Source organism: Vibrio mytili (assembly GCF_049563345.1).
Classification (GTDB): Bacteria; Pseudomonadota; Gammaproteobacteria; order Enterobacterales; family Vibrionaceae; genus Vibrio; species Vibrio mytili.
Map to the genome: position 1 here is coordinate 1,786,199 of NZ_CP110481.1, position 115,343 is coordinate 1,901,541.

The following is a 115,343-nucleotide window of genomic DNA, read 5'->3' on the forward strand; positions in this document are numbered from 1 at the left end:
ACTTACCTACTCTCACGCTCAGGAGTAACTGGGGCGGAAACGAAAGCGAACATGCCTGTTGGACAATTGTTGGAACGACTAAATCAATATGATGCGCCACCAGCTCTTCTCGGTTTTGGAATCTCTGAGCCTTCACAAGTCAAGCAAGCCATCGAAGCGGGTGCTGCAGGCGCTATCTCTGGTTCGGCTGTCGTGAAAATTATCGAAACCAACGTCGAACAGCCACAAATCATGCTCGACAAACTGGCTGAATTCGTATCCGCAATGAAATCCGCGACACAAAAATAATCATGTGAATCACAAACGCCCACTAAGCTAGCGCTAGTGGGCGTTTTTTTGTTGTCTATTTCCAACCTTGAAGCCACTTGTCTTGGTGTTTCAATTCCGTCCAGTCTATCAAATACTCATTCTTTGAAAGAACCGCTTCTATTTTACAAGAAATCACACGGCCTTCGTCGTCATACTCCATTTCAGTCACTAAAAAATGCTTTTCTCGATTGCTTGGATTCGCGGCTGTCCACTTGCTGCTTAGCAATTTAGCCGGATTGATTTGATTCATCCCACTTCCTCTAGCTCTAGGTTTTGAGTCAGCGTCTCTAATCGGACTCAACTCTACTCCGACAGTATTGGCTGCAAAAAAATCATCACGAAAGACCCACAGCCCCACTGTAAATATTGAAAATAACTTGTTATACGAGAACTTAAATGCCAACCGATCACGAGATCATTGGCGTTGATATTCCACTGATTAGGAAACCAAAATTTGAGAAGATAAACTGATAGGCGTTTCGCCTGTCGTTTTGACCAAAATGAGAGTGTCAATTCGAATTGTCGTGACGATTTATTGTGCTCCAAGTTGAATAAAAAACGCATCACAAATAAAACCCAATTGATTAACATAATTTTTAATCGCTCTGGTCCAACCTATTCTTCGATAGAATATTTACGCGGTTTAATTGCACTCAAAACCAAAAGCAATCGTTTGCTTTGGTATAAAAACTTAACAAATGTCAATAAAATATCGATTTTTTCATCAATAAGCCCCATAAGCATATTGCTAATTTTGAGTGATAAGTGTAAAAAGCAGGTGCGAAATAATTATCCACTTTGTATTTAATTACCGGTGGGTAATTTTAGGATTGTATAAATCACCAGCACAGAGGTTATGGAAGTGTTAAAAGAAAAGAATTTGCTAAACAACATTGGCGTTCAAGTCGTCATTGCTATGCTAGCGGGAACAGCAGTCGGTGCCATAATGGGCCACGATGCAACTATGTTCGCTCCTTTAGGCGCGATCTTTATTAATTTGATCAAAATGCTGGTGATCCCTTTGGTTGCCGTTGCTTTGATTTCTGGTGCTGCAGGTCTTGGTAACAGCCAGTCTGCTGGTAAAGTCGGCGTAGTGACATTGGGCTACTTCGCATTGACCTCCGCTTTAGCCGTTGCACTTGCTCTAGTGATGGGTGAAGTGTTCCAACCTGGCATGGGCATCGACGTATCCGGCGTCCAAGGCATGTTCTCAGCTGAATACGCATCAAAAGGTGAACTACCTACTTTTTGGGCAACCATCACAGGTATGATCCCAACCAACGTTTTCCAATCACTGAATGATGCAAACATCCTACAAATCCTTGTATTCTGCCTGTTCTTTGGTATCGCGATTGCTAAGCAAGACAAGGAACGTCGTGATCCTATCCTAAACGGTGTTAACTGCATCGTTGACGCTATGGTTTGGATGATCAACAAAGTGATGATCATTGCACCTATCGGTGTATTTGGCCTGATGGCAGAAGCAGTTGGTACGTTTGGTTTTGGCGCCCTCATGGTCGTGTTCAAACTGTTCGTCGTCTACACTGCGGCAATCCTGATCTTTGGCTTCGTTGTATACCCTGCAATGGTTCACATCTTCACGAAGACTTCAGCGAAGAAATTCATCTCTTCAATGAAGAAACCACAAGCCGTTGCACTATCAACCGCTTCATCAATGGCGACATTACCTGTCACCATGGATACGTGTGAAAAAGAACTTGGTGTTAAAAACTCAACCGCTTCGTTTGTTTTACCTCTTGGTGCAACAATCAACATGTCTGGTAACGCGATTTACTACGGTTTGGTCGCGATTTTCTTCGCACAGCTATTCAACATCGACCTAGGCATGGGCGCATACATTGCAATCATCGTCACTTCGACTCTGGGCGCAGTTGGTCAAGCAGGTGTTCCTGGTCCATCATTCCTTGTTGTTGCGGTTCTACTTGCGGCGGGCATTCCAATCGAAGGGTTACCACTGCTATTCGCTCTTGACCGTATCTTCGATATGATTCGTACTGCACTAAATATTACTGGTGACGCGGCATGTGCTGTGATCGTTGATGCGCTAGTAGAAGAAGAACTCGCAGAAGCAGAAAAAGAACTTGAGCTAAATAAACAAGACGCTTAAGCCTTATTTTTCTTGTCCAAAGCCGCTCACACGAGCGGCTTTTTTGGTTTAGGGCATGCTTAATTTTAAAAACTTGTCGTAGTAGCTTCGACGTCACGCCTCAGATTTATTCGTAACTATGGTTTGTCCGTAACTATGGTATGTCCGTAACTAGGCATTATCAAAAACGCCCTCGAGTAAACAGGATGTAATCTTTTTACCATTAAACTGAGTTGTGTCCATTCGCCCACTATCGTCTTTATATTCTATTTCACTTAATAGCCCTGTACCTTTTACTGTAATATTTTGAATGCCCATTCTATGTAGGTCGTCAATAGAGTAGTACCAACCATCTGTTTTCTTCTTTTTTTGACAGCTATTGCCAATAGTCTGCCCATAAGTCGTGATTTGTTGGTCAACATCGACATAGCCAAAAAAAGCCGTTTCTTTTACTCGCAAGCGGTTTAGATAATCCATAAATGCTGGCCTATCTTTCTCGGGGAGACTTAATTCCCATAACTCATTAGATTGTATTGCCCCACCGTGCCAACCAATCAACGAGTTAGTGTTAACCACCACACTTTTTGCAGCGGGCAAAACATAGTTCGCACAGGAAGAAAAACATAACTCACTGACTTCTACATCAAAATTGTTTTCTTTAACGAAGTAGCCAAACTCAATACCAACAGCCATATCTCCGCCAGTACTCGTAATCTTGAGCTTTTTGACTGGGCCATTGCTTTCTCGAACGACCCGCATGGCCTCAAGGACAGTTTCTCCTGTTATCATCCCATCAAAAACCAATGTGTCTCTGACGACCATGACTTTATGTGCGGACGGATACATTGTGGGGAGACTTTTACAACCCGCTATACTAACCGCTAATGCCAAACTGGCGACGCCTCGATATTTCATATTCAACTAACTATCCACTTGTTATCGTTATCATTTCCACTTCCTTTCGCTCCTGAATATGCTCTCTCAAAGGAAGTTCAAACCCGTTATATTAACGCCGACATATAGCAATCAATAAGTCACCAACAATATTTGCGGCCCACATCAGACGCGTTAAATATGCACTTTCATGAATTCTCATTTTTTCTGTTAAAGAGCGCTTGATACACCGAGTAGAGTTCTCGAACTTATAAAAATTTGAATATCACTCTGACTGGTGACGCGGCATGTGCTGTGATTGTTGATGCGCTAGTAGAAGAAGAACTCGCAGAAGCAGAAAAAGAACTTGAGCTAAATAAACAAGACGCTTAAGCCTTATTTTTCTTGTCCAAAGCCGCTCACTCGAGCGGCTTTTTTGTATCCAATTGTCTCCCGCTATTCACATTGTGTGAGATTGCGTTAGACTGTGGGCAATTCAATAAATAGGTAGTTTTTTGCAATATGAAGCAAATCCTTGATTTTATCCCACTCATTGTCTTCTTCGCTTTATACAAAATGTACGATATCTATGTAGCGACAGGCGCACTGATCATTGCAACGGCAATTCAAATCGTCGTTACCTTCGCGTTGTACAAAAAAGTCGAAAAGATGCAGTTAATCACTTTTGCGATGGTCGCTATATTTGGTGGTATGACGATTTTCCTTCACGACGACAACTTCATAAAATGGAAAGTCACCATTGTTTATGTCGTGTTCGCGGTTGGGCTTGCAGTGAGTCATGCCATGGGCAAATCAGCGATTAAAGGCATGTTAGGAAAGGAGATTACCTTACCAGAACAGGTTTGGACTCGAATCAACTGGGCGTGGGTTGCATTTTTCTCTTTCTGTGCGGGCTTAAACATCTATGTTGCTTACAAACTTCCGCTAGACGTTTGGGTAAACTTTAAAGTGTTTGGCTTATTGATAGCGACATTCGCCTATATGATTGCAACTGGCTTCTATATCTACAGACACATGCCAAAAGAACAGAAAGACGGATCTTCTGACGTTTCAATAGATGAATAAGACGTCATCTTTCGCTATAATCCGACCAATTTGATTCTACGATCAAATATTAAACAGCGACCTACGGGTCGCTGTTTTGTTTGTACTTTCTGAGTTATTGGAGACACTTTTTGTGGACCACTCAGAACATTGACTACTGTTTACGGATATAAAAATGAGTCAGGAACAATACTCCCCTAAGGGTCAACTACTACTGCGTACCCTAGCAATGCCAGCAGACACCAATGCCAATGGTGATATATTTGGTGGGTGGATCATGTCGCAGCTTGACCTTGCTGGCGGCATTCTCGCAAAAGAAATTTCCTCAGGTCGCATCGTTACGGTTTCCGTCTCTAGCATCACTTTTAAAAAACCAGTACGTGTCGGTGATGTGGTTTGCTGCTATGGCGAATGCACAAAAATCGGCCGTACTTCTATGAGTATTGATCTGGAGGTTTGGGTCAAACCAGTTAAAGAACAAGGCGTTGGTGATCGCTTTATGGTGTGTGACGCGACCTTCAACTATGTGGCTATTGATACAGAAGGCAAACCTCGTCCAATCGTCAATTAGAACGGATTGGCACACGTTGAAATTAACTCACTCTAATTGTTAGGAATAATCTCACATTTTTTATAGTTAACTTGTGAGTTACGCGAAAAAGTCGTTAAATTAACGCTTCACCCGTCTAATTAAGGAACTATGCTATGTGGTACGTAATCTTTTCTCAGGATGTTGAGAATTCACTAGAAAAGCGCATGAGTGTGCGCCCTCAGCACCTTGAGCGTTTGCAAAACCTTCAGGATGAAGGCCGTCTTCTTACTGCGGGCCCAATGCCAGCGATTGACTCAGATAATCCAGGAGAAGCAGGTTTTACTGGTTCTACGGTCATAGCTGAGTTTTCATCATTGGAAGACGCACAAGCATGGGCAGATTCCGACCCTTATGTGGCGGCAGGCGTTTACGAAAATGTGATCGTAAAACCATTCAAAAAAGTGTTTTAAATTATGAAAAAGTTACTGTGTATTTTCCTCGTCCTTGGTGCACTGGCGGGTTGCTCGTCTAGCGGTGATAAAGAACGTCAACTTGAACTAATGGCCTCGAATCGTGCTGGTGTGCTATCTGCAGGGTTGCCGATTGAGTATGGACCTTTGCAAATCATGCGAGTTTCGTCCAATAAAAACGTGGTCGAAATGATGATGATATATAACGATGGTGCAACGGGTGCCAAACCACTAGCACAAGTGATCAATACCGGTATTTACACCTACTGCAACACACCAGCCATTCGTCAGCAGATCGACATGGGGTTGATGTATCGGCTGAAAATCCGCAATTCGCGTGGACAACTCATGGCCGACGAGCTTATTTCGGCTCAGCGTTGCAGTGGACAACAAAAAACGCAGTAACCTAAAGAAACAACGCGATATTCAGCGTAACAAAGCAAGAAAAACGGAGGCCTGAGGTCTCCGTTTGTGTTTGTTTTCCTGCGGATTATGCTAATTCAGAACGTAGCGTCTTCGCTGCCGCAACAAGGTTTGCTAATGCCGCTTCCGTTTCTGCCCAGTTTCGTGTTTTTAAACCACAATCAGGGTTTACCCACAAACGTTGCACTGGAATCCTTTGCGCCGCTTTCTTGATTAGATCTTCTATCCACTCTTTCTCTGGAATGTTTGGGGAGTGAATGTCGTAAACACCCGGCCCAATCTCATTTGGATAGTTAAACTCTTCAAAAGCCTTTAACAACTCCATATTAGAGCGTGAAGTTTCGATGGTAATTACATCAGCATCAAGCGCCGCGACTGAGTCAATGATTTCATTAAATTCGCTATAACACATATGTGTGTGAATTTGTGTTTCTGGCTTCGCGATCGCCGCTGTGAGCTTAAAGGCATTCACAGCCCATTGAAGATAAGCTTGATGATCTCTATGTTTGAGTGGCAGGCCTTCACGAATCGCTGGCTCATCAATTTGGATAATATTGATTCCTGCGTCTTGTAGATCAGAGACTTCATCTCGTAGCGCCAACGCCAACTGCTGCGCAATTTGTTCGCGGGTAATATCCTCACGTGGAAATGTCCAACACAGTATGGTCACAGGCCCTGTAAGCATACCTTTCATCTGCTTGCTCGTTAATGACTGCGCGTATGCAGACCAATCGACAGTGATGGGCGTCTCCCGTTCAATGTCTGCTACAACAATGGCCGGTTTTACGCAGCGAGAGCCATAACTCTGCACCCAACCAAATTGAGTCGTTTGAAATCCACTTAAGTTTTCGGCAAAGTACTCAACCATGTCATTTCGCTCTGCCTCTCCATGAACAAGCACATCAAGATCCAGCGCTTCTTGGCGTTTCACAGCATCTGCAATGTGCCTTTTCAATGCTTGAACATAGCCCTCTTCAGATAACTGACCATTGCGGTACGCGCTACGTTGCACACGAATCTCACCCGTTTGCGGGAATGACCCTATTGTGGTTGTCGGCAGTAATGGCAAACCTAACACTTCCGCTTGATGAGCCGCTCGCTCTGCATACGGGGCGCTTCGCTCACACAAGGTGGCGGTGATACTGTTTACGCGGGCTTGCACCTGCGGCTTATTCACCTGTGTAGAGGTTAACCGAGCTTTGATTGGCTGACTGTAATCATCACACGCTAAGATGGACTCTTTATCGCCGTCTAAGGCTTTGGCTAATAACGCGACTTCCGATACTTTTTGCTTGGCAAATGCAAACCAGCTTTTTACTTCTTTATTCAGATCCGACTCTAGGTCTAGATCCACCGGGCTGTGCAATAGTGAACACGAGCTCGCCAACCAGAGTTGATCGCCGAGTTTTTCTTTTACTGGCAACAAACGTTCACGAAGTGCACTCAAATCAGAGCGCCACACATTTCGACCATTAACGACACCGACAGACAGTATCCAGTCGCGAGGCAACTTGTCGAGAACTTCATCCAACTGCTCAGGAGCCGCAGAAAGGTCGACATGTAAACCGTCGACGGGTAACTGGACAATGTTATCTAGCGTATCCACTACAGAATCAAAGTAAGTCGTTAATAATACTTTGATATCACAACGCAGCACTTGGTAAGCCCGCTTAAATGCGTCGAGCCAGTCATTTTCCAGCTCTAGCGACAAAATTGGCTCATCAATCTGAACCCATTGCACGCCTGAGTTAGCCAGTTTTGCCAGAACCTCTTGGTAAGCCGTAAGCAATTTTGGTAACAGCGTAAGCCTATCAAAATCTTTTTCAGTTTCTTTTCCAAGGTATAAGTACGTCAATGGTCCGAGTAAAACTGGTTTAACATTGTGTCCGGTTCTAGCTGCTTCACTCACTTCTTCAAATAGCTGTGGCCAGCTAACGTTAAACGTATCGTCTTTGCTGAACTCTGGTACGATGTAATGGTAGTTGGTGTTAAACCATTTGGTCATGTCGGATGCGGCTGCTCCTTTACAACCACAATTCACCTGAGACTGCCCACGCCCAACCTTGAATAACGTATCGAGATTAGGCGCACCATCATCCGAGTGACGCTTTGGCACGTGACCCAAAAGCAAAGTGGTCGTGAGAACATGATCATACCAAGCAAAATCACCTGCCGTAACATAGCTCAAACCCGCTTCTTTTTGCGTCGCCCAGTTTTTGGTGCGCAGGTCGCTGCCAACTCTCTTTAACGCGTCTTGGTCAATCTCTCCTTTCCAATATTTTTCTAATGTACGTTTCAGTTCTCGTTTTTCTCCAATACGTGGATAACCAAGTATGTGTGTTGTTGTCGCCATGTCCCTATTCCTTATTCTATGAGTATGGGCAGAGCACCTCCGACTTAAACCAAAGATGTCTGGATGGCTAAACTATCTCTCTACTCGTCGAAACGTACAACATCCGATTATTCAACTTGTTTATTAAAAAAATTCATCATTCTTTCCTCTAAACTCGGCTATTTTATTTAAATAGCCATCTAGACGTTTACATTTCCAATATTTAGCGCTAAGTTAGCTATGTTCATGGTGAACAGCATAGGATGAAAGGGATTCATGATAGAGTTAAAACATTTGCGAACACTGACTTCGCTGCGCGATACGGGCTCACTTACAGCAACGGCAACAGCCCTACACCTTACTCAATCCGCACTCTCTCACCAAATCAAGGACTTAGAATCCAGGATTGGTGGTCACCTGTTCCTTAGAAAAACGCGCCCAGTAAAGTTCACATCAGAAGGCGAAATTTTGCTACGCCTCGCGGACGATATATTGCCCAAGCTAGCACGTGCAGAAAATGAACTCGCCAGCTTGAAAGAAGACGTGAATGGGCGTTTGCATATGGCGATTGAGTGCCATTCATGCTTCCAATGGTTAATGCCTGCACTAAAAGAATATCAACTTGCTTGGCCAAGTGTGACGCTCGATTTTTCATCTGGTTTCGGATTTGAACCCTTACCCGCCCTCCTTGCTGGTGAGCTTGATTTAGTCATCACTTCTGATATTCAGCCTCGTTCTGAAGTCCATTACGAGCCTTTATTTGATTTTGAGATGCGCCTAATCACGGCAACCAACCACCCACTGGCTGAAAAAGCGGTTATCGAGCCGAAAGATCTGGCCGATCAAACCATGCTGTCTTATCCGGTGCAAAAACAAAGATTAGACGTCGTTAAGCATTTCCTCCAACCAGCAGGCGTCGAGCCAGCAAAATGGAAACAGGCGGATAACACATTAATGCTTGTTCAAATGGTTTCAGCTGGATTGGGCGTTGCTGCGTTACCAAACTGGGCGATTTCTGAGTTCTCTCGTCAGGGATTAATTACCAGTAAACCGTTTGGAGATGGATTGTGGCGTCGTTTGTTTGCTGCAACGCGAAATTCAGAAAAGGACAAACGTTATTTACAAGCATTCTTTGCTACGGCAAGGCAACAATGTAAAAGCCACCTTGATGGGATCAAGATGGCTTAACGTCCGTTGAAAAAGATGAACGACATAAAAGACGTGAATTTAGTTAGCGCTGATACGCTTTAAACTGGTTGGTAAGTGGATCGTATTGATAACCCAGTGTGTCGAGCTTACCGACCACAGATTCCACATCCATTTCGTACATGGAGACCATTTCGTCAAAACTGTCACACTCTAAGCGAAGCTTCTCGTTGACGATACCTAACAAAATAATACTATCGAGGTTATTCACATTGCTTAAATCCATCGCGACACTCCTTTTCGACAACATCTAATAAAAGCTTAGCGTTAATTTAGAGATTTTAAAGTCTCACGAATGTAAAGCGTGACATGGCTTGAGCACTCAAAACAAAAACGAAAGCAAGATAGAAACTTAAGCGCTCAACATAAAAAGATTCTGCACGCTTGTCATCGAAGCCATTGCGAGTATCAACGCCACCGTCAGTTGCACTTTCTCAGGCGCTTTTTGGGTAAAAATATGCCAGCACCATACCACGATAGACGCAATAAGCATGGCTAGAGATAATAATATTGGCTGAGTTGCCTCGTTGAGCAATGTTTCATCCAATTGATATGACGAAAACAACATCGCTATCGCGATTAACATTCCAGACAAAATGCCAGTAACAGGCAAAATGCGATGAAACGCTTGCAAGCGACTACGAGCAATCGTAAGAAGCAATTGAGAAAATGACGCCCCCAAAAAGAAAACCATCAAAGCTATCGCCGCTGAAGCTGGCCAACTCGCCTGCTCAAAAACTTGAATAACGACATACGCAAACGCTAAACCGTTAGCTAGGTGCAATACCCACAGCGGTCCTTTCTCGCGTGTTTTCTTAGTTTGAACTTGAGAATAAAAATAAAAAATCGCAAACACGACCATAAACGCTTCAATACGAATTGAGGCGACAGCCAACCACATGACCCCTATCGCAGGCAACATTTTATGAAGACGGCCTCGCTGACCAGGACAAATATCGCCTTTTATCAGAAGTAACGTTAACAGCGCCTGTGCGCCAAATAGCATAGGTGAAAAAGTAACCAGCAGTTGTTGAATCATGTGACAAGCAAGCTCAAAAGTCGTTTGGGGTGGCGATAATAGCAAATCGCTTAAAGGCAAACCACCTAAACACCTTAAGGGTTTTATGAGCCGTAGCCTGTACTTCTGAACTAAACTGAAAGGGTTGGGCTTTTTCTCACGGTATCTCTGACTCATGTGATCATGTGAACAGCCAACAGAAAAACCAATAATAACCTCGAAAAACTAAGGATAAATTGGGTGTAGATACCTGATCGTCAAATCGCTATAATTCGCGCTCCCCGGAACAGAGAGCAAAATATGACCAATACCATCACCCCTATTCACGAGCACAAAAAATACTGGGCCGAGTGCTTTGGCACCGCACCTTTCTTACCGACAAGCCGGAAAGAAATGGATGCTCTAGGGTGGGATAGCTGTGACATTATTATCGTAACAGGTGATGCCTATGTGGATCACCCAAGCTTTGGTATGGCTATCATCGGGCGCCTTCTCGAAGCTCAAGGCTTCCGTGTTGGCATCATTGCTCAACCAGAATGGCACAATAAAGATGCCTTTATGCAGCTTGGTAAGCCAAATCTGTTCTTCGGGATCACTGCAGGCAACATGGACTCGATGATAAACCGTTACACTGCGGATAAAAAGCTTCGTCACGATGATGCCTATACACCAAACAACGAAGGCGGCAAACGGCCCGATCGTGCGACTTTGGTCTACTCTCAGCGTTGTCGTGAAGCGTTTAAAGGGGTGCCTATTGTCTTAGGTGGGATCGAAGCGAGTTTACGTCGTGTTGCTCACTATGATTATTGGTCCGATAAAGTGCGCCGTTCAGTGCTGTTTGATGCTAAGGCCGACATTCTTCTGTTTGGTAACGCAGAACGTGCACTGGTCGAAGTTGCGCACCGACTAGCTGACGGTGAATATATTTCTATGATGACGAATATTCGTGGAACTGCCGTCAATCTGCCAGCCGCACCAGAAGGTTATACAATTATCGATTCTTCTCGCATTGAGAAACCTCGTAAAGAAGCGTTTGTTCCTAAAAACCCTTATGAGGTAGAAACACAGTGCGAGACAAAGAAAGATGAACCACCCGCAGCTCAGCCGATTACGATTCGTCCATCACGTCATGATGCCAAAACCACCGCTGTGCGCCTGCCTCATTTTGAGAAACTGAATAACGACCGCATTTTATACGCGCACGCAAGCCGTATCATGCATTTAGAGACCAACCCGTATTCCGGTCGCGCCTTGATCCAGCGTCATGGTGATCGCGAACTTTGGGTAAACCAAGCGCCTATCCCACTCACTACAGAGGAGATGGATTTCGTATTTGATTTACCTTATGCGCGCGTGCCTCACCCGATGTATGGCAAAGCGAAAATCCCAGCATATGACATGATCAAAACGTCGGTGAACATCATGCGCGGCTGTTTTGGTGGTTGTTCATTCTGTTCGATTACGGAACATGAAGGACGAATTATCCAAAACCGTTCACAAGAATCAATCATCAACGAGATCGAAGAAATTCGCGACAAAGTGCCGGGCTTCACTGGTACAATTTCCGATCTTGGCGGCCCGACAGCCAATATGTACCGATTGGGCTGTAAGGATCCGAAAGCAGAAGCAAACTGTCGTCGTCCCTCTTGTGTGTTCCCAGGTATCTGTAACAAACTCAATACCGACCACAAGCACACCATCGATTTATACCGCGCAGCGCGTAAAGTCGAAGGCGTGAAGAAGGTAATGGTTGCTTCTGGCGTGCGCTACGATCTTGCTATCGAATCACCAGAATACGTCAAAGAGCTGGTGACTCATCACGTGGGCGGCTACTTAAAAATTGCTCCTGAACATACTGAAAAAGGTCCGCTGGATCTGATGATGAAACCTGGTATGGGGACATACGATCGCTTTAAAGAGATGTTCGAGAAGTACAGCGCTGAAGCTGGCAAGAAGCAGTACCTGATCCCTTACTTTATTTCTGCGCACCCAGGGACCGAAGACGAAGATATGTTGAATCTTGCACTCTGGTTAAAGAAAAACAACTTCGAGTGTGACCAAGTTCAGAACTTCTATCCATCGCCGATGTGTAACGCAACGTCGATGTATTATTCAGAAACAAACCCTCTTAAACGTGTGAAATACAAACAGCGTGAAGAGATCCCGGTGGCTAAGGGAGAGCGTCAGCGTCGTCTGCATAAAGCGCTGCTGCGTTACCACGATCCAGCAAACTGGCCAATGATCCGTGAAGCGCTGATCAATATGGGTAAAAAACACTTAATCGGCGATAAACCAACTTGTTTGGTTCCAGCTGAAGATACGGATACGCTCACACCAGCTCAACGCCGTAAATCGGGTCGTCACGGTGCGAATCGCTTTGCCACTAAACACACCAAGAACCAACCTGGTTTTGGTGGCCACCTAAACAAAAAGCCAGAAAACGGCTCGCGTGATGGTGATCCTTCGGGTAACCGAAATGGTTCTGCTAGCAAGAATGGCTCGGGTAATAGTCAAGTCCGTGGACCTAACCCACATGGAAATAAAAACAACCCACGTGGAAACGCGACCAACAATGGCAAACCACAAGGTAATGGACGCCCCCAAAATCAGGGTAAACCCGCGGGTCAGCGTAAACCGAAACGTCGATAAACACGAACAAATCAAAGGGCTTCAGAAGCAATTCTGAAGCCCTTTTGTTATTAACTGGTTGTTGTTATGAACAGGATGGCGGTACACTGTGCGTCTTTTGCACAAGATTCAGTTGACGCCAGCAACGCCGTTAGAGACAAGATGAAACTTTCAGAAAGCCCAATCACCCAACACAGTTTTAATGGTCGAACGTTCTTTTTAAAGCGAGATGACATGTTGCATTCTCACTTTTCAGGTAATAAAGCTAGAAAGTTCATGGCACTCATGGAAACTCAAAACCCTGACATTACTACCTTAGTGAGTTTTGGTTCCGCGCAATCCAATGCCATGTACTCATTGGCTGCGTTAGCAAAAATTAAAGGCTGGGCATTTCACTTTTACGTTAGTCACATACCGGACTGGTTAAAAAAAGCGCCGATTGGCAATTATCGCGGTGCGCTTGATTTGGGAATGCAGATTACCGCCATGCAGGATCTTGGATCTGACCTTCATCCTAATGAATACATTTCGTGCCAGTATGAATCAGATAATAGCGCTCTGATCGTCCCAGAAGGAGGACGCAGTCAACTGGCTGAAACGGGTATTAAACAGTTAGCTCGCGAAATTCTCGATTGGACACGCTTTCGCAGCAAAGAGCAGTTTACACTTGCATTGCCATCAGGAACAGGCACAACGGCTTTGTATCTTCACAAGCATTTAAGTCCGCACGGCATCGAAGTGTTAACTTGTCCATGTGTCGGAGATGCGAGCTATTTAACCGAGCAGTTCAACCAGCTTGGTGAAAGCAGTCACCCAACCATATTAACAGCACGTCCTAAACACCATTTTGGTCGCTTATACGCTGAAGATTACGCGATTTGGAAAGCACTCGATGAGCAAACCAACATTGAGTTTGATCTTCTCTATGATCCTTACATGTGGCAATGCTTAGCGCCTTGGTTAGAAGAAAACAGTGATAAAACCTTGATCTACATTCATCAAGGTGGGCTACTTGGCAACGAATCGATGCTGCCAAGGTATCAGCGAGAATTTGAGTAAAGCGCGTTACTTAATGAGTGCTAGAACGTCTTTAAACTCTGGCGTTCGGCAGTCTTCTAGCATTTCATACAAGCACATCTCAACCCCTGTCAACGTCACACCATGTGCTGTCAATTTTGCTAACGCCAGCGCTTTATTTGCCGCTGTACGAGAAGAAACACAATCCGTTACTAATTCAACACGATAGCCAAGCTGCCTTAATGAAACCGCGGTTTGGTAAACGCAGATATGTGCTTCTATGCCACAGATCAACCAGGTATCGACGTTGGCATTTTGCAATGCAAGTTGAAAGGTCTCATTTTTACATGCATCGAAGGTGTATTTCGCGATGGGTAATAGGTTGTCTTGCAACACATTACGGATCGGCTCCGCCGTCTGCCCTAACCTTGTTGGGTTCTGCTCTAGCCATAAAATCGGCAAGCCTAACACTTTCGCACCTTTAGACAGCTTAGTGATGTTCTCTACTAAAGCATCACTTTCATGCATCAATGTCGCAAGCTTGCCCTGCACATCGACAACGATCAACCCGGTTTTTTCTTTTGAGAGCATCACCATATCCTTGATGTTTATACGACTAATAAGTCAACTACATGACTACCAATAATATAACAAACCCGACCATGCTAAAGATGAGAGCTAGCCGCCAGAGTTAAACATTGGTATACACTGCCTATTAGTCAAATGGCGCGCCCATGAGCAAATCGTATCAAATACTAGAATGGCAGTAATCCGTAAACGGCTTATCGCTCATTTACGTAAGAAGCCTGTAAACTCCTGAATCAACACAAGCAAGCCTGGTAAAAACCGGGTATTCTTACGCCAAATGCATTAAAATGCCCTTTATGAATAGTCAACCTAACTCACATCAGTTAATTTCATGCGAAGAGTGTGGCCTTGTTGTGCACGTCCCTGACATCGACCAAGGGCAAACAGCGCAATGTCCAAGATGCTCTCACGCTCTCACGAAAATTAACGCTAAGCCTTATCAAAGTGTTATTGCTATAGCGATAGCCTGCTTGATCATGCTGGTGCTCAGCTTGTCTTTTCCGTTTATGTCATTCAGTGTGAAAGGACTATCGCAAGAGATCACCCTTCTCCACGCAGCGAAGATGCTTGCAGAATTCCATAATGTTCTGCTTGGGATACTTTTATTGGCGACGGTCATTGTTCTGCCGAGCATTTACATTGGCTTAATACTCTACTTGTATTTTGAAGCGTTGAAATCACGAAGACATTCAGCAACACAAAAACCGTCAACAAAACAGCAGCGCCGCTCAACGGTATTGTGCCGCTTGTTGTTCCGTGTCGAACCTTGGTTGATGGTGGATGTGTTTTTAATTGGCGTGTTGGTCAGCTTGATTAAGATTGCCTCTCTTGCAGATATCGAAATGGGAAGTTCATTTTGGGCCTTCTGCGTTTATACGATTCTGGTCGTAAAGTGTATTTCCATGGTGGATAAAAGTTGGCTTTGGGGTCATTTTATCCCAGCGGTTGTGCTCCCCAATGTCCGTGAAGGCGACACACACCATAGTCACAATCATGTCGGCTGTCATACGTGCCATCAGATCAATCCAATTGAAGACAAAAAACATCAACGTTGTATTCGCTGCAACAGTGTTATTCACCAATACAATCCAGCGGATAATTTACAAAAAGCATGGGCGTTATTATTCGCTTCTATCATTTTTTATATCCCAGCGAACCTTTACCCAATGATGTACACCGTTAGCCTTGGTCACTCAGAAGGCTCTACCATTATGCAAGGGGTTATTTTACTTTGGAAAATGGGCTCCTACCCTGTGGCTATGGTGATTTTTTTCGCCAGTGTGTTTATCCCCTTGGCAAAAATGCTGGCCCTAGCTTGGCTGTATTATCATGCTCAAAAAAGCCGTCACCTTCCTTATGAAGAGAGTATTTCGCGGCTAAAAATCTATCGTCTAACCGAGTTTATTGGTCGCTGGTCAATGATCGATATTTTCGTTGTCGCTATTTTAGTTGCATTAGTTCAATTGCAAAATCTAATGGCAATATACCCCGGACCGGCGGCGTTATCTTTCGCTGCTGTCGTCATTTTCACCATGCTTTCTGCAATGATTTTTGACTCTCGTTTACTTTGGCAGGCGCCAAAAAACGAAGTGCAGGAGCCGATATCTGATAACTTAAAAGAGAAAGCGAACTATGAGTGATGAGAACAACGTAACCGCTCAAATCAAACCGCAAAAGCAGATTTCTACTATTTGGATTATCCCTATACTAGCGCTAGCCATGGGTGTGTGGATGCTGTTCCAATACATCAATAGCACCGGACCAGAGATCACATTAAAACTGCCAACGGCAGACGGGATTGAAGTAGGAAAAACAGAAATTAGAGCGCTCAATGTAAAGGTTGGCCTCATCACTGAAGTGACACTCAGTGAAGACTACGATCACATTATTGCCAAAGCAGAAATGACCAAAGATGCGGCACGTATGCTACGTGAAGACTCCATGTTTTGGGTGGTGAAACCACGAATCGGAAGAGAAGGCGTCTCTGGGCTGGAAACCTTACTTTCTGGCGCCTACATTCAACTTCAACCGGGCAAAGCCAAAGAGGAAAAAACGCAGTTTACTGTCTTAGACGTGCCTCCTGTGGCCTCTCCGGATGCAAAAGGTCTACGGGTAGTGTTAACACACCGAGAGGCAGGGAAACTCAGTGTCGGTGATCCGGTGATTTACAAAGGATTTACCGTCGGTCGGGTAGAAAAAACCCGCTTTGATGTCAATACACGTCACGCTCTTTACCAACTTTTCATTTTTAAACCGTACGATAGTCTTGTTCATGAGCGGACCAAGTTTTGGATGGACTCTGGCGTTGACCTCCAACTCAACGCGGAAGGGTTTGAAGTCAAGTTTGGATCGCTGGAAAGCCTAATTACAGGCGGCGTCACCTTTGATACCGGCCCAGGGTTGGAACCAGGAAAACCACTAACGGAAGATCTCACTAACTTCCGATTGTATGATGACGTTAAACAGCTTCGTGAAGGCATGTATGACGACTACATCGAGTTTGTTATGTTTTTCGATGAATCCGTCCGCGGCCTTAAACGTCAAGCACCGGTAGAATATCGTGGGCTTCGTATCGGTACAGTGATGCGCGTACCTATGCGTTTACCTACACCAGACGAAAACTTTTCAGCTCAAAAAATACCGGTATTGGTTCGTATTGAGCTCGGTCGGGTTTACGGTGATTTTCAATCGGCGGCGATGCCTAAATTCAAACAAAAGTTAAAAGAAGAATTTGCAAAAGGACTACGTGCTACCTTAAAAACGGGTAACTTACTGACGGGGGCACTGTACATTGATACCGATTTCTACCCTGACGATGATAAATACGTACCAAGCAACTTCGAAGGGATCGAAGAGTTTCCGACTAAGCGAGGTGGTTTTGCTCAAGTACAGCGACAAGTCAATGAGTTCCTTAACAAAATTAACAATTTACCGATGGAACAAACATTAACATCACTAAATGCCACGTTAAAAACGTCTGAGCGGACCTTAGCTTCAGCAGAGCGTGTCGCAAGTAAAGTTGATAAGTTGCTAAGTCAAAAGGACACTCAAGCGATTCCAGCTGATATTAGAGAAAGTTTGCGTCAACTACAAAAAACGCTGGATGGTTACGGGCCAAACTCAACCATGTATAACGATATGAACGACACAATGAAAGAACTAGAAAAAGTATTGACGGAATTCAAACCTGTACTTAAACAGTTGAATGAGAAACCAAACTCATTGGTGTTCGGAGAAAATGACGTTAGCGATCCTATTCCTGTAAGAGGTCAACAATAATGAAGCGTATATTTGTGTTAGCCACGTTACTTTTAGCAGGGTGCAGCAGCGCTCCAGAACCGGTGGTTTCACAGTACCTGCTACCACAGCTAAAAATTCAAGCATCGCAGGTGCCTGACTCAAGCATGACTGAGCGCCCTTTGTTGGTCGTGCGACCTGTTGAACTTGCCAGTTACTTGAGTAATAACGGCATTGTATACCGCACATCAGAAACCCAAATTATTCAGGCAAAGCACAATCAGTGGGCAGAAAACCTGTCAGACCAAATAACACAACGTGTGGTGGCCAATTTGCGTCAATCTCAAGCACGCTATTGGCCAGTAGAAGTGAATAACCTACTCGATCAAAGCAACCAGAGTAAACTGCAACTAACGTTAGATCACTTTAATGGAAGTTATCGAGGAAATGCTGAAATCTCGGGCGAATGGCAACTTATCGACCCTAACGGCAACGTTAAGAAGCGCGCAGACGTCCAGCTCTCGATGCCACTGCAGGATGAAGGATACGATGCATTAGTAGAAGCATTGTCCAATGGTCTTGAGACTCTGACCGATGACATAGCACGACAGCTATAAAACGGTTTTATAATCTCGCATACTTTTTTAGGGGAGCGTCGTCGCTCCTCTTTTTTCGACAAAAATCGATATGCATCCTAACGGGGTATTGATCTTTATCAGTCTATGTTTTTTCCGTCAATGGTAGTCTGGCGCCAAATAAGTCGTTCCAATATTATATTCTCGTGGGACGACAGATAAGGAAGAATAGCAATGTCGATTAACCTCTCAGATCTCACCGCAGCGTTGTGTAAGGTCGAACAGATCCATAAGATAACACTAGAAAATGTGCATCAATACTTGCATAAGAACGAAGTTTTCTCGATTGAGATTTTTCACAAAATTTTGTCTAACGATTCAATAGATGAGCGGTTTAAGACGATTGACCAAGCGTTTTCAGCGCTTGGTGATGTCAATACATACCTTTTAGAAGCATCATATTTGATTGGATGAATAGATAACAAGAAGCCCCGTCGTTTTCGGGGCTTCGTTTTCTGCTATCAGTTAGCGAATTCGGTTAGTGATAAGTTTACAACTTAAAGCGATCATCAACGATCGTCACTTCCGGAAAGCTCTCGCCATTTTTCATTGCTTTTTCTGTTTCCTTCTTTACTTCTGTATCTATCCAGAAGTTACCAATATCCATTGGGTGAAGTATCCACTCGGTCGCTTTCGTCATTCCATCTTTAGGTATTTTTACCCAGCGCCAGTAAGCGACTCGTGAGTACGGAACCATATAACCCGGGACGATGAGATTTGCTTCCGCCACGTAATGTTGGATTTGATGAGATAATTCGTAACGCTTTTTCTGATCAAATTCAGAATCATACGCTTCAATCAACTTGTCGAGCTCTGGGCTGCTGTAGTTAGTATGTGCGTTCGTTTGAGGCTTGTTTGCGTTATCCGAATGGAAATATTCCCAATAGGAAGGAATTTCTCCTGCTCCCATATTCAAGAAAGCAAGCTGGTGTTTCTTTTCGAGTATGTACTTAAATGCCGAAGAGCCATCTACCAAGTTAAGCGTAAACTCTAACCCTGCTAATTTAGCCTGCTCTTTTAAATAAGCGATGCGGGGAGTCCAAGAGTTGTATGCATAAGTAATAGCAAAACTTAACCGTTGCCCTTTATCATTGACACGAATACCGTCCGGACCAACTTTATCAAACCCCGCTTTTTCGAAATGCTTTACTGCCTCAGCAGCATCAAATTTCGGTGGTGTATTATTGGGGTCATCATATTCGCCGTGCCCAAAGCCGAGTCCATGCGGCTTGCGCGAGTAGTCTCCACGCATGATATTTTCAATCATGCCGTCAAAATCAGTGGCAAGCATAATGCCTTTACGCACTTCAAGGTTGTCCAACATTGGCATAGCGGTATTCATCCATAAACCGCCAGCACCTTGAGCGGCTTGGTTGTAACCCCAATACTTCTGGATATAACCCTTTTTATAGGCATCACTATTGGTCTTATCATGCCAGAAATGCGGCAACACCATTTCGAAGTAGTCTAGGTTACCTTTTTCGAAGTGTTTCATCGCAATATCAGGGTCACGAATCACCGTAATGCGTACTTTGTCGACGTTGTAACGATTTTTGTAATAACGGTTATTATATCCCCACCAATCTTCACCAACGTGCTTAAACGTGACGCTTTTGCCTTTTTTGATTTTATCTAAAAAGTAGGGAGCCGCTGTTGGTTCGGCTTTAAAGTTGAATTTGCGAACGAAATTATCTGGCATGCCATCATTGTTTTCATCTTTCTCACCTTCAAAAAAGTGTTCGGGACGTGGCTGAAAGCCATTGCTCGGCATATTGATCATAACCATAAGTGAGTCATTACTTTGCTCGACAGCTAGGTTGACTCGAATTGTGTAGTCATCGATCTTTTCTACGCTTACGATACTGCTAGTGAAAAAGTCGTTGTACCACGGGTCGATGATGTCTTTTGAGGTGTAATACTTCATCATAAAGACATAGTCATCGGCAGTAATTGCCTCACCATCTGACCATTTGGCCGTGTCATCAAGTTTGAAGTAAACCGTTTTGTGATCGTCACCAAATGCCCATGACTTAGCAAGCTGAGGAATCCACTTCCCTGTATTTGGATGACGTTGAGCCATTTTGGGTGCGCCATCCATTAAGTATTGTCTTAAGCCCGAGTTCGCATCAGGCCCAACGCTGCGCAATGTTTGTGGAAAGCTTTGTATATAGGTACGGAATGTGCCGCCACGCACCGCTTCTTCAGAAGCAAACAGCGGTTCGTTGTTATTCGAAATCCATTCGATGTCAGCAGGTAATTCTGCCGCACTTAAGTTAAAGCTCGCAGAGACCAGTGCAGCAAGCACTGAGAATGGCAAAGTTTTCGTCATGTTTCTTCCTTGTTATTTTTGCGATCTAAGATCGAAGCAAGGAAACTGATGTGAAGTCGACAAAAAAGGTAGGCCGACCAAAAGTAATTGAGACTTAATATAAAGTGACTTCCTGCCAACTTTTATATCAATATCAGTGATTTTCACCAGATCATCCTAGACCTTAGAGCGCTGTGAATGCATCAACTTCATAGTATTATCTTGCGATTTTTAGCACAAGGTATCGATAACACACGGTTGCAATTTACTCGATACACAGCGAATTATGTTACTTAAATGTGATCTAAACAGTTCTATATACTGCACTTTGATCTATTTTCCGTAGAGCGCTTCCTCCATCTATTCAATGGCTACAGTTAATTCAAAGTAAGAAACAGAATTTGATATAAAAAAAGGTGAAGCAAGAATACTCCACCTTTCCCAATATTCTTCAACGGTAAGCTTATCGTAGCTTATAGATTCGCTAGGCTCTCGTTGATTGACGTTAATACAGCAGCAGGGTCGCTGGCTTGAGTGATAGGACGGCCAATAACAAGGTAATCGGAACCCGATTGAATCGCCTCTACCGGAGTCATTATACGACGTTGATCACCTTGCTCTGCGCCAACGGGACGAATCCCTGGTGTAATCAACTTAAATTCGTTACCAAGCTCTCCCTTTAATAACGAAGACTCTTGTGCTGAGCATACGACACCATCAAGACCGGCGTTTTTAGTTAACGTCGCTAGGCGAATCACCTGCTCTTGAGGCGCTACATTCAACCCAATTCCTGCTAGGTCACTTTGTTCCATGCTGGTCAGAACTGTAACGGCAATCAGTAAAGGACGATCTTTACCATATGGTTCGAGAATCTCACGAGACGCAGTCATCATGCGCTCGCCACCGCTGGCATGAACGTTGACCATCCATACGCCAAGTTCAGCGGCAGCACGAACGGCTTTTGAACATGTATTGGGAATGTCGTGAAATTTCAAATCCAAAAATACAGAAAAACCACGTTTGTGAAGTTCACGTACGAAATCAGGACCAAATAGCGTAAACATCTCTTTGCCGACTTTTAAACGGCATGACGCAGGATCAATTCGATCTACAAACGCAAGTGCGTCTGCTTGGTTATCATAATCCAGTGCGACAATAACTTTTTGGTCGATCATTTCATCTCCTAAATATTTCGATTCTTGTTCAGTCATCGGTTCTAGTTAAATAATTAGTTCTAGCTAAATAAAGAGCTAAAAAAATGCAGCGGACAAAAAACTGCCAGCTGCATAAAAATCATTCACCATCCAATCCGCGGATTGGTTTGATGGTTCCCCACCCTTTGCAGGAAGGACAATGCCAATAAAGGGAATGGGTCGAAAAACCACATTTTCTGCATCGATAGTGTGGTTTTACCTTTAGCTGTTCACCAACCATCGCTTGCAACGTAGACAGACTGTCCTTCGCACGACCATCTTCTGCTTCAGCGATATGGTAATCAATCAAGCGATAAAAACCCTTCATAGTTGGATTTTTCAGTAGCTGTTTGGTCAACAGTTCTTGTGCGGCCCCAACGCTTTCATGATGAGCAACTAATTGTGCCAACATCAATTCTGCGGAAACCCCTGCTTTCTTATCGATACATGCGCGTAAAAATTCGACCAGCTCTTCTTCTTGGCCAAGGTGATGGTAACACTCGGCAATCGTAGGCAGTACATCGCTCACAAAGTCTTTGTCTTGCTCTAGTACACCTGTCAGATACTTAATAGTCTGTTTATAGTCCTCAGACTCCAAATACATACGCCCAAGAGAGATACTTGCCCTGACACACTTAGGATCTTCCGACAATGCTTTTTTAAAGTGCTGAATCGCTTTGTTTGTCTGTCCTTCAGCTTGGTCCAGCATCGCAATTTCACACCAAAAGTGGGCAATATTAGCATGCATTCTTTTACGTTTGTGACCCAACTTAGCTAGCTCCGATGCATAGTGAATGGCGTTTTCCCATTCGCGCGTTTGCTGGTATATCGTCACTAGCTGTTGGAGGGCACTTTCTTTGTGGTCCGGCTCTTCTACAAGTTGTTCAAAGATTTTCTCCGCACGGTCCAAGAAACCTGAGACCATATAGTCTTTCGCTAATTGCTGCAGTGCGAGGTTTTTCTGGTCGAGCGTCAAACCGGAACGGGAAATGAGGTTTTGGTGAATCCGAATGGCACGATCCACCTCTCCTCTCGAACGAAACAGATTACCCAAGGCTAAGTGGGTGTCTATCGTTTCGTTGTCAACTTGGAGCAACTCAATAAAATGGTCAACGGCTTTATCTGACTGGTCGGAGAGCAGCAGATTAAGACCCGTCATATATTGACGAGATATTTGATGAGATTGTTTCTGCTTGTCTTGTTGCGCACTACGATGTCCCATATACCAACCGTATGCGGCAGCTATAGGTAACAACAAGAAGAGTAATTCAAGCATTAAATTTAAGCCTTTCCCTTATGCCTTTTTCTCGACGGTAGGCGTGTCAGCTTTCTCTGTCGTAGGCTCATATTTTTTTAGCTTCTTTTTCAAGCGTCGAACTTGCAGTTGGGTTTTTAAATGCACACTGGCAAAAATTGCCCATGCAAGACCAAAGCCCAATACGAAGACTACGCCAAGCAAAGTCGATAGATGGAATTCACCTTTAGCAAGAAGATAGTTGAAGACGACAACTTCTTGGTTTTGTGAACCTAAAGCCAGCGCAATTAAGAAGAGAGCTAAAATAACAACGATTTTTATAATTTTCATTTTACATCACCCTTTTAGGAGTAAGTCGGTCAGATTATGCAGGAAAACGTTTCTTCAGACCATGTATATTAACAATAATCGATACTTAAGTAACCTTTAGGCGTTCAGTTTGTCGTTGTGATTTACGCCTCGTCGATGCTTTTGTATGTCTAGACGTCTTTGCCATACTGAATATGCGTAAGTTAGGTTTAGTACAAAGCTTTAGGTTAATTCAAATCGAGTAAATAACTGGAGAGTACCTACAAAAAAGCGGCACACTTAAAGTATGCCGCTTTTAAAGTAAGTGAGAGCACGCTAGCCTAAATTTACACGTTCACGAAGCTCTTTACCTGGTTTGAAATGAGGAACGTATTTGCCTTCTAGCTCCACTTTATCGCCTGTTTTAGGGTTACGACCCACGCGAGGCTCACGGTAATGAAGAGAAAAACTACCAAAGCCACGGATTTCAATACGGTCTCCGCTTTCTAGCGTAGAAGCCATATGCTCTAAAATATCCTTTACAGCATCTTCCACCTCTTTCGCTGATAAATGTGTTTGCTCAGCGCAGAGTCTTTCAATCAGTTCAGACTTAGTCATAGTTGCCCTCTTTGAGTATCTTTATTACCCATTATAGTAAGTAATACTAATTCCAACAAACACTTGCTATCTATTCTAGACAAGTTTTACACAAAATGTGCAATTCAGAAATGTCTTTTTAGAAGAATTAGTATTACTACTTTTATTACGTTTAAACATAAAAAAGGAGCCTTGCGGCTCCTTTTTTGCTTAAGCGAGTATATTATTCGCCTTTAGCTGCCTTGAAAGCGTCAGCCATTGCGTTACCGAATGCATTGTCATCTTGCTTGTTGATAGATGCCATTGCTTCTTGCTCTTCAGCTTCGTCTTTAGCTTTGATAGATAGGTTGATTACGCGGTTCTTACGGTCTACACCTGTGAACTTAGCTTCAACAACATCACCAGCGCTTACGATTAGAGAAGCATCTTCTACGCGGTCGCGAGATACTTCAGAAGCACGGATGTAACCTTCAACGCCTTCTGCGATTTCAACAGTAGCACCTTTAGCGTCAACAGCAGTTACAGTAGCGTTAACTAGAGTACCTTTCTTGTTGTCAGCAACGTAAGCATTGAATGGGTCGTTTTCCATTTGCTTAACGCCTAGAGAGATACGCTCACGCTCTGCGTCTACTGCTAGAACAACTGCAGAGATCTCGTCGCCTTTCTTGTACTCACGTACAGCTTCTTCGCCAGCAACATTCCAAGAAATGTCAGATAGGTGAACTAGACCGTCGATGCCGCCTTCTAGACCGATAAAGATACCGAAGTCAGTGATAGACTTGATCTTACCAGTAACTTTGTCGCCTTTAGCTTGTGCTTCAGCGAATGACTGCCATGGGTTAGCTTTACACTGTTTCAGACCTAGAGAGATACGACGACGCTCTTCGTCGATTTCAAGAACCATAACCTCAACTTCGTCGCCAACATTAACAACTTTAGATGGGTGGATGTTCTTGTTAGTCCAATCCATTTCTGAAACGTGAACTAGACCTTCAACGCCTTCTTCGATTTCAACGAAGCAGCCGTAGTCAGTTAGGTTTGTTACGCGACCAGTTAGTTTGTGACCTTCTGGGTAACGCTTAGCGATTGCTACCCATGGATCTTCGCCTAGTTGCTTAAGACCTAGTGATACGCGAGTACGCTCACGGTCGAACTTAAGAACTTTAACTTGGATCTCGTCACCAACGTTAACGATTTCAGATGGGTGCTTAACGCGCTTCCAAGCCATATCTGTGATATGTAGAAGACCGTCAACGCCACCTAGGTCAACGAACGCACCGTAGTCAGTAAGGTTCTTAACGATACCTTTAACTTCAGAACCTTCTTGTAGAGTTTCTAGAAGCTCGTCACGCTCAACACTGTTTTCAGATTCGATAACAGCACGACGTGAAACAACTACGTTGTTACGCTTTTGGTCAAGTTTGATAACTTTGAACTCTAGCTCTTTGTTTTCTAGGTGAGCAGTGTCACGGATTGGACGAACGTCTACTAGAGAGCCAGGAAGGAAAGCACGGATACCGTTTAGTTCAACAGTGAAACCGCCTTTAACTTTACCGTTGATGATACCAACAACAGTTTCAGCTTCTTCGTAAGCTTTCTCAAGAACGATCCAAGCTTCGTGACGCTTAGCTTTCTCACGAGAAAGTTGAGTTTCACCGAAACCATCTTCAACAGCGTCTAGAGCTACGTCTACTTCAGCACCTACTTCGATTTCAAGTTCGCCAGCAGCGTTCTTGAACTGTTCAGCAGGGATAGCAGATTCAGACTTAAGACCAGCATCAACAAGAACAAAACCGTTCTCGATAGCTACTACAGTACCTTTAACGATGCTGCCTTGTTGGAATTCAGTTTCGTTTAGAAACTCTTCAAAGAGTTGAGCAAAAGATTCAGTCATTTATTTAATCTTCAATAAATTAAACGTCCACGGGTATCCTACCGCATGGGGTTATTAAATTCGCCAGTCATCATCCTTGCGACCGACGCTCTTAGCTTAGCCCAGTAAATTACTCAGCCAGCTTCGATTCAATATATTGTAGTGCCTTTTCGACCACTTCGTCGATAGTCATCGACGTAGAATCAAGCACGAGCGCATCCTCAGCAGGGCGTAATGGCGCCACTGGGCGGTTACGATCTCGATCGTCACGCTCTTGGATCTCGCTTAAAAGGTCCGCAAATCTAACATTTAAGCCTTTATTTTGCAACTGTTTCAGGCGTCTATTTGCCCGCTCTTCCGCACTTGCATCGAGGAAGATTTTTGCTTGTGCATGAGTGAAAACGACAGTGCCCATATCACGCCCATCAGCCACCAAGCCAGGAGCACTTTCGAATGCACGCTGACGACGCAATAATGCTTCACGAACACGCGGTAAAGCAGCAACTTTTGAGGCCGCCATCCCTGTTTCTTCTTTACGAAGCTCACCCGAAACATCTTCGCCTTCTAGAATCACCTTCACCAAGTCGCCTTCAGCGACAAACTGTACATCTAGGTGAGTTGCCAGTGGGACAAGTGCATCTTCAGACTCTGTGTCAACGCCATGGTGAATCGCCGCCAATGCAAGTACACGATAAATTGCACCGGAATCAAGAAGATGGAAACCCAGCTTCTTCGCCAACAGCATACACAGTGTGCCTTTACCTGCACCACTAGGTCCATCTACGGTTACCACCGGAGTTTGAGAGGACATGTTCTTCTCCACCTATTTTTTAGCAATTTATTCGGTTTTCGAGGCGCGCATTATACGCATATTTGGCTTTTGGAGCGAGGGAAAATATAATGCAATCCATTACATAAAGATAAGCAACTCAATTCACAAACGATTTTGCTTCAAGAATAAAAAAACGGTGAGAGTTGTTACTATCACCGCTTTCTTCATTGACGTTCTCTGCAACAAACAAGTGTGTTACAAACAAGTGCGTTATCGCGTTTTGTTTATTGCAGCATGTGGTTAGACTTTTTAGACAATCGGCTTTTGGCCACGCTCTGCCAATTTTAGAATAACGCCATCTACGACTTTACCTGCCACGCCTGTAAGTTTGTCTGCCAGTTTTTTCTTCTGGACATAATGCACCGCTAACACGGTTTTATCTTTGCATGCTGCGACAACAAGATCGTCGGAAGTACTGATTTCATCCACCAAACCGAGTTCTTTAGCTTGAGTACCAAACCAGTGCTCCCCTGTCGCGACTTTATCCAGGTCTAAGGTTGGACGGCGTTCACGAATAAAATCTTTAAATAAACCATGTGTTTCTTCTAACTCTTGTTTGAACTTGTCACGGGCTTTATCGGTGTTTTCGCCAAACATAGTTAAGGTGCGCTTGTATTCACCAGCGGTCATTTGTTCATATTCGATATCATGCTTCTTCAATAACTTGTTGAAGTTAGGAATTTGGGCAATAACACCAATAGAACCGACAATCGCAAATGGTGCAGATACCACTTTATCCGCCACACAAGCCATCATGTAACCGCCACTCGCTGCCACTTTGTCCACGGCGATGGTGAGTGGTAAACCCGCGGCTTTAATGCGATCCAATTGTGAAGAAGCCAATCCGTAACCGTGAACCATGCCTCCGCCAGATTCTAAGCGAAGTAAGACTTCGTCCCCTTCTCGAGCGACAGCTAAAATAGCGGTGATTTCTTCTCGTAGAGAGTTCACTTCTTTCGCGTCAATGCTGCCTTTGAAGTCTAGAACGAATAAATGCGGTTCACGCTTGCTGTCTAGCGTCCCTTCTTTGTTCGCTTGTTTGATTTCTTTTTCGCGAGCTTTGCTTTTTTCTTTTTCTTCTTTCTTTACCGCTTTATCACGTGCTTTGATAAACGCATCATCATGTAAATGATGTTCGAGTTGCTCAACGGATTGTTTGTGTTGTTCAGACAAGTTCATGATTTCGAGCTCGCCTTTCGCCGTGCCTGATTTTCCACCTGCCGATTTAGCAATAATCAACAACACAATGATCGCGGCAACAAAAGTGATAATTTTGGCCAAGAAAAGACCGTAATCTAATAAAAATTCCAACGAAAGCTCCTATATTCCAGATCAGGATTTACGCCAATATGTTACGCAGAAATACCACCGAGAAGGCAACAAGTATTGTAACCACTTGTTCTGATTGATAGCGTTCGAATAACATAACTAACGAAAGTTCTGGCATTGGTATAACACATGAATTGGTGTATTGTAACCATCTTGTCACGATTACCAAAATTTACCATTGAGAAAAGGACGTTTTTTAGCGTCAACTACGTGGGCCCTCAGATAATAATAAGGATTTAACACCGTGAACTACTCCGTTTCCGCAGATGCCTTAAAAGATAAAGTCATTCTCGTTACTGGTGCAGGCAATGGCATCGGTCGTCAAGCTGCACTTTCGTACGCCAAACACGGTGCAACCGTCATTCTATTAGGCAGAAACGTTGCAAACCTCGAATCCATCTACGATGAGATCGAGTCCGCTGGCTACCCACTGCCTGCGATCATCCCTCTTGATTTAAAAGGGGCAACCAAACAACACTACATCGATATGGCCGAGACCATTGAAAGCCAATTTGGACGCCTTGATGGACTACTGCATAACGCTGGGGTCCTGAGTACGTTGTGTCCGTTTGAACAAATCAATGAAGAAGATTTTGACGACCTCATGCAAATCAACGTAAAAGCGGAAGTTTTGATGACACAAGCGCTGTTGCCGAGCCTTCGTAAGTCAGAAGCGGGGCGTATTGTCTTTACCTCTTCTACCGTGGGCCACTCTGGTCGTGCCTTTTGGGGTCCATACGCTATTTCAAAATTTGCCGTGGAAGGAATGATGCAAGTGCTCGCGGATGAATTAAGCGACACACCAATACGCGTGAACGCTATAAACCCTGGTGCAACCCGTACTCGCATGCGTGAAAAAGCCTATCCAGGCGAAGACGCAAACACGCTAAAAACGCCGCAGGACATAATGCCACTGTACCTGCATCTCATGGACCCAAGCGTGACTGAGGTGAACGGTCAGTGCATTGATGCACAGCCAAAACGCTAGGCAATAAAAGCGCTAGGTATTCGTGCAACGGTTCATTAGAGAAAAGCAAAGGCAGCCAGAGGCTGCCTTTTTGATGGTTATCGAAAAGCGAGTGATGACGCTTCGAAGTTGAATTCGGGGCTAATCAAAGTATCAACCCCCATATCATAATCTAAATACGCCCATACGTTCTTTTAAACTATGAGCAAGACTGCTAATTTGCTGACATGCAACTGCCGTTTGAGAAGCCCCTTCCGCCATTTCTGTCGACGCACTATTAATATGCTCAACACTTCGGTTTAACTCTTCTGACACAGAGTTCTGCTCACTACATGCGGTCGCAATGTGCGTACTCATTTGCGCAATATTGTCTACTGAGTGTTCAATGTTATTAATTTGACTACCCGCTTCATTCACCTGGCCAACACACAACGCGATCCCTTCTTGACACTCTTTGCTCGATTGTCCAATTTTACTGGTGTTTTGTTGCAGTTGACTCACTATGTCAATGATTTGAGACGTCGAATCTTGCGTACGCTGTGCTAATGAACGCACTTCATCCGCAACCACGGCGAAACCACGTCCTTGCTCTCCAGCCCTTGCCGCTTCAATTGCCGCATTGAGCGCCAATAAGTTTGTTTGCTCAGCAATACCACGAATAACATCTACGACAACATTGATGTTGTTTGAACTAGATTCCAGTTCGTGAGCTAAATCATCTGAATTTTGGATTGATGCAGAGACCCTTTCTATCACCGCTATCGTTTGTTGTAGTGTTTCTGTGCCTTGTTTCGCCACTTCCGATGCAGAATACGCAGACGTTGCACCAACCTCAGTATTTTGTGCCACCTCACTCACAGCTGCCTGCATTTCGGTCATCGCAGATGCCACCGAACTGAGCTCAAGTTGCTGATTCTGCATGCCAGATGCCGTTTGAGAAGAAATCGCACTAACCTCCTCTACCGCAGCAGTGAGCTGAATGGTCGAGTCGTTGATTTCTGATACCAATGAGTGCAAATTGGATTGCATTATTCCCAGCGACTTGAGTAAGTTACCAAGTTCATCTTTCGTCAACTCACTTTCATTTATCTCATTGTTCAATTGGCCTTTTGCAATGTTCGCGGCAAATTTAAGCGCACGATCAATTGGTCGACAAATCGCTCGAGACAGTAACAACGCCGACAGTACCATCACCGCGATAATACTTAAGGCCCCAATGGCAGCACTCACCTGCGTTGACGATGCTTCTTTTTGGACATTTTGTCCAATTTGCGCCACCACTTTATCATTCAAAGTTAACGAATTGTCTAAGCTCTGTAATGCTTTGGAATAAGTGGGAAAGCTCGACAAAATAAGCTCATTCGCCCCCGCAGCATCACCTTGCTTTAATAAAGCGTTGTAAGGGTTGGTCTCTTTTATATACTGATTCCAAGTATCTTTAAACACTTTAAACGATGCCGTTTCTTGTTCATTCAAGTCTAATGCTTCATAAGCGGCAATGCCTGATTGAACGTCCTTACGCCACTGGTCAAGATCTCTTAGCCACTCACCAATTTTAGGATTATCACTGTTCGGTAATAACGAGAATTCATCCTTACGTATTTTAGTAATATCAACTTGGATCCCCTTCAAAAGCGCTACCGACGGTAAGCTTTTGTTCGAGAGTGTTTGAATATTTTTATTTAACCCCGATAAACTTAGCATCAACATAATTGACACTATCGCAAAAACCAAAAATACCGTTAAATAGCTTAACGATATTTTCTTAACAACACTTAAGTCATTGATATTCATACTTTCCTCACGAAAAACTTATCCAGTATTTCATTTATATACACTTCCGATGTGCCGTTATGTCAGTGTGCCTATTTATTGGTTAGTGCATAACCATACTTAATTCATCGGCAATACCAATCATATCTTAAGTAACAAATCGTCTAACTTTAGGGTTTTTTCTTAACCTCGGAACGTAACGCGTTGTATTAAATATGATCTCTTTCGAAAAAAAATTAAAAAAAAGAGCGCCGAGGCGCTCTTTCGTGTTAGGTGTTTTTTGTTGCGTCAGGTAATTTCTTCTCGCAACTGTTTTTCAACAAATCCGAGTTTAATGTTTAGGCTCTTGATGTGCTTCTTCGAGTGCTTCGTTACGCTCTTCTTTTTTGGCTCGTCGGTCAAACAACCGCTCGACGACCACGAAAAACACTGGAACAAAGAAGATACCAAGCAATGTCGCACTCACCATGCCGCCAAGTACGCCTGTACCGACTGCATTTTGTCCCGCCGAGCCCACACCAGAACTTATCGCCAGTGGGATAACACCCAGACCAAACGCCAACGAGGTCATAATGATTGGACGCAAACGCACACGAACCGCATGCAGCGTTGCTTCTAACAGACCTGCGCCTTTTTGGTAATAGTCTTTGGCAAATTCGACAATAAGAATCGCGTTTTTGGTTGCGAGACCAACCGTCGTCAAAAGACTTACTTGGAAAAATACGTCATTCTCCAAACCGCGCCCCATGACTGCCAATACGGCGCCAAGTACCCCAAGAGGCACGACAAGCACAACAGCAAATGGCACTGACCAACTTTCATAAAGGGCTGCGAGTACGAGGAAGACAACCAGTATTGATAGCGCGTAAAGCATTGGCGCTTGGTTGCCAGACAAACGCTCTTCATACGAGATACCAGTCCATTTGACAGTAAAGCCTTCTGGCAGTTTCTGTACCAACGCTTCGATTTCAGCCATCGCTTCACCCGTACTCACGCCTGGAGCGGCACCGCCCTGGATGTTCATCGCTGGTAGGCCATCGAAACGTTGTAACTGTGGTGAGCCGTACGTCCATTCACCGTGAGCAAACGCAGAGAACGGCACCATGTCACCATTTGCATTGCGTACATACCAAGAGTCAAAGTCTTTTGGTTGCATCCGGTATTGGGCGTCACTTTGCAGCATGACTTTTTTCACTCGGCCACGATCAATGTAGTCATTAATGTAAGCCCCACCCCATGCAGAAGACAGGATTTGATTGACATCATCTATACTGACATTCAGTGCTCGTAGCTTCACATGGTCGACATGTACTTGGTACATCGGCGCATCAGCTTGTCCATTAGGTCGCACACCAACCAACTTAGGGTTTTGCGCTGCCATGCCAAGCAACTGCCCTTGGGCCGCCACTAAGGCTTCATGTCCTTTGTTTAAAGAGTCCTGCAAATAGAAGTCAAAGCCAGTCGCATTACCCAGTTCTTGAATAGCAGGAGGAGCAAAAGCAAACACCATTGCTTCTTTGATGGTTGAGAAATACCCCATTGCCCGTCCAGTCAGTGATGCAGCGTCCATTCCTGGGCCTTCACGCTCTGACCAATCTTTCAAGTTGACGAATGCCATACCCATGTTTTGTCCTTGACCGGCAAAACTAAAGCCCGCTACGGTAAACAATGAGTTGACGACATCTTTTTCGTCTTCTAGGAAGTAATGTTCTACCTTCTCAAGTGTTTTTTCTGTCTGCTCCTGAGTCGAATTTGGCGGTAGAATCGCCATAGAGAAGACCGTACCTTGGTCTTCATCAGGTAAGAATGAAGTCGGTAAGTTGCTAAAGAGCCAACCGGCACCTGCCGACAAAGCGACAAACAGCAGCATCATTCTACCAGTGCGCTTAAGCATTTTCGCCACACCAGACTCATAACCTTCCGTCATCTTATCGAACTTACGGTTGAACCAACCAAAGAACCCTTTTTTCTCAGAAAGCTCTGCATCGCCTTTCTTCAACAAAGTGGCACACAACGCAGGAGTCAAGATAATTGCGACTAACACTGATAACGTCATCGCAGAAACAATGGTAATCGAGAACTGACGGTAAATAACCCCGGTAGAGCCAGACATAAATGCCATTGGCACGAATACCGCAGACAGTGTTAAACCCACCCCAACCAACGCACCCGTGATCTGCCCCATCGATTTCTTCGTGGCTTCTTTCGGCTCTAAACCATCTTCGTGCATAACGCGCTCAACGTTTTCCACCACAACGATAGCGTCATCCACCAGCAAACCGATGGCGAGCACCATAGCAAACATGGTCAGAGTATTTACACTGAAGCCGGTCGTGTAGAGCACCGCAAAAGTGCCAAGCAGAACAACAGGCACAGCAATCGTTGGTATCAAGGTCGCACGTAAGTTCTGCAAGAAGAGATACATAATCAAAAATACGAGAACAATCGCTTCAAGTAATGTTTTCACCACCTCTTTGATAGACGCTTGTACAAATGGCGTTGTTTCAAATGGGTATGAGACCTTTAAGCCCGCTGGGAAGTTTTCCTGCAACTCAGCTAAACGTTCCTTTACTGCCGTAGCGGTTTCTAACGCGTTAGCTCCTGTGCCCAAAGAAAGCCCCAACCCTGACGCAGGGAAGCCATTGAAGTGTCCTTTAATGTCATAACTTTCTGCGCCGCGCTCTACACGTGCTACGTCTTTTAAGTATACATTCGCGCCGCTGGTGTCTGATTTAAGAATGATGTCTTGGAACTCTTCTACACTACTTAAACGACTTGCCGAAGATATCGTCGCGTTCAGCAGTTGACCTTTTTGCGAAGGTGCGGCACCAAGTTGACCAGAAGAAACTTGCGCATTTTGCTCTCTGATCGCCCCAGCCACATCAATCGCAGTCAGATTAAATTGTGCAAGCTTAAACGGATCAAGCCAAACACGCATCGCATACTGAGCGCCAAAGGCTTGGACTTTACCCACACCGGATACACGACTGATTGGATCTTGAATATTGGAAACCACATAGTCTGCAATGTCGTTCTGTGTAAAGTTAGGGTCTTCTGAATAAAGCGCAACAACCAACAAGAAGGACGTGTTGGACTTCTCTACTACAATCCCTTGGCTCTGAACCTCGCTAGGAAGTGACGTCAATGCCAATTGAAGTTTGTTTTGAACCTGAACCTGGGCGATATCCGCGTCCGCTTCACTGTCGAAGGTTAACGTCACGGTTGCATTACCAAACGCATCACTACTGGATGATAGGTAACGTAAGTAATCTAGACCGGTCATGTTCTGCTCAATCACCTGAGTCACTGAGTCTTCAACCGTTTTGGCGGAGGCCCCAGGATAACGCGCACTGATCGTGACGGTAGGCGGTGAGATCGTTGGGTATTGCGAGACGGGTAAGTTAAACAGTGACATTACGCCTGCCAACATCGTTAAGATGGCCAGTACCCAAGCAAAGACCGGACGATCGATAAAGAATCGTGCCATGATTACTCCTGTTCACCTGTTTCAATACTTACCGCGCTACCTGGTCCTACTTTTTGCAGACCAGCCGTAATGACTTTATCTCCAGGCTTCAGCCCGTCCAGTATACGCCATTGATTGTCAATCGCCTCGGCGGTTTTGACATGCGTCGCGACTACTTTACTGTCTTCTCCAACCACCATGACTGTGGCTTTACCTGTGGCATCTCGCGTCACGGTATTTTGCGGGATCAAGATCGCTTCAGGGTCGACACCAGTGATAACGGTGGCACGAACAAACATACCAGGTAACAAGATACCGTCAGGGTTCGGGAATTCAGCACGTAGGGTGACACTGCCAGTGCTTTCGTCTACATTGACCTCGACGAATTTCATCGTGCCTTTGTGCTTATACGTCGAGCCGTCTTCCAACTGCAACGTCACCTCCGCTGATTCATCCTGTTGTAAGTGACCTTGAGATAGCGCAGATTTCAAACGTAGCAACTGAGCAGAGGATTGAACGATATCAATATTGATCGGGTCAAGTTGCTGGATGATCGCCAGCTTATTCGCTTGGTTTGCTGTCACCAAGGCACCCGCCGTCACACTGGATTTACCAATCACACCACTAATTGGTGCTTTCACCTGAGTGTAAGATAAGTTGATTTTTGCCGTATTGATTGCGGCTTTTGCTACCAATACTTGCGCTTTGGCTTCTTTATATGCCGCTTCCGCTTCATCCAAATCTTGTTGGCTGATTGACTTTTTCTTTATCAGCGCTCGATAACGCTTAACGGTAGAAAACGTGGAGTCTTCTGACGCCATCGCACGTGTCAATTGAGCTTCTGCACTTAACAAAGCCGCTTGATAGGTGGAGTCATCAATTTGATAAAGGGACTGGCCTTGTTTAACTGTGCTTCCTTCAACAAAATTGCGTTCAGAAACAATACCTGAAACCTGAGGTCTTACTTCCGCTTCTTTAAATGCGCGGCTGCGACCCGGTAATTCTACAGTTAACATTTGTCGAACTGGTTCGACAGTCATCACTTCGACTTCTGTCGTTTGCGCGGGACCACCGCCTTGCTCAGTTCCCTCTTGGCTCGGTTGACATCCAGCCAAAAGCAGGCTCGACGCAATAAGCAGCGATAGCGTGGTTCTACGTCTCATGAAACTCTCTCTTCTTCACTCTACAAATATTCCAAACGATGCATAGACTTGAGCATAACTTAGTTATGTTAACAAAATGGATCGATATCAATTAATTAGGATGATAATTACCTAGTGTTGTGTATACAACAAAATTTACTTTTCGATCAGTGCCTAAAATGCGTTCGTAGCAAAGGTGTTATCTAGATCCCATTTTGGTTATTTTTGCGTTGGAAATCACAGTTTATTGTGAGCAACTATTTTGACGATAAGAGTGGAAAACAGTGGGAAAATACATGAAAAGCTGTACAAAAAACGAAGAAAATGTCTACCTTTTGATCTCGCACGGTGTGTAACAACACGTTAATAAGACTCAAACCATAAATAACAACTCACTATTAATAACGAGTGATTAACAAGCGACCAATACTAAAGAGGCAACCCTAGGGTTGCCATCTTCAGGACGTTTATACTCTGAATTGACTCACCTGCTGATCCAAACGCTGAGTTTGATCAGAAAGTAACGCTAATGATTGTTGGGCTTTGGTTACCACATCGACAATCGCCGTACTACTATCCGCAATCCCTTGCACATTAGTATTGACCTCATCGCTTACCGTACTCTGCTGACTTGCCGCGGTCGCTATGTGGGTGTTCATTTCATTCATGCGAGCAATCGCATTAAGAATCTCAGCGAGTGACTCACTGGCTCTTCCTGCGGTAGTGATAGTTTCATCGCTGCTATTTTGACTATTGCGCATCACCTCGACAGCCTGACCTGCACCAGACTGTAGCTTTTCAATCATCTCTTGGATTTCACCCGTGCTTTGTTGCGTGCGACTCGCCAAAGAGCGAACCTCATCGGCCACAACGGCAAAACCGCGCCCTTGTTCACCAGCGCGTGCCGCTTCAATCGCCGCATTCAGTGCCAACAAATTGGTTTGCTCCGCAATGCCACGAATCACATCAAGTACCGAAGCAATGTTGCTCACGTCGGTATCCAGAGTATTAACCACTTGCCCTGCACTGTCGATTTCACCTGCCAGCCTACGAATCGATCCGACTGTTTGTTCCAAAATAACGTTGGTATTGGTAAGTTCATCATTGGCCGTTTGACTCGCCATTGCCGCTTCATTTGCACTGTCACTGACATTGCGACTGGTTACCTGCATTTCATGAACTGCCGCAGCAACCGCCTCACTGTCTTTTTGCTGGTATTCGGTTGAGTCTGCAATGGTTGTGGTGAGCGCCGTCAAATTCGCCATCTCCTGGCGCAAGGTATTCGAGCTATCAATCACCTGAGTGACTGTCGCCTGGATTTTAGAAACAAACAGATTAAACGCATTTGCTAATTGACCGATTTCATCTTGAGTTTTGATGTCAATTCGCTGGCTTAAATCCCCATCTCCAGAAGCGATTTGAGCCATCGCATCTTTAATGCCATTGATTGGTTTCACCACCGTCTGTAAAAGTAAGTACGCCATACCAAGCGCGGCAAGAACCACAACAACAATGCCAGCTTCGAGAATCAGTTGACCTCGAGTGGTCGCGGCCGAGATATCACGCTGTAACTCAATCTGCTTCTCTTCTATCTCCTCTTTCACCACATTCAGTTGGGCACGGACATCAACAAACTGGCTTTCGAACGTATTTTTGTGCTCGTGATAATAGGTGATCCATTGCGCCTGAGGCTCTTTAAGCATGGTGTCATAACTTTGTAGCCACACATTCGCTAGACTCAGTAACTTTTGTACCTCATTTGCATGAGTCGATGGCAATACCCCCGCCTCGGATAGCTTCAAGACATACTCCATGCGTGGTATCGCTTTGTAAGCATTATCTTTATATTCAGCAAGGTGGTGATCTATGTCTTTTTGTTCCTCTGACAGTGCAACACCTTGCACTGCTGAGGTGGCCTGATAGAGATCGCGATAGGCATCTTCCAAAGAAAACAAGCTTGGCACAATTTGCTCATTCAGCGTGTCGCTAAGTTTGGCCTGTCTCCATGACGTCATCACGTTAAGCACGGAGCTCACGGCAAATAATCCGATGATCAAACACAGCGGGATGACGACCTTCTGCTTGATAGTAAAGTTCTGCAACATGAATAGACTCTCTATTAGTATTGTTGTATCGACAGATTATATCAAACGAAAGCATTATCTATTCAGGACATCAATCCACTTTTATGTGGTATTTTCTAGAATTTCGACGAAGTTCCAGTTTTAAACAGTTTAGAGAAGTATATGAGGGGAAAAAGAAAAGAAATATGAGAAAAAACATAAAAATATGAAGAAAAGTGACAAAAAGCTAGCCATATCTCAGGCTAACTTTTTAGGGAGCAATTTTGGTATTAACGCGCTTCGTAAAGAGAGATTTCCTCTCCCACAATGTATTTTTGTCTCAGGATGCTCGATACCTTGTCTAATCCCATAATAATGACAACCAATACCAGCGTGATAAACGTCACCACATCCCAGTTCCATAACCGCATATTTTCTGCGTACACCAAACCGATACCGCCCGCGCCCACAAAGCCTAGTACGGCTGCGGATCGCGTATTGGACTCAAGTTGATACAGGGTTAACGCAAGGAAAGTTGGGAACGACTGGGTGAAGATGCCAAACCGATGCTTTTGCAGATTATTGGCACCCAGTGCCGCTAGTCCACGTGATGGCCTCTTGTCAGCGGCCTCATGGCTTTCAGCATACAACTTACCAAACAACCCTAGATCTTGAATAAACACGGCCATCACACCCGCTAACGGACCAAGCCCTACTGCTCGGACAAAGATCATCCCCCAGATCGCCATGTCGATGCCACGCATCACATCAAAGATACGGCGCATGATCGTTACGATAAAACTCAATGGTCCCGTCATCACATTACGCGCTGCTAAAAAGGATAATGGCAGTGCGACGAGTGACGCGGTCAGCGTACCACCAAAGACAATGGCTAAAGTAATGGCAATTTGTTTAAAGTAGTAAGCAAATGGCCAGTCCCAAAAGTCTCGCCAGATAAACATGTGTGTAAAATAGCTCAGGATTTTACTATTACCCATTTTGAACTGTTCAAATGAAACACTAAAAAAATAAAAGAACAGAAGATAATAGATAAGCACACTCGCCGTGAGCACTCCGACTATGGTTAAGTAACGTTTCTGACGCGAGAATATTTCACTGTTTTGCTGCTTTATTTGCTCTAACGTCATGCCTTGAATCTCGGTCATTTTGCGTCTCCCGTAATGACTTTCCTTCTCAATACACCCGAAGCGGTATCGATCAACCCGACCACAATAATGATCAGAAGCAGCGTAATACTCACTTGGTCGTGTCTACCCAAACTAATGTTGGTCATCAGCTCTTGCCCAATACCTCCCGCCCCAACCAGGCCAAGAATGGTCGATGAACGGAAGTTAATTTCAAAGCGAAGAAACATGAAAGACAGCACGGAAGGCTTGATTTGCGGCCAAAACGCAAAGCGCAATCGCTGTATCGGCGTTGCACCGCAGGAGCTTAACCCTCTTACGGGTTTATCAGAAATCGTTTCGATAGATTCGTAATATAACTTGGTCAAACTGCCAATGGTGTGCAAAGTCAGTGCGACAAAGCCGGGGAAAGTTCCCACACCATAGGCCATAACAAACATCACCGCCCACGCAAGCTCTGGCATGGTACGTAAAAAGGCTACGAATGATCGAACAGCTAAGCGTACTGGTGCAGGTGCATAACCGTTACTCGCGGCTAAGAACGCCAATACAATAGCAATCGCCGAAGAAACTAACGTTGCCGCAATTGCAACATTGATGGTTTCCCAAAGAAGTGGAATCTGAATATGTAAACGGTAGCCCCAATAAATCAATGAACCGGGTACGGCTCTGCCAGCCTCATCTCGGCTAGCAAATAGCACATCCCATGACAAATTCGGGATCGTCTCACGAATGTAGTCGAGCAGCGCTGGTGCATTGCGAAGGATGGTCGTGAGACTGAATTCGGCATAGTGCCCAGACAGTAAGTAAAGCATCATAAACACAGAGGACCACATCAGTGCATCCATCTTCTGCTTACGACGAGCTTGTTGGTAGTATTGTTCGAACTGCATGAAATTGACCGTAGAATTGTCAAGCTAGTGGTTTCCCACTAGCTTGATTTAGGAGAGATTAACGTTGAGCGAATTTCGTCGCTTTTACCAAATCGATGATTGACTGGTATTCGGCAACCGTAGTGTCTTCTAGATGAAGTGAGCCACCCGCAGCTTTGCTAAAACACTCGTTCTCTTCTTTAGCAAGTTTCTTAACCGCTGTGACCAAGTCATTTTTGAAATCAGGGTCAAGGCGATTACTCACAATGGTAGGACCGTTGGCGATCAATGGTGATTTCCAAATAATGCGAACTTTGTTCATCAGTTCTGGATCTTGCTCGATGTAACGAGTCAATGCACCCGCAGTGTAACCCTTGTCTGCGTCGCCCACCATTGAAGACCAAGTGACGGCCGCATCAAACTGACCGTTAAGCACACCAACGATATCTTGTTCATGACCACCAGAGAAACCAACCGACTTAAAGAAACCATCAAATTGGTTGTCCATATTGCCGCCTAGTTTTTTCGTCAACTGGTTGTTTGGAATAAGAAAGCCTGATGTTGAGTTAGGATCGGCAAACGAAAAGACTTTGCCTTTCAAATCTTCGATGGATTGATATGGGCTCTCTTCTTTAACCAAGATGACCGAGTGATACCCGCGAGAATTGTCGGTGTTATCCACCGTGATACCAACAATATCCACCGCTTTAGGGTCGTTGAGGTAAACCTCTGCATAAGACTTTGGAGACATATTCACAACAAGATCAATTTTCTCACCAAGCAAACCTTGGATAACCGCGTTGTAATCGCTGGAGTTACGAATCTTAGTTTCTACGCCGAGTTCAGCGTTAAGGAAATCAGAAACACACTGGTTGTCACCAATTTGATCGGCCGCATTTTGACCACCCAATATGCCTAGGTTGATTTCTTTTGGTGCTGCTGCATTCGCGTTAAAAGTGATTGCAGCTGCCACTGCCATACCAACGTATAAAAGCTTGTTCATCACGAGTCCTTAAATGTTTAACTTCAGTTGTATGATTAAGATTGGGATTAATTGATTTGGTCTATCTCATCACCATAAAGGCGATGCAAAACATGTTCATCAAGCCCAGAAGGATGCCCGTCGTAAATCACTTTGCCTTTTGCTAGGCCAATGACACGAGAACAGTATTCCTGAACCAATTCGATAGAGTGAAGGTTGACCATCACCGCTACCCCATCACGACTCACTTTTTGCAGTGCTTCCATGATTCGAACGGTATTTTTCGGGTCAAGTGACGCGACGGGTTCGTCCGCCAACAGTATTTTCGGGTTCTGCATCATTGCGCGACAAATCGCAACGCGTTGCTGCTGACCACCAGACAAGTTTTCTGCTCGTTGGAGAGCGTGCGGCAACATATTCAACCACTTGAGAAGTTGGATGGCTTGCGCTTTGTCTTCATCATTGAATACTTTGAGCAATGATTTCAGTGTCGAGGTATGGCTCAATCTGCCAAGCAATACATTTGAAATAACATCCAATCGTGGGACCAAACAAAAATCTTGGAAAATCATGCCGCAGTGGCTACGCCATTCACGAAGCTCCTTGCGCGACATCGACAGTACGTTATCAGTAGACAGATCTTTATGAACGTTTAGGATCTCACCGCTGGTGGCGGGAATCGTTCCATTTAACGTATGAAGGAACGTTGACTTGCCAGCACCGGAACGGCCAACAACCGCAACAAACTCTCCAGCGTGTAGCTCGACACTAATGCCATCGAGTACCACTTTTCCTTCTTGATATGACTTGGTTAGCGATCGGGTTTCAAGAACTTTTCGTCCTAATTGCGGCGAATTTATTTCACTCACATCAGAGACAACCGACAATTCTGGCATGGTCGAGACCATAGTTTTCATTTCCATCTTGGTATTTATATGTTGCCTATTAGAACGTTAATTCTTTACGTCTTTTGTATATTTTTATGACGAATTCATGAACAGACCACCTGTACAACAATTAAACACACCTTAAAAATAGAATTAACTTTCAATCAGTTATTATCTCGACTTGATACAGGAAATTGTGACAATACGGTTGCGTTTTTACACTGGCTTGGCAGTTTTGTTTCAAGCTTAAAGACACAAATAGAAACCGACCATCTGAAACGTCAGTGAAAATAGAGACTCACTTAAATCTCAATCTCTTGCCCATCATATAGAAGCTGAAAACTTGAAGAAAAGCAGTGTGGATTCTGCTTCGCCCACAGCAACACATCATGTCCCAAATGCATCATGCCGATGTTTGCGACTTGGCATTCTTTGGCGATTTTGACCACTTGGTGAATATCATTGTGATTCTTACTCTGTCTTGCTTGCTCACAGTCAATGGGTGGAAAACTGCAGTCCGTCACTACCCAGTTCACATCACGTTGTACAAGCCATTGTGTGGTTAGATCGGGGAGACCATTGGTGTCGGTGAGGTACGCGATACACTTACCATCCAGTTCAAAGGCATAGCCCAAGCAAGGTCGGGAGTGATTGAGAGGCAAAGGCGTGATCGTAATCCCTTGCCATTCGAACGGCTCAAACGCATGAGCGCGATAAGAAAAATCCAGCACTCCCGGATATTTATACAAATCATCACAACCTTGTTCGTCTTCAGGAGAATGGACAGGGATGGGTCCCCCCTTGCCCCATCGAAGATCGAATAAACTGTGCACATGATCCATGTGGTAATGGGTTAATAAAATTCTATCGAAGGTACCTGCAGGAAACCGCGCAAGGAGATCAGGCGCATTCGCATCAAGCAATAGTTTGCGCCCATTATGCTCCACATAAGCAGAGCTTTTTTCACGGCGAAGACGCTTATCCAATCGAGCCGCTGCGCAGATCTCACACTCACAGCCCCAAACTGGCACCATCGCGCTATTGCCTGTGCCGAGCATAACTAGTTTCATGGTTGGACTCCTTCAACCTGACATCGTATCTGGCTAAATTGCGCGACACTGCTGTTTATGTCTCCGCTGTTATCAATTTGATGGTAGGACGGATCACCACTTAACGAATACTCGACTGCTCTTCTTAACCGGCGTTCGATCTCTTGCGCAGATTCACGCCCACGCTGCTGCAAGCGAGCGCGCAATACCTCAAGCCTGACATTCACTAGCACAGGGACAAGGCTCTCCCCAAAGCATCGCTGCGCTTGTGCGAGCTCTGCCCGTGAACCATTGAGTAATACCGAAAATCCTTTGTCTAGCCATGTGTTCACTTCAACCCCTACCCCATAATAAAGACCATGGGCTTGCCAACTCATGGCGAACAGGCCTTTTTGTTGCCGTGATAGGTATTCCGACTCACTCACCGCTACGTGGTTTTCTCCACCCGCTCCAAAAGGACGCGTGATGTAACGGTGGGCCACGATGATGTCTTGTGGATATGCCGAACGTATCGCATCTAGCAAGGTATCTTTGCCCGCACCGGAGGGACCGATAACATAATATATTTTCGCCATTCGATTGTTACTGATTCGATGGTGGCATTGGTTAAGGTCGCTGCATGCGCTGGGTTCAGGATGCCCATCAAGGACCGATGAAAAAGAAGCATCCGAAGATGCTTCTAATGTTGAATCGCTTATCATTGGCTAAAACACCTTTTTGCCTTCTCGCCAAACACGAGCCACCAAAGGGTGACCATCGACTTGCTTCGCCAAAACAAGGTCTGCTCGCTTGCCCTCTGCAATAGTGCCTCGATCCTGCAAGTTAAGTGCTTCCGCTGGGTTTTTAGTGACCAGTTGAACCGCCTGAGGTAACGTGAGACGGTTTCTTTCATCCGAAGCGAGCGTGTAAATACCCTCAAGTAAACTCATTGGGTAATAGTCAGAAGAGAGAATATCCAACACACCGAGAGAAGCGAGCTCGTGTGCCGCGACATTACCTGAATGCGAACCACCACGAACCACATTTGGCGCACCCATCAATACTTTAAGCCCGATTTCATGAGACTTTCTCGCCGCTTCAACCGTGGTAGGAAACTCTGCGATAACCATACCAAGCGATTTCGACTCTTCGACGTGAGCTGCAGTCGCATCATCATGGCTAGCGGTGGGAATGCCATGCTCCCGACATTGGCGACAGATCTCATTGCGATTTTGCGTTGACCAACGCAGAGACAACTCGACTTGCTTCTTCTCATAAGCGGCCATCTCACTGTCTGATAAGTTATGTTTGCCTTGATAGTAAGTACGGTACTTTTCTAGATCGACAAACTGGCGTTGACCTGGGGCATGATCCATCAAAGACACCAGCTTCACTTCTGGTCGATTGACATATCGCTCAAAAATACTGACCGTACTTTCATGTGGTACTTCACAACGCAGATGCAATAAATGCTCAGCACGGGTGAGATTTCGCTTTTGGCTATCTGTAACGGTGTTAATAAACAGATCAAGGTTGGTATGACGTTTCTCGTCGCGAAAGTCCCCCAGCGAAACCGCATCCAACACCGTCGTAATGCCCGAGCCGATTAACTGAGTATCGTGCGCGCTCATAGCTGAAAACGGTGGCCAATCCACTTTTGGTCGTGGGGTGAAGTACTGCTCCAGATTATCGGTATGCAGTTCAATAAAACCGGGCATGAGGTAATCACCTTCACCATCATAAGCCCCTGCGACCTGACTTTGCGAATCTGACATGCTCACGATTTTGCCATCACGTAACTCTAATGAGCCTTTTACCACTTCGTTGTCTAGAACCAAATTAACATTGGTGATAATCATGCTGCGTTCTCCCGTTATGCGCATGCTGAAATTGAATCGGACTGAGCACTCGCTTGCTCGGTCTTCTTTTTCACGTCGTACAATCGGTCAGCGACCTGATCGCGAGTTGCCTCATCGTGGAAAATACCCACTATCGCGGCACCTCGCTGTTTGGCTTCTTGAATAAGGCTGACCACAACGCCACTGTTGGTTGCATCAAGCGAAGCGGTAGGCTCATCCAACAGCAAAATGGGGTAATCCACAATAAAGCCGCGCGCGATATTAACGCGTTGCTGCTCACCACCAGAAAAGGTGGCAGGCGCAAGATCCCACAAGTGTTCTGGTACATTCAGACGAGTCAGTAGCGATTTCGCTTTTTGTTCCGCTTCGCGGCGGCAGCCCCCCATTTCTAGCATCGGCTGCATCACCACTTCTAACGCACTAATGCGAGGAATCACACGCAGAAACTGACTTACCCAACCGATGGTGTGTTTACGTACGTTGATGATTTCTCGAGGCTGCGCTTTAGCAATATTGACCCAGCGGCCTTGGTGCACCACTTCTATATCACCTGTATCGACGGTGTAGTTGGCATACAGTGCACGCAGTAACGTTGATTTACCGGACCCCGAACGGCCATTTAAAACCACACACTCACCGCTCGCGACGGTAAAATCTGCCTGCTTTAGTACCTCCAGTTCAATGCCGTTTTGGTTATGCAGGACAAAGGTTTTGCTCACGTTTGAAACGTTAATTTTTGTTTCGGAAACGTCAGTGTTGTTATGACATGTCATGATAAAATTCCTAGATTGAGCCATCAGTTCTGAAGAACAGAAGAGACCAGCAATTGGGTATATGGATGCTGAGGATCATCAAGTACTTGATCCGTTAGCCCCGTTTCCACCACTTCACTGCGGCGCATCACCATCAGTCGGTGTGCAAGCAAACGTGCGACCGCCAAATCATGTGTTACGATCACGACAGCAAGCTCTAGCTCGGTGACAAGTCGGCGTAATAGGTCGAGTAATTTCGCCTGTACCGACACGTCCAAACCACCTGTTGGCTCATCCATAAAAATCAGTTTTGGATGCGTAACTAGATTACGAGCAATCTGGAGACGCTGTTGCATACCGCCGGAAAAAGTGGTGGGCATGTCGTCAATACGGTCTTGCGGAATTTCCACATCCGTCAGCCACTCGGTTGATTTTTCGCGAATAGCGGCGTAGTTTCGCTCACCTACCGCCATTAAACGTTCGCCGATGTTGCCCCCTGCAGAAACCCGAGCTCGTAATCCGTCCATCGGGTGTTGGTGCACAACACCCCACTCTGTGCGAAGTAGCTGACGACGCTGGCTTTCCGCCATCTGGTATAAGTCTTCTAATTGAGTGATTTGGTCTTGGCCACGCCCCCGCACATACAACACTTCACCGCTATCCGGTGTTTGTCGACCAGACAACGACTTAAGTAACGTGCTCTTACCTGAGCCAGATTCACCGACAATACCCAGCACCTCACCAGGGAAAAGATCAAACGACACATTGCAAAACCCCTTGCCCGGCGCATACAGTTTGGTTAATCCTCGCACGGAGAGCAGTGGTTGTTCTTCACTGCCGTCTAAAAATTGTTGATTGTCTAACGCAATGTAATTATCTGACGGAATGGTACTCATGCGTTTGCCTCCATTTTCGCCACTTGTTCAGCGCAGTAATCAGTATCAGAGCAGACGAACATACGGTTTCCTTCATCGTCCATCACGACCTCATCGAGGAAGGTGTCGGTCGAACCACAAATCGAACACGGCTCATCCCACTTTTGAATCTCGAACGGGTGATCTTCAAAGTCCAAGCTCTCAACGCGAGTGTACGGCGGTACGGCATAAATGCGTTTTTCTCGCCCCGCCCCAAACAGTTGTAGTGCCGCCATATTGTCCATTTTCGGGTTGTCGAATTTTGGAATTGGAGAAGGGTCCATGATGTAGCGATTATTTACACGCACAGGGTAAGCGTACGCCGTCGCAATATGACCGTAGCGCGCGATATCTTCATATAATTTGACGTGCATGATCCCGTACTCTTCTAGTGCATGCATTTTGCGTGTTTCAGACTCACGAGGTTCGATAAAGCGCAGCGGTTCCGGAATTGGCACCTGATACACCAAGATTTGATCTTTCTCTAGCGTATTCTCAGGGATACGGTGACGCGTCTGAATAATCGATGCTTCAACGGTTTTCTCAGTCGTTGTCGCATTCGCAACCGACTTAAAGAACTCTCGAATCGACACCGCATTGGTGGTGTCATCCGCACCTTGGTCAATCACTTTGAGCGTGTCGGTTTCACCGATGATCGCGGCGGTGATCTGTACTCCACCAGTGCCCCAGCCGTACGGCATTGGCATTTCACGGCCACCAAATGGAACCTGATAACCTGGAATCGCCACGGCTTTTAACAGTGCTCGGCGAATCATTCGCTTGGTTTGCTCATCCAAGTAGCCGTAGTTATAGCCACTCACCCCTTGAGCATGAGGCATGGTTTGTGTTTGACTCATAACTGGCTCTCCTGATGTTGTTCACCTTGCGATTGAACAAGTTCTTCGTATTCTTTTTGCATCTTGCGGAGCAGTTCTAGCTCTGCTTGGAAGTCAACGTAGTGAGGCAGTTTCAAATGAGAAACAAAACCCGCAGCCTCGACGTTGTCGGAATGCGACAACACAAACTCTTCGTCTTGGGCCGGGCCATCAATCGCCTCATCGTATTCTGCTACTTGCAGTGATCGGTCAACCAACGCCATCGACATCGCCTTGCGCTCGGTGGAACCAAACGTCAATCCATAGCCGCGCGTCAGTTTGGCTTTTTCCGTTTTGCTACCAACAAATCCGTTCACCATCTGACATTCGGTCAATTCAATGTCGCCAATATCAATTGAGAAACCGAGCTCCTCCGGAACAATGCTCAAATCACAGAAGCCAATGCGAATTTCACCCGCAAATGGGTGATTGCGACCATAGCCACGCTGTGTTGAGTAACCCAAAGCAAGCAGAAACCCTTCATCTCCGCGCACTAAGTTTTGCAGGCGGGCACTGCGGTCACAGGGATAATTCACCGGGTTCATGGTGATGTCCTCTGGCACTTTTTGATCATCCGCTTCGACTTGGGCGAGATCCAACCTCTCTAAGATACCCATGACTTGCGGACACGCTTCCATCTCTGCCGTTTCAGTGGTTTCCACTTGCGGCGTTTCACCTTCGGCAAGCAAACTAAAATCCAGCAATCGATGGGTATAGTCATACGTAGGACCCAACACTTGCCCACCCGGCAGATCTTTGTAGGTTGCAGAAATACGTCGTTCAATTCTCATCTCGCTGGTATTCACCGGCTCAGACACGGACAAACGAGGCAATGTCGTCCGATAAGCGCGCAGCAAGAATATCGCTTCAACCAAATCGCCATTGGCTTGTTTCACCGCTAATGCCGCTAACTCGCGATCGTAAATACCGCCCTCAGTCATCACTCGGTCAACACTACCCGCTAACTGTTCGCTGATTTGCGCAACCGTGAGCTCAGCGAGTGTGGTATCGCCACGACGCTTTTTCGCTTGCAACTGATGCGCGTTATGAATGGCTTTTTCACCACCTTTTACTGCGACGTACATGAATTCACCTCGATATGAGTTGTGCGTGGTAGACAAGCGATTTTGTCATCGCTCACTAAAATCAAATCAAGGCCTTTCGGGAACGCCACTTGCTCTTGCCTTGTTTGTAAAAATGCTTGAAAACCGACGGGCAGTTGACCCAAGGTCAGCGTCGATTGCGTTTTAATCCCCGGGCCAGAGAGCGTTAATGTAACGGTGTCATTTGATTTCTGTGACGAGACAACGTCACGTAATCCTTCATTGCCCAGTTCGCCGCCGCGTACCTTGCTGACACTTAGCTCTCCATCATTTAGCTCGCTTAGCTCAACAATGACGGTGGCCGACTGGTCTGGGTACTCGTCTGTGCCGAGGTTAAATGCAGCCGCTTCCCAATCGAACGTGGCGAGATCCTGCTTCGCAATGACAGCAAAACTCGCGTCATTTTGATTTGCTGCAATCGCACTACCGCAGTGAAAACGAATATTGTCGTGGATCACCTCATCATGTTGATGCGTATGAGAAAGCCAAATCGGCGTCGCATTGTCGCTCATGCTGAGCAGAATCTGAGTAGTCGCTTTGTGCAATGACCCAAAGCCTTCACTTCTTTGTAATGTGACCATATGGCCGGGTTCTGACATCGCCTTAAGTAATCGCCTAAAACAGTGTTGACTGTCATGAACAGCGTCTTGAAATGCAGTGGTAATAGTAGTCATGGTGTTCTAATCCTCTTCGAACCTAATCTTCCCCACGAACCATAGTGAAAAAGTCCACCTTACTGGTCGCGATTTCTTTGGCGCGTTGATGTTGCTGCTCTTGCTTAAGCGCAGCTAAAGGCTCAATGACCTTGCGCATCAACAACTCATGATGCACTTGAGTTTGCAGTAAGGCGTCAATCACCGCCGATAATTCAGCTTGGGCCTTGTTTCTACCGCGTAAGTAGCTAAACCCCATCTCTCCGCTGTCTAGTTTGATCACCGCGCGCGTGATGGTTGCGTCGCCCATATTAAATTCGCGTCCTGTGCCGCCCATACGTGCACGCACTTGAGCCAAACCAATCTCCGGTTGGCGAACGAATTGATAACTCTGCTCGATTTTGGTTTCGCTCCAAAGGCGCTCTAATTCACTCTGCTGGCTTTGTGCCAATATCGACATCCAGCTTGATCTTTCGGTCACAGCACTCATTTAATGCTCCATTACTATTTCAATGACATCGGAACGACTATTGGAGCAGGAAAACTCGGCCACAATATTGGTCCCTTTGATAACGTTCTTGGTTCTAACTCTTAGAATTGGGGTGTTGTTCGTGATGTGCAGCAATCGGCACTGCTCGCTCGTGGGTGTCTTCGCGCCGACTTTGGTTTCTTTGCGCTCAAGTTCGATATCTAACCCTCGCTTGATAAACCCATGCAGAGAGCCATTTTGAAAATTCTTTAAAATGTTCCACCAGCCCGTATTTGGGAAATAGTGGTCGATAATCGTCTGTGGACACTCTTCGGTTTTTCTTAATGTGCGGATGTGAATGACTTTTTCGCCCTCTTCCACGCCAACATGGGTAGCGATTTCTGCCGGCGCAACGAACAAGCGACGTTGAATCACTTCGCAACGAGGCTGTGCGCCTTGCTCCAAAAGGTTTTTGGTGAAGTGAGCACCAGAATGGACGTGATACTCACTCGGCTGACGCACCACCATATTGCCTTTGCCTTGATGGCGCTGGACCATGCCGCCACTCACCAACTCATCAATGGCACGGCGCAAGGTATGTCGGTTAACATCAAATCGTTCCGCTAACTTTCCCTCTGGCGGTAAGTAATCACCAGGCAGGTAGCGTTCTCGAACTTCTTGCTCTAATTCCGAAGCAATATCTAAGTAAACTGGCATCACGAACCCTCGAATGAACACATGTCTAGACATGTCGTAAGGAATCGAAAAGCAACTCTCCTCTATGCTCGCCATGTCTTGTTTGGTTAGAAGGTACTTTGCAGGGTAAAGATGAAGATTATGTGTCGGTTTGTTTGCAGTATTGTCACAATCGAGCAGCAGGCTCAACTTATATAGACAGGTTTAATCCATTAATTTTATTAGACTTTACCTTCCTTCAGACCGTTTAAAGCTAGACATGTCTACAACACAAATTCATAAGAAGTTGATGTGTGTTGGAAGGGGATGATGTTGTTTAGAAGAAAGTAAGCTAACGCTCGGTAAGGTATTGTTCATTTTGAGAATCTTGTACTAGAGCAAGTTAGCTCCTTCCTAGACGCCAAATAAAAGATGATGCAAACTAGACCTTTCGACTTAAAAGAACCGCATCATGAGCATTACCAACCGATATTATAATGAAAACGCACAAAGCTTTTTTGATACAACCGTAAACGTTGATGTTCAAAAACTGTACGACCGTTTTCTTCCTCGAATCGAAAATCACGGAAAAATATTGGATGCTGGATGCGGGTCTGGTCGAGATAGTAAGAACTTTCTAAACTTAGGCTACAAAGTGGTGGCATTTGATGCGAACGAATCACTTGTTGAATTGGCGACTGAGTATTTAAGTCAACACGTCACACACGCAACGTTTGAGTCTTTTGAAGCAAAGCCAGACAGCTTTGATGCTATTTGGGCATGCGCCTCACTTCTTCATGTTCCTAATAAAGAGCTTCCGCGAACGTTCTCGCGTCTGGGTGAGTTACTCAAGCCCAAGGGGGTTTTCTACTGCTCATTTAAATATGGCAGTACAGAGCAAATACGCAACGGTCGTTTCTTTACTGACATGAATGAGCAAACCCTTCGCGACGCACTTTCATCGACCCACCTCAAAGTTGTAGAAACTTGGATGAGTTCAGATGCAAGGCCTGGGCGAGAAACCGAGCAATGGTTAAATGCAATCTTGGTAAGAGCGTAAGGGAAGAACACAAATGCCGACTCAATCGTTAACCATTCGAGACAACCTGCTGACGACGGGCGATGATGACCCACTTTTACCTCAGCTCATCCATGCTATCAATCATGCGACAGAGATTGAGATTGCAGTTTCGTTTATTCAACCATCAGGGCTCGATTTACTCCTACCTAGCATTCATGAGGCGATCGAACGTAAGGTTAGCCACAATCGCCAACTTAAACTGAGAATTTTAACCTCTGATTATCTTCACATCACTCACCCAATTGCTCTGCGTTCATTGCTGGAACTAGACGGTGATGACGTCGAAGTGAAGATCTTTGAAACACAAAGTCGTAGTTTTCACTTAAAATCCTACATCTTTGTACGCACCGATGAAGACCAGTCCTTCTTCAATGGCACAGCCTTTGTTGGCTCGAATAACATAAGTAAAACGGCACTGACTGACGCACACGAATGGTGCCTTCGATTCGACTATCAGCAACCTGACGACTCAGAACAAGCAAAGCAGTTCCACAATATTCGTGAGCAGTTCAACAAGTTATTTTCTCATCCCTCTGCTACACCACTCACAGATGAGTGGATCGATGCCTATATCAAACGGAGAAATCCACCAAAGCTCTCTGTTGTTGGTGATTCCACCTTGCTCGATGATGAGGCGTATACACCAAACTCTGCACAGCAGGAAGCTCTAGAAGCGCTCAATGATACCCGCGACAAAGGAAACGTCCGTGGATTGGTTGTCATGGGGACTGGCATGGGGAAAACATGGTTGTCTGCGTTTGATGCCAAGCAACTCCAAGCAAAACGCGTTCTTTTTGTTGCTCATCGAGAAGAGATCTTAACCCAAGCATTCAATACCTTTGCCAAATTATGGCCGGAAAAGTCAGCTGGTTACTATCACGGTAAGACCAAAGACAAGCAAAAAGAGATGTTATTTGCCTCGGTACAAAGCTTGGGCAAAGAAGAAAACCTCAAGCATTTTGCAGCGGATTACTTCGACTACATTGTGGTGGATGAATTTCACCATGCCAGCGCAAAAACGTATCTCAATATCCTCAATTACTTTGAGCCGGCGTTTTTATTAGGGTTAACCGCAACACCAGAACGAACCGATCAAGCCAACATTCTATCACTGTGCCACGATAATTTAGTTTTTGAGCGTAACTTAGTGCATGGCATTGACAGTGAGATTCTAGTGCCATTCCACTACTATGGCATTTGGGATGACTCGGTTGACTACCAAGAAATTCCTTGGAGAAATGGTAAGTTCGATCCAGCGGCTCTTGATGCCCAGTTTGCGACGACTCGAAGAGCGAAGCATATATTTAAGCACTGGGAAGCCAATCAACAATCTCGCACTTTGGCATTTTGCGTGTCTAAAAAGCATGCCGACTTTATGGCGCAACAGTTCAATACCGCATACGCAGCACTAGGCTTAAAAGCACTGTCTGTTCATAGTGAGTCCTCAGTTCGTCGCAACGAAGCGTTGACCATGCTAGACAAAGGTGAAGTTCAAGTCCTTTTCTCGGTTGATCTGTTTAACGAAGGCACGGATTTACCATCTATTGATACTGTACTGATGCTGCGCCCAACCGAGTCCAACATAATCTTTATCCAGCAGTTGGGCCGCGGTCTTCGACAACATACAAACAAAACCCATTTGATCGTATTGGATTTCATCGGAAATCACCGTTCATTTCTAAATAAGCAGGAAGTGCTTGGTATTAAATCAACAGCCGTTTTATCCAAACATGATGGCACTCTGGTCGCGAGTCCTGAGTTGGGCGAAGGTTGTTTTATCAACATCGATCCTCAAATCGTCAGCTTTTGGCAAGAGCTCAGTAAGCAACTGCGTTACTCTGCCAAAGAGGAGTTTGAAAACCTTACCAATCACTTAGGACACCGACCAAGAGCCGTAGAATTTTACCGAGCAGGACACGACTTTAACAAAGTCAATAAACAACACGGTAGCTGGTTAGAGCTGGTTGCGACAATGAGCAACGACGCAGACTTACAACAACTCGCCGACGAGCACAAAACGTTCTTTTTGAATGCTATCCAGAAAATGAGCATGACCAAATGCTTCAAAGCCATCCTTCTAGAAGCCTACTTAGAGCTTGATGGTTTTAATCATCCACCGACAGTTGAAGCATTATCAGCTAAAAGTTGGCATGTGCTATCACGGTACCCTCAGCTCAAAACTGCTGATCTTTCAGAACAGAATCAACGTTTAGCAGCAGACTCTTCCGCTTGGCTTAAATATTGGCTAAACAACCCAATTAATGCTTTTGTCGGTGGTAATACCAAGCAAGAGAATGCGTGGTTTAACAATACAGATGGCAAGCTAGAAGCGAGCTTTACGGTTGAGCCAGCCCTGATTCCATGCTTTCACGATTTCGTGAAAGAGCTGGTTGATTTACAGCTCGCAAGATATACAGACAGGGAGCAAAAGAACACCACGCCTCTACCAATACAGAAAGCCGTCAATGATGAGACTCTACTGCCCTATTATCCCAACCTAAAAATTGCCTGTGGTCACTTTAAGACTGGCTCAAGTGATGATGTTGAGTTCATACCAATCGATATGCACAACGTTAGCGTTGAAACGCACTTTTTGGCGAGAGCTTCTGGCAACTCCATGAACGGAGGAAAATCGCCAATTTATGACGGTGATTTACTGCTACTCGAATTTGTCACGCCAACATCGGCAGGTTCCATTACTGGTCTTACGATGGCTATCGAAATACAAGATGAATCCGGCGATGATCAATATCTTTTACGCGTGGTTCAAAAGGATGATCTAGGCCAATATTGGTTGAAAGCGAACAACCCTGATTATCAAACCATCCCCGCGAATGAATCAATGAAAACATTTGCACGTTTGAAAAAGGTGATTCGGGAGTAAAAGTGAGAGTATTTTAAACAACGATGACTAGCCATAATTAAGGTTGATATTTCCAGAGCTCATCATTGGAGACCAGAGCAGTCCAACGTAAGCTGATTGAAGGTCGTCATGAACCAGTCGTTATCTCTGAACGATAGCGACAAAAAGGTCGGCTTTCAGTATAATTTACGATTATCGAAAATGTATTTATTAATAATTTTTGGTTTCTAATTATGCTCAATCCTATGTGGCTCAACACTTTTAAAACATTGATCGATGTCGGACACTTTACTAAGACGGCCGAATTACTCCATATGACGCAACCAGGGGTAAGCCAGCACATAAATAAACTAGAAGCAGCTTGCGGTTATCCTCTGATAAAGAGGTTTAACAAGAAGTTTGAGTTAACAATCTATGGGCAGAAAGTTTACGACTATGCTGTCAAACACTTTGAAGAAGAGTTTGAGTTATTACAGAACTTGGCCCACGACGAGCCTTTCCGAGGTCGCTGTACTATTGGCTGTTCGGGGACTTTCGCTTGGTTAATATATTCAGAATTACTTTCGTTGCAAGCGAGTTATCCAGGCTTATCTATTGAGTTAGAAGCAACACCAAACCAACGTATATTTGAGCAGATACTGCAGGGAAAATTGGATATTGGTTTAGTAACAAAAGAACCCAATCCTAAATATTTTGCTAGCTGTACTATTGGAGCTGAGTGTCTGGCGCTTGTACTACCGCTTTCCGCTGACGAAAGTTTGCCTATAAATGAATTGTTAATGGCGTTGGGTGTCGTGCGTCATCCTGATTTAGCTCATTATTTCCAAACTTATGTTAATCAAGCGAACAATGATTTGCTTCGTTTGGTCGATTTGGAGGAGGTTTCGACACAAAGCTACATTAATCAAGTGCATCAAATATTGGTTCCTATCGCTAAGGGGATCGGTTTTACGGTCGTTCCTCGATGGTGCGTCAACTTGTTCGCGGACAAAGAACAGCTAAAAATATTCAATATTACCGCAGAGATACAAGAGCCTGTGTACTTGGTTAGTAAACTGAATTCACCACTTGCTAAGCGTTATGAGCAAATCATTAAAGTTATCGAAAACTCTTTTGATGCAGGTTGATATAAGCTAAGAACCACTATTCAGAAGATATTGGCTTTTGGGTCTTATATCTGATCTAGGAGCTAATACAAAAAGGTTGGCCTCAGAGCCAACCTTTTGCTTTATGTATTTACTTATTCATAGTCTGAAGCGTAAGTGTCTTCGTAAGAATGTGAGTAGAACTCAAACAGGTTACCAAACGGGTCTTCTAGATATACCATTTGTGCTTTTTTTAGCTCGTCTTCTGGATGATAACGCATGATGTCCATACGAACTTTACCGCCATACTCTTCAACACGCTTGATTGCTGCATCAAACTGCTCTTTGGGTAGCTGTAAGCAGAAGTGGAAGATACCCAGGCGAGAGAAGTTTACTTCATGACGTTCTTGACGCCCTTTCATCTCAAACAGTTCAACACCGATACCATCTGTTGTTACCAGATGAGCGATGTTAAAGCCTTTAAAACCTTCCCCAAATACGGCAATGCACATACGTCCAATCGCTGACTCTCGTTCTTCAATCACTTTGGTGTTATTCATTACAACACGCAGACCTAACGCTTTAGTATAGAACTCAACCGCTTTGTCCATATCACCAACCATGATACCTACGTGGTTCATTTTCATAATTTGCTCCCAATACCTTTAACGTTTCAGCTTTGTTTTGATAGGAAGGAGTATATGGGCATGGAGAAAGTGAATAAAATTATCATTATTTATTTAGATGATAACACCCTGTTATGATTAGGGCTGTGAACGATAATTCAGAAAATTCGTTGACAAGGCTTTGTCCAAGGTCATTTCAGCGTGCCCGGTTCGACAACGAAATGAGCATCGTATTGCGATTGAGCAGCTTTAACCGATAACGATCTTTCAAGCGACGACAACCTTGCCGTTCGCAGCGTTGGTACTAAATATAACTATCTAACAGCAGCAACCTGCCCTGAACTCTTCGCAATGCTAATAAATAGCGTGATATCCGAAGACTTTCCTACACTCTTCTCAAATTTAATTATTCGACTAACCTGAATGGTTAATTCAATTATTCCTTAATTATCAAATCTTTCCCAATCAATATACTGACCCCATTGCAACAAGATTAGGAAAACAGATGATGAAAACAGAAAAAACAATTTATGTCGTACTAGGTGACACATCGGGCATTGGCCCTGAGCTGAGCAATCAAGAGTAAACGGTTTTCCAGTCTAGCTAACTAATATAACCGTAGCGGCACGGTGCCTATGGCAGCAAAGGATGATTCCATATTTTTTACTATCACTAGGGTCGTTTGACATGAAATATGCAGAAATTCCAAAAAAAACAATGGCATAGGTTTAATCGTCGTGTTATTAACCACTTAACACTGCGGTATAAAAAGAGGTTTTCATGACACCATTTGTTTTATCCCAGGTTCTTGTTGCTATAGCCATTGGGTTTGACCTGATGTCTTTTCAGTTCAAAGATAGGCGAAAAATTGTTGCTTCTCTTTTCTGTGCAGGAACGCTGATTTCCAGTCATTTTATTTTGCTAGAAAAATGGACAGCTGCAAGTTTGATGATTATCGCTACCATTCGATATTTAACCAGCGTATTTTCTACATCATCAAAGCTTAAGTATCTATTCTATTCAGCTTCGGTGCTTTCGACCGTCGTTACCTATGCCGGATTAGTCAGTATTCTCAGTTGTTTTGCTTCTCTTTTTCAAACGGCTGCGGCGTTTAATAAGGACGATCGCCGTTTAAGAGAGTTAATGATTGTTGGCACTACTTTATGGTTGATACACAATTATGTTGTGGGTTCACCGACGGCCGTTTTGATGGAGGTGCTGTTTATTTCAAGTAACTTGGTTGGATACTATCGATACTACTATAAAACCTCGACAGCAACATAAAGACAAATGAGTTTTAAATAGCTACCGACTTGTAGACATCTTCTAGTTAGATATTGGACTGCTTTAACAACTCAAGTGCTGATTTAACAGCTTCATGATAGCTACGAGTCTTTAGGCTAGGCTGGTGGCGCTTACCGTCAATACGGATAGACCAATGGAAGAAACAAACACCATTTGCTGTTCTTGTGGAGGTAAAGCGAATCTTGTTTAGCTAATCGCTGTGAACTGAGCATGTGTGACCTTTTGTGTGACCTACACTGCTCTATTACCTAATGCCAGATAAAGAAAAACCCCTGACGAGTCAGGGGTTTATAGAATGTGGCGGTGAGTGAGAGATTCGAACTCTCGATACGTTGCCGTATACACACTTTCCAGGCGTGCTCCTTCAGCCACTCGGACAACTCACCGAATCAAATTGTGGTTAGCATCATTGGCTAACGAGGCGCTAATTTAATGATTATGCGCCCTGTGGTCAAGGCTAAACATAAAAAAAAGCCCTGTTTTTCTGTTGTTTGCTCACTAAGTAACTAAATTGAACAAAACAGGGTCAATTATGCCCCTTGGTAATAACCCGGAACACGGAACCAACGGCGACACATGTCTAGGAAGTAACCATATAAGACGCCCATCCCACACGATACGACTGCGTTACTCGCAACCGCAGTGATGATTTGGTCAGTTGATGCGCCGACGGCCAGCAAAATGCCTGCGTAAACGGGTGATTGGAAAAGCACGTAAGCCAATAAGTCAGAGACATTCTTCATAAACGAAGAAGATGAAACTTTATTACCTTGACGCAGGACCCAGTCGCGGAACAGGCCGTAAGGAAAGGCGATAGCAATATTCACGGGGATCGATAACGTTCGCGACGCCAGAGACTGCTCAAAGGTCATTCCAGAGACGACGATCTCGATGATCATGCCAGTAACAAAACAAAACACTACCATAGCAAACGTATCCGCTGCGGCATTACGAATACAAAACGGTCCGCGAGACTTCATTGACTGCTCTCCAACATCAAACACCACGGTTAATAAATAATTAAATACGTTCAACTGGACTATGGAACATAACCAGTTAATATCGCTATTAGAACATATTTTATATAGTTTAATATTTCATTTTTAAATTGAGAGTGTAAATTAACCACTACTTTTTAAAATAAAACTAGTGAAATTCACCTATTAGTCAGAATTCGTCCTTTTATTCGTCTAAACTTGTTGATATTGCCGGAAGTTTCTTACTTTTTAGACAGTTACAAAATCAGCAACACCAGAAAAGCAGAAGAATATTTGGATATGTAAATGACCAATTAGAAGTTTATGCTAGTAACATCCGAAAATTCGGATTAATAGAAAATGCATAGTTATGCAGTCACTATCTAGCACCGCAATGAATAAGGGGAGTCTGCGTTATAAACCAATAGAGATGCGTAAATGAATGCTGATTTATGGCTTTATATAAAAAAGGCGCACAAGTAACACTGTGATTTGAGAATCATTCCCTAATGCTGATTATTCCCGTAAGATGGGCGCCGAACCACCCATCAACAATTGGTATTCTATTTTGAAACTACAAGACATTCTTTCTCTTCCAGAACTTGACGGAAAACTACTCAATTTAGCGAAAACTCAAGGCTTTGTAACGGCAATGGCGTCTGCGCCAAATGTTTTAATGCCTCAAGAATGGTTACCTTTCCTTTGGGGTGGTGAAGAGACAGCACCTTTTACCGATGGTGAGCAATTAGAACTTTATATTGATGAAATCGTGAAGATGTGGAACCAAACGCGACCAGACCTCATCGAAGGTACTTGGGAATGGCCGGTCGGCTGTGCGTTAGATGAACAAGATATCGTGACAACGGCAACTCGTGATTTCAGTGAGGGAGTACTACAAGGCTGGCAACTGGCACGTGATGATTGGGAAACCTTGATGCCTGAAGACAGCGAAGACAGCGCTTTACTGGGTGGCGTGTTGCTTTCTCTTACGATGCTCTACGATCCAGAAACCACTATCGAGACGCTGGCAGAACAAGGTATTGAAGGGCTTGAGCAGTTTGAAGAAATCTTTAATGCGATGCCTATGATGCTGTGTGTTTTGACTCAGCGCGGTATTACGCTAGCTGAAGAGCAGTAATCTTTCCCTATCCTCTTTAGCTGAATAATTCAGTTGCTGAAAAAACAAAGCTCTCCAACACCGGAGAGCTTTTTGATCGTACTTTATCTCGAGTTTATGGCAAGAAAACTAACCTAAGACCGCTCACCAATGCCTTAACCCTGCACTTTATTGAGTTCATCCCAAGCAAAGTCTTCCACTCGCTCGTCCGCGATATAAAACAGTTTGGTGTTAGGTGGGACAACTGCGTTTAAGTCCGGGTTCAGTTCAATACCATTGCCAAAATCAAACGCGATCAAAGTGGCTTGATGATGTTTTTTTATGAAGCCGAATATGTGCTCAACCTTAGTGGTTGGCTGATCACTTGGATAGACGACCGAATACTGAGTCATACCACGTGTCGATGCCAATAACTCTTGGTGCAACGCGCTCGAACCAGGGTCTACTGCCGCTTTGGCTAGCATCTCGGCCCCCACTGCGGGTATACATTCTGCTTTTGGACAATGCTGACTTAATAGGCGGCCTAACGCTTCATCTTTAAAGTAAGCGAGCAAATGGGCATTGGGGTTGACAGAGGCGCAATAGAGAGAAGCTGACAAGGTAATATCGTCGGATAGGTTATCGACAATGATACAGCTTGCACCTGTGATGTTGGCGTTTTTCATCTCTTGTGCATCGGTGTAACTGGTTACTCTCACAAAATGAATCTCACCAGGTAAAGGGTTTTCTATGTCGGATCGGCTGCAAAGCACAATTGGGCGTTTACCTGCTTCTTCATGTTGCAGCATCCTTATCAAGTTCATGGTTCGTTGGCCATTCCAGCCCAATAAAACTATATGATTTTCCACCCGTATTCTCCGTTTACCTAAAATGCCCGCTCGCCAATAATCAATCGCTGTTCCTGCTACCCGCCCTAACAAAGCCGCAAATAAACTTAACCCGCCCGGAATGACAAACAATACCACGACCCATTTACCCAAGTCGGTCACAGGTGAATGATCGCCATACCCAACCGTGCTTGCCGTTACCATGAGGTAGTAGATAAAACTGGAAAAGTTCTCAGTGAGCTCGTTTTCTCCTGCTAGGGTTAATAGCCCCCAAGACAGGATGATGTACAACGCGCTAATAATGAGCAAGTTACGATTGCTCAATTTAAACAGGTGCGAATTGAGCCACTTTTTTACTACCAGCCATACAGCCATTCGTTTCCATTCCTTAGCTTTGTTTGTTGACGTTAATTGTAATCTATTGATTCTAAGAAACAAAAAAACCAGCCGATTATGACTGGTTTTTGAGATTGTATCTGCTGTTTTGAGATAGCGTCGCTGTTTTATGCGTTGCCTTTGACTCGCAGATTAAGCTGCTCGGCAAAGTCTAACATGCGATTGAGCGGGATAAGCGATTTCACACGTAATGCTTCGTCAACGAAGATTTCGTGCTCTTCTCCGCCTTCGCTCAAGGCTTTTTCGATTGCTTTAAGGCCATTCATCGCCATCCAAGGGCAATGCGCACAGCTGCGGCATGTTGCGCCCGCACCTGCGGTTGGCGCCTCGATCAACTCTTTCTCTGGAACAAGTTGTTGCATCTTGAAGAAGATGCCTTTGTCGGTTGCAACAATCATTTGCTTATGTGGGAGCGCTTTCGCTGCTTTGATTAGCTGACTGGTTGAACCAACCGCATCCGCTAACTCAACAACGCTCGCAGGAGACTCGGGGTGAACAAGAATCGCAGCGTCAGGATAAACGCTCTTCATTTTACGCAATGCGTCAGCAGAGAATTCATCGTGCACCACGCATTCACCTTGCCATAACAGCATATCTGCGCCTGTTTTGTTCGCAATGTAAGAGCCAAGGTGACGATCAGGCCCCCAGATGATAGGTTTATCTTCTGAATCTAGGTGCTCAACGATTTCTAGTGCGATACTCGATGTAACGACCCAATCCGCACGCGCTTTAACCGCAGCCGAGGTGTTGGCATAAACGACGACGGTATGGTCAGGATGCGCATCGCAGAACTCACTAAATTTGTCAGCGGGACAACCTAGATCCAGCGAGCACTCCGCTTCCAATGTTGGCATCAGAATGCGTTTTTCTGGCGTCAGAATCTTCGCGGATTCTCCCATGAAACGCACACCACCGATAATCAGGGTGCTGGCTGGATGGCGGTTACCAAACTTCGCCATTTCTAGTGAATCACCTACAAACCCGCCGGTTTCTTCCGCCAAAGCCTGAATTTCAGGGTCGGTATAGTAGTGCGCGATCAGTACCGCGTCTTTTTCTTTGAGCAGTGCTTTGATGCGCTCAATATAAGACGCTTTTTCATCTGCGCTTAACGGAACAGGTTTCGGAGGGAATGGGTAAACAGTGTCGATTTTATCTAGTATGTGGCTCATTGCTCTTGCTCTACGCAACTTCCTTTAATCCGAGTATTGTAACCTCGTTAAATTTTAAAAACCAATATCTATACCCAAATAACCTCAAGCCCGTGATATCAGGAGCGATAGGCAATTGTTAACCAACGATTTAATTGATGACGAAAGGAAAGAAGAAGCTTGGAAACTAAAAAGAAAAAGGAGCCAAAGGCCCCTTTTCAAAAGTCATATCGTCAAGCGTGTTATTGAAGCTTAGAACCCGCCAATTTAGCAGACGAACTATTTGGATATTCATCAACCACTTGCTGATAGTATTTAGTCGCTTGTTCCGCGTTGTTGTTACGCTCGGCAATATCGCCCAACTTAACCAAGGCGTCAGCACGTTTGTTGGAGTCTTTGTAAGACACCACCGCTGCAAAGCTCTTCGCTGCTTCTTTATCCTGCTTCTTAGCAAAATACAGTTGACCTAGCCAGTAGTGTGAATTGGCAGAATACGTGGAGTCTGGGTAATCTTTTTGGAACTGCTGGAAAGCAGCAATTGCCCCCGCGTAATCGCGCTTTTTAAGAATAAGATCGACCGCATCTTGGTAAGCAGTTTGTTCATCCGCATTAGAAGTGTACTTACCTTCTGGTGCTTCTGGTTGCGCCTCTTCTACAGCAGGTTTGGCTGTTTTAGCCTCGCTGCGCATACGATCAAGTTCGACAAATAATTCACGCTGACGCGTCATCATTTGTTTCATTTCGTAGTTGCTGCGTTCCAATTTACCGCGCAAGTCATTAATCTCTTGCGACATTTGGTCGATTTGCTCCTGCATACGAAGCTGGACATGATTACGGCTTTGTAACAAGCGCTCTAAGCGTTGTACGTCGCTTTCAGATGCGCTGCGACTTGATGTGCTGCTGAGATCGGATACTGGAGCTGGTGCAGCGAACGAAAGGCTCGCTGCACTTGCCAGTAACGCAAGCGTAACAGCACGCTTGGTGTTACTGAACATGAGGTTTACCTCGAATTAGTATGCTAGAACCGCACGACGATTTTTCGCGTAGACGTCGTCAGATTGGCCTAGAACAAGTGGTTTTTCTTCACCGTAACTAACGATTGAGATTTGGTCAGCCTGTACACCCAACGCTTGTAGGTAGTTAGAAACCGCTTGTGCACGACGTTCACCAAGTGCGATGTTGTACTCTGGCGTACCACGCTCGTCCGCGTGTCCCTCGATAGTTACGCTAAATGCTGGGTTCTTAGTTAAGTAAGCAGCATGAGCGGCTAGCATTTCTTCGTAGTCACCTGCAATTGTGGAGTTATCAAATGCGAAGTAAATAGTATTGGTTTCACGAAGAGCTTGCTCTTTAAGCTCTTGCTCTGTCATTTGATCTTGTTGATCAATTGTACTTGCTACCGTTGACTCAACGTAAGCGCCATCGTTCGTTTCAGTAGAACCAGCACCAGACGCTGCATCATCGCTCGAACTACATGCAGTCATTGCCATTACAGGCAGTGCGATCATTAGCCCTTTCAGAACCTTGTTCAGTTGCATTTTATTTTCCTTCATTAATCAAATTTATAACTACAAAAACGGTGACCAAGCAGGCGCTCTTACTCGCCCGTTTGTTGCCGGTAATCTAGCTTTAAATCGTCCATCAATTGACACCATCGATAGTACGTTTTTCTTGTTGTACATGGAGCTATAGATAACCATACCGCCATTTGGGGCTATACTTGGTGATTCATCAAGTAGGGTATTTGTTAACACCTGTAGCGCCCCTGTTTCCAAGTCTTGCTTGGCGAGGTGAAAACCTGCATCACTGCGATTCACCATGACCAGGAATCGGCCATCTGGAGTGACTTGCGCGCTCAAGTTTTGACTGCCTTGCCAAGTCAAGCGAGTGGTTTCACCGTCGCCCAAATTTACTCGATAAATCTGTGGGTTACCACCCCTATCGGAGGTAAATGCCAGTGATTTACCATCTGGGTACCAAGATGGCTCAGTGTTATTTGATCTGCCACGCGTAATCTGAGTAAGCTGTTTGGTTTTTAGATCAAACGTGTAAACCTGCAACGATCCGGTTTTAGACAACACCAACGCTAACTTACTGCCATCAGGCGAGAAAACTGGCGCCCCGTTATGACGAGGGAAAGCGGTGATTTTTTCTCGTTTACCGGTATAGATGTTAATTGTATGAATTTCGGAGTTTTGATTCTCAAAGGTTACATACGCTAAGGTTTGACCATCTGGTGACCAAGAAGGTGACATTAGTGGCTGTCGAGAACGCAGCACCAATTGCTCATCATGACCATCGTAATCTGCGACACGTAACTGGTACGGGAAACGGTCTTGTTCGTTCACCACGACGTACGCAATTCTTGTCATGAACGCGCCGCGGTCACCTGTCAATTCTTGATAAACAAGATCGGAAATCCGATGCGCGTAGTGACGCATACGCGGTGCACGTACTGTAGCAACCTTGTTGAATAACACATGATCTTTCGAAACAACAACCTGACCATCACTGCCCAAGCCTTGACTCTGACCTGCGGTAAGCTGACCACGTACAACATCAATCAGTTGGTAGTTCACCACATAATCATTTTGGTCGTTTTTAGTCACGGTTCCGGTTAGCAAGGCATCCACACCTAAATTCGTCCAAGCGTCAAAATTAACTTCAGACTCATTAAATGGCGTTTGTGGCATCTTACTCGTCGGCACAGGGCTGAATTTACCACTGCGTTGCAAATCAGAGGCAATAACCGCCGAAATATCCGTAGGAAGCGGTTTCGTCCCTTCCCATTTAAACGGAACAACAGCAATAGGTCGTGCTGACTCAATACCATCGGTAATCACCAGCTCTAATGCAGCATGGGCTACATTCGTTACACTGCCGAGCAGTACAAACATTCCTAGTAAAAGGCGTCTAATCACGTTTTATTCCTTTTAGTCCAAAGCAACCGTTAAGTTGATGTCTTTTAATTTCTCATTGACTGCAGCTTCTGACGATTTCGGGAAGGTCCCTACTTGAGTAATCGCACTTTTCGCCGCAGCACATACTCGCGAGTCCCCACCAAGCACAGTAACACCAGCGACCATCATGTCGGTTCCAGTAGGAATCAGTTTGATGTTCACTCTACACTCCTTTCCCAGCAAGTAGTCATCCTTAATCAACTTTTGCTGGATATTCTGCTTGTATATGGACGACATACGACCGAGCTCACTGTCAATGTATTGATTACGAGCCGCAGAGTTTTGCGCCGCTTCTGTCTCTAACCCAGAAAAGATGTCGTCGAGTGCCGCTTCCTGCGCTTTACGTTCTTTTTCAGCTCGTTCAGCGGCTTCTTTCGCTTTACGTTCGCGTTCTGCTGCCTCCTTGGCCGCTTTTTCTTTCGCGATACGTTCTTGTTCTGCTTTGGCAGCCGCTTCTTTTTCACGACGCGCTTTTTCTTCCGCCTCTTTTGCAGCTTGCTCACGAGCTAAACGCGCTTGCTCCGCTTTACGCACGGCCTCTTCTTTGACCTTACGTTCTTCTTCAAGCTTAGCAGCTCGCGCTTTTTCTTTGCGAACGCGCTCTTCTTCCGCTTTGCGCTCTTGCTCTTTTTGCTTACGCGCAATTTCTGCTTCTCGAGCGGCTTTTGCATCCTTCGCTTGTTGCTCTTTCAACTTGCGAATTTGTTCTTCTTCAGCTTTGCGGTTTTTCTCTAGCTGTTCAGCTTCACGTCTGAGCTTATCTAGACGATCTTGCTCTTTTTTTGCAGCCCGCTCTCGCTGTTGGCGGATTTCGTTCGCCTGCTTCTTTACCAGATTCGGGTCAATAACCACCGCCTGGACCATCTGTCCGCTTGGTTCAGGCTCTGACATATTGAAGTCTGTCCCCCAAAGCAGGGCAGCAACAAGAACCGCGTGCAAACCCACCGATATCGCTATCGGTTTGGCGTATTGGTTGGATTTCTTCTTTTTCTCTTTCATAGATATATGATGTCTATTCCCTGATATCGGTCATTAAACCCACTTTAGGGATGCCAGCACGGCTTAATTCATCCAGCAGCAGGACGATGTCCGCGTATGGCGTTGCAGCATCTCCCCCCACCGCAACCGGCGAATCCGGTTTGATGGAACGTTCTGCTTTCACTCGGACGATCACGTCTTGCAAAGAAAGACCACGTTGCACTTCTTCGTCGTTCACGCTCAATCCCAAATTACCATCACGATCAACTTCGATAATGATAAAGCTGCTGTCGCTTTCACCCGCTAGCTCTTGCATGGATTCAGCCGTAGACGTTTTTGGTAGATCGACGTCTACGCCTTGCGTTACAAAAGGTGCTGTTGCCATAAAAATGATCAGCAGTACTAACATCACGTCGATATACGGGACGACGTTAATCTCTGCGGTCATTTTGCGCTTTTTAGGTTGATAACCCGCCATGCTTTATTCCTTATCCGCTATGTCTCGGCCTGCCATCGCTTGGCGGTGAAGGATGCTGTGGAATTCTTCAGAGAATGTGGCGTAAGTATGCTCAAGCTTACTGACTTTGTTGCTGAGGCGGTTGTATGCCATTACCGCAGGGATAGCAGCAAAAAGGCCCATCGCCGTTGCGATAAGGGCTTCTGCAATACCCGGTGCAACCATAGATAATGTCGCTTGCTTCACTTCGCCCAAAGCGATGAACGCGTGCATAATACCCCAGACTGTACCAAACAGGCCGATGTAAGGGCTGATTGAACCGACTGTCGCCAAGAAAGGCAGACTGGTTTCTAATTCGTCAACTTCACGAGCGACCGAAACGCGCATTGCACGACCGGTACCTTCCATAATGTAAGCTGGAGAGTTAGCGTTACTTTTACGCAGGCGTGCAAACTCCGTGAAACCAGAGTAAAAAATTTCTTCTGTCCCTGCGATTTCGTCTTTACGTACTTTCACCTTTTGGTACAACTGAGAAAGATCCGTACCTGACCAGAATTTATCTTCAAATGATTCAGCGTCTTTGGATGCTTTAGACAATACTTTACTGCGCTTGATGATCATCGCCCATGACGCGATCGACATGCCAAGTAGTGTCAACATCACCAGTTTTACCAACAGGCTGGCCTGAAGAAAAAGGTCTAAAATGGAAATATCAGCAGTCACTGTTTGCTAGCTCCGAATTAATAAAAGTTGGAATGGCTATTGGTTTCATTTTCTTATTATCGATACATGCTACCTTAACAAGTGCCTTGCACAATAACACCCCTTCATCATTGACCAACTCCTGACAGAATTGTAAAGAAGCACGTTTTTGCTCTGACACTCGGGTCAATACTGTCAACTGTTCGTCCAGCTTTGCGCCTTGTTTGAAATCGATATCCATGTGTCGGACAACAAAGCCTATGTTTTGTTCCAACAACACGTGTTGCGAAATCCCTTTTGCACGCAGCATTTCAGTGCGCGCGCGCTCAAAGAATTTTAAATAATTTGAATGATATACAACGCCGCCCGCGTCGGTGTCTTCATAGTACACGGTGATCGGCCAACGGAAGGAATTTGATGTGCCTTGCAAGAGAATACCAATATGTTCAGTTTGTTAAGTTCGTCAGCCATTACTATAACTTAAGCAGTAATAATTGGTACTGAGTGAGCAGAATATTTTTGATTTTTGTAGAAAAAATAAAAGCCAGACAAAATGTCTGACTTTTATTTGATGACTTGACCGTCAACTCTCATTCATGTTGTTTCGTTGAGTACGTTTCGCTCTACGAGAAATAAAGTACCGTCAAGTAAAGTAAGATAGCGAGTGAAATGTAAGGGCTAAACAGAACTTGCCAGACCCAATATCTCGGTTTAAAGCCAACGCCAAAGACCATGCTGGAACAGATCGCCCAAATCAGAGCTGGAGCGATCAAGGCATTAAAGCCACCAATTGCCTGGCTATACGCCTCTGGCTCCCACATCACTAATCCTACATGCATAAAGCCGAGGATGAGGGATAAGACTCTCAACAGAGTCTTATCCATAGGTTGGTGTATTGCCGCTATCTTGTCAGCGAGATTACTCACTGTCTTCGTCCATCATTTCTGAATGCTCTAGCCAAAGAGCGTTGATGATACCGAATGCACAAGCAAGTAGTACACCTAGAATCCATGCGAAATACCACATAGTAAATGCTCCTTAGTAAAGTGAGTTTTTGTTGTCTTCAATGTACTGGTCATCCAAGCGACCAAACATCTTGTAGTATGTCCAAGATGTGTAACCCAGGATGATTGGCACCATGACAATGGCAACCCCCGTCATTAGGTTTAGCGTCAGCTCTGATGACGTTGAATCCCACATTGTCAGGCTGTGGCTAGGCACTAAGTCTGAAGGCATAATGAATGGGAACATCGCAATACCTGCAGTGAAGATAACACCAGCAACCGCAAAGCTTGAGAAAATGAACGAGAATGCGCATTTTTCAAAGCGAGATGCTAAGACAGCAAGCAATGGCATAACCACACCTAGCAAAGGGGCAGCCCATAACATTGGGTAGGTTTCAAAGTTCTTCATCCAAGCACCCGCTTCACGAATCACTTCTTTGTTTAATGGGTTCGATGCTGCGCTTGTATCGATGCCACCGACGATGACGTAACCATCAATATTCTGAATCCAGAAACCAGCAGCAACAAATGTCGCGATAGTCAGCAAACCTGTCAACTGAGCCACGTTACGTGCACGAGTGTGTACCTCACCCGTCGTCTTCATTTGTAGCCATGTTGAACCTTGCATCAAAATCATGAACAAGCTAACCAAACCACATAACAATGCAAATGGGTTAAGTAGACCAAAGAATGAACCGTGGTACGTTGGCATCAGGAATTCGCTCAATTGGAATGGTACGCCTTGAAGCAGGTTACCAAACGCAACACCAAAGATAATTGGTGGAACAAAGCCACTGATAGAGATACAAATATCCCAGTTTCGACGCCATTTTGGCTCTTCAATTTTCGAACGGTAATCCAGCCCCAGTGGACGTAACCATAGCGCAGCAAGCGTCACAATCATCGCGAGGTAGAAGCCCGAGAATGACGTTGCGTATACAAGTGGCCACGCAGCAAACAGCGCACCACCAGCGGTGATAAGCCAAACTTGGTTACCGTCCCAGTGCGGCGCAATGGAGTTAATCATCACACGACGCTGCGTGTCGTTTTTGCCGATAATAGGTACAAGCGCGCCCACACCCATATCGAATCCATCTGTTACTGCAAAACCAACTAGTAGAACACCGATCAGTACCCACCAGATGAATCGCAAGATTTCGTAATCAAACATTTTGTTGTCTCCTTGTCTTACGCTTCTACTTGGCGGCTAACTTTATCTGCAACAGAGTCAGCGTTTTGCTCGAAGTGGTAGCGACCTGTTTTCAGGCTGCTTGGGCCTTTACGAGCGAATTTCACCATGAGGTAAACTTCTGCGATCAGGAATGCAGTGTAAAGCGCCAAAATAGCGAATAGTGAAGTCAAGATTTCGCCAGCGGTCAAAGCCGAGGCTGCGACATGTACTGGTAGAATTTCACCTACCGCCCATGGTTGACGACCGAACTCTGCAACAAACCAACCTGCTTCGATAGCAATCCACGGAAGCGGAATACTGAATAGCGCGGCTTTAAGTAGCCATGGTTTTTGCGTAATTTTTTGACGACAGGTTTGGATGAATGCCAAGCCGAAAACAAACAGCATGATGAAACCACATGCCACCATGATACGGAACGACCAGAACAGCGGCCACACAGTTGGGATAGAGTCATCTGCAGCAGCTTGAATCTGCTCTTCTGTCGCATCAACCACATTGTCTGTGTAGCGTTTTAGAAGTAGACCATAACCAAGATCGCCTTTCACTTCATCGAACGCCGCCATGTTTTCTTCAGATTTATCACCCGCACGAAGCTTCTCTAACAGCTCGTAAGCATACATACCTGTACGGATACGCTCTAAGTGTTGTTCGTGCAGATCACGCAGACCGGTGACTTCTTTATCAATCGAGCGCGTTGCAATAATACCCATTACGTAAGGGATCTTAATCGCGTAGTCTGTGTGCATCTCTTCTTGGTTTGGAATACCGAACAAGGTGAATGCGGCTGGCGCTGGTTCAGTGTGCCATTCAGCTTCTACCGCTGCGAGCTTCACTTTTTGAACTTCACCAAGCTCATAACCTGATTCATCACCCAGAACGATGGTAGAAAGAATAGCGGCCATACCGAAAGAAGCCGCAATAGCAAATGAACGACGAGCGAACGCAACATCACGACCTTTTAATAGGTAGTATGAACTGATGCCTAGAACAAACATTGCGCCACAGGTGTAGCCAGATGCCACTGTGTGTACGAATTTAACCTGAGCAACTGGGTTGAATACCACCTCAGCAAAGCTCACCATTTCCATTCGCATGGTTTCGAAGTTGAACTCTGCCCCAACTGGGTTTTGCATCCAGCCATTGGCAATCAGAATCCACAGTGCGGAGAAGTTTGAGCCCAAAGCGACTAACCAAGTCACGGCTAAGTGCTGGCGCTTTGATAGACGATCCCACCCGAAGAAGAACAGACCAACAAAAGTTGACTCCAGGAAGAACGCAACCAGAGCTTCAATCGCGAGCGGCGCACCGAAGATGTCACCGACATAGTGGGAGTAATATGACCAGTTCGTACCAAACTGGAATTCCATGGTAAGGCCGGTTGCCACACCAAGTGCAAAGTTAATACCGAACAGCTTACCCCAGAACTTGGTCATGTCCTTGTAGATTTGCTTGTTTGTCATTACGTACAACGACTCCATAATGGCCAAAAGGAAGGCCATACCAAGGGTCAATGGTACGAATAGGAAGTGATACATCGCGGTAAGCGCAAACTGCAACCGCGATAGATCAACTACGTCAATCATGGTAACTCCTATGTGTCGGCTGAATGACACTCTCTACATATTGCAATCCATAGTCAGGTGTTATTCACACTTGAAATATGTTGAATTGTCACAACTTTTTGTTGCGAAAATGTACTTCGTTGGTTAGTTAATTGTTAAGCATCAGCTAATATAGCTGGGGCTAATATTACTGGTAAAATAGGATTGTTTCAAAAGGTTTATAGGCAAATGTCGCTTTGATATAGATCAATGTCGCAACGTGAAATCTGAACAAAAATCCATCATATTGATCCAGATCAATAGTTGCTGGTTGGTGATGTTACGATATGGTAATCAGAAGCGAAATCAACCAGTCTCAAGTAAACAATGAATTAACAAGCCTTGTTTTTTTATTACTTCTTAAGTGGTAGATAATTTTTAGGGAAACGTGATATGAATCACTAAAACTAAAAAACTGAGCTAAAATGCTCAGTTTTTCTGGAGAAAACCTATAACAAATCGAACAAATAATAAACGATTCGTGTGTTGCTTTTCAATTGCACGTTGTAACTTTTCTCAATACTCTGTTTTTACTTTTCAATACCAAAGTGAAGATAAGCTCGATCGGTGGCAATTCGTCCGCGTGGTGTCCGTTGCAAGTAGCCTTGCTGAATAAGATACGGCTCAAGAACGTCTTCAATGGTGTCTTTCTCTTCACCTATTGCAGCGGCCATGTTGTCTAAGCCCACAGGGCCTCCGCCAAACTTCTCCATAATGGCAAGAAGAAGCTTTCGGTCCATATAGTCAAAACCCTGAGCATCGACATCCAGCATGTTAAGTGCTTTATCGGCCATATCCGCACAGATATGTCCATTGCCTTTCACTTCCGCGTAATCTCGTACACGACGCAACAAGCGGTTTGCAATACGCGGCGTTCCGCGAGCACGACGAGCCACTTCTAAAGCGCCTTCTGATTCCATAGACAAACCTAAGCAATCGGCGCTTCGCTTGACGATGTCTTGTAAGTCTTTAACTTTGTAGTACTCAAGTCTCTGGGTAATGCCAAAACGGTCACGCAATGGTGACGTTAACGAGCCTGCTCTTGTTGTGGCTCCAATTAAAGTAAACGGTGGTAAGTCAATTTTAATCGAGCGAGCCGCTGGTCCTTCCCCAATCATAATATCTAGCTGGTAGTCTTCCATCGCAGGATACAGCACCTCTTCAACCATTGGGCTTAAGCGGTGAATCTCATCGATAAAGAGCACGTCGTTTTCTTCTAAGTTGGTAAGCAACGCCGCCAAATCACCCGCTTTTTCTAACACTGGGCCTGAGGTGGTACGAATATTCACTTCCATCTCGTTTGCCACGATATTTGCTAACGTTGTTTTACCTAACCCTGGAGGGCCAAAAATTAGCAGATGATCTAATGCTTCATTACGTAACTGCGCCGCTTTAATAAAAATTTCCATCTGATCACGCACGTGATCCTGACCTTGATAATCGGCGAGTTTCTTGGGACGAATGGCGCGATCAATAACCTCTTCGTCTTGGAATGTTGGGTTTTCTGGAGCGATTAAACGATCGGCTTCAATCATCTTGTTACCTGAGAGAATGGTTAACTTAAAAAATGGTTACATTGGGCATGTTTCTACCTAAGCAACATGACTACTTAAGTCATGGTTACCTTAGACAGGCATCACACCATTGATTTTAACGCATCACGGATCATCTCTTCACTGCTCATATCCGGTTTGGCTATTTGAGAAACCACTTTTGAAGCTTGTGTTGGTTTATAACCCAACGCGAGTAAAGCGCTTATGGCTTCTTCTTCCGCATTATTGGATGAAGAAGAGGCGGAATCTGCTGGAGCAGCATCCGTAAATGGCGTAAATAGGTCACCTGCGCCCCACCCTTTCAGGCGGTCTTTCATTTCGACAACCAAACGTTCCGCCGTTTTCTTTCCGACACCCGGAAGTTTCACTAATGTTGAGACGTCTTCACGTTCAACACAATTCACAAACTGGCTAGCTGTCATGCCCGAAAGGATGCCCAAACCCAATTTCGGACCCACGCCGTTGGCTTTGATCACTTCACGGAACAGAGCGCGCTCGTTTACGGTGTTAAAGCCATAAAGTAGCTGAGCATCTTCGCGGACAACAAAATGAGTATATATGATCGCTTCTTCACCGATATTTGGCAGCTCGTAGAAACAGCTCATTGGCATTTGAACTTCATAACCAATGCCATTAACTTCAATTAAAACTTCTGGTGGTTGCTTTTCAAGCAAGATGCCGCGAAGACGTCCAATCACAATAGATACTCTTATGAAATAAATTTTCGACAGGATAATAAATAACTGGATAGACATCCAGTTAATTTTATCGGTAACGCCCTTTTCGGGCACTGGTGGCTTTACCCGCTAACGCCACTAAAGTTTTGTTGGTATTCGCATGACAAATAGCCACACCGAGGGCATCCGCCGCGTCAGCTTGTGGTTTTGCTGGCAACTTTAGCATTTGCTGCACCATGTGCTGAACTTGAGCTTTGTCTGCCCCACCCGTTCCGACCACCGCTTGTTTAATCAAACGCGCAGCGTACTCATAGACGGGTAAGTCCGCATTGACTGCTGCGACAATTGCACTACCCCGCGCCTGCCCCAATTTAAGAGCAGAGTCGGCGTTCTTCGCCATGAAGACTTGTTCAATCGCGAACACATCCGGTTGAAACTGGGTAATGATTTCCGTAACACCGGCGTAGATTTGCTTGAGTCGACCGGGTAGTTCTTTTTCTGAAGTACGAATACAGCCGCTGCCGAGGTACTGTAGGTGACGACCTTGCTGACGGATGACGCCGTAGCCGGTTATACGAGAGCCTGGGTCGATACCAAGAATAATAGACATGTAATAATGATCAAATTTGTGTTTTCTATACGGCCATTGTATTGACTGAAAAGCGGATAGAACACCCATTTCTCTGCTAATCACGAAAACAAGACACGAATCGAGTAATAAACCAGCACAGCCACAGGCGCTATTGCCTGTGACCTGCCTCTATTAATCTTATCTATTCAACTCACCTTATGTATTCAACGCAGCCTGCTTAAACGGCTGGTAAAGATCCCGAATACGCTCTGTCTCTTCCGAATCACCAAACAAAGGTTGGATATATCGTTCAACGTAATGTTCCGCCTCAACAATGTGGAAATCAAAACACCATTGCTCAAGTGCGATCTGGTAGTGTTTAATCAACGTGTTAACATCCGTAGGATCATTGATATCAATCTGAGCCGCCTTGCTTGACCAACGCACATCTGGATAACAAATAAAACTCGCCAGATGATGAGCAAGTATACGACTGACCTGCGGATATTGCTTTTGCTGACGATACAAATTGATCAGCACCCCAGAGCTAAAGCGATCGGAATAAGAACCATCTTTATACTTGCCCAACCCATTGAACAGAGCAATGGCAGATTGAAGGTATTGTGGCGCATACATAGCGATTGCAACCGCGGCCATAAAACCCAGATTGACGAGGTCTGAGTAGCTCATCAGTTTGCTGTCAGGCAGTGATACAAAAATCGTCATCCTGTCAACAAAGTCGACTAACTGGGGAGCCAGTTCCGGGTGAGATAATGCCGCCCGAGCAAGGATAAACTCTGACGTGCCATGGTCTTTACTGTTCAGATTAACCGCGAGAGCGTTGAGATCTTTTTTTACCTGCTCGGCCCAAGGGACATTCAACATTCCGGACACTAACTGCTTACTCAACAATCTGTTGTTTTGCGTGAAGCGTAACTTAAGTAGTTTATTTCTATCGGTGTCCTGTAAACATAATGCTTCGGTCGCCGCAATGTCATTGAGCAGCTCTTGATTAAGGTGAGTCAATGCTTGCTCAATCGATGACGGGTTTGCGACATCAACCTCTAGGTTAAATACTTTTTTATGCGATGCAAGGTGGCGAACAAGCTTTGTAATCATGCCACTACCTCCTTTTGTGCATGGAAGTCATGCATCATAATGAGTGCTGACGAGCCATGGCGCACGAGGACTCGGCTCATATCAGAGAAAATCTCATGTTTTGCCGCAATCGTCCAACTGGCCATATTCAATTCACCTTTTTGTATCGTCGTCCAGTGGGTTTTATATCTGTCGTTACCATCATCCGCACCTATCCACTGCTGACCGGATGCCCATTGTTCGATACATACGCGATAAACCGCATCAGGGCAGGCATCATTCACCTTAAATTTATAGCCGTACATCAACTCGGTTTGCTGTGGCAAATTGTTAGTTTGTTTAACGAGAACAGCCTGCGCAGTATCGACGACCCGACGCTGCCGATAATCATATGAGTCACCTGGATCATAGATCCCATATTCCACCAGATCCAACACCAGAACTTTGTCTTCAGTATGATGGTGGTCTTGTTCATAGATGGTCAGTGTCTCGCTGAACAAAACCTCATCACTGAATGCGTCAAGCAATTCAAATCGCCAAGTACCATTAATGTAGCCATTGCTTTCCTTACCCTGGATGACTAGCTCGACCGTTTGTCCATCGACAACATTGATTTCTCGCTGAACAGAGAAAGATTTAAACAATCTATCCTTCTCTACATTTTCTGCACCGTGTTCACGATAAATGCGACTTTTTAGTTTAATACTCGGTTTAATATCCGTCCTCGACTTAACGCCCTGACTAGACTTAACACACTGATTCAACTTAACATCTGGGCATCTAACGACTAAATGATATCCGATTGTCGTGTCATCATAGTTGATAACGGCTTTCTTATCAGCGGGATGATGCGTACCAAAGAAGCCACCAAAAGCCGCGACATTGATCTGGCAAGGTTGAACTTGCGCAAAGCCGATATGAATCATCTGTCTGGCGAGTAACAGCCTTTGGTCGAGACTGTATACTTCAAACTCATATAACCCTTCTCGGCGTTGCAGCGCGGTAAACGGATCTCGTAGCATTAAAGTCTGACTATGCTTACCTATCGCCTGCCACTCTGTTTGGGTCTTCCCGTCAATGTCAGGATGTTTAAGTTTAACCACAAATCCTTGAACGGTACGTATTCCTTTCACACGCAGAATAAAATCCACCCCGACGACGGGTAAGGATTCATCTTGGTGATACCACTGGGGCGGGACAAGTATTCCCTTTTCTCCTTGAACCCCGAATTGCTGTATCTCAAGTAAGGTGCCATATTCGTCATTGCTAAAGCTGCCCTTACGGCGGTTTACTTTTGGCCCAATCACCGTATCCCGAACTCTGCCCGATTGATATTCTGGTTCTCCGAGCGGTTCTCTGTCTAAACCCAGCTCAGAACCGACATCGTGCATGCTGATTGAGTAGTCATCAAAGCTGTAGAAAATGCCTTTCTCTGCATCGAGATAGTTCTGAGTCAACAGTGGGCCATCCGAACCGTAAATTCGGACCAAGTGCTCGCCAGTGCTGACTCTGTAGATGTCGCGGACATTATCTTCACTAATAGTCGCAATCACATACTCATCACACTGAGAAAACTCATAGGCATACACAAAGTCATCGTTACTCAATCGAACCAGGCACTCTCCCGTTCGGAGATCCACCACGGATTGCTTGTAAACCAGCCTTTGGCCATCAAACGAGATGGCAAATTCATCACTGCCGATTCCAAAGCGATATGGCAACTGAACCGTTTTTTCTGCGCCTGTGGTTAAATCGACAGAGATGAGTCGATCAGTGCTATCCAAATCGATAATCTGAGAGTAAAGCGCAAAATTACCCGTCGGACTTAACTTCAGCGTCTGGCCTGGTATGTGCTCAAACCGGCATCGCTCCCGTCCTGAAGCAAGATCGATCGCAACGACGGCATCTTTACCCTCGACCTTCACATCAAATAAATCCGCCTTTAAGTCTGCATCTTCGTCCAACTCTTGCGTAATGCCAATCAGTAAAGTACGCCCATCCGCAGAAAGCTCAAACGGGAGGTGGGATTGAAACGCATTTAAACGAAATGTAATGACAGGCAGAGATTGTCCTAAGTGCCAGCCTTGCAACAATCCCTGCTTCCAATCAAGCGTCGCAAAATGGACTGGGCTGTCCTCTTTCGGTCGTAAGGCATAGGCAACAGCATACAAACCATCGTCTGGGATTGGCCGAAACGATACGGGGGTCATGGTGTCGGATTGGGTGATCGTCACATCATCATCCGATTGGCTAATCAGATAAGAGACTCCGAGATAATTCACATAGGCAAAACTGTTAACGTCATGCAGCGAAAACAAAGGCGGTGTGACCCGGACTCGTTGTGCCTGGTCACGCAATTCGCAAAACGATGAATAGCCGTAACAAACCTCAAATGCCGGCTCAATAATCCCTTCTAGGATGCCACGCAGATTATTTGCTACCCGAACCTTCAATTCACGGCGCTTAGTCAAAAATTCAGCGGCATTTTCTACTGATAGCTCTTCACCAATCAGAGCGAGAGCTAAGCGATCATAAAAGTCATTGTTGCAGTATATGTACAGATCATCTTGGCTAATTTCTTCCAGCGGTTCTTCTTGCTCTGTACATTCTTTAATACAACCGTGCAGTAAATGCATGAAGTCATCATCTTGCTGAATATCGGTCAGTGTGGAGAAGCTCGCAGAGCTATAGCAAACTTGCTCTGCACGAATGATATCGCTGGCGCAAATCAGAAGCTGCTCTTCAATAAAATCGGGATCTGATAGCTGTGACAAATACCATTTACTAAACGGCGGACAATCGTTGGAGTTGCCAGACATGCGATGCGCAGTCGCTGGATACAAGTATTTGAGATAAGGAGAGTCGGGATAACGCTCTAATAAGTGATTGACCAACTTTATCTCTGGTAAATGGTTATACCAACGATAGGTGAGACTATAACTGTCAATATAATCAATAATATACTTGTCACTGATTTCCAACAGCGCAATGTACGGAGCGTCAAACAGCTGAACTTGGTCCGAGTAATAGCGTAGGTCACTCTCGCTCCCCAAGTTCATGTTGTACTCGTCGATCAACTTTACGTACTTCAGTACTAACGCTATTAGTGCTTCGTCCTGTACCGCACAGCGGAATAATTGGCTGCGACGCTTTTGTTGCCACTCATCGTAAAAGTAGCGTGGCGCATATTCACTGTTTAGAGACTGAAAGTAATGTTGTTCGGTTTTGCCCGCAAAGTCATCAGCCGAGTCCTCGGCTAAATCAAAGAAGGTATAAAGAATCGAACGCTTGGCGCAGACTTGGCGTACATCCCCACTTTCTATATCCGCAATGAGTTTTTGTAGGGCCAGAATCACGCTATTGCGGTCTTGTGAATGGTAGACGACTTTATGGACACTATTGCGCCCGTAATGCCGCTCAAGAAAATCAACCGCTTGCTTGCAAATCGGCTGCATCACCGGATCTTGCTGTAGCAGCGTGACTGCCTGATCATAATATTTTTTGACTTGTTTTAATGATTCGCAAAATTCAAAGAAGCACTGCCATAGTTGATTATTATTTTGGCCGCCTTCAATTTGGCTTTTTTGCTGATGAAACTGATAAAGCTGAGTGAAAGTGTCTGATAGATACTCTCTACTCTCTTGAAGCTCGAATATACAAGCCTTAATGTTGACTGTGTAATCTGTCACCTGATACCTACTGATGATGCGAGTAATAATAGTTATAAAGTTAGGAATATGCTTTGTAAGCATTTGATTTAAAATGCACTTAAGCTAGCACCGAACGTTAAATTATACAACTCAGGTCAACCGGAAACTGATGTGTGACGCGGAACAAACAATCGGCTAGTAAACAATCGGTTAGTAAACAATCCGTTTGTAGGTAATCCGTTTGTACACAACCCGCTAGATAGGGTGAATAGACATTGATGGAAGGACGGCAGTTTTTACTGAGTAAAAAACAAAAACTCCCGCAGTTGCGGGAGTTTTTCTTTCAATGTTTTGTGCTTATTCTGCGTCTTGTTCTTTTGCCGCGCCTTTCGCTGCTGTCACGGCAATTGCCAGCTCTTCTAGCGATGCTGGGTTCGCAAGGCTTGGAGCGTCTGTTAGTAGACACGCCGCTGCGGTTGTTTTCGGGAATGCAATAACGTCACGGATATTCTCAGTGCCACATAGCAGCATCACTAGACGGTCAAGACCGAATGCAAGACCTGCGTGCGGAGGCGTGCCGAATTTCAGAGCATCAAGCAGGAAGCCAAACTTAAGCTGTTGCTCTTCAGGCGTGATACCTAGAATATCAAATACCGCTTCTTGCATGTCAGCATTGTGGATACGAACAGAACCGCCGCCCACTTCGTAGCCGTTCAGAACCATGTCGTAAGCGTTTGAGTTTGCCGCTGCTGGATTCGCTTTTAGCTCTTCCGCTGTCACACCAAGTGGTGATGTGAATGGGTGGTGCATTGCATGTAGGTTGCCTTCGTCGTCTTCTTCGAACATTGGGAAGTCAACCACCCATAGTGGCGCCCATGCAGATTCGTCAGTGAGTTCTAGATCTTTACCCAGTTTCAAGCGCAGTGCACCCATTGCTTCTGCAACAATGCCCGCTTTATCAGCGCCAAATAGGATAATGTCACCAGATTCCGCTTGAGTGCGATCAAGGATGCCGTTGATTACGTCTTCGTTTAGGAACTTCGCTACTGGCGATTGGATACCTTCCATGCCTGCTGCGCGGTCGTTAACCTTCATCCACGCCAAGCCTTTCGCACCGTAGATTCCAACGAACTCTCCGTAACCGTCAATTTGCTTACGAGTCAAAGACGCACCACCTGGTACTCGGATAACCGCAACACGACCTTTCTCGTCGTTTGCAGGGCCAGAGAAGACTTTGAACTCAACGTCTTTCACTAGGTCAGCAACGTCCACAAGCTCAAGTGGGTTACGTAGGTCTGGTTTGTCAGAACCGAAACGACGGATTGCTTCGCTAAATGGCATCACTGGGAACTGACCTAGATCTACGTTTAATAGCTCTTGCCACATATCGCGAACCATGTTCTCAGTCACTTCACGTACTTGATCTGCCGTCATGAATGACGTTTCGATATCGATCTGAGTGAATTCTGGTTGACGGTCAGCACGTAAGTCTTCATCACGGAAACACTTAACGATTTGGTAGTAACGGTCAAAACCAGACATCATGAGCAGCTGTTTGAATAGCTGTGGAGATTGAGGAAGTGCGTAGAAACTGCCTTTATGTACACGGCTTGGCACTAAGTAGTCACGCGCGCCTTCTGGCGTTGCTTTGGTTAGTACTGGCGTTTCGATATCTAGGAAACCATTGTCATCAAGGAAACGACGAACAAAGCTTGATGCTTTCGCACGCAGTTTGATGCGATCACTCATTTCTGGACGACGAAGATCTAAGTAACGGTACTTAAGACGCTGCTCTTCTGAGTTCTTCTGGTTGAAGTCCAGAGGTAAAGCGTCACTGCGGTTGATAATTTCAAGGCCAGTAGCCAGAATCTCAACTTCACCCGTCGCCATATCTTTGTTTGCTTGGCTTTCTGGACGAACGCGAACTTCACCCGTCAATTTGATACAAAATTCATTACGAAGTGTATTCGCCACTTCATACGCATCCGCCATATCTGGATCAACTACTACCTGAACGATGCCTTCACGATCTCGCATATCGATAAAAATAAGACCGCCTAAATCACGGCGACGGTTAACCCAGCCGCAAAGTTCTACAGTTTGTCCTGCAAGGGACTTGTTCAGGTGACCACAGTAATGGGTACGCATAATGAAATTCCCAATCTCTCAAAGTTTGTTGACTACGCTCTGTCGGCCTCATTACCAAGCAGAGTAAAGATTCCGTTATACGCTGAAAATCGTTGAAAATCGACTACTCAGCATACGATTAAGTGTGTTTTATCATTCATTGATGATTTTTAGAACAACAAGTGTTCAAAACCGCACCAAAGCAAAAAAATTGTTGGTGATTGAAGCGTGAAATTATACCTAAATAACCTCGATATGCTAGGTTCAGCAAGAATGACTTGGCTCACAGCCGTGATAACGATTTAACGCTCCAGTCATCATGTAGGTCTGTATGTTTCAGTCAAACTCTCGTAAAGTGAACACAGTAATAAATGTAAAGAAGAATGATGGATAACTTACCCCTTCGCCTTGGATTAACTATGTGGTCGCATAACCTGTGGCAACAGAGCTTTTATGGTAGTGGCACCAAACCTGCCGAGCGTTTAGAGAAGTACGCGCAGGTGTTTCATACTGTGGAAGGCAATACCACGTTTTACGCCACTCCCTCAGTCAGTACAGTGCAAAATTGGAGAGCGGCGACACACGACGAATTTAAGTTTACGTTTAAGCTACCCAAAGCCATTACTCATGAACAAATGCTGAGAGGCTGTGACGTGCAGTTGCGGGATTTTATGAAAGTCATGGAACCATTGCACGACCGGGTCGGTCAATGGACGATCCAACTCCCCGCGGCCTTTGGTCCACAACACCTCGAACAGTTGAAGAAGTTCTGCTCCAGTTTCCCACCTAATTTTCCTCTTGGGGTTGAAGTGCGCCATATGGATTTTTTCTCTAAAGGAGCAGAAGAACGAGCACTTAACCAATGGTTAGTAGAAAATAATATCGACCGTATTATTATGGATAGCCGCCCTGTCTTTGCCGCTAAGTCCGACAATGAGGCGATCATTGATGCACAAATGAAAAAACCCAAAGTGCCCGTTCATGCGATCGCGACAGCTTCTAACCCGATGATTCGTTTCATTGGTCATCCTCAAGAACAACAAAATTACGAGTTTTTTACCCCTTGGTTGAATAAGCTACCGCAATGGATTGCCGAAGGTAAAAAGCCATATGTCATGATCCATACAGCCGACAACATTATTGCGCCTGAGCTGGCGGCAAACCTATACAAGAACTTGCAAAAGCGCGTTAATTTACCCGATTTAGCCGCGTTTCCTGCGAACAGAGGCAATGCACAAATAACCATGTTTTAAAGTGCATGTTTTGCCGGAATCAAAAGCAATGCATGACAGGGGCTCGAATTTCTCATAAAATACGCGCCTTTTTTGACGCCTGACGCATAAGTCAGCTTGTAGCAGAGACTTGGTTATGAACCCGAAGAGCAATCCAGATACTATTTTTTCGGCTCCAATCGATAAAATTGGGGATTTCACGTTTGATGAACGCGTAGCGGAAGTGTTTCCGGATATGATTCAGCGTTCCGTTCCGGGTTACAGTAACATCATATCTGCCATTGGCATGCTGGCTGAACGATTCGTAAAGCCTCATAGTAACATTTATGATCTTGGGTGCTCACTAGGCGCCTCTACGCTGTCTATGCGCCGCCATATCAAACAAGAAGGCTGCAAAATCATCGCGGTTGATAATTCTCCAGCGATGGTTGAACGCTGTAAGCTGCATGTAAACGCGTACCGCAGTGATACACCTGTTGATGTGGTAGAGGCCGACATTCGTAATATCGAAATCGAAAATGCTTCCGTAGTGGTTCTCAACTTCACGCTGCAATTCCTGTCACCGGAAGATCGCTATACATTATTGGAGAAAATTTATGCGGGTCTGCGCCCAGGTGGCATCCTGATTCTTTCTGAGAAATTCGTCTTCGAAGACGAAGTATCCAACGAGCTATTGATTGACCTACATCACGACTTTAAACGCGCGAATGGCTACAGCGAGCTGGAAATCAGTCAAAAACGCAGTGCCATTGAAAATGTGATGCGCCCCGATTCTAAAAAAGAACACAAAGAGCGATTTGCCAAAATTGGCTTCTCTAGCTTCGACGTTTGGTTCCAGTGCTTTAACTTTGGGTCTATGTTTGCCATCAAATAACGTATCGCAAACAAATTACTCAGATTTATTTTTTATACCACCAACTCAGCGATTAACTAACTATGTTTAACTTTGCAAATTTCTATCAATTGATTGCCCAAGACACACGTCTTCAACCTTGGCTAAACGTATTACCACAACAGCTAACGGACTGGCAAAATGCAGAGCACGGTGACTTTGGACGCTGGTTGAAAGCTTTAAATAAGATACCGGAAGGTTCACCGAACCAGATTGATATTCAGCACTCAGTCACCATCAGCAATGACACACCGTTTCATGAAGGTGAGTTGAAGAAACTGGAAAACTTGTTACGTACTTTCCACCCATGGCGTAAAGGTCCATACACCGTTCATGGTATTCATATTGATACCGAATGGCGCAGTGACTGGAAATGGGATCGCGTCCTCCCACATATTTCTCCCCTGAAAAACCGTAGTGTGCTTGATGTAGGTTGTGGCAATGGCTATCACATGTGGCGCATGCTGGGTGAAGGCGCGCGCCTTTGTGTTGGTATTGACCCATCTCATCTGTTTCTAATCCAGTTCGAAGCCATTCGTAAGCTGATGGGTGACGATCAGCGTGCACATCTTTTGCCACTGGGTATTGAACAGTTACCAAAATTAGAGGCATTCGACACGGTATTTAGCATGGGGGTTCTATACCACCGTCGCTCCCCACTCGACCATTTGATTCAGTTGAAAGATCAGCTTGTATCCGGTGGCGAATTGGTTTTGGAAACCCTTGTCATTGAAGGGGATGAAAATGCGGTCTTAGTGCCAACGTCTCGCTACGCCCAAATGCGAAATGTGTATTTCTTCCCTTCAGCAAAAGCACTCAAAGTGTGGTTGGAGTTAGTTGGTTTCGAGAATGTCCGTATCGTCGATGAAAGCATCACGACAACCGGCGAGCAACGTACTACAGACTGGATGACACACAACTCATTACCAGATTACTTAGATCCGAACGATCCAAGTAAGACAGTAGAAGGCTATCCGGCTCCAAGACGAGCAGTTTTGATTGCGGATAAGCCGTAAAACTATTAAAGCGTTAATCACTACTCGTCAAAAAAGAACGAGCCAACGCTCACTTCTGACATAGTTTTAACCATCTAAAACGGCGAAACCATTACCCTTCCTTCAGTCTTTATCAAGGACTTGTTTTATTCGCTCTTATACTGCGTTACTGATTTTCTACGTAGAATGATCATGTCTAATTGGAAGTTAACTTAGAATGACCGTGTATTCGAATCAGTACCTTGCTTAAGAGCGGATCAATTCTTGCTGAACAAGCTTCTTGATGTGACTTGAGTATATAAGCTAAACTCCTAAAAAACATACAACTTAATCTGACCCCAAGGTTTTCAATGTTAATACGATTGACTCCGGTTATTGCTATTGCCTTATTGTCTGGGTGTTCACTCACCAAAGGCGAGCAGTACCATCAAGAAACGCTAGCCGCCATAGAATCCTCTGAAGCAAATGTTAATAATCGCATTACTAATCTAGAGCTGCAGCTAAGCAATCAATCTGACTATATCGATAGCCTTGAAGTGCAAGTCGATACATTACAGGGGGAGCTTCGTTCTTTTCGACGTGAAGCGATGGCTGAAGTGAAAAAACCAAAACCCCAAGTCGTTGTCCCACCAACACCAGAGGTAGAACAAACACCGACTCATGAGATCCTCCTTGGTTCTATTGAAAAAGTGACGATTGAATCAACCAAGCAAATATTTGACGCCAGAGTCGACACTGGTGCTGCCACCTCTTCATTGAATGCAGTTGATATTGAAGAGTTCGAACGAAATGGTGAAAACTGGGTGCGATTCCATCTGGCCGATAGTACGAAGTCAGACGAGGAAAAACGTACATGGATTGAAGCCCCTGTTGTTCGCTATGCAAAAATCCGTCAAGCCATGAACGAAGAGGCTAAACGTCGACCTGTCGTAGAGCTTTGGGTACGAGTCGGAAAAATTCATGAAAAAGCGCAATTTACGTTGGCAGATCGTTCACAGATGAACCATCCTATTTTACTGGGCAGAGAGTTTATGCGCGACATAGCATTAGTTGATGTCAGTCGTACGTACATCCAAACAGAAAAAGATACTAAGAAAAACAAAACGAATAATTAAGGTAGATTATGACGTCAAAAATACCGTTTTACCTTTCAATCTTCTTGTTGTTGATTGCAGGGATTGCTCTGAGTGTTTTCCGACACCAAACCTATGGCGTACCATGGACTCCAGGTGAAACCAGTCAAGTATGGGATGTAGAGGCACGAATTGAATTCAACGCCAACGGAAACGAAGTAAAAGCTTCATTGGCTGCGCCACATACCCAAAGCGGCTATACCCTCATTGGTGAGTCCGCATCCTCTTCAGGCTATGGTGTTTCTTACATCAGTTCAGATTCAGGCCGACGTGCTGAATGGTCTATTCGTCAAGCAACCGGCCCACAAACGATTTACTACAAAGCGCAATTTTTGGTAGACCCGCAAGCAAAGGTAACACCACTTCCGCCCTCTGAAGATATCACGCCTCCTACGCTTTCAGCTCCCCAACAAGCAGCAGCAAATGCATTGATCGAGAGAGCAATGAGCCGCTCAGCGGATAACATTACGTTTACTCGTGAGCTGATTAAAGCGCTGAATGATCCTGACAGCCAAAATACTGCTTTGTTGCTTAACGACTTTGATCGTACTGACGCATTACAAGCGATTCTCCTCACCGCAAATGTTCAGAGCAAAGTAGTCGGAGTGATTGAGTTAGAAGACGGACGTCGACGTCAAACCATACAACCTATGGTGCAAGTATGGTCAGGTGAAGAGTGGGTATTATTCTCACCAAACTCGGTACAAAAAGCTGAACAACCAAACTTGCTAGTTTGGGATGAATCCAATGTTTCTTTACTTGACCTAGTGGGCGGACAAAATAGTCAGGTTCATTTCTCCATGATCAAGCAAGATGTAACACCGCAGCAGGCAACCAATAATAAGATTGAAGCTGACGGCTTGTTGAACATCTCGATTCATAGTTTGCCTCTTGAAGAACAAGCCATGTTTAAAACGATAATGCTGATACCTATTGGTGCGCTCATCGTTGTCTTCTTGCGGGTAATTATCGGCCTTAAAACTTCAGGTACGTTCATGCCAGTTTTGATTGCTGTTGCCTTTGTTCAAACGCAACTGGTCACTGGTATCGTAGGCTTCTTGCTGATTGTTGGTACGGGTTTGATTATCCGAAGTTATTTATCGAGGCTGAACTTGCTTCTGGTTGCACGGATATCCGCCGTTATCATTACGGTAATCATGATTATTTCTGTATTTACCGTTGTCGCGTTTAAGATTGGCCTAACGGAAGGTCTAACCATCACTTTCTTCCCGATGATCATCTTGTCATGGACCATCGAACGTATGTCGATTCTGTGGGAAGAAGAAGGGGCAAAAGAAGTGGCGTTGCAAGGTGGTGGCTCGCTGCTTACCGCTGTACTGGTTTATTTAGCAATGACGAACTCGTATATCCAACACTTAACCTTTAACTTTATTGGCCTACAGTTGATTGTTCTGGCAGGTATTCTCCTACTCGGTACCTACACGGGCTACCGCTTGACAGAGCTTCGTCGTTTCAAACCGTTAGCGGAGGACTAAACGATGTTAGAACGTTTTACTACGCCATCGAAACTCCGCCATAAGGGTATTATGGGGATGAACAAACGTAACCATAGCTATATTGGCCGTTACAATGATCGTTCTAAATACCCACTGGTTGATGACAAGTTAAAAACCAAGATCATCGCTCAGGCGGCAGGGGCAACCGTCCCAGCTCTCATTGGCGTGATTCATAACCAGGCAGAAGTGAGAACCATCCACAAGATGGTTGAGCAATGGCCAGGTTTTGTTATCAAACCAGCGCAAGGCAGTGGTGGTAAAGGAATTTTGGTCGTGACTTCGCACAAAGACGGGGTGTATACCAAGCCTTCGGGCGCAACCATCGGTAAAGAAGACGTAGAACGTCACATCAGTAACGCACTTGCCGGACTGTTTTCTTTAGGTGGTAAGAACGATGTTGCCGTTGTGGAAAACCTGATCAAGTTTGATGACTGTTTTGATGGCTTTAGTTATGAAGGCGTGCCAGATGTACGAATTATCGTCTTCAAAGGCTACCCAGTCATGGCGATGATGCGTTGCTCAACGGCAGCTTCAGATGGTAAAGCGAACCTTCACCAAGGTGCAGTAGGCGTCGGGATCGATATCGCAACAGGCAAAGCAATTCGCGCCGTGCAATTCGATCAACCCGTTACCCATCACCCTGATACGGGTAAAGACCTCTCTACGCTACAAGTCCCCCACTGGGAACGATTACTCGAACTGGCTTCCAGCGCTTGGGAAATGACCGGGCTGGGTTACATGGGGACTGACATGGTGCTGGATAAAGAAGAAGGCCCGATGGTACTTGAGCTGAATGCCCGACCAGGCTTAGCGATACAAATTGCTAACGGCGCAGGCTTACTGCCACGTTTGAAACATATTGAGAGTATTGGAACCCCAGCCGAATACCCTAAGCCCGCGGAACGTGTTGCATACGCTGCTAAACAGTTTGGCGCAAAACCGCTATTTTAAATTACTTTGTGATACACAGACCTGTTTTTAGCTGCTCTATATTTTAAGCAGGTCTGTTTTCAGCAAACTGATAGCCCGCATTCCTCAACGTGATTGTTAGCGACTCATTATTTGTGGTGAGTAATACTTCACAGTTAATACAGAAACCTTCTGTTGTTCCCTACCAATAAATGATCAATCTAACATATTCAATATCAATAGGTTCTTTTTTAGGCAGTGTTTTGCGTAAGATAAGTACTCCCCTAACCCAACTTGTGAGGTTGAGGTGTGATAAAACAAGATACAGAGAACAACCCGCTCGTACTTAACAACCAAACCGTGCTGAGTAAGCATGAAACGTTAGAACAGCAATTACAACGCTTATCAGATGTATCAACCCAAGCGCTTGAAGAGCTCGCTGAAATGCTCGAAGTGGAAAAAGAAATTCCACACGGTTAGTTGCCCCTTTAGTGCGATACTAAAGAAATGCGATACCAAAACCGAGTCGGTATCCCCTACCGTCTCGGTTTTTAGTTCTACCGAAGAAAACAGAACAAATCTACGTTAGTGATACCATTACCCTACCGCCTGTGTATAACCCTCATGCAAACTGCATCTCACTTTCCAAGTGCATGGTTGGGCAATTTCCCTTATATGCTGGCACTACTTTTTCAATTTTGGATCGGGTTTTCCAACAAAAAAACGTAAAACGAGTTTTTGCACGATATTGCCATATGGCGGTGTAAAAAGTTGGATTGGAAACCAATCGCGCATTTGAAAAACGGTACGTGCATGGCTCAACTCACGAAAGCCCTCTTTACCGTGATAGTTACCAAACCCTGAGTGACCGACGCCACCAAACGGGACTGAATGATTAATAACATGCCAGCCCCAATCGTTTATCGTCACCCCACCACTGTGCGTTTGTGTCAGAACAGCATGTCGCTGAATGTTGTCATGACCAAATAGATAGCATGCAAGCGGTCTTGGCCGGTCGATAATGTATTGGATCACCTGCTCAATTGAGCGGTAACTATGGACAGGTAGAAGTGGGCCAAAGATCTCTTCTTGGCAAATACGCATCTCAGGGGTCAAGTTTGTCGCAATATACAGGGGAGTTTTACGGCCTTCACCAGCTTCAAGGCATTTCACAATGCTTGCCCCCTTTGCTTTGGCATCGTCAAGCAGTTGATGAAAACGTTGATGCTGAGAGTCATCCACCAGCGACGTATAATCCTGGTTCCCTTGAATCGATTTGTACATCCCTTTATGCGCCGCTAGAACTGCGTCGACAAATAGCTGTTCTTTGCCTTTTGGGACAAACGCGTAATCCGGTGCGATACAGATTTGTCCCGAGTTAAACCCTTTTCCGTGCGCAATGCGTTGCGCCGCTTTGGTAATGTCGTAGTCATCAAATACAATAGCTGGAGACTTACCGCCTAACTCGAGTGTCAAAGGAGTGAGGTTTTTTGCTGCATTTTCCATTATTTGTTTGCCGCTCGCAGGCGAACCGGTGAAAACAAGATGGTCAAAAGGCAAGTGAGAGATGTCCATCGCCTCTGGATGGGTTCCATCCACAACACGAACCAAATCGTCAGGGTAAATTTCCGCTAACATTTGGCGTAACAACTTTGCGGTTGCTGGACAGTTAGGCGGCATTTTGATCATGCAACGATTCCCCGCAGCCAACGCGGTAATTAATGGGCCAATAGATAGATAAATAGGGAAATTCCATGGGCAAATGATCCCAACAACCCCTTTAGGCTGATATCTAACTTCAAGCTTATTGCCTTTAAATAGCCATTCAGTTGGTCGCTTGCTTGGTTTCATCCAGCGTTTTAAATGCCCAACCACGTGATTGATATCGAGGATTGGTGCAAGTACGTCAGACATCATCGACTCAGTATGACAACGTCCTCCGAAGTCTTCGCTGATTGTCTCTGCTAACACACTCTGATACCGCTGAAGCTGGGTTTTTAGCGCGACTAAACGCTGCTTTCTTAATTCAAACGTTGCGAAAGGCTCTGCTTGATAAGCCGCTTTTAACTCAGTTAACCAAACAGATAACTCACTTTTAGGAAAAGCATTTTGGTTGCTATGTTGATCTTTCTTATTGTCATCGGTTGATATGGTCATTGCGCTCTCTCACCTTGAATTTTTTGATTACATCACTTTGACAACTTGATGCAAAGGTAGCACACAGGTAAACGCACTGATATTCCGATAAAATTTTATATGCGGCGACTCAATCATATCCGTTACTTTCAACTTTGCCATCTACAACTTTGCCATCTACAACTTCGTAACCTCCAAGGTAGAATCACACTACTCTTGGTGGGAAACACCTATTCATCGGGAAACTCGTCAGTATCAAACAAAAATGCCCGCTGAAGCTAGCGGGCATTTTTATATCAGGTTTTAGAATCTGTTTAGCCTAGGATTCAAGTTCTTCAACTAATTCCTGAGCTTCGCTTTTTGGTTTTTCACTCTGACCAAAACCACGTAAACCAACGACATGTACGTGTTCGTGATCTTTAAACACTTTACGTACCAGTTTATAGGTTGTGCCTTTCTCTGGACTGATGTTTTCCGGTGCCGCGATTAGAAGCTGCATATCCAGACGATCACAGAGCTCAAATAGCGTCGAGATAGATTTCGCATCAAGACGCGCGGCTTCATCGAGGAACAACAAGCGACATGGGATAATGTCTTTACTGCGTAGTCGACGTGATTCTTCTTCCCAGCTTTGTACCACCATCAATAGAATCGACTGACCTGTACCAATCGCTTCACCCGTTGACAGCGCGCCGGACTCGGCTTGCAACCAACCGTCGGTACCACGATTTACTTCCACACTCAACTCTAGGTAGTTACGGTAATCCAGCAATTCTTCCCCGAGAACCTGAGGAGAACGCTGTCCCATATCAATGTGCGGGTTTACACGTTGGAAGAGCTTCGCCATCGCTTCAGAGAAGGTGTAACGTGGCGATTCAAACAAGTCTTTATGCTGCTCTTGCTGAGAAGCCAAACCATTTAGCAGCACTTCATGACTCTCACGAATCTTGACGTTTAGACGAACGCCCTTCACCTGACCAAACGAGATATTAGATAACCCTTGGTTGAGCATGCGGATACGATTCTGCTCACGCTGAATGGTTTTGTTGATGATACTTGCCACAGATTCAGAACTGATAGCCAGACGATTTTCACGTTGGGTCAGTTCTTCAGTCAGACGTGCCAGTTCCACTTCCATCTCTTCAATCGCTTCGACCGGATCATCGGTGCGGATGATGTCCTGACGAATACGCTCACGAAGGTGCTGGTAGACAGCAATATAGAACAGGACTTTGCGCTCTGGTCTCGCATTGTCTTCCGATAAACGTAACGCATCGCGCAAATCATCGTTGTTGGCGACCGCTAAACGTAGCGCACCTAATGACTTATCCGACATTGAACGCAACTCGTCTGCAGACAGGTAAGCTAATTCGCGCTTGTGTAGGCGGCGTTCTACATCGTTTTCGCGCGCGAGTCGAAGCACCGAGCACCACCCTGCTTTGGCTGCAACCACGAAGGTACGCAGTTCGGCATATTCTTTCTGAACTTTCTTAAGGCGCTTCGCTAAAGCTTTCATTTCAAGCTCTGTCGAGGTAATCGTGCGCTCGTGTTCACTCTTACGACTACGCGAAGTATGGAGGCGTTCTTGCAATTCGTCTCGACGACGCATTGCTCGCTCTTCTGCGCCTTCATCCGCGTTCACACCAAATTCTTGCAGCTCTTGCTTGAACTCCTGAACCGTTTCCAGTTTCGCTTGGTGAGAACTTTTCAGCGAGGCCAGTACTTGGTTGTACTGGTTCATCTGCCCCTGCGCCTGTTTCATTTCTTCACGAGATCGCGTGCGTACTTGTTCTGCTTGAACCAACTTCGCTTTTAGCTGTTCGCTCAGTTCGCTGCTCTTGTTCAGCAGATCAACAGAATCTGAGTAGGCAAAGTAGTGACGACGTTCTACCAAGTCCGACAAAGCAAAAATCTGCTTTTTGAGATTTTGCAATTGCTCATCGGCCGCTTTGTACTCGGCTTCTAACACATCAAATTGCTCTGGATCTGCATCCAGTGCTGAAACGATATTTTCAAGTTCAGCAACCGCTTTGGAGTGCTGATTAAGGAAGGCTTTTGCTTCGGAAAGTTGTCCGATTCTCTCTTCTAATTCATCAAAACGGACCTGAAGCGTCTCGTCTTCAATTAACACCATTGTCGACGCTAGCTTATCAAGCGATGACAATGCTTGCTTGCTGGTTTGAAGCTGCGAACGTTGCTGTTGTTCTTTCGCTTCCAAATCAGCGAGTACGCGAGTCACTTGGCTACGCTTATCTCGTAAATTCGCCAAGGCTTGTTCTGGATCCGGTTCGAATGCGACTTGGATGTGGTTAGCTACAAAGTGGTTAAATGCTTGATATAAGCGTTGCATTTTTTGTGCGTCAAATGCAGCTTTCGCATGCTGCTCGACCACTTCTTCGCGTTCATTACGCAAAAGCTCTAGACGCTGTTCGCGTGCTGCACGACCGAACAGCGGAATTTCTGGTAAACGTGAGTAGCGCATCTGACGATCGTTCATACGAACGCAGACTGCGCCTTCTAATTCTTCCGCATCGAATGAGCTATCATCAAAAGCATCAATATCACCTTCAATGATGTACAAATCTTCCGGACAGTCATCCAGTTCAACCAACTTCTCTTCGATGTCCGTCAGATCAGAGACGACGATCGCGTGACGTGAAGGACCATACATGGCACTGAAGTAAGGCGCGTCATCAATCGTAATGTCATCGTAGATTTCAGAGAGCAGTACACCGCCTAACGTATCAGCGAGACCTTTCAAGCGAGGGTCATTAGAACCACCAGGAGAGGCCAAGCGCTCAATTTCACTGTCGAGCTGATTACGTCGCTGGGAAAGCTGCTCCTTTTCGATCGACAAGGTCTTTTCTTGCTCAAGCGCGACTTGCATTTGATCCATGACCGACTGACGATCATTCAGCTCGGCACCACTTTGTTCACGTAGTTTTTCTAGTGCATCGTTAGCGGCAATCCACGTTGGCGCAATCGCTTCCAGCTTTTTGATTTCTGAGCTGGCATCTTGCTCGAAACGGCGCTGCTCACCACGTTGTTCACGCAACTCTTCTTGCGCGATTTCAAGTGAATCTAACAGCATCACATGACGTTCACGTTCCTGTTCAAACGTGATCTCATCAGTTAACTCAACGTGGAATTGCTTTTGGTATGCAGTGACTAACTCACGAGCTTGACGCTGCTGATTTAAGCTGCGTTCGAGATCACGATGCTGAGCACGCCACTGCTGCTCATTTTGAGCAATTTGCTGCGACTCCCGCGCTTTCTTGATGACCTGTCTCGCTTGTGAAGCCGCGTCTTTTCGCTCGATTTGACCGACAATGCTTTGTACCAGTTTCAGTGCGGTTTCAAATTGCTCGGCCGCGGCTGACGACATGTCCAATTTGTGCTTGACTGACAATAGCGCGTTGGTGCTGTTCGATTCTTTACTTTTCAGTTCAGAAACCAGCGCTTGTGCAGATTCTGAAGTTAGGGTGTCGTCATCAAGTAACTGCTTGGCTTTTTCAAGTGCCTGAACCGCTTGTTGATACTGAAGTGCTCGGGTTTGCTGTACGTCCAGCGCTTGTTGGTAATCCGCAAGTTGAGTCTTGAGACTATCAACTTCTTCTTCAGAGACCGTCGCTTGCTCTTCCGCCATCATGACGCGTTCTTGCGCTTCTTCCACTACCATCATTTGCTCTTCAAGACGCTCGTTAAGCTCTTCAAGATCTTCTTGGTAACGTTCAATTTTCTCTTGCTGACGCAGCGCGTTTTGCACTAGCTGTAAATGGTCCGAAGCCGCTTGGTAGTCTTGCTCTAATGCCGTCTCAGATTCGACCAAAAGCTCAAGTTCTTCTTGCACGCGGTTAAGCAAATTATTTTGCTCAATCAGTGTTTCACGCGAGCCAAATAGTTCAGAACGCAGAGAAAGTGTTTGCTCCAACTTATTACGACGATCATTCGCATGACGCATGTAGTCCGCTGCCACATAGTTGGTTGACTCTGTAATTAAGTGCTTAAATAAATCTCGGTCAGCCTGAGTGGTTTTGATCGCTTCCAACGTCATACGGTTTTCGCGCAGTGCCGATTCCATGTCTTGGAAGGCTTTTTTCACGCCACCGTTTTGCGGTAGAAGGTAGTCACGTAACGAGCGAGTAATCGCACTAGAAATACCACCGTATAGCGAGGCTTCAATCAGACGGTAGAATTTAGAACGATCACCAGAGTTTCGGAGTTTCTTCGGAATGACACCGAATTCAAACATTTGCGCGTGGTAATCGACGATGGATGAGAAGGCTTTAAATTGAACCCCTTCATACTCAGCAACCACATCTTTCACTTCGTTAATCTGGCGCACACGAGCTTGGGTCGCCGACACACTCTCAACAAGTACATCCGTTGGTTTGACATGACTCGGAAGTCCTTGAATGACAAACGGCTTGATGTCTACTTTCTTATCACGACCTGCAACTTGCTGTAGCTTTACCGCAAATAGCAGACGTTGATTACGCGAGTTCACTACGTCTAATGCTGCGTAACAAGCCCCAGGCTGTAGTTTACCGTAAAGACCTTTGTCTCGAGATGATTGGCTACTGCCCGCTTCAGTGGTGTTACGGAAATGCAGCAAAGTTTGGTCCGGGATCAAAGCGGTAATGAATGCCGCCATAGTGGTGGACTTACCCGCACCATTACCACCAGACAAAGTGGTCACCAAACCATCGATATCAAAGGTTCGGGCAAAAAAACCGTTCCAGTTGACCATGGTCAGTGATTGATATTTACCACGTTCAATCATGCTCATGCTTCACCCTCTTCTATCATGTCTTCGTGCCCTTTTTCTTCTTGATCTTGGTCTTCTTCAGATAGCAGGCTACCTTGGCTTGGTTCTTTGGTGTGAACGACGGCTTCGCCATCGCGGATTAGACGCAACTGCGCTTCACGCATGTCATCGCCTACACGAACGTCAGCACCAAAACGAAATACCGCTTCACTGATACTAAATTTACCGGTTTCACCAATATTGATCACCATTCCCAATCGGCGTAAACGGCGCAGAGAGGTGCGGACTTTCTCGAACAGTTTTTCTTTATCAAGGTCAGAACCGGTTGCTCGGTTGGTGACTAACTTCATGAGTTTTTTCTCGTCAGCGAGAGCCAACAACTCTTCATAAAGCTCTTGATTGGTAAAAATACCTTCGTGCGCTAAGCGCTCTGGACTCAGATACAGAAAACACAGTACCTTGCCCACCAACATGTCCAGTTCAGACAGAACACTGCGGCCAATTAAAGACGTCGAACGAGGACGAAGATAAAAGAAACCTTCAGGCGCTTTGACCAACTCGGTGTTGTAACGTTGATAAAAAGAAGAAAGCTCAACTTCAAAGTCCGACAACAACGCATGATTGTCGAGATCTTCGCTTGAGATGTGACGCCCTGCTCGTAGCATGCTGTCTAGTGCTGGGAACAGAGGATTAGAAATTGCTTTTGCCAGTTTGTCTGACATGTATTCATTAGTATCGGTCGATGACATTCGCTTGTACCTTTGCGCCGAATTCGTTGATTGCTTTCCAGTCTGGTTGAATGGCTTGATAATCCGACTCTGAATATCCGAGTCGAACCGCTTGGTCAACGATGATTCGAGCTAAATCAAAGTGATGAGTATGTGGGTGTTGTGCAAGGTAGTCTCGCAACACCACGCTTAAGTCGATAGCGGTGCCTTGTTCTTTGTGCGCTTTTAGCATAGAACCAATACGCTCAGACAACTCATCATTGACTTGTTGAAACTCTTCATATTCCACTTCCATCGGAACTTGGCCGGTCACTTCGTCATCACGGAGCACCAATGCCTCATCACGAAGGTCAGATAATCGCTCGGCATCTGCATAGGTCAGATACCAAGGCATATCAAAGTATTCTTTTACGGACTGACGTAAACGCGAGCTGAAAGCACGGTTTTTATCCATATCAATGGCGGTACGAATAAACTTGTGTACGTGCCTATCGTAGCCAATCCAGAGATCGATGGCTTGCTGCCCCCAACTGGTGATTCGGTCAAGCTTCATTTGCAAACCAAACAGTGCTTCTTCGATGAATTCCAATTCCGGCTCACCATAAACAAGCTCTTGAATATCTAAGATTTGCGTTTGAAGCTCATCACTGGCCGCTTGCAGCGTATCTTGAAGCTCTCTTAACGTACTGGACGTTTCCGACAGCAAAGCTTCACAGTTATTGATCGCTTCACGCCAGTCTTTGTTCAACAGTTCAGCAATCTGTTGCTTCACTGACTGTTGTTGTTCGTCCATGACACGTTGGTTAAGATCAATTTGATCGAAAATTTCGCCTACAGAATACTTGAGCACTCCGTACACGTTTTTCTTCCAGTGGCCCGGTGTACCACCTTTTTGTGCGGCCTCAATCGCTTTTTCCATTTCATCTGCCACCATTGACAACTGAATGGAAAGACGCAATTTAGAGAACTCACGGTGGCGAACGTAGTAATCGGTAATGCCCATCGCAAGAGGCGACAAGCGATAGATGCTCGCACCATCGGTAATTTCACTGACAAAACGGCTGATAAGGCGCTGCTTAACCATCTCGTTGATGGCATTGTTAGCCCGAAACGCGGAAGCTTCGCCCGTATCATCAAAAAGCCGAGTGACGATGGCGAACGCATCATGCAATTCACCTTCACCCAATTCTTCGTCAAACCTTTCATTACTCAATACCGCAATGGCGATCAAAAACGCCAAGCGTTCTGTGGTCAGGTTCAACGAGAAATCTTGCTGCTTAACCCAGCCAACCAGTTCGTCTATTGGTTGCTCTGCAGCATCGAGAGTCATCTCACTCATTGTTATTCCTGTTTATCATTCTTCTTGGCCCACACATGAATGTAGCGGCCCAATGAGAGGTATGGCTCTTGTCGACAAAGTTGTTTTTCTAGCGCCAACACATCTTCAAACTGGTAGTCTCCCATGTATTGCATATTTCCTATGTAATCACTAAAGGATCGAATACCAGACTTGCCACAAATACGAAAACCCGCGTCTTCAATCCACTGATAGACGTCTTCTGGCTTCAAGCCTTTTTGTGGTTGTAGTTTAAATCTTTTTCGGTGAGGCATGCCGTCTAAAATGTGAGGAATGTTGCCACAAACCACGTTTTTGTAGACTAAACCATGATGGTTATAGAACATCACCGATGCAATGCCCCCGGGTTTAACTTGTTCCAACACTTTATCCAGTGCAGTTTTTGGTTCAACCAACCACTCCATCACCGCGTGGAACATAACAAGATCCACCGGCTTTTCCATATGTTCGTTAATGGACTGAACCGGTGAATGAATCAATCGATACTGCTCAAGCAAACCGTTTTTTTCAATCTCCTGTTTGGCTAGTTGCAGCATTTCCGAAGATAGATCACATAACGCGACTTGATGTCCGAGCTTAGCAAGCTTTTGCGACAATTGGGCCAATCCTCCACCAGCGTCAAGTACGCTTAGGGGTTGCTGGTCGGCGCCTAATTCACTTAGAATCGTTAGAAAATCTTCCCACACAATGATTTGACGGATCTCTCCTTTGTCGGAGCCGTATATATTTTTTGCAAATTTGTGGGCGATATCGTCGAAATTGCGGTCTTCTGTCACTTCTGCTGAGTTATCATAACGGATTGTGCCGCTATTCTGGCACAAGGAAAGCAGGAATAAAGAGGGATATCCTCATTTTTATTATCAATTGATGTTTTTTCGGACTATTTATGTATGTTTGAGCTGAAAAAAGTAATGTCCGCCTTGCTGATGCCCCTACCGGCACTGCTATTGATAGGTTTATTCGGACTTGCTCTCATTAGTTTTACCCGTAAACGTAAAACGGGTTGTTTCGTTGTTTTATTCTCTTTTGTTGGTCTCTTCTTAGTTGCGTTTCAACCCGTTTCAACTAGCCTACTAATGCCATTAGAACGTCAACACAAAGCGTTTTTACCCGTATCTGACTCCGTTGATTACGTCATGGTTTTAGGTAATGGCCATGTGGTCGATGACGAGATTCCACCGACCTCCCAATTAAGTCGAGCAGCATTGATGCGCCTTACCGAGGGCATACGTATTTTGCGCATGTACCCAGGTGCCAAGCTTATTTTGTCTGGTTATGCGGGTGGTTCAGAAGTCAGCCACGCACGTATGATGGCCAACGTCGCGCTAGCACTTGGTGTCGCAAAATCGGACATTATTTTATTAGAGGATGCGAAAGACACCTGGGAAGAAGCAAGACAAGCAGCAGCATTTGTACAGCAAAAAGGCATTGTGTTGGTCACATCAGCAAGCCATATGAGCCGCGCTTTATATGAGTTCAACGCAGCAGGCATTAAACCCTTCCCTGCGCCAACCAACTTCTTAGCGACAGATGAAATTAATCAAGCATGGGATAAATACGCGCCAAAAGCCCGTTATTTAGAGCAAACCGAAATATTTTGGCATGAGTTTTTAGGCAGTATATGGCAACGACTGCGTGATACCGTTGGACAAACTCCGATGGTCGATCCAGAGCCATCAACCACCAATTAAAGCATGGTTAAAACGGTAAAAAATAAAAAAGGAGAGCAAGGTTGCTCTCCTTTTTTATTTTATTAGATTTGTCTAGATTTTGGTTTGAACGAAATGGAACGCAAAAACTAGTCGCCTGCGAACATATACCCCTCACCATGAACCGTAACAAAAATTTGTGGGTTCTTAGGATCAAACTCCATTTTTGCGCGCATGCGTCGAATAAGTACATCAATGGTGCGGTCGTTTGGCGCATCAACACGATGGCTGATCATGTTTAATATACGCTCTCGACTCAACACCTGATTTGGGTAAGAAGACAACGCTACCAACAACTCATACTCGGCTTTGGTCAGTTTAACGGGCTCATCATTGCGACTTAAAGCTCGACGCTGAATATCAAACGTCCACTCCCCAAAACGAACGATATGCTGTTCGTCTTTCGCGTTTGCCGTCTTGTTCGATCCTTGTCGAGCCGTTGAAATCCGCCACAGCAGGTTTTTGACTCGAACTAATAACTCTCTTAATTCAAAAGGCTTTGTTACGTAATCGTCAGCCCCCATTTCTAGGCCAACGATTTTATCTATGCTATCCGTGCGTCCTGTTACTAATATAATGCCAATATCTGATTGACTGCGTAACTCCCGGGTCAACATTAATCCATCTTCTCCCGGTAAGTTGATATCCAACATAATAAGATCGACACCATCATTTGATTGAAGCACTTCACGCATTTGTGCGCCACTCTCTGCTTCGCTGACGGTGTAGCCTTCATGTTGAAAGTAACCCACTAGTTTACTGCGGGTTACGACATCATCTTCTACGACTAATACGTGATAGCTCATTTACACCACTTTCTGTTGTGATTTACCGGATCGTATTCTATTCATAATCATTAACATTTCTAGTCATTGTTCGCCAAAAAAGCAAGATTTAACGTTTTTCTTGATTCAAAACAATCTAACGAACACCTATTAACAACTGCATATATTTCAGCATAAATCGTCACAAACATAGTTACTGCTATTCATTTTAATTGATTACACTTATACCCATAACCTCAAACGAATTTATGATGCTCAAGAGAGTGCATTAGCAGGAGCCAAATCATGCAAGAACTTAAGGCTTTCAACGAAAAACGCGCTGAAATTTACTGGTGGTTTTCCAGTCTGTTTGCCAAAGAGTTGACAGAGAAAGAACTAGAGGCGTATCACAGCGTGGAGATAAGAGGCTTTCTATCTGGTTTGGGCGAGAACCCAGCCCTGAAGCCCGCAGTCGATACATTGACTGATGCTCTGAATCGGTTGCAAGTGCGTCACGATGCTCAGTTGGAGCTAGCCGCAGATTTCTGTGAGCTGTTTTTGAAAACACACAAGCACGGTGCACTTCCCTACGCTTCTATGTACATCGGTAGCTCTGGATTACTTAATGATAAACCAGCAGAAGAGATGGAAAGATTAATGGCAGAATTTGGCGTACAGGTGGATGCTAGCTTAAATGAACCCGCAGATCACTTGGCCGTAGAGCTCGACTTTTTAGGCAACATGATCATTCGTTCCAACGAGTTTGAACAAGAAAAGCACATGGAAGAAGCTTTCCTAAAACAAAATGACTTTATTCAAAACCAGTTGATGACATGGCTACCCCAATTCGGTAAAAAGTGCTACCAGCTTGATGAGTTCGGCTTTTATTCCAGTGTGACTCAGTTGCTCATTGCATTTTGTAAACTGGACAGTGGTTATCTGATTGGAGAATAATTATAGCTAATCGTTGTTCTCTGCAAAATTGTGACTTCAAATACACTAAACTGTTGTCTAAAGCATTGCCTGACTGGTGACATCGGGATAAAATGTGAGCGCAAACGATTACATATATTATTTACATGCAAACCGCTCATTTCAGCGGTTTTTGTGTTTTTTGGTTCAATGACTTTCCGTAAATGAAAACAGACAAGGATCATTGAACTCCGCTACTAAAAGCCTTTACCAATAATAGAATAACCAATAATCAACGCGATCTACTCGCTCGTGGTGCGTATTTATTACATGCAATAAAGTGAATGCAAGCACTTTCGCGCAGCCGGTTTTCTCCACTAAGGTATAATCATAGTAGCTCGATACAGGACACTATTTATGGCCACTATAAAAGACGTCGCTCGCTTAGCCGGCGTTTCAACCACTACAGTTTCGCACGTTATCAATAAAACGCGCTTTGTTGCAGAAGCAACTCAAGAAAAAGTCATGAAAGCGGTTGATGAGTTAAATTATGCCCCTAGTGCGGTAGCTCGTAGCTTAAAATGTAATTCAACCAGAACCATCGGTATGTTGGTGACTCAGTCAACCAACTTATTCTTCTCTGAAGTCATTGATGGTGTTGAGAGTTACTGTTACCGACAAGGTTATACTCTGATTTTATGTAACACAGGTGGCATATACGAAAAACAACGTGACTATATTCGTATGTTGGCAGAAAAGCGTGTTGATGGCATCTTGGTTATGTGCTCCGATTTAACCGAAGAGCTAAAAGAGATGCTTGACCGTCATGCTGATATTCCAAAGGTGGTCATGGATTGGGGGCCAGAGAGCTCTCAAGCAGATAAAATCATGGATAACTCAGAGGAAGGTGGTTACATAGCAACTAAGTACCTAATCGATAATGGTCATACTGATATTGCGTGTTTAAGTGGTCACTTTGAAAAACTGGCTTGTAAGGAACGTATTCTAGGTTTCCGTCGTGCTATGGCTGAAGCTGATCTCCCTGTAAACGAGGATTGGATTCTAGAAGGTAACTTTGAATGTGACACTGCCGTATTGGTTGCCGATCAGATCACCGCTATGAAAAAGCGTCCAACAGCGGTCTTTTGCTTCAACGATACAATGGCACTTGGTTTAATGAGCCGATTACAACAAAATGGCATTTCAGTGCCAGATGATATTTCTGTTGTGGGCTATGACAATATTGAGCTGGCAGAGTATTTCTCACCACCACTTACAACCATTCACCAGCCTAAGCGCCGTGTTGGTAAAAATGCGTTCGAAATTCTGCTTGAGCGAATTAAAGATAAAGAGCATGAGAAGCGAATTTTTGAAATGCAGCCTGAGCTGGTCATCCGCAATACGGTTAAAAAACTCAACTGAGTAAAATAGTCTAACAAATAAGCACCTGCGCAAGGTGCTTATTTTTTTCTTAAAAATAACATTTATTAAACCCCCATCTAACTTTTCACAAAACCTCACAAAATAACTCTTTGTTTTATTGTCACTTAATGCAATAAAAGCGTTCTCTTGTTGTGTTAATTGACCACATCAGATAATAAGAATCATAATGCATAATTACGCATTATTTACTGAACGAACATCACACTTTATGAGCTGAAATGTGATATTGATTCAATATCCACAGTATTCTGAAAATGTCACGCACAGGGCAAACCATTTGAAAGAATGGGACGCAAAGCTTCCGGCCTGAACCCTATTTTTTAGTGGAAGGTAGCGGGGTTGCCGATGGCAAATATGCATATAATGAGTTTACCCTTTAATGACATTGTTACTACATGCATTTGCTAATCTCTCGGACCTGATTTTTGGTGGCGTAATATGAATTACACCGAGATAAGACATCATGGATAAACCAATACTCAAAGACTCAATGAAGCTGTTTGAGGCACTTGGCACGATCAAATCGCGCTCAATGTTTGGCGGCTTCGGGCTGTTCGCAGATGAGACTATGTTTGCTCTAGTAGTGAACAATCAGCTTCATATACGAGCAGACCAGCAGTCCTGTTCTCAGTTCGAGAAACAAGGACTAAAACCGTACGTATATAAAAAGCGTGGCTTTCCCGTTGTTACTAAATACTATGCTATTTCTAATGATTTATGGGAATCTCGTGAACGTTTATTGGACGTTGCGCAACAATCTCTTAAATGCGCAAAGTTGGAAAAAGTCGAGCAAGCCAATACCAAACCAACGCGGTTAAAAGACTTACCTAACCTTCGGTTAGCAACAGAGCGAATGTTGAAAAAAGCCGGAATTAAATCCGTAGAACAGCTCGAAGAAGAAGGCGCATTAAACGCATATAAAGCAATCCAAGATACGCACAGCACCTCTGTAAGTATCGAACTACTCTGGGCTTTAGAAGGCGCGATTAATGGTACTCACTGGAGCGTGGTTCCGCAAACTCGTCGGGATGAACTAAAAAGCCAACTTCAGTAACGTCCGTTTTCAAGTATCATCAAACCGCAGTTTTATCTGCGGTTTTTTTTGAAATTTTTTCCTCTCTTAACCTGTCTATAGATTTTGTGATATCTAAGTGGAACTGCATAATGGATAAAAAAAAGATCGTCGGGTTAATCCTTGTTACTGTCATCGTAATCTTAGCGACATACTTTAGCCCCTATTTGACCTTAGAAAATGCCAAAGCCCAGCAAGCCGATTTAAACGCTTATATTGATAAAAACTTCATCTTGGCAGCGGCGGTGTACTTCTTCACCTATATTGTCGTTACTGCTTTATCGATTCCTGGCGCCGCGGTGGTCACCTTACTCGGTGCAGCACTTTTTGGTTTTTGGTCAAGTTTGTTGCTAGTCTCTTTTGCCAGTACGATTGGAGCGACAGTGGCGTTTCTGAGTAGCCGCTATTTGCTGCAAGAGTGGGTACAAAATAAATTCGGCAAAAAACTCGAGGCCATTAACAATGGTGTCAAAAAAGACGGTTCGTTCTATCTGTTGTCGCTGCGTTTGATTCCGGTATTTCCTTTTTTCTTAATCAACCTTTTAATGGGGCTAACGCCGATGTCAGTCGGCCGATTCTACCTGATAAGCCAAATAGGTATGCTACCTGGAACCGCCGTATACCTAAATGCAGGTACCCAATTAGCTCGCATTGAAAGCCTCTCCGATGCCGCGTCGCCCTCCATATTAGCCTCTTTGGCTTTACTTGGGTTGTTTCCTATCATCATTAAGTGGGTAATGATGAGGTTCATGCCCAACATTCAAAGCAAGAGAAATAATACTTAATGAAGATATTTATCGCTAAGAATCCAGCTGAAGCCCATATTGTCTGCGAGTTGCTAAAAGCAGAGCAGGTATGTTGTGAGGTACGTGGAGAGGGGATCTTTGGGTTAAAGGGTGAATTGCCCTTTGGGGAAGACACGGATCCTTATGTTTGGTTGTTGAATCCAGAGCAACACCGCCAGGCAGCGATAATTATTGAAGGCTATGAAAAGCAAACGCAACCAAACGTATTTCCGGATTGGCAATGCCCTCATTGCTTAGAGAACAATGAAGGGCAATTCGGTGCTTGTTGGCGGTGTGGGTATCACATTGATGGAAGGGACTAGGTATTAGGGTCCTAGGTCCTAGGTTCTAGGCCCTAGAAAAAGATTACTGATTACTGATTACTGATTACTGATTACTGATTACTGATTACTGAAATTTATCCCATGCATTCAGCTTGTCAACGTCATGCCAGCGAGCTCAATCGTGACGCTATTCTGTATTCCCTAAAATACAACACACCAATCCCAATACGAGAATACTGAAGCTTCGAGTATCTCCCCCTCTAGGATCCTAGGACCTTACTAGTTAAGCCATTAAGCTTTGTCGCTTTATGAATTCAATGGAATGTTGATTAAAATCGTCTGGTCGCTCAACATTACAAACATGCCCACAGTTAGGAATTTCACGAAGTACGCTTAACTTATGTGCTGCAACCATTTCTTTAACAGGTTTAATGAACATATAGTCCCTATCCCCCATCAAGTATAGTGTTGGTATTGGCAACTCTCTGTCTTTGAAATACTTCATTAATGGGTTCACATCCGCCGCTAATACAAACCAACGTTTGAACTCTTTTTGACAAAGTTTCTTAGCTTCTCGAATAAATAGATGCCTCGATTCACGTTGATTCCTCTGTGGCATCACAACATAAGCAAATAACTTATATAACCACATATAAGGTAAGATGTGCTTGCAGAAGTTTCCTGACTTCACCAGAATTTGCGAGCGTGTATTCAACCGAGTCACGGCACCACCTAGCACCATTGAGCTGACCCTTTCTGTCGCAAGCTCTGCTAGGTTGCGCACAATGATGGTACCCAATGACATACCAACAAAATGCGCCGACTGGATCTTTAAGTGGTCCAACACCTGTAAAATATCTTGCGTCACTTCAGTAAAGGTATAGCGGCTGGTGATCAACTCTTTAAGCAGTTTATTTGACTTTCCATGCCCTCTTAGATCGATAAGTAACAAATTAAAATGCTGCTTATACGCCTTAATTTGCTTAAACCATATCGAAGAGCTGCCTCCTGCACCGTGCACAAATACAACCCACTCATTGCTGGTAGGATGTAAATAGGTTTTATGAAAGAGTAGCGCTTGAGTCATATTCCAACATGAAATGTAATGTTACTAAGTACGGTCGGCAATCCTACCACACTCCGGTGAGTCGACATAATCAAGGCACCAATTTTGGTGCCTTAGTTACCATTTAATTGCGCTTGGGTAACGCCTAAGTAAGTCTAGACGAATGTAACGCAGAGTGATAGAGCTGCAAATATTGTTCTGCGGCTTTTCGCCAACAAAAATCTTTTTGCATCGCGTAAAGCTGCATACGTTTCATCTCTTCGTGATCTTGTACATACAGTAACAAGGCTCTTAACATCGTAAGTAACAGAGCTTGTGGGGTAGGATCATAGAAGACAAAACCCGTCGCTTCTGCACGATTGACATCATAATCAACCACACTGTCTTTTAGCCCACCGACACCACGTACGATTGGCAACGTCCCATAAGCCATGCTGTAAATCTGGTTCAGTCCACAAGGCTCAAATTCAGACGGCATTAAGAAGAAGTCAATGCCGGCTTCAACCAAGTGAGAAAGCTCATTATCATACGCTTCAACAAAGACGAACTTATCGGAATGTTTCGCTGCCGCCTCGTCCAATTGCGCGGCCAGTACGGGATCGCCTGTACCGACGATAACCAACTGCACATCGTGCTTAAGAAAGTCTTCCAAAGCCGGGAGTAGATAGTGAACACCTTTTTGCGTCGTCAGACGACATACCATGCCGAACATGGCACAGTCTCGCTCTTCTAACCCAAGGCGTTGCTGTAATACCCTTTTGGAAGCAAGTTTGCCATCACTCATACTTTGATGGTTCGCTTGATAATTCAGCGGTAGAAAGCCATCGGTTTCAGGATTCCACGCACTATAATCACAACCATTGAGAATCCCCACCAAGTCATTCGCGCGATGTTGGAATTCCCAAGCCATGCCATGACTGCCAAGTTCCGTTTTCAACTCTTCAGCGTATGTTGGACTTACTGCGTTGATCTTATCCGCATTCATCACACCCGCTTTCAGCATAGTGATGTGTGTGGCGCTAATCGCAGCGTCTGGAACATTTCGACTATGAAACTCAGGCAAACATTGAACATCATCGTAGCTAAACACGCCTTTAAATACCGCATTATGTATTGAAAGCACGCTGTGCGTATTGATGAAGAATGGATCCGCGTCATAACGATGTTTGAGAAGAAAAGGGACCAACCCTGTATGCCAATCGTTGGCATGAACAATATCTGGACGAAAATCCAATTTTGGCAGCATATCCAAGCAAGCAGCACTAAAAAACGCAAAGCGCTCGCCGTTATCAGGATAAGCTTGATTATTTTCCGCGTACATAGACGGGCGATTGAAATACGGCTCACAGTCTATTAAATAAACAGGTACGTCACCCAAAAACAACCTCAGTACACGATATTCTGTGTGTGGCCATGAGGTGAGCTTTGTTTCTAACATCACCTCTGCATCACCTAGCCTTTCGATACCTTTGTACGCTGGAATAGTAATACGTACGTCTTGCTGAAGACCGTGAAGCGCTTCTGGCAGTGCCTTGGCTACATCAGCCAAGCCACCGCTTTTAATCAATCCTTCGACTTCAGACGCTACGAACAGTATAGACAAGTCGTTAGTAGCCAACTTTTGCTCCTTTAGGAACGACTACGATACCGTCATCTGACACATGGAAGTGTTTTTTATCTTCTTGAAGATTCACCCCAATTTGTGTGCCAGGTGCAATATCAGCGTTCTTATCCACTATGACACGACGTAAAACGCAGCCTTCACCGACTTTCACGTCTCCTAGGAGTATACATTCGCTGATATCGCAAGCAGATGCAATATTACTACGGAAACCAAGCACAGATTTTTCGATACGAGAACCACGCACATAGCTGCCGTTACATACTAAGCTATCGATGATTTGTACTCTTCCATTATCCGAATCTGTAAATGTCGCTGGTGGCAGCGGCGGATAATAAGTATGCAGAGGCCACTTACGGTTGTAGAGTGAAAAAGGCGCATCTTTCTCTAGCAGATCCATGTGGGCTTCCCAGTACGCATCGATGGTACCGACATCTCGCCAATAAACTTCTTCTCTTTCACCGGTGATTTTGTTGGTACTGAAGTCATAAACGAACACATCGCCACGAGGGAACATTTTAGGAATGATGTCTTTACCGAAGTCGTGCGATGAGTCTTCGTTGTCCGCATCTTCCTCGAGTTCAGAAAACAGAGCGTTCGCTTCGAAGACATAGTTACCCATAGATACCAGTGCAAACTCGGGATCGCCTGGGATCGATTTTGGGTTGGCTGGTTTTTCTTCAAAGCCAATCATTCGACCTTCACTGTCCACTTCAATCACACCAAACTGAGAGGCTTCTCGTAGCGGCATGCGTAAAGCAGATACCGTTAGTGATGCGCCTTTGTCAGTATGGAAATCAATCATCTGCTTAATATCCATCTTGTAGATATGGTCTGAACCAAAGATGCACACTTGATCCGGCTCTTCGAGTTGCATAAATCGAAGGTTCTGATAGATGGCGTCAGCCGTTCCTTCGTACCATCGTTTGCCAGTACGCATTTGAGCAGGAATTGGATCGATAAATCGGTCAGTAATACCGTTAATATTCCAACCTTTTTTTAAGTGGTGGAAAAGCGATTGGGATTTAAATTGAGTGAGGACATAAATGCGCATTAAATCAGCATTTACAAAGTTGTTAAGAGCGAAATCAATCAGTCGATAACTTCCGCCAAAGGGAACCGAGGGTTTACTGCGAGATTCCGTTAAAGGTCTCAATCGAGAACCTTCACCGCCAGCAAGAATCATACCCAATACACCAGCCATTTGTTGTCTCCATGTCATTATAGCTTGTCATTGATATTCACCATATGAGTACTGCTTTGGGGAGTAAGGTGAATACCCTGTTATTATTGCGATTGTTATTGTTATTGCTATTACAACAACGTTGAACGTACCTCAGCAGGCACCTAAACGCATGTTGCTTATTCTCTGAATCAACATCCAAATTTTTTATTGTCGATTATTGGCTTTTGAGATGTCGGAAAATGTGTTTTATTGCATCCTTTGTGTAACAAACTATCCAAAATGTACAATAATTACAATTTTTGATGGGCAAATTTGTACGCTAAACAGAATATTATCACCCAACACGATATGCAGGTCACATAAGATGAGCCGAGGTATCACAAGGTGAAAACAATCTACAAACCGAATGACTACACTTTAGATTCAACTTGCAACCAAACAAAATTAGAGCTTTAATTCGGTTATCAAAAAAATACATCTTCGCCAACCTTTACTGCTCTTTTTCTTTATCTATATATAAGATTAGCACTGATAGCGATTGATACACCTCAAACATGTTAAAACATTATTATGCTTTAACTTTTTAAAAGTATATTTATAAATTTTAATAATAATAAAAGCATTAAATATCATATCGTTATACACATAAATCACTTAAGTACTAGCGAAACGCTAAGCAAAACCACTTATTTTATTTTTAGAATTAATCTCCTAAAATGTGATGAATACCCACCTTCGAAGATAAGAGTTGATCACTCAAAGACTAGCGCTTGGATATGACTATTAAATGACTGAGGACAATCTAAAGGTTTGCAAGTGATTCAAAAAATGGTTTCCACCCGCAGCAGTCATCTTCTTGTGAGGATAGGATTTGAACATCATCGCTTAGACAACAACGATAAAAAAATAGGGCAGCGATATCGCTGCCCTAATAATTGGGCGTTCAAATAGCCCTAATATTGAATGTAGTGTTTACGCTTTCGCTTTTTTACGCTTATCGGTGATTTCCCATTTACCTTCAACGTACAGAGCAGTCCAACCACTTGGCTTACCGTCTTCCTCTGAGCGAACATAGTTTTCTTTCGTCTTGCGGCTGAAGCGGACGACAGTCGGACGACCATCTGGATCTTCTTGCGGCGCAGTAGCGAGGTATTTGAACTTCTCAGGAAGACGTTCTTCATATTGTGCTAATTCAGCGACCAAAGGAGCACGAGTTTCACGAGATTTCGGGAAGTTACTCGCAGCCATAAACAGCCCAGATGCGCCATCGCGCAGAACGAAGTACGCGTCCGAGTTTTCGCAAGGTAACTCAGGGAAATGTACCGGATCTTCTTTTGGCGGCGCGACTTCACCGTTTCTTAGGATTTTACGCGTGTTTTTACAGGTTTCGCTGGTACAGTCCATGTATTTACCAAACCGACCATTCTTAAGCACCATATCTGAACCACATTTGTCACATTCGACAACAGGTCCATCGTAACCTTTGACTTTGAACTCGCCATATTCGACAACATAGCCTTCACAGTTCGGGTTATTACCACAAACGTGCATCTTACGTTTATCATCGATTAAGTAGGCGTCCATCGCTGTTTCACAAATTGGACAACGCTTTTTCGCACGTAGCGCGGCCGTTTCAACATCTTCCTCGAGGACATTAATAACACCCTCTTCGTCACCTAAGTTGATGGTGGTTTTACAACGCTCTTTCGGTGGTAGTGCATAGCCAGAACAGCCAAGGAACACTCCAGTAGAGGCCGTACGAATTCCCATTGGGCGACCACATGTCGGACATTCGATATCCGTCATGACAATATGGTTGAGTTTCATGCCGCCTTCAGATTCATCAAGCTCGGCTTTTTCAAGGTCACCGGTAAAGTCACTGAAGAAATTATCCAGTACCGCTTTCCAATTCACCTCACCTTCTGCGATTTGGTCGAGTTTTTGTTCCATTCGCGCAGTAAAGTCGTAGTTCATTAAATCATTGAAACTGCTGTCGAGACGATCGGTGACGATTTCACCCATTTTCTCAGCATAGAATCGACGTTGATCGACTTTTACGTAACCGCGATCCTGAATTGTGGAAATGATAGACGCGTAAGTTGACGGACGGCCAATCCCTCGTTTTTCCAACTCTTTAACCAATGCCGCTTCAGTAAAACGCGCTGGAGGCTTGGTAAAGTGCTGTTTTGGTTCGAGTGATTCTAGGTTCAACTTATCACCTAATTGCACTGCAGGAAGGATTGTATCTTCGTTTTTACCCATTGGACGTTGTACTCGCGTCCAACCATCAAATTTAAGGATACGGCCTTTTGCCTTAAGCGTATACTCATCGGCTTTTACGCTGATGGTTGTAGAATCATATTCCGCTGGCGTCATCTGACAGGCCACAAATTGATTCCAAATTAACGCATACAGTTTGTGCGCATCTGAATCAACACCTTGAAGATCTTCTGCTTTCACATCAACACTTGAAGGACGAATCGCTTCGTGCGCTTCTTGAGCCCCTTCTTTGCTACCGTACGTCAAGGGTTTCGCGGGCAGGTACTTACCACCAAACTCGGAACCGATAAAATCACGTACAGCGTCAACAGCCTCAGAACTTAAGTTTGTTGAGTCTGTACGCATATAGGTAATGTAACCCGCTTCGTACAAGCGCTGTGCCAGCATCATGGTCTTTTTAACGCCATAGCCTAAACGCGTACTCGCGGCTTGCTGCAACGTTGATGTTATATAAGGCGCGGATGGCTTACTTTTTGTTGGGCGGTCTTCACGTTTACAAACTTCGTAGCTCGCGTTTTCCAACACAGACATCGCGGCTTTAGTTTCAGTTTCGTTAACAGGCTTGAACGCCACTCCGTCTTTTTGTGCGACAAGAAGTTTGAAGTCCGATTTATCTTTAGTCTTAGTATTGGCGTGAATGTCCCAAAACTCTTCTGGTACAAACGCATTGATTTCGCGCTCACGCTCGACCAGCAATTTTACTGCAACCGACTGCACACGACCTGCTGAGAGTCCGCGTGCGACTTTTTTCCATAACAGTGGAGACACCATGAAGCCCACCACTCGGTCCATAAATCGGCGCGCTTGCTGGGCATTAACCCCATCCATATTCAACTCACCAGGTGTCTGGAAAGCTTGTTGGATAGCATTTTTCGTAATTTCGTTAAATACGACTCGCTTGTATCGCTCTTCATCGCCACCGATGATCTCACGAAGGTGCCATGCGATTGCTTCCCCTTCGCGGTCCAAATCGGTTGCGAGATAAACGCAATCAGCGTCTTTGGCGAGTTTTTGTAGTTCATTGACGACTTTTTCTTTACCCGGAAGGATTTGGTAGTTCGCTTCCCAGTCATGATATGGGTTAATCCCCATTTTTTTGATCAGTGCTTTACGGTCTTTTTCTTTTTTAACACGTGCTTTTTCTTCAGCGCTCATCCCTTTTGTCGAGATGGCAGGCGCTTTTTTCTCACCAGTGCTTTGACCAGCCGTAGGCAGATCACGAACATGACCAACACTAGACTTAACAATAAAGTCTTTACCAAGGTACTTATTTATTGTCTTTGCCTTGGCCGGTGACTCCACTATAACGAGTGATTTACCCATAACTGACTCTAACGTCCTTCATAAAAATGCAGGTAAAAACCCCAACTAAAGAGTTTTCCGCATGCTGTTCTATTACATTGCTTCTTTTTTTACTATTGTGCGAGATGAAAAGAAGATCAACTGGTTTTTTTGAAATTAAGCTCCAATTGGTTGACAATTCATCGTCTCTATATACCTAAATAACCTCAAAACACACGGTTTGACAGGGGTGACGTGGTTTAAGTCGCAAACTGACCCAAATTGGAATTTTCTTCGAGCTGACGCAAGATTGCTGCACTAACACCAATACCTGAGGTCACTGGCACTTTGAAGTCACTTAGGTATCTCTGAAAGACATATTGTGAAAGGTACTGATGCTGCCATCTAAACAGGCAAAGTTTATCACTGCTAATCCAATGCGATAAAGTTTGTTATGCATCACAAAATATTTTCCTGTCCTATAACGCCAAATAGATTTAAAGTGCTCACCTCAGCGAAAATGACTTAGCTTGCTTAGATATTGGCAACCATTGAGAGTCATTCGGGTGTAGACATTATAATCAATGACGGGGAAGTTATGTCCGAGAAAAAGTTTATTGAAGAGTTTGATCTTCTGCTAATCGCGAACCAAATCATTCAAGAACACGATGATTATATCGAAGGAATGCGTACAACGAGTGTTGAGGAAAAAGATGACGTTCTTGTTTTTAAAGGGGAATACTTCCTTGATGAAAAAGGACTGCCAACAACCAACACAACGGCTGTATTCAACATGTTTAAGTATCTAGCCCATCATCTGTCAAAAGAGTTTACGCTCACGCGTTGACATAAAACAAAGACAACCAATAAAAAAGCCAGAACGTTCTTTACACTCTGGCTATTTTTACTTTTTCCAATTTCAACAATTAGCAGCTGAGTGATTGCAATTTATCGAAGAAGTCTGGAAAAGTTTTCGAGGTACATTTAGGGTCGTTAATGGTCACAGGCGTATCGCTTAACGCGATCAGTGCAAAGCACATCGCCATACGGTGATCATCATAAGTGTCAATGGCCGCGTGTTTTAACTGAGACACTGGCTTCACGATGATATAGTCTTCACCTTCTTCCACTTCTGCACCGATTTTGCGTAATTCTGTCGCCATCGCCGACAAACGATCAGTTTCTTTTACTCGCCAGTTATACACATTTCTGATCGCCGTTGTACCTTGTGCAAACACGGCGGTGGTCGCAATGGTCATTGCAGCATCAGGAATGTGGTTGTAGTCCATATCAATGCCTTTGAGCTGACCAGCACGTGCGATAACGTAGTCATCACCCCACTCAATTTCTGCGCCCATTTTTTCTAAAGCATCCGCAAACTGAATATCGCCTTGAATACTGTTTTTGCCAATACCAGTGACTTTTACTTCGCCACCTTTAATCGCACCAGCGGCCAAAAAGTAGGAAGCAGAAGAAGCATCACCTTCCACCAAAAAATCACCAGGAGCAATATAGTGCTGACCAGAAGGAATGACAAACTCTTGGTAGTCGTTGTTAATCACATTGACACCAAATTGCTTCATAATATGCAGCGTAATATCAATGTAAGGTTTAGAAACTAACTCACCTTCGATATGAATTCTAACTTCACCTTCCGCCAGTGGTGCAGACATCAAAAACGCGGTTAGGAATTGACTAGAAATCGAGCCATCAATAGATACACTTCCCGACTTTAAGCCAGTGCCGACTATTTTCAATGGTGGGTAATTTTCATTTTCTAGGTATTCAATATGAGCACCCGCTTGCTTTAGAGCTGTGACCAAATGACCGATTGGGCGCTCTTTCATTCGAGGCTCACCAGTCAGAACATACTCTCCTTCACCTAAACAAAGTGCTGCGGCTAATGGACGCATTGCCGTTCCGGCATTGCCTAAAAATAGCTCAACAGGTTCAGAAACCGAAAACGCTCGTCCTAGCCCTTCCACAACACACTCGGTTTTATCTTCCGAGAGTTGATACTGAACACCCAATGCGGATAGTGCGTTTAACATGTGGCGGATGTCATCGCTATCCAATAGGTTGGTCAGGCGAGTCGTACCTTTTGCAAGAGCAGCAAGTAACAGAGCTCGGTTAGAGACACTTTTTGATCCAGGAAGGTTTACTTCCCCGTTGATTTTACTGATAGGTTGTAACGTTAGGCTTTCCATTGAAAGTAGATAATCCTTTGTGCTCTCACACAGCATGTTTGTTGAGAGCTAAACAATTCTTCGTGAATTCAGACTAACCAAAAAGCGTAGACAAAACCAGAGTAAATCTGTGCTAATTTTTGGATAATTTCTTTCAACCCAATATTCTCTCAATACGCTAGATCAACCCTTACTCCATCATCGAAATACAAGATACGCACGTCATCGCCTTGGCTAAACAACATGTTTTTATCAACGTCTTGAATGACGTTGATAAGTTTATCCCCCTTTACTCGAATCAGCAGTTCCACCAGCTTGTACTCTATTGTATGTTGTTGCTGTCCTTGGTTTTGCGCAACAGCGGCCCCCGCTAATGCGCCAACAGCAGTGGCGACCTCTCTCCCTGTCCCACCGCCAAACTGGTTACCGACTAATCCTCCTATAGTGGCACCCAATAGGGTTTTCCAGCCATTTGCTTTGGATTGGACCACTTGTTGCTGAGTGATGTAACGGATCGTCTCAACTTTCCCATACACGACTTGATTCACTGGCTTAGCCACATTTCTTTCATAGGCTGCATTGGCGTGGAACGATAAAAACAGTATGATCACAAGACAAACGTTGAAAATATTTTTTACTTGGGTCATCAGATTTTCCTCTGGCTCTCATTTTGGTACGACTTCGTTGATGGTGTTCACTTCTTTATGGCAATTTATTTGACGGAACTTGATGCCTCGTTCAACTTCCCTTCACCGTATGACGCACTGAATGAGCCCAACGGCTTGCTGGCGTTTGGTGGTGACCTCAACCCGATGAGGATTCTAAAAGGTTATCAACAAGGGATATTTCCTTGGTATGGCCCTGGTGAACCTATATTATGGTGGAGCCCTTCTCCTCGAGCGGTATTTAATCCACTCACTTTTAGTCCCTCTAAAAGTCTTAAAAAGTTTCAACGCAAACATCAATATACTGTCACGTTGAATCAAGCTACAGAAAAGGTTATCCAGTTGTGCTCGTCGACACGTCCAATCGAAGAGACCTGGTTGAACGAAGCAATGCAAGCCTCCTACATCAAACTGGGACAACTCAACCATTGTCACTCAGTAGAAGTATGGCATGACAATGCTCTCATTGGTGGCTTATACGGTATAAGCGTGGGGCAACTATTTTGCGGCGAGTCGATGTTTAGTTTAAAGGACAATGCTTCTAAAATTGCATTGTGGTATTTGTGTGACCATTTAGCGTCAAACCACGGTCAATTAATCGATTGCCAGGTAATGAACCCTCATTTAGCATCCTTAGGCGCATTTGAGATTGAACGAGATGAGTTCATGCAAAAGCTACTATCTTTAAGAGAAAAGCAGACATTGCCCAATACGTTTAAACCACAAATATTGCGGAACTTGACCCTATGAGTACGGATATTAAGCACATTCGCATCGGATTAACTAATCAACATCCTTGCAGCTACCTACAAAACCAACAAGAACGTGTGGCGGTAGCACTGGATGACGAGTTACACAACAGTCAAAATTACCAAATTTTGCTGGCAAATGGTTTCCGTCGAAGTGGCAACACCATATACAAACCGCATTGTGAGCACTGTTCAGCATGTCAACCAATTCGAATTGCGATTCAAGACTTCACACCGACGAAAAGTCAGAAGCGGCTAATCAACAAAGCCAAGCACTTACATTGGGAAATGAAACCTCAAATGGATGATGACTGGTTTGATCTTTACAGCCGCTATATCTGCCAGCGCCATAAAAACGGCACAATGTATCCACCCAAGCGTGACGATTTTGCTCGCTTCGCCCAAACAGACTGGCTAACCACGCAATACTTACACGGTTACACTGAGGCAGGGCAATTAGTGGCAGTCGCAGTGACGGATTGCATGGATCTGTGTTCCAGTGCGTTTTACACCTTTTATGACCCCGATTTGCCAATTTCTCTGGGGACATTAGCCGTTCTTGAACAGATCAAAAACTGTCGAATCAACCAGCAGCAGTGGCTCTATTTGGGTTATCAGATTGATGAATGTCCAGCAATGAATTACAAAACACGTTTTCAGCGCCACCAAAGGCTAGTAAATCAGCGTTGGCAAGGGTAGAATACGCCACAACTTTACATAATTACTATTTAGCGGCAAAATAGCGCTCGCTAATATTGCCTAATTTCTAAAGAGGATTAAATGGCTAAAGAAGACGTAATTGAGATGCAAGGTACGGTCCTTGACACTCTACCAAACACTATGTTCCGTGTTGAACTTGAAAACGGTCACGTTGTGACTGCTCACATCTCTGGCAAGATGCGTAAGAACTACATCCGTATCTTAACGGGTGACAAAGTAACTGTAGAGATGACTCCATACGACCTGTCAAAAGGCCGCATCGTCTTCCGCGCTCGTTAATCTCTGATTTTCGGATGCAATAAAAAACGGAGCCATTGGCTCCGTTTTTTATTATCCATATTCTATACGAATCAAAATCTGCAACCTGCTCCCCTACCGAAGCACGAATAACCATTACAAATTCCAACTTTAACTCAATGAAAAAGATGCGAGTAATCGCATCTTTTTATCATGATTAAAGACCTAGAGCTTAGTGCATGGCTGCTTCTTTTTCGCTCAAGTATTCGAACTCCAGAGCGTCGTTAACCAGCGTCACTTTCACTGTCCCACCATCCACAAGGGCACCGAATAATAATTCATTGGCCAACGGTTTCTTAAGCTGCTCTTGGATAACGCGCCCCATCGGACGAGCACCCATCGCTTTGTCGTAACCTTTGTTAGCCAACCAATGACGAGCGTCCTGAGAAACTTCCATCGACACGCCACGAGCATCTAATTGGACTTGCAGTTCAACGATGAACTTATCGACAACTTGGTGGATAACGCTTTCGTCTAAGCTATTAAACCAAATAATGTTGTCCAAACGGTTACGAAACTCTGGTGTAAACACTTTCTTAATTTCAGCCATCGCATCGTGCGTGTTGTCTTGCTGGATTAAACCGATCGATTTCTTCTCAGTTTCCGCAACGCCAGCATTCGTGGTCATTACCAGAATCACATTACGGAAATCCGCTTTGCGACCATTGTTATCGGTCAAGGTACCGTTATCCATCACTTGCAGTAACAAGTTAAAGATATCTGGGTGCGCTTTCTCGATTTCATCTAACAGCACGACGGAATGCGGATGTTTGATAACCGCATCGGTTAACAAGCCACCTTGGTCATATCCTACATAACCCGGAGGCGCGCCGATTAAGCGGCTGACTGAGTGACGCTCCCCATATTCGGACATATCAAAGCGAAGCAGTTCAATACCAAGCAGTTTGGATAATTGAACTG

Annotated in this window: 102 protein-coding genes, 1 tRNA gene, 1 pseudogene and 1 riboswitch (2 of these 105 running past the window's edge); of the genes and pseudogenes, 37 read left to right on the plus strand and 67 right to left on the minus strand. The window is 44.8% G+C overall.

The annotated features are described in order from the left end of the window. Positions 1 to 288, plus strand: partial view of a tryptophan synthase subunit alpha gene (trpA, locus tag ONE56_RS08210; RefSeq protein ID WP_331439001.1) — the 3' portion only. 519 nt of this gene lie to the left of the window's left edge; only the last 288 of its 807 coding nucleotides appear in the window; its start codon lies off the left edge, out of view; it ends in the stop codon at positions 286 to 288. Positions 289 to 343: 55 nt separating this feature from the next. On the opposite strand, the gene ONE56_RS08215 is transcribed toward trpA, so the two are convergent. After that, positions 344 to 559, minus strand: a complete 216-nt coding sequence (locus ONE56_RS08215) for a TIGR02450 family Trp-rich protein (protein WP_331439002.1) — start codon at positions 557 to 559, stop codon at positions 344 to 346. A 606-nt stretch (positions 560 to 1,165) separates the two neighbouring features. On the opposite strand from ONE56_RS08215, the gene ONE56_RS08220 reads away from it, so the two are divergent. Further along, the gene (locus tag ONE56_RS08220; RefSeq protein WP_331439003.1) at positions 1,166 to 2,437 is read left to right on the plus strand and encodes a dicarboxylate/amino acid:cation symporter; all 1,272 of its coding nucleotides are present in this window, start codon (positions 1,166 to 1,168) and stop codon (positions 2,435 to 2,437) included. 150 nt (positions 2,438 to 2,587) lie between these two features. Here ONE56_RS08220 and ONE56_RS08225 read toward each other — a convergent pair whose 3' ends face one another. Continuing rightward, positions 2,588 to 3,331 carry a hypothetical protein gene (locus ONE56_RS08225; RefSeq protein WP_423840502.1) on the minus strand — a complete coding sequence of 248 codons (744 nt, stop codon included), beginning with the start codon at positions 3,329 to 3,331 and terminating at the stop codon, positions 2,588 to 2,590. 480 nt (positions 3,332 to 3,811) lie between these two features. Here ONE56_RS08225 and ONE56_RS08230 point away from each other — a divergent pair, with 480 nt between their 5' ends. The 4 genes from ONE56_RS08230 to ONE56_RS08245 all read left to right on the plus strand — a co-directional run bounded on the left by ONE56_RS08230 (position 3,812) and on the right by ONE56_RS08245 (position 5,761). Continuing rightward, entirely contained in the window at positions 3,812 to 4,375 is a 564-nt protein-coding gene (locus ONE56_RS08230) for a septation protein A (RefSeq protein WP_041155439.1), read from the plus strand. Positions 4,376 to 4,529: 154 nt separating this feature from the next. Continuing rightward, on the plus strand, positions 4,530 to 4,925 hold the full coding sequence (gene yciA / locus ONE56_RS08235) for an acyl-CoA thioester hydrolase YciA (RefSeq protein ID WP_041155438.1): 396 nt from the start codon (positions 4,530 to 4,532) through the stop codon (positions 4,923 to 4,925). A 134-nt stretch (positions 4,926 to 5,059) separates the two neighbouring features. Continuing rightward, entirely contained in the window at positions 5,060 to 5,356 is a 297-nt protein-coding gene (locus ONE56_RS08240) for a YciI family protein (RefSeq protein ID WP_423839642.1), read from the plus strand. A 3-nt stretch (positions 5,357 to 5,359) separates the two neighbouring features. Beyond that, a complete protein-coding gene (locus ONE56_RS08245) occupies positions 5,360 to 5,761 on the plus strand; it encodes a GspS/AspS pilotin family protein (RefSeq protein WP_041155436.1) in 402 nt (133 codons plus the stop codon). Between the two features lie 85 nt (positions 5,762 to 5,846). On the opposite strand, the gene metE is transcribed toward ONE56_RS08245, so the two are convergent. Beyond that, the gene (metE, locus tag ONE56_RS08250) at positions 5,847 to 8,132 is read right to left on the minus strand and encodes a 5-methyltetrahydropteroyltriglutamate--homocysteine S-methyltransferase (protein ID WP_423839643.1); all 2,286 of its coding nucleotides are present in this window, start codon (positions 8,130 to 8,132) and stop codon (positions 5,847 to 5,849) included. 255 nt (positions 8,133 to 8,387) lie between these two features. Here metE and metR point away from each other — a divergent pair, with 255 nt between their 5' ends. Continuing rightward, positions 8,388 to 9,299 carry an HTH-type transcriptional regulator MetR gene (metR, locus tag ONE56_RS08255; protein WP_041155434.1) on the plus strand — a complete coding sequence of 304 codons (912 nt, stop codon included), beginning with the start codon at positions 8,388 to 8,390 and terminating at the stop codon, positions 9,297 to 9,299. Positions 9,300 to 9,342: 43 nt separating this feature from the next. Here metR and ONE56_RS08260 read toward each other — a convergent pair whose 3' ends face one another. Then, positions 9,343 to 9,543, minus strand: a complete 201-nt coding sequence (locus tag ONE56_RS08260; RefSeq protein ID WP_041155433.1) for a DUF4250 domain-containing protein — start codon at positions 9,541 to 9,543, stop codon at positions 9,343 to 9,345. Between the two features lie 126 nt (positions 9,544 to 9,669). Continuing rightward, complete coding sequence (locus ONE56_RS08265; protein WP_041155549.1) at positions 9,670 to 10,356, minus strand: hypothetical protein; 687 nt, start codon at positions 10,354 to 10,356, stop codon at positions 9,670 to 9,672. A gap of 279 nt (positions 10,357 to 10,635) precedes the next feature. Here ONE56_RS08265 and ONE56_RS08270 point away from each other — a divergent pair, with 279 nt between their 5' ends. After that, positions 10,636 to 12,984, plus strand: coding sequence for a YgiQ family radical SAM protein (locus tag ONE56_RS08270; protein ID WP_423839644.1), 2,349 nt, complete (start codon positions 10,636 to 10,638; stop codon positions 12,982 to 12,984). A 141-nt stretch (positions 12,985 to 13,125) separates the two neighbouring features. Next, positions 13,126 to 14,022 (plus strand): 1-aminocyclopropane-1-carboxylate deaminase/D-cysteine desulfhydrase, encoded by an 897-nt coding sequence (locus ONE56_RS08275; RefSeq protein WP_331439006.1) that lies wholly within the window; start codon positions 13,126 to 13,128, stop codon positions 14,020 to 14,022. A 6-nt stretch (positions 14,023 to 14,028) separates the two neighbouring features. Here ONE56_RS08275 and ONE56_RS08280 read toward each other — a convergent pair whose 3' ends face one another. Next, positions 14,029 to 14,571: an isochorismatase family protein gene (locus tag ONE56_RS08280; RefSeq protein ID WP_423839645.1), complete on the minus strand. Its 543-nt coding sequence runs from the start codon at positions 14,569 to 14,571 to the stop codon at positions 14,029 to 14,031. A 293-nt stretch (positions 14,572 to 14,864) separates the two neighbouring features. On the opposite strand from ONE56_RS08280, the gene ONE56_RS08285 reads away from it, so the two are divergent. The 4 genes from ONE56_RS08285 (at position 14,865) to ONE56_RS08300 (ending at position 18,854) form a co-directional block, all read left to right on the plus strand. Next, positions 14,865 to 16,208 carry a PqiA/YebS family transporter subunit gene (locus ONE56_RS08285; protein WP_423839646.1) on the plus strand — a complete coding sequence of 448 codons (1,344 nt, stop codon included), beginning with the start codon at positions 14,865 to 14,867 and terminating at the stop codon, positions 16,206 to 16,208. Then, positions 16,201 to 17,847, plus strand: coding sequence for an intermembrane transport protein PqiB (pqiB, locus tag ONE56_RS08290; RefSeq protein ID WP_423839647.1), 1,647 nt, complete (start codon positions 16,201 to 16,203; stop codon positions 17,845 to 17,847). The genes ONE56_RS08285 and pqiB overlap by 8 nt, the downstream gene beginning before the upstream one ends. Next, positions 17,847 to 18,422, plus strand: a complete 576-nt coding sequence (locus tag ONE56_RS08295; RefSeq protein ID WP_423839648.1) for a PqiC family protein — start codon at positions 17,847 to 17,849, stop codon at positions 18,420 to 18,422. Before pqiB ends, ONE56_RS08295 begins: the two co-directional genes overlap by 1 nt. Before the next feature lie 192 nt (positions 18,423 to 18,614). Next, positions 18,615 to 18,854 carry a hypothetical protein gene (locus tag ONE56_RS08300; protein ID WP_423839649.1) on the plus strand — a complete coding sequence of 80 codons (240 nt, stop codon included), beginning with the start codon at positions 18,615 to 18,617 and terminating at the stop codon, positions 18,852 to 18,854. Between the two features lie 76 nt (positions 18,855 to 18,930). On the opposite strand, the gene ONE56_RS08305 is transcribed toward ONE56_RS08300, so the two are convergent. From ONE56_RS08305 to sohB, 8 genes are all read right to left on the minus strand, one after another. After that, positions 18,931 to 20,769: an extracellular solute-binding protein gene (locus tag ONE56_RS08305; protein WP_423839650.1), complete on the minus strand. Its 1,839-nt coding sequence runs from the start codon at positions 20,767 to 20,769 to the stop codon at positions 18,931 to 18,933. A 452-nt stretch (positions 20,770 to 21,221) separates the two neighbouring features. Further along, on the minus strand, positions 21,222 to 21,923 hold the full coding sequence (pyrF, locus tag ONE56_RS08310; RefSeq protein ID WP_041155426.1) for an orotidine-5'-phosphate decarboxylase: 702 nt from the start codon (positions 21,921 to 21,923) through the stop codon (positions 21,222 to 21,224). A 118-nt stretch (positions 21,924 to 22,041) separates the two neighbouring features. Beyond that, positions 22,042 to 23,217 (minus strand): lipopolysaccharide assembly protein LapB, encoded by a 1,176-nt coding sequence (gene lapB / locus ONE56_RS08315; RefSeq protein WP_331439296.1) that lies wholly within the window; start codon positions 23,215 to 23,217, stop codon positions 22,042 to 22,044. An 18-nt stretch (positions 23,218 to 23,235) separates the two neighbouring features. Next, positions 23,236 to 23,526, minus strand: a complete 291-nt coding sequence (locus ONE56_RS08320; protein WP_041155425.1) for a LapA family protein — start codon at positions 23,524 to 23,526, stop codon at positions 23,236 to 23,238. A gap of 294 nt (positions 23,527 to 23,820) precedes the next feature. Continuing rightward, positions 23,821 to 24,102, minus strand: coding sequence for an integration host factor subunit beta (gene ihfB / locus ONE56_RS08325; RefSeq protein WP_005491075.1), 282 nt, complete (start codon positions 24,100 to 24,102; stop codon positions 23,821 to 23,823). 202 nt (positions 24,103 to 24,304) lie between these two features. Continuing rightward, complete coding sequence (rpsA, locus tag ONE56_RS08330; protein WP_041155424.1) at positions 24,305 to 25,975, minus strand: 30S ribosomal protein S1; 1,671 nt, start codon at positions 25,973 to 25,975, stop codon at positions 24,305 to 24,307. Between the two features lie 109 nt (positions 25,976 to 26,084). Further along, entirely contained in the window at positions 26,085 to 26,765 is a 681-nt protein-coding gene (cmk, locus tag ONE56_RS08335; protein WP_041155423.1) for a (d)CMP kinase, read from the minus strand. Positions 26,766 to 27,035: 270 nt separating this feature from the next. Continuing rightward, entirely contained in the window at positions 27,036 to 28,097 is a 1,062-nt protein-coding gene (sohB, locus tag ONE56_RS08340) for a protease SohB (protein WP_041155421.1), read from the minus strand. 262 nt (positions 28,098 to 28,359) lie between these two features. Here sohB and ONE56_RS08345 point away from each other — a divergent pair, with 262 nt between their 5' ends. Beyond that, complete coding sequence (locus ONE56_RS08345; protein WP_331439293.1) at positions 28,360 to 29,103, plus strand: YciK family oxidoreductase; 744 nt, start codon at positions 28,360 to 28,362, stop codon at positions 29,101 to 29,103. Positions 29,104 to 29,247: 144 nt separating this feature from the next. On the opposite strand, the gene ONE56_RS08350 is transcribed toward ONE56_RS08345, so the two are convergent. From ONE56_RS08350 to phnF, 18 genes are all read right to left on the minus strand, one after another. Further along, positions 29,248 to 30,876 (minus strand): methyl-accepting chemotaxis protein, encoded by a 1,629-nt coding sequence (locus ONE56_RS08350; RefSeq protein ID WP_331439292.1) that lies wholly within the window; start codon positions 30,874 to 30,876, stop codon positions 29,248 to 29,250. Positions 30,877 to 31,186: 310 nt separating this feature from the next. Continuing rightward, entirely contained in the window at positions 31,187 to 34,342 is a 3,156-nt protein-coding gene (locus tag ONE56_RS08355) for an efflux RND transporter permease subunit (protein ID WP_423839651.1), read from the minus strand. Positions 34,343 to 34,344: 2 nt separating this feature from the next. Beyond that, positions 34,345 to 35,484, minus strand: coding sequence for an efflux RND transporter periplasmic adaptor subunit (locus tag ONE56_RS08360; RefSeq protein ID WP_423839652.1), 1,140 nt, complete (start codon positions 35,482 to 35,484; stop codon positions 34,345 to 34,347). A 446-nt stretch (positions 35,485 to 35,930) separates the two neighbouring features. Next, positions 35,931 to 37,568, minus strand: coding sequence for a methyl-accepting chemotaxis protein (locus ONE56_RS08365; protein WP_423839653.1), 1,638 nt, complete (start codon positions 37,566 to 37,568; stop codon positions 35,931 to 35,933). 248 nt (positions 37,569 to 37,816) lie between these two features. Beyond that, on the minus strand, positions 37,817 to 38,692 hold the full coding sequence (gene phnE / locus ONE56_RS08370) for a phosphonate ABC transporter, permease protein PhnE (protein ID WP_423839654.1): 876 nt from the start codon (positions 38,690 to 38,692) through the stop codon (positions 37,817 to 37,819). Continuing rightward, positions 38,689 to 39,564: a phosphonate ABC transporter, permease protein PhnE gene (gene phnE, locus ONE56_RS08375; RefSeq protein WP_415679331.1), complete on the minus strand. Its 876-nt coding sequence runs from the start codon at positions 39,562 to 39,564 to the stop codon at positions 38,689 to 38,691. The genes phnE (ONE56_RS08370) and phnE (ONE56_RS08375) overlap by 4 nt, the downstream gene beginning before the upstream one ends. Before the next feature lie 58 nt (positions 39,565 to 39,622). Next, positions 39,623 to 40,546 carry a phosphonate ABC transporter substrate-binding protein gene (gene phnD / locus ONE56_RS08380; protein ID WP_423839655.1) on the minus strand — a complete coding sequence of 308 codons (924 nt, stop codon included), beginning with the start codon at positions 40,544 to 40,546 and terminating at the stop codon, positions 39,623 to 39,625. A 47-nt stretch (positions 40,547 to 40,593) separates the two neighbouring features. Then, positions 40,594 to 41,442 carry a phosphonate ABC transporter ATP-binding protein gene (gene phnC / locus ONE56_RS08385; protein ID WP_331439287.1) on the minus strand — a complete coding sequence of 283 codons (849 nt, stop codon included), beginning with the start codon at positions 41,440 to 41,442 and terminating at the stop codon, positions 40,594 to 40,596. Positions 41,443 to 41,714: 272 nt separating this feature from the next. Continuing rightward, the gene (phnP, locus tag ONE56_RS08390) at positions 41,715 to 42,482 is read right to left on the minus strand and encodes a phosphonate metabolism protein PhnP (protein WP_423839656.1); all 768 of its coding nucleotides are present in this window, start codon (positions 42,480 to 42,482) and stop codon (positions 41,715 to 41,717) included. Beyond that, positions 42,479 to 43,162 carry a ribose 1,5-bisphosphokinase gene (gene phnN, locus ONE56_RS08395; RefSeq protein WP_331439339.1) on the minus strand — a complete coding sequence of 228 codons (684 nt, stop codon included), beginning with the start codon at positions 43,160 to 43,162 and terminating at the stop codon, positions 42,479 to 42,481. The genes phnP and phnN overlap by 4 nt, the downstream gene beginning before the upstream one ends. A 3-nt stretch (positions 43,163 to 43,165) precedes the next feature. Further along, the gene (gene phnM, locus ONE56_RS08400; protein ID WP_423839657.1) at positions 43,166 to 44,299 is read right to left on the minus strand and encodes an alpha-D-ribose 1-methylphosphonate 5-triphosphate diphosphatase; all 1,134 of its coding nucleotides are present in this window, start codon (positions 44,297 to 44,299) and stop codon (positions 43,166 to 43,168) included. 14 nt (positions 44,300 to 44,313) lie between these two features. Further along, entirely contained in the window at positions 44,314 to 45,072 is a 759-nt protein-coding gene (gene phnL, locus ONE56_RS08405) for a phosphonate C-P lyase system protein PhnL (protein WP_041155414.1), read from the minus strand. 23 nt (positions 45,073 to 45,095) lie between these two features. After that, positions 45,096 to 45,947, minus strand: coding sequence for a phosphonate C-P lyase system protein PhnK (gene phnK / locus ONE56_RS08410; protein ID WP_331439342.1), 852 nt, complete (start codon positions 45,945 to 45,947; stop codon positions 45,096 to 45,098). Further along, the gene (locus ONE56_RS08415; protein ID WP_423839658.1) at positions 45,944 to 46,822 is read right to left on the minus strand and encodes an alpha-D-ribose 1-methylphosphonate 5-phosphate C-P-lyase PhnJ; all 879 of its coding nucleotides are present in this window, start codon (positions 46,820 to 46,822) and stop codon (positions 45,944 to 45,946) included. Before ONE56_RS08415 ends, phnK begins: the two co-directional genes overlap by 4 nt. After that, the gene (locus tag ONE56_RS08420; RefSeq protein WP_423839659.1) at positions 46,819 to 47,925 is read right to left on the minus strand and encodes a carbon-phosphorus lyase complex subunit PhnI; all 1,107 of its coding nucleotides are present in this window, start codon (positions 47,923 to 47,925) and stop codon (positions 46,819 to 46,821) included. The genes ONE56_RS08415 and ONE56_RS08420 overlap by 4 nt, the downstream gene beginning before the upstream one ends. After that, positions 47,910 to 48,617 (minus strand): phosphonate C-P lyase system protein PhnH, encoded by a 708-nt coding sequence (gene phnH, locus ONE56_RS08425; RefSeq protein ID WP_423839660.1) that lies wholly within the window; start codon positions 48,615 to 48,617, stop codon positions 47,910 to 47,912. Before phnH ends, ONE56_RS08420 begins: the two co-directional genes overlap by 16 nt. A gap of 22 nt (positions 48,618 to 48,639) precedes the next feature. Beyond that, complete coding sequence (phnG, locus tag ONE56_RS08430) at positions 48,640 to 49,086, minus strand: phosphonate C-P lyase system protein PhnG (protein ID WP_423839661.1); 447 nt, start codon at positions 49,084 to 49,086, stop codon at positions 48,640 to 48,642. Then, complete coding sequence (gene phnF, locus ONE56_RS08435; RefSeq protein WP_041155409.1) at positions 49,087 to 49,782, minus strand: phosphonate metabolism transcriptional regulator PhnF; 696 nt, start codon at positions 49,780 to 49,782, stop codon at positions 49,087 to 49,089. Between the two features lie 436 nt (positions 49,783 to 50,218). Here phnF and ONE56_RS08440 point away from each other — a divergent pair, with 436 nt between their 5' ends. The 3 genes from ONE56_RS08440 to ONE56_RS08450 all read left to right on the plus strand — a co-directional run bounded on the left by ONE56_RS08440 (position 50,219) and on the right by ONE56_RS08450 (position 54,811). Beyond that, entirely contained in the window at positions 50,219 to 50,800 is a 582-nt protein-coding gene (locus ONE56_RS08440) for a class I SAM-dependent methyltransferase (protein WP_423840503.1), read from the plus strand. Positions 50,801 to 50,813: 13 nt separating this feature from the next. After that, positions 50,814 to 53,705: a DEAD/DEAH box helicase family protein gene (locus tag ONE56_RS08445; protein WP_423839662.1), complete on the plus strand. Its 2,892-nt coding sequence runs from the start codon at positions 50,814 to 50,816 to the stop codon at positions 53,703 to 53,705. A 212-nt stretch (positions 53,706 to 53,917) separates the two neighbouring features. Continuing rightward, complete coding sequence (locus tag ONE56_RS08450; RefSeq protein WP_423839663.1) at positions 53,918 to 54,811, plus strand: LysR family transcriptional regulator; 894 nt, start codon at positions 53,918 to 53,920, stop codon at positions 54,809 to 54,811. A 113-nt stretch (positions 54,812 to 54,924) separates the two neighbouring features. On the opposite strand, the gene ONE56_RS08455 is transcribed toward ONE56_RS08450, so the two are convergent. Continuing rightward, positions 54,925 to 55,416, minus strand: a complete 492-nt coding sequence (locus ONE56_RS08455; RefSeq protein ID WP_423839664.1) for a VOC family protein — start codon at positions 55,414 to 55,416, stop codon at positions 54,925 to 54,927. Between the two features lie 487 nt (positions 55,417 to 55,903). On the opposite strand from ONE56_RS08455, the pseudogene ONE56_RS08460 reads away from it, so the two are divergent. Together ONE56_RS08460 and ONE56_RS08465 are read left to right on the plus strand one after the other, a co-directional pair. Next, positions 55,904 to 55,975: pseudogene (locus tag ONE56_RS08460) on the plus strand (SDR family oxidoreductase); the annotation flags it as partial. A gap of 200 nt (positions 55,976 to 56,175) precedes the next feature. Further along, positions 56,176 to 56,679: a YgjV family protein gene (locus tag ONE56_RS08465; RefSeq protein WP_041155404.1), complete on the plus strand. Its 504-nt coding sequence runs from the start codon at positions 56,176 to 56,178 to the stop codon at positions 56,677 to 56,679. A 319-nt stretch (positions 56,680 to 56,998) separates the two neighbouring features. Here ONE56_RS08465 and ONE56_RS08470 read toward each other — a convergent pair. Beyond that, positions 56,999 to 57,086 (minus strand) — tRNA-Ser (locus tag ONE56_RS08470). A gap of 144 nt (positions 57,087 to 57,230) precedes the next feature. Next, positions 57,231 to 57,680, minus strand: coding sequence for an L-alanine exporter AlaE (locus ONE56_RS08475; RefSeq protein ID WP_041154830.1), 450 nt, complete (start codon positions 57,678 to 57,680; stop codon positions 57,231 to 57,233). A gap of 565 nt (positions 57,681 to 58,245) precedes the next feature. Between ONE56_RS08475 and ONE56_RS08480 the strand changes: the two genes are divergently transcribed. Further along, positions 58,246 to 58,815 carry a YecA family protein gene (locus ONE56_RS08480; protein ID WP_331437403.1) on the plus strand — a complete coding sequence of 190 codons (570 nt, stop codon included), beginning with the start codon at positions 58,246 to 58,248 and terminating at the stop codon, positions 58,813 to 58,815. A gap of 134 nt (positions 58,816 to 58,949) precedes the next feature. Here ONE56_RS08480 and ONE56_RS08485 read toward each other — a convergent pair whose 3' ends face one another. The 19 genes from ONE56_RS08485 to aspS form a co-directional block, all read right to left on the minus strand. Further along, positions 58,950 to 59,996: a potassium channel family protein gene (locus tag ONE56_RS08485; RefSeq protein ID WP_423839665.1), complete on the minus strand. Its 1,047-nt coding sequence runs from the start codon at positions 59,994 to 59,996 to the stop codon at positions 58,950 to 58,952. A 128-nt stretch (positions 59,997 to 60,124) separates the two neighbouring features. Next, the gene (nadA, locus tag ONE56_RS08490; protein WP_423839666.1) at positions 60,125 to 61,186 is read right to left on the minus strand and encodes a quinolinate synthase NadA; all 1,062 of its coding nucleotides are present in this window, start codon (positions 61,184 to 61,186) and stop codon (positions 60,125 to 60,127) included. 221 nt (positions 61,187 to 61,407) lie between these two features. After that, positions 61,408 to 62,160, minus strand: coding sequence for a tol-pal system protein YbgF (gene ybgF / locus ONE56_RS08495; RefSeq protein WP_331437400.1), 753 nt, complete (start codon positions 62,158 to 62,160; stop codon positions 61,408 to 61,410). 15 nt (positions 62,161 to 62,175) lie between these two features. Beyond that, a complete protein-coding gene (gene pal / locus ONE56_RS08500; protein ID WP_041154834.1) occupies positions 62,176 to 62,703 on the minus strand; it encodes a peptidoglycan-associated lipoprotein Pal in 528 nt (175 codons plus the stop codon). A 30-nt stretch (positions 62,704 to 62,733) separates the two neighbouring features. Then, positions 62,734 to 64,086 carry a Tol-Pal system beta propeller repeat protein TolB gene (gene tolB, locus ONE56_RS08505; RefSeq protein WP_041154835.1) on the minus strand — a complete coding sequence of 451 codons (1,353 nt, stop codon included), beginning with the start codon at positions 64,084 to 64,086 and terminating at the stop codon, positions 62,734 to 62,736. A gap of 12 nt (positions 64,087 to 64,098) precedes the next feature. After that, positions 64,099 to 65,124, minus strand: coding sequence for a cell envelope integrity protein TolA (gene tolA / locus ONE56_RS08510; RefSeq protein ID WP_423839667.1), 1,026 nt, complete (start codon positions 65,122 to 65,124; stop codon positions 64,099 to 64,101). 13 nt (positions 65,125 to 65,137) lie between these two features. Then, positions 65,138 to 65,581: an ExbD/TolR family protein gene (locus tag ONE56_RS08515; protein ID WP_041154837.1), complete on the minus strand. Its 444-nt coding sequence runs from the start codon at positions 65,579 to 65,581 to the stop codon at positions 65,138 to 65,140. Positions 65,582 to 65,584: 3 nt separating this feature from the next. Next, positions 65,585 to 66,283: a protein TolQ gene (gene tolQ, locus ONE56_RS08520; RefSeq protein ID WP_041154838.1), complete on the minus strand. Its 699-nt coding sequence runs from the start codon at positions 66,281 to 66,283 to the stop codon at positions 65,585 to 65,587. Further along, complete coding sequence (gene ybgC / locus ONE56_RS08525; protein ID WP_041154839.1) at positions 66,273 to 66,692, minus strand: tol-pal system-associated acyl-CoA thioesterase; 420 nt, start codon at positions 66,690 to 66,692, stop codon at positions 66,273 to 66,275. The genes tolQ and ybgC overlap by 11 nt, the downstream gene beginning before the upstream one ends. Before the next feature lie 193 nt (positions 66,693 to 66,885). Beyond that, on the minus strand, positions 66,886 to 67,188 hold the full coding sequence (gene ybgE / locus ONE56_RS08530; RefSeq protein WP_041154840.1) for a cyd operon protein YbgE: 303 nt from the start codon (positions 67,186 to 67,188) through the stop codon (positions 66,886 to 66,888). Then, complete coding sequence (gene cydX, locus ONE56_RS08535; RefSeq protein WP_006075291.1) at positions 67,181 to 67,288, minus strand: cytochrome bd-I oxidase subunit CydX; 108 nt, start codon at positions 67,286 to 67,288, stop codon at positions 67,181 to 67,183. The genes ybgE and cydX overlap by 8 nt, the downstream gene beginning before the upstream one ends. Positions 67,289 to 67,300: 12 nt before the next feature. Then, positions 67,301 to 68,437, minus strand: a complete 1,137-nt coding sequence (gene cydB / locus ONE56_RS08540) for a cytochrome d ubiquinol oxidase subunit II (protein ID WP_041154841.1) — start codon at positions 68,435 to 68,437, stop codon at positions 67,301 to 67,303. A gap of 17 nt (positions 68,438 to 68,454) precedes the next feature. Next, positions 68,455 to 70,041 (minus strand): cytochrome ubiquinol oxidase subunit I, encoded by a 1,587-nt coding sequence (cydA, locus tag ONE56_RS08545; protein WP_041154842.1) that lies wholly within the window; start codon positions 70,039 to 70,041, stop codon positions 68,455 to 68,457. Positions 70,042 to 70,589: 548 nt separating this feature from the next. Continuing rightward, positions 70,590 to 71,594 (minus strand): Holliday junction branch migration DNA helicase RuvB, encoded by a 1,005-nt coding sequence (gene ruvB, locus ONE56_RS08550; protein ID WP_041154843.1) that lies wholly within the window; start codon positions 71,592 to 71,594, stop codon positions 70,590 to 70,592. A gap of 101 nt (positions 71,595 to 71,695) precedes the next feature. Continuing rightward, positions 71,696 to 72,310, minus strand: a complete 615-nt coding sequence (gene ruvA, locus ONE56_RS08555; protein WP_041154844.1) for a Holliday junction branch migration protein RuvA — start codon at positions 72,308 to 72,310, stop codon at positions 71,696 to 71,698. 67 nt (positions 72,311 to 72,377) lie between these two features. Further along, on the minus strand, positions 72,378 to 72,899 hold the full coding sequence (gene ruvC / locus ONE56_RS08560; protein WP_331437395.1) for a crossover junction endodeoxyribonuclease RuvC: 522 nt from the start codon (positions 72,897 to 72,899) through the stop codon (positions 72,378 to 72,380). A gap of 177 nt (positions 72,900 to 73,076) precedes the next feature. Further along, positions 73,077 to 73,979 (minus strand): hypothetical protein, encoded by a 903-nt coding sequence (locus tag ONE56_RS08565; RefSeq protein ID WP_423839668.1) that lies wholly within the window; start codon positions 73,977 to 73,979, stop codon positions 73,077 to 73,079. After that, on the minus strand, positions 73,976 to 77,647 hold the full coding sequence (locus tag ONE56_RS08570; protein ID WP_423839669.1) for a hypothetical protein: 3,672 nt from the start codon (positions 77,645 to 77,647) through the stop codon (positions 73,976 to 73,978). The genes ONE56_RS08565 and ONE56_RS08570 overlap by 4 nt, the downstream gene beginning before the upstream one ends. 318 nt (positions 77,648 to 77,965) lie before the next feature. Further along, positions 77,966 to 79,756 (minus strand): aspartate--tRNA ligase, encoded by a 1,791-nt coding sequence (gene aspS, locus ONE56_RS08575; protein ID WP_331437392.1) that lies wholly within the window; start codon positions 79,754 to 79,756, stop codon positions 77,966 to 77,968. A gap of 398 nt (positions 79,757 to 80,154) precedes the next feature. Between aspS and ONE56_RS08580 the strand changes: the two genes are divergently transcribed. The 7 genes from ONE56_RS08580 to ONE56_RS08610 all read left to right on the plus strand — a co-directional run bounded on the left by ONE56_RS08580 (position 80,155) and on the right by ONE56_RS08610 (position 86,893). Then, complete coding sequence (locus tag ONE56_RS08580) at positions 80,155 to 80,988, plus strand: DUF72 domain-containing protein (protein WP_245228384.1); 834 nt, start codon at positions 80,155 to 80,157, stop codon at positions 80,986 to 80,988. Positions 80,989 to 81,103: 115 nt separating this feature from the next. Next, the gene (gene cmoA / locus ONE56_RS08585) at positions 81,104 to 81,841 is read left to right on the plus strand and encodes a carboxy-S-adenosyl-L-methionine synthase CmoA (protein ID WP_331437391.1); all 738 of its coding nucleotides are present in this window, start codon (positions 81,104 to 81,106) and stop codon (positions 81,839 to 81,841) included. A 62-nt stretch (positions 81,842 to 81,903) separates the two neighbouring features. Then, entirely contained in the window at positions 81,904 to 82,875 is a 972-nt protein-coding gene (gene cmoB, locus ONE56_RS08590) for a tRNA 5-methoxyuridine(34)/uridine 5-oxyacetic acid(34) synthase CmoB (RefSeq protein ID WP_041154850.1), read from the plus strand. Positions 82,876 to 83,204: 329 nt separating this feature from the next. Continuing rightward, positions 83,205 to 83,969 carry an ATP-dependent zinc protease gene (locus ONE56_RS08595; RefSeq protein ID WP_041154851.1) on the plus strand — a complete coding sequence of 255 codons (765 nt, stop codon included), beginning with the start codon at positions 83,205 to 83,207 and terminating at the stop codon, positions 83,967 to 83,969. Positions 83,970 to 83,977: 8 nt separating this feature from the next. Next, the gene (locus tag ONE56_RS08600) at positions 83,978 to 85,483 is read left to right on the plus strand and encodes an inactive transglutaminase family protein (protein ID WP_041154852.1); all 1,506 of its coding nucleotides are present in this window, start codon (positions 83,978 to 83,980) and stop codon (positions 85,481 to 85,483) included. Between the two features lie 3 nt (positions 85,484 to 85,486). Then, the gene (locus tag ONE56_RS08605; RefSeq protein ID WP_041154853.1) at positions 85,487 to 86,455 is read left to right on the plus strand and encodes an alpha-L-glutamate ligase-like protein; all 969 of its coding nucleotides are present in this window, start codon (positions 85,487 to 85,489) and stop codon (positions 86,453 to 86,455) included. A gap of 267 nt (positions 86,456 to 86,722) precedes the next feature. Continuing rightward, positions 86,723 to 86,893, plus strand: coding sequence for a hypothetical protein (locus ONE56_RS08610; protein ID WP_164833038.1), 171 nt, complete (start codon positions 86,723 to 86,725; stop codon positions 86,891 to 86,893). Positions 86,894 to 87,097: 204 nt separating this feature from the next. Here the strand turns inward: ONE56_RS08610 and ONE56_RS08615 are convergent, their stop codons facing one another. The 5 genes from ONE56_RS08615 to cmoM all read right to left on the minus strand — a co-directional run bounded on the left by ONE56_RS08615 (position 87,098) and on the right by cmoM (position 96,178). After that, on the minus strand, positions 87,098 to 88,570 hold the full coding sequence (locus tag ONE56_RS08615) for a coniferyl aldehyde dehydrogenase (protein ID WP_423839670.1): 1,473 nt from the start codon (positions 88,568 to 88,570) through the stop codon (positions 87,098 to 87,100). 298 nt (positions 88,571 to 88,868) lie between these two features. After that, entirely contained in the window at positions 88,869 to 93,332 is a 4,464-nt protein-coding gene (mukB, locus tag ONE56_RS08620) for a chromosome partition protein MukB (RefSeq protein WP_423840504.1), read from the minus strand. A gap of 2 nt (positions 93,333 to 93,334) precedes the next feature. Next, entirely contained in the window at positions 93,335 to 94,066 is a 732-nt protein-coding gene (gene mukE / locus ONE56_RS08625; RefSeq protein WP_423839671.1) for a chromosome partition protein MukE, read from the minus strand. After that, positions 94,047 to 95,384: a chromosome partition protein MukF gene (gene mukF, locus ONE56_RS08630; RefSeq protein ID WP_041154856.1), complete on the minus strand. Its 1,338-nt coding sequence runs from the start codon at positions 95,382 to 95,384 to the stop codon at positions 94,047 to 94,049. The genes mukE and mukF overlap by 20 nt, the downstream gene beginning before the upstream one ends. Before the next feature lie 2 nt (positions 95,385 to 95,386). Further along, positions 95,387 to 96,178, minus strand: coding sequence for a tRNA uridine 5-oxyacetic acid(34) methyltransferase CmoM (gene cmoM, locus ONE56_RS08635; RefSeq protein ID WP_041154934.1), 792 nt, complete (start codon positions 96,176 to 96,178; stop codon positions 95,387 to 95,389). Between the two features lie 114 nt (positions 96,179 to 96,292). Here cmoM and elyC point away from each other — a divergent pair, with 114 nt between their 5' ends. Further along, on the plus strand, positions 96,293 to 97,093 hold the full coding sequence (elyC, locus tag ONE56_RS08640; protein WP_041154857.1) for an envelope biogenesis factor ElyC: 801 nt from the start codon (positions 96,293 to 96,295) through the stop codon (positions 97,091 to 97,093). Between the two features lie 107 nt (positions 97,094 to 97,200). On the opposite strand, the gene torR is transcribed toward elyC, so the two are convergent. Then, on the minus strand, positions 97,201 to 97,917 hold the full coding sequence (torR, locus tag ONE56_RS08645) for a two-component system response regulator TorR (RefSeq protein ID WP_041154858.1): 717 nt from the start codon (positions 97,915 to 97,917) through the stop codon (positions 97,201 to 97,203). Between the two features lie 264 nt (positions 97,918 to 98,181). Between torR and torD the strand changes: the two genes are divergently transcribed. The 5 genes from torD to ONE56_RS08670 all read left to right on the plus strand — a co-directional run bounded on the left by torD (position 98,182) and on the right by ONE56_RS08670 (position 102,410). Then, positions 98,182 to 98,829, plus strand: a complete 648-nt coding sequence (torD, locus tag ONE56_RS08650) for a molecular chaperone TorD (RefSeq protein WP_423839672.1) — start codon at positions 98,182 to 98,184, stop codon at positions 98,827 to 98,829. Between the two features lie 375 nt (positions 98,830 to 99,204). Continuing rightward, a complete protein-coding gene (gene purR, locus ONE56_RS08655; protein ID WP_041154860.1) occupies positions 99,205 to 100,209 on the plus strand; it encodes an HTH-type transcriptional repressor PurR in 1,005 nt (334 codons plus the stop codon). A gap of 278 nt (positions 100,210 to 100,487) precedes the next feature. Next, a riboswitch (cyclic di-GMP riboswitch) is annotated at positions 100,488 to 100,577 on the plus strand. A gap of 116 nt (positions 100,578 to 100,693) precedes the next feature. Continuing rightward, complete coding sequence (locus ONE56_RS08660; RefSeq protein ID WP_423839673.1) at positions 100,694 to 101,284, plus strand: TfoX/Sxy family DNA transformation protein; 591 nt, start codon at positions 100,694 to 100,696, stop codon at positions 101,282 to 101,284. A 110-nt stretch (positions 101,285 to 101,394) separates the two neighbouring features. After that, a complete protein-coding gene (locus ONE56_RS08665) occupies positions 101,395 to 102,087 on the plus strand; it encodes a TVP38/TMEM64 family protein (RefSeq protein WP_331437385.1) in 693 nt (230 codons plus the stop codon). Then, positions 102,087 to 102,410 (plus strand): putative signal transducing protein, encoded by a 324-nt coding sequence (locus tag ONE56_RS08670; RefSeq protein ID WP_041154863.1) that lies wholly within the window; start codon positions 102,087 to 102,089, stop codon positions 102,408 to 102,410. Before ONE56_RS08665 ends, ONE56_RS08670 begins: the two co-directional genes overlap by 1 nt. A 244-nt stretch (positions 102,411 to 102,654) precedes the next feature. On the opposite strand, the gene ONE56_RS08675 is transcribed toward ONE56_RS08670, so the two are convergent. The 4 genes from ONE56_RS08675 to topA all read right to left on the minus strand — a co-directional run bounded on the left by ONE56_RS08675 (position 102,655) and on the right by topA (position 109,847). Beyond that, positions 102,655 to 103,458 carry an alpha/beta fold hydrolase gene (locus tag ONE56_RS08675; RefSeq protein WP_041154864.1) on the minus strand — a complete coding sequence of 268 codons (804 nt, stop codon included), beginning with the start codon at positions 103,456 to 103,458 and terminating at the stop codon, positions 102,655 to 102,657. Between the two features lie 124 nt (positions 103,459 to 103,582). Then, positions 103,583 to 105,055 (minus strand): glycogen synthase GlgA, encoded by a 1,473-nt coding sequence (gene glgA / locus ONE56_RS08680; RefSeq protein ID WP_331437383.1) that lies wholly within the window; start codon positions 105,053 to 105,055, stop codon positions 103,583 to 103,585. Then, positions 105,045 to 106,262 carry a glucose-1-phosphate adenylyltransferase gene (glgC, locus tag ONE56_RS08685; RefSeq protein ID WP_041154866.1) on the minus strand — a complete coding sequence of 406 codons (1,218 nt, stop codon included), beginning with the start codon at positions 106,260 to 106,262 and terminating at the stop codon, positions 105,045 to 105,047. The genes glgA and glgC overlap by 11 nt, the downstream gene beginning before the upstream one ends. A 954-nt stretch (positions 106,263 to 107,216) precedes the next feature. Beyond that, entirely contained in the window at positions 107,217 to 109,847 is a 2,631-nt protein-coding gene (gene topA, locus ONE56_RS08690; protein ID WP_041154867.1) for a type I DNA topoisomerase, read from the minus strand. 556 nt (positions 109,848 to 110,403) lie between these two features. On the opposite strand from topA, the gene ONE56_RS08695 reads away from it, so the two are divergent. Next, positions 110,404 to 110,652 (plus strand): YciN family protein, encoded by a 249-nt coding sequence (locus ONE56_RS08695; protein WP_423839674.1) that lies wholly within the window; start codon positions 110,404 to 110,406, stop codon positions 110,650 to 110,652. Positions 110,653 to 110,731: 79 nt separating this feature from the next. On the opposite strand, the gene aroA is transcribed toward ONE56_RS08695, so the two are convergent. Then, positions 110,732 to 112,012, minus strand: a complete 1,281-nt coding sequence (gene aroA, locus ONE56_RS08700; RefSeq protein WP_041154869.1) for a 3-phosphoshikimate 1-carboxyvinyltransferase — start codon at positions 112,010 to 112,012, stop codon at positions 110,732 to 110,734. 149 nt (positions 112,013 to 112,161) lie between these two features. After that, positions 112,162 to 112,638: a glycine zipper 2TM domain-containing protein gene (locus tag ONE56_RS08705; protein ID WP_041154870.1), complete on the minus strand. Its 477-nt coding sequence runs from the start codon at positions 112,636 to 112,638 to the stop codon at positions 112,162 to 112,164. A gap of 57 nt (positions 112,639 to 112,695) precedes the next feature. Between ONE56_RS08705 and aat the strand changes: the two genes are divergently transcribed. From aat to infA, 3 genes are all read left to right on the plus strand, one after another. Then, a complete protein-coding gene (aat, locus tag ONE56_RS08710; protein ID WP_423839675.1) occupies positions 112,696 to 113,406 on the plus strand; it encodes a leucyl/phenylalanyl-tRNA--protein transferase in 711 nt (236 codons plus the stop codon). Continuing rightward, entirely contained in the window at positions 113,403 to 114,104 is a 702-nt protein-coding gene (locus tag ONE56_RS08715) for an arginyltransferase (RefSeq protein WP_423839676.1), read from the plus strand. The genes aat and ONE56_RS08715 overlap by 4 nt, the downstream gene beginning before the upstream one ends. Positions 114,105 to 114,185: 81 nt before the next feature. Continuing rightward, positions 114,186 to 114,404: a translation initiation factor IF-1 gene (gene infA / locus ONE56_RS08720; RefSeq protein ID WP_001040192.1), complete on the plus strand. Its 219-nt coding sequence runs from the start codon at positions 114,186 to 114,188 to the stop codon at positions 114,402 to 114,404. Between the two features lie 190 nt (positions 114,405 to 114,594). Here the strand turns inward: infA and clpA are convergent, their stop codons facing one another. Beyond that, positions 114,595 to 115,343, minus strand: partial view of an ATP-dependent Clp protease ATP-binding subunit ClpA gene (clpA, locus tag ONE56_RS08725; RefSeq protein ID WP_041154873.1) — the final stretch only. Its footprint extends 1,522 nt past the window's final position; only the last 749 of its 2,271 coding nucleotides appear in the window; the start codon falls outside the window, past its right edge; it ends in the stop codon at positions 114,595 to 114,597.

Coding starts and splice junctions, on each gene's coding strand:
- ONE56_RS08215 (WP_331439002.1), bottom strand. CDS start 559: ATGAATCAAATCAATCCGGCTAAATTGCTAAGCAGCAAGTGGACAGCC.
- ONE56_RS08220 (WP_331439003.1), top strand. CDS start 1,166: ATGGAAGTGTTAAAAGAAAAGAATTTGCTAAACAACATTGGCGTTCAA.
- ONE56_RS08225 (WP_423840502.1), bottom strand. CDS start 3,331: ATGAAATATCGAGGCGTCGCCAGTTTGGCATTAGCGGTTAGTATAGCG.
- ONE56_RS08230 (WP_041155439.1), top strand. CDS start 3,812: ATGAAGCAAATCCTTGATTTTATCCCACTCATTGTCTTCTTCGCTTTA.
- yciA (WP_041155438.1), top strand. CDS start 4,530: ATGAGTCAGGAACAATACTCCCCTAAGGGTCAACTACTACTGCGTACC.
- ONE56_RS08240 (WP_423839642.1), top strand. CDS start 5,060: ATGTGGTACGTAATCTTTTCTCAGGATGTTGAGAATTCACTAGAAAAG.
- ONE56_RS08245 (WP_041155436.1), top strand. CDS start 5,360: ATGAAAAAGTTACTGTGTATTTTCCTCGTCCTTGGTGCACTGGCGGGT.
- metE (WP_423839643.1), bottom strand. CDS start 8,132: ATGGCGACAACAACACACATACTTGGTTATCCACGTATTGGAGAAAAA.
- metR (WP_041155434.1), top strand. CDS start 8,388: ATGATAGAGTTAAAACATTTGCGAACACTGACTTCGCTGCGCGATACG.
- ONE56_RS08260 (WP_041155433.1), bottom strand. CDS start 9,543: ATGGATTTAAGCAATGTGAATAACCTCGATAGTATTATTTTGTTAGGT.
- ONE56_RS08265 (WP_041155549.1), bottom strand. CDS start 10,356: ATGATTCAACAACTGCTGGTTACTTTTTCACCTATGCTATTTGGCGCA.
- ONE56_RS08270 (WP_423839644.1), top strand. CDS start 10,636: ATGACCAATACCATCACCCCTATTCACGAGCACAAAAAATACTGGGCC.
- ONE56_RS08275 (WP_331439006.1), top strand. CDS start 13,126: ATGAAACTTTCAGAAAGCCCAATCACCCAACACAGTTTTAATGGTCGA.
- ONE56_RS08280 (WP_423839645.1), bottom strand. CDS start 14,571: ATGCTCTCAAAAGAAAAAACCGGGTTGATCGTTGTCGATGTGCAGGGC.
- ONE56_RS08285 (WP_423839646.1), top strand. CDS start 14,865: ATGAATAGTCAACCTAACTCACATCAGTTAATTTCATGCGAAGAGTGT.
- pqiB (WP_423839647.1), top strand. CDS start 16,201: ATGAGTGATGAGAACAACGTAACCGCTCAAATCAAACCGCAAAAGCAG.
- ONE56_RS08295 (WP_423839648.1), top strand. CDS start 17,847: ATGAAGCGTATATTTGTGTTAGCCACGTTACTTTTAGCAGGGTGCAGC.
- ONE56_RS08300 (WP_423839649.1), top strand. CDS start 18,615: ATGTCGATTAACCTCTCAGATCTCACCGCAGCGTTGTGTAAGGTCGAA.
- ONE56_RS08305 (WP_423839650.1), bottom strand. CDS start 20,769: ATGACGAAAACTTTGCCATTCTCAGTGCTTGCTGCACTGGTCTCTGCG.
- pyrF (WP_041155426.1), bottom strand. CDS start 21,923: ATGATCGACCAAAAAGTTATTGTCGCACTGGATTATGATAACCAAGCA.
- lapB (WP_331439296.1), bottom strand. CDS start 23,217: ATGCTTGAATTACTCTTCTTGTTGTTACCTATAGCTGCCGCATACGGT.
- ONE56_RS08320 (WP_041155425.1), bottom strand. CDS start 23,526: ATGAAAATTATAAAAATCGTTGTTATTTTAGCTCTCTTCTTAATTGCG.
- ihfB (WP_005491075.1), bottom strand. CDS start 24,102: ATGACTAAGTCTGAACTGATTGAAAGACTCTGCGCTGAGCAAACACAT.
- rpsA (WP_041155424.1), bottom strand. CDS start 25,975: ATGACTGAATCTTTTGCTCAACTCTTTGAAGAGTTTCTAAACGAAACT.
- cmk (WP_041155423.1), bottom strand. CDS start 26,765: ATGTCCTCTCAAACTCCGGTGGTAACCGTAGATGGACCTAGTGGTGCA.
- ONE56_RS08350 (WP_331439292.1), bottom strand. CDS start 30,876: ATGAATATCAATGACTTAAGTGTTGTTAAGAAAATATCGTTAAGCTAT.
- ONE56_RS08355 (WP_423839651.1), bottom strand. CDS start 34,342: ATGGCACGATTCTTTATCGATCGTCCGGTCTTTGCTTGGGTACTGGCC.
- ONE56_RS08360 (WP_423839652.1), bottom strand. CDS start 35,484: ATGAGACGTAGAACCACGCTATCGCTGCTTATTGCGTCGAGCCTGCTT.
- ONE56_RS08365 (WP_423839653.1), bottom strand. CDS start 37,568: ATGTTGCAGAACTTTACTATCAAGCAGAAGGTCGTCATCCCGCTGTGT.
- phnE (WP_423839654.1), bottom strand. CDS start 38,692: ATGACCGAGATTCAAGGCATGACGTTAGAGCAAATAAAGCAGCAAAAC.
- phnE (WP_415679331.1), bottom strand. CDS start 39,564: ATGCAGTTCGAACAATACTACCAACAAGCTCGTCGTAAGCAGAAGATG.
- phnD (WP_423839655.1), bottom strand. CDS start 40,546: ATGAACAAGCTTTTATACGTTGGTATGGCAGTGGCAGCTGCAATCACT.
- phnC (WP_331439287.1), bottom strand. CDS start 41,442: ATGAAAACTATGGTCTCGACCATGCCAGAATTGTCGGTTGTCTCTGAT.
- phnP (WP_423839656.1), bottom strand. CDS start 42,482: ATGAAACTAGTTATGCTCGGCACAGGCAATAGCGCGATGGTGCCAGTT.
- phnN (WP_331439339.1), bottom strand. CDS start 43,162: ATGATAAGCGATTCAACATTAGAAGCATCTTCGGATGCTTCTTTTTCA.
- phnM (WP_423839657.1), bottom strand. CDS start 44,299: ATGATTATCACCAATGTTAATTTGGTTCTAGACAACGAAGTGGTAAAA.
- phnL (WP_041155414.1), bottom strand. CDS start 45,072: ATGACATGTCATAACAACACTGACGTTTCCGAAACAAAAATTAACGTT.
- phnK (WP_331439342.1), bottom strand. CDS start 45,947: ATGAGTACCATTCCGTCAGATAATTACATTGCGTTAGACAATCAACAA.
- ONE56_RS08415 (WP_423839658.1), bottom strand. CDS start 46,822: ATGAGTCAAACACAAACCATGCCTCATGCTCAAGGGGTGAGTGGCTAT.
- ONE56_RS08420 (WP_423839659.1), bottom strand. CDS start 47,925: ATGTACGTCGCAGTAAAAGGTGGTGAAAAAGCCATTCATAACGCGCAT.
- phnH (WP_423839660.1), bottom strand. CDS start 48,617: ATGACTACTATTACCACTGCATTTCAAGACGCTGTTCATGACAGTCAA.
- phnG (WP_423839661.1), bottom strand. CDS start 49,086: ATGAGTGCTGTGACCGAAAGATCAAGCTGGATGTCGATATTGGCACAA.
- phnF (WP_041155409.1), bottom strand. CDS start 49,782: ATGCCAGTTTACTTAGATATTGCTTCGGAATTAGAGCAAGAAGTTCGA.
- ONE56_RS08445 (WP_423839662.1), top strand. CDS start 50,814: ATGCCGACTCAATCGTTAACCATTCGAGACAACCTGCTGACGACGGGC.
- ONE56_RS08450 (WP_423839663.1), top strand. CDS start 53,918: ATGCTCAATCCTATGTGGCTCAACACTTTTAAAACATTGATCGATGTC.
- ONE56_RS08455 (WP_423839664.1), bottom strand. CDS start 55,416: ATGAAAATGAACCACGTAGGTATCATGGTTGGTGATATGGACAAAGCG.
- ONE56_RS08465 (WP_041155404.1), top strand. CDS start 56,176: ATGACACCATTTGTTTTATCCCAGGTTCTTGTTGCTATAGCCATTGGG.
- ONE56_RS08475 (WP_041154830.1), bottom strand. CDS start 57,680: ATGAAGTCTCGCGGACCGTTTTGTATTCGTAATGCCGCAGCGGATACG.
- ONE56_RS08485 (WP_423839665.1), bottom strand. CDS start 59,996: ATGGCTGTATGGCTGGTAGTAAAAAAGTGGCTCAATTCGCACCTGTTT.
- nadA (WP_423839666.1), bottom strand. CDS start 61,186: ATGAGCCACATACTAGATAAAATCGACACTGTTTACCCATTCCCTCCG.
- ybgF (WP_331437400.1), bottom strand. CDS start 62,160: ATGTTCAGTAACACCAAGCGTGCTGTTACGCTTGCGTTACTGGCAAGT.
- pal (WP_041154834.1), bottom strand. CDS start 62,703: ATGCAACTGAACAAGGTTCTGAAAGGGCTAATGATCGCACTGCCTGTA.
- tolA (WP_423839667.1), bottom strand. CDS start 65,124: ATGAAAGAGAAAAAGAAGAAATCCAACCAATACGCCAAACCGATAGCG.
- ONE56_RS08515 (WP_041154837.1), bottom strand. CDS start 65,581: ATGGCGGGTTATCAACCTAAAAAGCGCAAAATGACCGCAGAGATTAAC.
- cydX (WP_006075291.1), bottom strand. CDS start 67,288: ATGTGGTATTTCGCATGGATTCTAGGTGTACTACTTGCTTGTGCATTC.
- cydB (WP_041154841.1), bottom strand. CDS start 68,437: ATGTTTGATTACGAAATCTTGCGATTCATCTGGTGGGTACTGATCGGT.
- cydA (WP_041154842.1), bottom strand. CDS start 70,041: ATGATTGACGTAGTTGATCTATCGCGGTTGCAGTTTGCGCTTACCGCG.
- ruvB (WP_041154843.1), bottom strand. CDS start 71,594: ATGATTGAAGCCGATCGTTTAATCGCTCCAGAAAACCCAACATTCCAA.
- ruvC (WP_331437395.1), bottom strand. CDS start 72,899: ATGTCTATTATTCTTGGTATCGACCCAGGCTCTCGTATAACCGGCTAC.
- ONE56_RS08565 (WP_423839668.1), bottom strand. CDS start 73,979: ATGATTACAAAGCTTGTTCGCCACCTTGCATCGCATAAAAAAGTATTT.
- aspS (WP_331437392.1), bottom strand. CDS start 79,756: ATGCGTACCCATTACTGTGGTCACCTGAACAAGTCCCTTGCAGGACAA.
- ONE56_RS08580 (WP_245228384.1), top strand. CDS start 80,155: ATGTGGTCGCATAACCTGTGGCAACAGAGCTTTTATGGTAGTGGCACC.
- cmoA (WP_331437391.1), top strand. CDS start 81,104: ATGAACCCGAAGAGCAATCCAGATACTATTTTTTCGGCTCCAATCGAT.
- cmoB (WP_041154850.1), top strand. CDS start 81,904: ATGTTTAACTTTGCAAATTTCTATCAATTGATTGCCCAAGACACACGT.
- ONE56_RS08595 (WP_041154851.1), top strand. CDS start 83,205: ATGTTAATACGATTGACTCCGGTTATTGCTATTGCCTTATTGTCTGGG.
- ONE56_RS08600 (WP_041154852.1), top strand. CDS start 83,978: ATGACGTCAAAAATACCGTTTTACCTTTCAATCTTCTTGTTGTTGATT.
- ONE56_RS08605 (WP_041154853.1), top strand. CDS start 85,487: ATGTTAGAACGTTTTACTACGCCATCGAAACTCCGCCATAAGGGTATT.
- ONE56_RS08615 (WP_423839670.1), bottom strand. CDS start 88,570: ATGACCATATCAACCGATGACAATAAGAAAGATCAACATAGCAACCAA.
- mukB (WP_423840504.1), bottom strand. CDS start 93,332: ATGATTGAACGTGGTAAATATCAATCACTGACCATGGTCAACTGGAAC.
- mukE (WP_423839671.1), bottom strand. CDS start 94,066: ATGTCATCGACCGATACTAATGAATACATGTCAGACAAACTGGCAAAA.
- mukF (WP_041154856.1), bottom strand. CDS start 95,384: ATGAGTGAGATGACTCTCGATGCTGCAGAGCAACCAATAGACGAACTG.
- elyC (WP_041154857.1), top strand. CDS start 96,293: ATGTTTGAGCTGAAAAAAGTAATGTCCGCCTTGCTGATGCCCCTACCG.
- torR (WP_041154858.1), bottom strand. CDS start 97,917: ATGAGCTATCACGTATTAGTCGTAGAAGATGATGTCGTAACCCGCAGT.
- torD (WP_423839672.1), top strand. CDS start 98,182: ATGCAAGAACTTAAGGCTTTCAACGAAAAACGCGCTGAAATTTACTGG.
- purR (WP_041154860.1), top strand. CDS start 99,205: ATGGCCACTATAAAAGACGTCGCTCGCTTAGCCGGCGTTTCAACCACT.
- ONE56_RS08660 (WP_423839673.1), top strand. CDS start 100,694: ATGGATAAACCAATACTCAAAGACTCAATGAAGCTGTTTGAGGCACTT.
- ONE56_RS08665 (WP_331437385.1), top strand. CDS start 101,395: ATGGATAAAAAAAAGATCGTCGGGTTAATCCTTGTTACTGTCATCGTA.
- ONE56_RS08670 (WP_041154863.1), top strand. CDS start 102,087: ATGAAGATATTTATCGCTAAGAATCCAGCTGAAGCCCATATTGTCTGC.
- ONE56_RS08675 (WP_041154864.1), bottom strand. CDS start 103,458: ATGACTCAAGCGCTACTCTTTCATAAAACCTATTTACATCCTACCAGC.
- glgC (WP_041154866.1), bottom strand. CDS start 106,262: ATGGCTGGTGTATTGGGTATGATTCTTGCTGGCGGTGAAGGTTCTCGA.
- topA (WP_041154867.1), bottom strand. CDS start 109,847: ATGGGTAAATCACTCGTTATAGTGGAGTCACCGGCCAAGGCAAAGACA.
- ONE56_RS08695 (WP_423839674.1), top strand. CDS start 110,404: ATGTCCGAGAAAAAGTTTATTGAAGAGTTTGATCTTCTGCTAATCGCG.
- aroA (WP_041154869.1), bottom strand. CDS start 112,012: ATGGAAAGCCTAACGTTACAACCTATCAGTAAAATCAACGGGGAAGTA.
- ONE56_RS08705 (WP_041154870.1), bottom strand. CDS start 112,638: ATGACCCAAGTAAAAAATATTTTCAACGTTTGTCTTGTGATCATACTG.
- aat (WP_423839675.1), top strand. CDS start 112,696: ATGGCAATTTATTTGACGGAACTTGATGCCTCGTTCAACTTCCCTTCA.
- ONE56_RS08715 (WP_423839676.1), top strand. CDS start 113,403: ATGAGTACGGATATTAAGCACATTCGCATCGGATTAACTAATCAACAT.
- infA (WP_001040192.1), top strand. CDS start 114,186: ATGGCTAAAGAAGACGTAATTGAGATGCAAGGTACGGTCCTTGACACT.